The sequence below is a fragment of the Lysinibacillus sp. 54212 genome (genome assembly GCF_036662795.1).
Classification (GTDB): Bacteria; Bacillota; Bacilli; order Bacillales_A; family Planococcaceae; genus Lysinibacillus_B.
Window position 1 is genome coordinate 1 of sequence record NZ_JBAFWZ010000010.1, and the last position, 113,802, is coordinate 113,802.

Below are 113,802 nucleotides of genomic sequence, written 5' to 3' on the forward strand. Positions count from 1 at the left end.
TTCGATTCGGAGCTTCCAGCGCTTGTCGGGGCTAAACGGGGCGCTTGCGCTTTTCTAAATAGAAGGAGGGGAAAATATGAAATCTCTTGAATATAATCGTCCAACACTTCAAGGGGAAATAACAGTTCCTGGAGATAAGTCAATTTCTCATCGTTCAGTCATGTTCGGGGCCATTGCAAAAGGGACGACAACGGTAGAAGGTTTTCTATTAGGTGAGGACTGTTTAAGTACAATTGATTGCTTCCACAAGCTTGGTGTTAAAATTGAAGTGGATAATACGAATGTAAAAATTGAAAGTCCTGGTATCGATGGCTGGGAAGAGCCGAAAGAAGTGCTATATACGGGTAATTCAGGGACAACAACCCGCTTAATGCTAGGCATTTTATCTGGAACAAAGCTACATACGATTATGACAGGTGATGCATCGATTGGTAAGCGGCCTATGCGACGTGTAGTAGATCCACTGCGGCTAATGGGTGCCAAAATCGCAGGGCGAGAAAATGGACAATTTACACCTCTAGCGATCCAGGGAACAACGCTAACAGCCATTGATTACAGAATGCCTGTTGCAAGTGCCCAAGTGAAATCAGCGATCCTACTTGCTGGACTTCGTGCAAATGGCACAACAATTGTACGTGAAAGTGAGGTATCTCGTGATCATACAGAGCGAATGCTTCGCCAATTCGGAGCAAGGGTTAGAGTAGAAGAGGGTGTTGTTTCGTTTGAAGGGGGTCAATCCCTAACAGGTACACATGTAAAAGTGCCGGGTGATATTTCTTCGGCAGCGTTCTTCCTAGTAGCAGGTGCTATTACGAATGGTAGCCGTATTGTTCTGCACAATGTAGGCGTTAACGAAACTCGTGCAGGTATCATTGAAGTGCTTGAAAAAATGGGTGCAAATATGACAGTTGAAATTGAAGACGAAAAGGCTGCAGAGCCAACCGCAACAATTACAATCGAAACGTCCACATTAGAAGCAACAACAATCGAAGGCGAAATAATTCCTCGATTAATTGATGAAATCCCAGTGCTAGCTTTATTAGCGACTCAAGCAAATGGCACAACAGTAATTAAAGATGCAGAGGAACTAAAGGTAAAGGAAACGGATCGTATTGCAGCAGTTGTAGCAGAGCTGAAAAAATTAGGCGCAACTATTGAAGCAACTCATGATGGCATGATAATTCATGGTCCGACTCCTTTGCATGGTGCAAAACTAAATAGTTATGGCGATCATCGTATCGGTATGATGGCAGCTGTAGCAGCACTAATAACGAATGAATCGATAGAATTAGACGATGCACAATGTGTAGCTGTTTCTTATCCAACATTCTTTGAACATGTTGATTCTTTAATCCAAAAATAAAGGAGAAAGAGTTATTTCAAAATATTTTTGAAGTAGCTCTTTTTTCTTGTTTAACTGTATATTGTCATGTAGCATTAGGAATGACTAAGAGAGAAAAGGTGAACGATGGAATGGAAGAAATGTTACAAGCTATTCAAAACGGAGATTTAGCGCAAATTGATACTGTTTTAGAAACTTTTTTAATGCATGAATCCCCAGCTGAGCAATATGAGGTTGCCGAAATATTAATGCAATATGGATATTTAAATGAAGCGAACCGTGTATTTGAGCATTTATCCTTTATTTTCCCAGAAGAGGCACAAATTATTATTGATCGTGCAACAGTACTAATGGAAATGGGGGATGAGGATGATGCACTTGAGCTATTATTATCAGTAACAGAGGATGCACCCGAATACCCTCAAGCTCTACTTGTGTTAGCAGATTATTATCAGATGCAAGGGCTTTTTGAAGTAGCTGAAAAACGAATTAACGATGCGATTGAATTGTTGCCGACAGAAACGCTATTACAGTTTGCTAAGGCGGAATTATTGTTTGAAACGGGGCGTTTTTCAGAAGCTGCTCGTATCTACGATGAGCTATATAATATTGACAAACAATTTGCTGGCGTGTCCATAGCTCAGCGATTAGCAGAAGTATATCGTGCAGGAGCAGGTTATGAAGCAGCTCTTCAATATTATATGGAGGCACTTGAAGAAGAAGTATCACCAGACCTTCTTTTTGGTTCCGCATATTCAGCCTTTCAAATACAAAAATATGAAACAGCTGTCGGGCAATTAGAGGATTTAAAGGAGCTTGACCCAGATTACTTCTCAGCTTATTTATTGTTAGCGGAATGCTATGCCATGCTAGAGGATAATAAACGTGCATACAACACGATAAAAGAAGGATTAAAGCGCGATGAATATGATAAAGCCCTATTCCTATTCTCAGGTAAAATGGCGCTGAAAAATAGCTTGCCCCATGAAGCGATCCACTATTTACAACAAGCAATTGCACTCGACCCAGAATATATGGAAGCAACACTAATATTAATGTCGATTTATACAGAACAAGAACGTTATGAGGATGTTATCGACTTATTTGAGCATTTGCAGCGTGATGATTTTGATTGGACTGCCCTTTACCCGTTTGTTGCAGAAGCGTATGATAAAGAAGAACAATTTGAAAAAGCATATGAAATTTATAATAGTGCATATAATGATTTTAAAGAAGATGTGTCGTTTTTAGAAAAATATTGTTACTTCTTGTTAGAGGATGGCAAGCAAGCTGAGGCCCATGAAGTTGTTAAAAGGCTTGTAGACTTGCAGCCAACTGAGCAGGAGTGGCAAAACTTACTTGAACGCTTCATATAAAGGGGGGGATATTATGACTTCTTCCATTCCGATTTTAGATAAGAAAGAGTTCATACGTTGGTTCTTGAAAAATTATCAATTAAAACGAAGAGAATGTGTTTGGATTTTAAATTATTTACTTAGCAATGACCGTATTTTAGAAAATATACATTTCGTAGAAGAAGCGCATTATTGTCCGCGTGCAATTGTGATGTCATCTGTGGAGAGTAATGGTATACCATTTCGTTTTTATAAAGGGAATATCATGACCTCAGATGCGGAAAAGTCGTTTCATGATATAAGATTAAATCCAGAAGAAGGCATGTATATCCAAATTAATTTTCCGAGTATTCCGCCGCACCAATCCTATTTAGCGGTATTAGAGGAAAATCCGTATATGCCAAAGTATTTACACATTAGTGAAAAGGATCGCGTCATAGCAGAACAATTATTAAAAAATAGTATGCTTGCTTTCCAAGAGGAAAAAATATTACGAGAAATTGATGAAGCGCTTGATTGCGGAGATAAAGAACGATTTTTCGAGCTTTCAAATTTATTGCAAGTGTTAAAAGAAACCTCTACTAAATGACGGTTGAAAAGAATGTTGGAAGGATGAAACACTATGTTTTTTAATGTAAAGGATATTGAACAATTTCAATCACAAAAAGAATTCATTGATACAGCAATTGTACCATTATTGAGCTTAGAATTTACGGATGAGAGAAGTAAGCAAAGTAGCTCTTCAGCTGAATATTTAATGTCCCTCACTGCTTTTATTGAGCAACAATTTAAAGGTCGGTTATTAATAACACCACCTTTTTCTTATATAAAAGCGTTAAAAGAGCACATTAATGTACATTCTATAGAAGAAGAGCTACTTCAAGCTGGTTTTAAGCATATCTTTTTCGTCACTTGTGATCATAGTTGGACAACTTTCCAAGAGGAGCTCAATATTCTTTGGCTACCATCGATTCCACTTGAATCAATGGATAAAGCGGTGAAGCAAAAGATTTTAGAAGACCAATTGAAACAAGTAATTCCGGTGCTTTCGAAGGTTTGGACAAACGTTTAGATTTTTGATTCATCAAATGTTCACAATAATAGCAAAACGACCCAATGCTATATTGACCAACCTATTTTATTGATATATCATAGATATGTCCTAGTGTTACTATTTGTAAAAGTATGTCCGTTGGTTGGACTGACCTTTTAGTTAGAGGGGGGAAAAGGATGAGTAATAATCGAGTTACACGACGCCAATTTTTGAACTACACTTTAACAGGTGTTGGTGGATTTATGGCGGCTGGTATGCTTATGCCAATGGTACGTTTTGCAATTGACCCTGTGCTTCAAACAAAAGCTGAAGGCGACTTTGTATTAACAAGCCAAAAAATTGCAGATATTACAGAAGAGCCTATTAAAGTTGATTTCACTTTTGAGCAAGTTGACGCATGGTATAAATCTGACGTAACTGAAGCGGCATGGGTGTATAAGAGCGGAGATACAGTCATCGCACTTTCGCCAGTTTGTAAACATTTAGGTTGTACTGTTAACTGGGCTGGAGACTCAGCTCACCCAGATCAGTTCTTCTGTGCATGTCACGCAGGTCGATATGAGAAAACTGGTAAAAATATTCCTGGTACACCACCTACGGGACCACTTGATCAATACGAAGTGGAAGAAAAAGATGGTTTCTTAATGCTTGGGAAAAAATTTGCAAATAATTTAAGTTAATTAGTTAGGGGGTACGACAACAGTGCTAAATAAAATTTATGATTGGGTCGATGAACGTTTAGATATTACTCCGATTTGGCGTGATATTGCCGACCATGAAGTGCCAGAGCACGTTAACCCTGCGCATCACTTTTCAGCATTTGTATACTGTTTTGGTGGATTAACATTCTTCATCACAGTAATCCAAATCTTATCTGGTATGTTCTTAACAATGTACTATGTACCAGACGTAGAAAATGCTTGGAAATCAGTTTATTACTTACAAAACGAAGTAGCTTTCGGTGAAATCGTGCGCGGTATGCACCACTGGGGAGCTTCATTAGTAATCGTAATGATGTTCTTACATACGCTTCGTGTATTCTTCACAGGTTCATATAAGAAACCTCGTGAATTAAACTGGATTGTTGGTGTAGGTATCTTTGGCGTAATGCTTGGATTAGGTTTCACAGGTTATTTACTTCCTTGGGACATGAAAGCGTTGTTTGCAACAAAAGTAGGTATTGAAATCGCGGCGTCGGTACCATTTATTGGTGAAATGATTAAGGTACTATTAGCGGGTGACGCAACAATTCTTGGTGCTCAAACGTTAACTCGATTCTTCGCAATTCATGTATTCTTCTTACCTGCTGCATTGTTCGGTTTACTTGCAGCTCACTTTATCATGATTCGTCGTCAAGGTATTTCAGGACCACTATGATTTGAAAACAATGTATTTTTTATTTCTTAAGGAGGGGACAATATGCATCGCGGAAAAGGAATGAAATTCGTAGGCGATTCTCGTGTTACGACGCATAATCGTATGCCGAACAAGCCTAAAGATTATTCCGAGTATCCAGGGAAAACAGAAGCTTTCTGGCCTGATTTCTTATTAAAAGAATGGATGGTTGGGGCAGTTTTCTTAATAGGTTACTTGTTATTAACTGTCGCGCACCCTTCACCACTTGAAGGCCCGGCAGATCCAACTAATGCTTCTTATATTCCGTTACCGGACTGGTACTTCTTATTCATGTACCAATTATTAAAATACTCATTTGCTTCAGGTCCATACAATGTTATCGGGGCTGTAGTTATTCCAGGTTTAGCTTTCGGTGCGTTAGCGCTTGTACCTTTCTTAGATACAACGCCAGAGCGTCGTCCATCTAAACGTCCATTACCAACAGCATTTATGTTACTAGCTGTTGCGTCAATGATCTATTTAACTTGGGAATCAGTTGCAAACCATGATTGGGAAGCAGCAAAAGCTCAAGGTGTTATTACTGATAAACATTTAGGCTTATTACCAGAAGTTGAAGTTGATACTGAATCAGAAGGTTATTTAGTTTATGAGGCGAACGCTTCTTGTATCGGCTGTCACGGTGGTGACTTAGCGGGTGTATCTGGTCCAATGTTACTAGGTAATGAACTAACAGCTGATGAAGTTCAAGATGTAATCGTTAATGGTCGTGGCGGTATGCCAGCTGGTACCTTCGAAGGTACTGAAGAAGAGCTAAAAACGCTAGCTGAGTTTATTGCAAACCTAAAAGAAGAGAAGTAATAAAATGGAAGGAGAGTCAGTTCGCTGGCTCTCTTTTTTAGCATAAAATGCGTATTTTCAAGTACTTTTTTAGGTCCAAGAGTTAAAGAATACGTATAGTAAGGAGTTAGCATTATGAGAACATTGCTCATTAAAGGCTGGTACGTATTATCACACCGAACATTTTTAAGCTTACTTTTAATTGTGAACTTTTTAGGAACGGTTTTTGGGTACTACTGGTATAGAGGTCAGCTTTCTAATACAGACGCTATATATTATATTTTTGTTCCTGATAGTCCGACAGCTAGTCTTTTTTTCTGTATTGCTATTGTTGGCTGGTTAATGGGAAAGAACTTTAAATTAATTGAAGTGCTTGCGCTTATTACATTAGTCAAATATGGGCTTTGGGCAGTTGTAATGAATTTATTAACATTAGCTGAGTTAGGCTCATTAGGTCCTGATGGTTGGATGCTCGTCTTCTCTCATTTTGCGATGGCCGTACAGGCGATACTATACCTGCCGAAATATCGATTTGGTCTAGGGCATATTGCAATCGGTGCCGTCTGGACTTTGCATAATGATGTTATTGATTATGTATTTGGACAAATGCCAATCTATCGAATATTAGCAAATTATTCAAATCAAATAGGATATTTTACATTTTGGCTATCTATTGCATGTATTTTACTCGCTTATTTTACATATAGTAAGGGTAAATATTTGCGTCAATAATAGAATATCGATAGAATTGTATAAAGAATCAGGTGTGTTGTTTATCAAAAAAAAATTTAGTATAGAAGCGTGTTTTTTAGAGAAATGTCATCAAAAATGGATTATTAGTTGATTTCAGTGGGATCGGCGAGGAGGCTGAGGCCATGGCCGTGGAAAGCGAGCCGGCTGTAGCTGCAATGAACTTTTGCCATGACTACATTAACAATAATAGGTAAATCAACACGCTTGATAAAGAATAGCTTTTATGGAAAGGAAGATTATTTTTGGGTTTAGGAATGTATATCGTATACTTTGCGATCATTATGCTATTACCTCTCTATGCACAAATGAAGGTAAAAAGTACGTATAAAAAGTTTGCTGAAGTACCAGCACAAAGAGGTATGACAGGTGCTCAAGTAGCTCGTATGATTCTTGATCATCATGGTTTAACTGACGTACGAGTAGTTCCGACACAAGGGATTTTATCAGATCATTATAATCCAGCAACGAAAACAGTTGCGCTTTCAGAGGATAATTACTATAATTCATCACTGGCTGGTATTGCTGTTGCGGCACATGAGGTAGGACATGCAATTCAACATAAGGAAGCATACTCGTTCCTTACATTACGTGCTAAGTTAGTACCAGTTGCAAATATCTCTTCTAATGCTTCTTGGATTTTCGTTATGATTGGTATTTTTGCTTCTCAATCAGGCTTCTTATTACTAGGTATTGTGCTTTTATTAGCAGGTGTAATATTCCAAGTGGTAACTTTGCCAGTAGAGTTTGATGCATCAAAGCGGGCGATGAATGAAGTTGTTTCATTAGGTATTATTGGTAACAACGAAGAGCACGGAGCTCGTAAAGTATTAAATGCAGCAGCAATGACTTACGTTGCAGCGGCAGCAGTAGCGGTACTAGAGTTGTTACGTTTAGTTTTAATTTATACAGGTATGCGCTCAGAAGAATAGATTTATGAAATGCCCGTCTAAATAGGCGGGCATTTTTTCTAAGAAGATTAGCTTGTATAAGTTGTAGCAAGTATAGAGAGTGTCTAGGCATTTACGCCGCACGCTCGGGACCGCGGTCTGCTCCCTCGGTCAAAAGCGGGAAGGATGCTTTCGATTCGGAGTTTCCAGCGCTTGTCGGGGCTAAACAGGACGCTTGCGCTTTTCGTATGTGTCTAGCTCCAGCGCCCAGCCCCTCGAGGTCGCTTCATCTCCTCGGTCGAAAGCGGGAAGGATGCTTTCGATTCGGAGCTTCCAGCGCATGTCGGGGCTAACCAGGGCGCTTGCGCTTTTCGTATGTGTCTAGCTCCAGCGCCCAGCCCCTCGAGGTCGCTTCATCTCCTCGGTCGAAAGCGGGAAGGATGCTTTCGATTCGGAGCTTCCAGCGCATGTCGGGGCTAACCAGGGCGCTTGCGCTTTTCTAATGAATAGGTTGTTTTTTGTCGTCGAGTGTAAAGCCTTCTCCTGCAACATCTCGAACTTCGACAATGGATACGAACGCATGCGGATCAAGTGTATGAATAATGGTTTTTAGTCGCACAATTTCATTTCGAGCAACAACGCAATATAATATATCCTTATTCTCCTTTGTAAAATGTCCACGACCATTTATAATTGTTACGCCGCGCTCCATTTTTTCGGCAATAAAGTCTGCAATTTCATCAGCCTGAGAGGAGATGATCAGTGCTCCTTTTGCTGAATAGGCTCCTTCTTGAACAAAGTCGATAACTCGTCCACCGATATAAACGGCTACTAGCGTATACATCATCGAACGCGCATCTAAAAATGTAGCCCAAGAAAGTAATATAACAACTGTATCAAAAGCGAACATTGTTTTTCCCATACTCCAGCCTATATATTTATTCGCTAATCTTGCAATGATATCAACACCGCCTGTTGTACCTCCTGATCGGAACACAATTCCAAGTCCAGCTCCTATGAATACACCTGCAAATAAAGCGACAAGTAATTTATCATCTTGTAAGTTCATTTGGAACTCATATAATTGAAAAATCTTCAAGAAAATAGAGACAGAAACTGTACCGATAATTGTATAAATAAGTGCTCGCTTACCTAGCAAACGCCAACCTAAGATAAACATCGGAATATTTAATAGAAGGTTCATTAATGCAGGATCCCACTTTAAAGTAAAAAATAAAATTAGTGTGATGCCACTAAAGCCACCTTCACCAAGGTGATTTTGCATATTGAAATGGACAAAACCAAAGCTGAAAATGGCAGAACCGAGCATAATTCCTAAGATGTTTTGAATTTTAATACCGTTCATTCTTTTTTCCTCCGTTGTAAATATTGAAAAATTCTAAAAAATGATAAAAATATATGTTCGTTGCTCAGTAAACTTATTATGTTGTATTTTTCATGTTTTGACAACAGGATGTGAAATCGATACGATAGAAATAGGAGTGTGAGAACATGGATAAACAATTAACAATGCATGATTTACAGCAAAAAGTGGATGATTACATCGGTCAATTTAAAGAAGGCTATTTTCCGCCGTTTGAATTGCTTGCACGCCTAACAGAAGAGCTAGGTGAGTTATCCCGTGAGGTGCAGGATGTATACGGACAGAAGAAAAAGAAGTCAACAGAGGATATCAGTTCTATTGAAGAAGAGCTTGGCGATTTCTTTTTCGTTTTAGTATGCTTTGCAAATGCACAAGGTATTCGTCTAGACGAAGCGTTATTACGAGTGTTAAATAAATTTGAAACGAGAGATAAAGATCGTTGGACACGAAAGGAAGAATAGAATGATTAGAGTAGCAATCGCCGGTGCACGGGGAAAAATGGGAATTGAAGCGGTACATACAGTGTTAAATCGAGAAGGGATGGAGCTCGTAGCTGCACTAGACTATAAGGATCTTGGTCCGACGCTAGGAAATTTAGAAATGTTTCCAGATTATTATGATACACCTATTTACACTGATTTTGCACAGCTAGTAGCTGAAACAAAGCCAGATGTACTGCTTGATTTAACAAGCCCACATTCAGTTTATCAGCATACAAAAGAGGCGCTAGAACACAATGTAAGACCTGTAATTGGTACTACTGGCTTTACAGATGAACAACTACAAGAATTAACAGAGCTAGCAAGAAGTAAAAAAATTGGCTGTATTATAGCCCCTAATTTTGCCATTGGTGCTATTCTAATGATGAAATTTGCAAAGGAGGCAGCAAAATACTTACCAGATGTTGAAATTATCGAAATGCATCATGATAGAAAGCTAGATGCCCCTTCTGGCACAGGAATCAAAACAGCTCAAATGATTGCAGAAGTTCGTCAATCGAAAATTCAGGGGCATCCGGATGAAAAGGAAACACATGAAGGAGCGCGAGGAGCAGACTTTGAAGGAATGAAAATTCATTCTGTCCGTTTACCTGGGCTTGTAGCTCATCAGCAAGTATTATTCGGTGGGGACGGTCAGCTTTTAACTATCCGACATGACTCATTAAACCGAGAATCATTTATGAGTGGTGTAGCGTTCTGTATTAATACGGTAATCACGATGGATAAACTTGTGTACGGGCTAGAAAATATCATATAAGAATGGAATGATCCAATGAAAATTGCATTAATTGCACATGATCGTAAAAAAGATAATTTAGTTCAATTTGCAATTGCATATCGCCAGATTTTTGCAGAGCATGAGCTGTATGCAACAGGAACAACAGGGCTTCGCATTAATGAAGAAACGGGACTAGAAATAACAAGATTCCGCTCAGGCCCTCTAGGTGGCGACCAGCAAATTGGTGCGATGATAGCAAACAATGAAATGGATATGGTATTTTTCTTCCGTGATCCATTAACTGCTCAGCCACATGAACCAGATGTAACGGCCCTTGTTCGTTTATGTGATTTATATCATGTACCACTTGCAACTAATATGGGCACAGCAGAAATTTTATTAAAAGGCTTAGAAGCAGGGCTAGTTGATTGGAGGCTTATTCAGGAAAGACGTCAATAAAGGATTATTGTTATTTTGCCATATAAAATGTACAATCAAATAATTGCTAAAAAGGGGATGAAAAGCAGATGCGAAAGTTAAAAATTGGTATTACGTGTTATCCTACTGTGGGAGGTTCAGGTGTAATTGCAACAGAACTCGGGAAGATGCTAGCAGAAAGAGGGCATGAAATTCATTTCATTACATCGAGCGTACCATTTCGATTGAATAAAATTTATCCTACTGTTTTTTTCCACGAAGTAGAAGTGAATAACTATTCTGTTTTTCAATATTCTCCATATGATATTGCTTTAGCAAGTAAAATGGCAGACGTAATTAAAGAGGAAAAATTAGATGTGCTGCATGTCCATTATGCCATCCCTCATGCAGTATGCGCCGTACTTGCGCGTGAAATGTGTGGTGAATCCATTGGTATTGTCACGACACTGCACGGTACTGATATATCCGTTTTAGGGGAAGATTCCACGCTAGCACTAGCAATTAAATATGGCATAGAGCGTTCTGATATTGTTACGACAGTTTCTGATTCGTTAAAGCAGGAAACGTATGAGCGCATTGATACGAAAAAGCCAATTGAAACGATCTATAACTTTGTTGATGAGGCTGTGTTTAAGCCACTCGATCCAGGTAATCTAAAGGAACAGTTTGGTATTAGGGAAAATGAGCGTGTATTAATTCACGTATCTAATTTCCGTAAGATAAAAAATTTACCAGACATCGTTGACGCGTTTCTGAAAGTAAGGGAAAGGATGCCAGCGAAACTATTACTTGTGGGAGATGGACCTGAAAAGCACCGTATCATGGATAAGGTTAAAAAATCGCAATATAAGGAAGATATTTTATTCCTTGGAAAGCAAGAAAATATTGCCGAGCTTTTTGCTATTAGTGATGTCAAGCTCCTACTTTCAGAAAAGGAATCATTCGGTCTAGTATTACTTGAAGCAATGGCATGTGGCGTGCCGGGTATAGGCACGGCAATTGGTGGTATTCCAGAAGTGATTGAGCACGGTGTAAACGGCTACTTAGTCGATTTAGGTGATGTTGATGCCGTTGCAAAATATGCAATTGAATTATTAAGCGATGAAGAAAAGCTCATGACATTCCGAGAAAACGCAATGGCAGCAGTGCAATCAAAATTTCATTCAGAAGCAATTATTGAACAATATGAACAGTTATATGAAAAATTGGCGGCAGTTAAATTATGACACAACAATGGAAAATAGCAGAGAATGTCATCCATAAAATACAACAAGCGGGCTTTGAGGCTGTCTTTGTCGGTGGTGCAGTAAGGGATCGAATATTAAATCGGGAGCAGCATGATATTGATGTTGCTACGAGTGCATTGCCCTCTGAAATAAAAACCATATTTACCAAAACAGTCGATGTCGGTATTGAGCATGGTACCGTACTCGTGCTTGATGAAGGAGCGCCAATAGAGGTGACGACATATCGAACAGATGGTACGTATGATGATCACCGTCGACCGGATAGTGTCGTTTTCGTTCGTTCATTAAAGGATGACCTAGAACGTCGTGATTTTACAATGAACGCTATAGCGATGACAGCCTCCTATGAAATAATCGATTACTATGGTGGTATTTCTGATATAGAGCAAAGGCTGATACGAGCAGTGGGGCAACCACAAAAACGATTTCAAGAAGATGCCCTAAGAATGCTCCGAGCTGTGCGTTTTCGTGCACAGCTCGGTTTTGCTATTGAGAATGAAACATTTACAGCTATTAAAAAACAGGCACAAGACATTCAACATATTGCAATGGAGAGAATCTCGGCAGAATTAAATAAAATATGGATAAGCGATAATGTTTTTGAAGGAATAGTATCTCTTGTACAATCTAATTTAGCAAATTATTTACCGGGAAATTTTATGGAAAATTTAGAAAAATGGAAATATTGCAAGTTCACCTCTCCCTCGATGGGGTGGGCATACCTTTGCTTTTTAAATAGGGAGCAGCATGCATCCATTGTGAAGGCGTACAGATTGTCAAATAAGGAAAAGAATTATGTGCAGAATGTTCTTCGTGCTTATGACGCATTATTACAAGGCTGGTCAATCGTAGATTATTTTGAAACCGAATTATCGGTACTTGAAGGGGCCTATGATTTTGCAGAATGGCAGGGGATTGAGCTCAGTGTAACGAAAGATCAAATCGCATTAATAAAAGCCTCACTTCCGATTGAATCTAGGAAAGACCTTCAGGCAAACGGAAATGATTTTATGGAATGGACGAATAAAAAGCGAGGACCTTGGTTAAAAGATGCGTTGGACAAGGTATTACTAGCTGTTTTAAATGGCTCTCTTGACAATAATCCTGATCAGATTAGGGAATGGTTCCTACATGAGTTTGACGAAGGGTAAATATCAGTTGGAAAACCAATATAAATAATCTCATAGCGGGTAAGGAACTACATTTGTTCCCTTACTCTTTTTATTTACAAATTAAACTATCTTTTTATGAAACCTTTTAAATCAATAAACTACTAAATAATTATACAGATTATTTAATGTACTTGAAAAACACATAAGGCTGATTGTAATGTCAATTTTATTAAATTTTAGGGGTGTAGTCTTTGAATAAGAAATGGACGCTATCAATAATTTCTGCGATTGTTGGAATCGTATTGTTAAGCGGTTGTTCAGTTGAACAAGGTACAGAAAATGATAAAGAACGTTCAAATGTTTCACAGCAATTAATAAGCTTGGCTACTGGGCAAGCTAAATTTCCATTATACAAAGATTTAGATGAATTAGAAAATACTGCAGATACTATTGTGCAAGTGAAATTTACTGGGGATAGAAAAATTCAAAACTTTGAGCAGAATGGGATTGTAATTGATAGTGCTGCGGAGTCTGAAGTTAAAGTGAAAAAAGTTTATAAAGGCAACATTGAAAAAGGATCAACGATCGTAATTTATGAACCTGGTTTTATGAAGGGTGAAATATATCAAAATGTTGATGGATATAAAAATATGAATGTAAAAGGAAACTATATACTTTTCCTTAAAGAAAATCCAGATAACACCTTCGTTGGGTTAGGTGTCTATCAAGGTAAATTCGATTTAGATATTACAGATCCAGTTAAACAAGTAAAACTGGAAATGACGAAAGAAGAATTTGAATCATTAGACTATGTGGGTGAAGATCCAAGTCACTTTAATCTATTAAAAGAAGAAGTTATTCAAAAATACAAAAATAAGTAGAGTAAAAAACACTAGAGACTTTTTATCCGTTTTAAACACGCATTTTACCGCATGTAGTATGATGCGTGTTTTTTTAGAATTAACATCTATGCACCTTCTGATACTAATGTCATATACCAACATGAAATAGTTTATTTACAGGATTTAATAGCTTATCCCTACAGTTAATTGTATGATTAATACGATTATGTTGTAGGATTAACTATAAAAAAGAACGTGACAGTATAATATTTCAAAGGAATGGTTTTTGTATGAGTTTAACAATGAAGGATGAAATTTTACAAAAATTTTTACAGGCTAGTGGTGAGCCGATTTCTGGACAACAGCTTGCGGATGATTTTGGTGTATCACGTACAGCCATCTGGAAGCATATGCAGTCGTTACAGGCGGAAGGATACACTTTTGACACGATTAAGAAGAAAGGATATGTCTTACTTTCTGTACCAGATCGCGTCGATGTTGCACAAATAACGGCAAATTTACAAACGAAGCGATTAGGTAAAACAATCCATCATTTTGAAGAAACGCCATCTACTCAGCTTATTGCACACGACCTTGTTCGAGATGGAGTAGAAGATGGCACTATTATTTTAGCAGAGCATCAAACAGCAGGCCGTGGTCGAATGCTACGTCCTTGGGAATCTACAGCAGGCAAAGGGATTTGGATGACGGTGATTTTAAAGCCAGACGTATTGCCACATCAAGCTCCTCAATTTACACTTGTTGCAGCAGTTGCTGTTGTTAATACAATGAAGGCAATGTTTAAAACCTTCGTACCAACCATCAAATGGCCAAATGATATTTTGATTAATGGTCGTAAATGTACAGGGATTTTAACTGAAATGGTGGCAGAGGCAGATTGTGTACAAGCTCTATTAATTGGCATCGGTATCAATGTTAATCAGCAAATGAACGATTTTCCAGAGGAATTGCACTCTATCGCAACATCAATGGCCATCGAGCATGGAGAAACGATTGATCGCGCTTTATTTGTCTCAAATTTACTTTACTTCCTAGAGCACTACTCAGATCTTTATATTAAACATGGTTTTGAACCAATTAAAGAGCTTTGGGAAGAAGCTTCAGGAACAATCGGTCAGCATGTAAAGGCAACAACCCTTCGAGAAGTGATTGAAGGAGAAGCAATTGGAATAACAGAGGCGGGCGTTCTACAAATCCGAACAAATAGTGGAGAAATTAAGGAAGTGTATTCTGCGGATATTGAAATCAAGTAAGGTGATTCACTGTAGATTTTATAAACAATAAACTGTACGTTTTCTTCTAAACTTGTTATAGTAGCTTTGTGGACAGTATCATTTTTGAACTGTACCTTTTAAAAAAAATAACAAAAAAATCTGCCTTGATCTTATATAGACAGGGACGGAAGAAAACGAAGCGTAAGAGAGTCAGCGCTACCCTTCTGTCCATTTTTGGATAGAAGGGTATTTTATTGTTTTCTTCGAGAAATTGGGGGAGGAACATATGAAAACAACGAGTGATTTTTTAAAAATGAAGAGGCAGGGTGAAAAAATCGTCATGATAACAGCATACGATTATCCAGCTGCAAAATTCTCAGAGGATGCAGGCGTCGATATGATTTTAGTCGGTGATTCATTAGGGATGGTTGTATTAGGTTATGATTCAACAATGCCAGTCACTGTAGAGGATATGGTTCACCATGGGAAAGCAGTTCGCCGAGGGGCTAAGGATACGTTTATCGTCCTAGATATGCCTTTTGGCTCATACCACGGAGATCTTAACGACACTTTAAAAACGGCTGTTAGTATGATGCAAGCGACGGGTGCTGATGCCTTAAAGGTTGAAGGTGCAGACGAGGTAGTAGATGTGATCAAGAAGCTGACAAATGCTGGGATTCCGGTAGTTGCCCATTTAGGCTTACTTCCACAATCAGCGGGTGTACTAGGTGGCTACAAAGTGCAAGGGAAAACAGCAGAGCAAGCAGCTAAGCTACTAGAGGACGCTCGTAAAGTAGAGGAAGCAGGTGCTTGTGCTGTTGTTCTAGAATGTATTCCACATCAGTTAACTGACCTTGTATCGAAAGCATTAACGATTCCAACAATCGGAATAGGTGCCGGAGTTGAAGCAGATGGACAAGTGTTAGTTTTCCATGACTTATTAATGTATGGAAAACATCATATACCAAAATTTGTTCAAGCATTTGGATTTGTAGGAGATGAAGTAGAACGTGGCATCTCTGGCTACACAAAAGCAGTGAAGGCAGGTAGCTTCCCGAATGAATCCCAAAGCTTTACGATGAATGAGGATCATTTAATCGCATTATATGGGGGCGCAGTAAAATGAAGGTCGTAACAACAATCGCTGAACTAAAGGGAATTATAAAAGGGGCGCAAGAAGTAGGACAGTCAATTGGGCTTGTACCAACGATGGGATACCTACATGAGGGGCATTTAACTCTTGCCTCAGAGGCACGAAAAGAAAATGATATCGTGATTATGAGTATCTTTGTTAACCCGACACAGTTTGGTCCAAATGAAGATTTTGAATCATATCCACGAGATTTACCGCGTGACACGAAGCTTGCAGAGTCGGCTGGGGTTGACTATATTTTTGCTCCAGCGGTAGAAGAAATGTATCCAACAGATGGTGGAATATATATTCGTGCTGGTCGTCAGTCTCAAATTTTATGTGGTGCAAGCCGACCAGGACATTTTGACGGTGTACTACAAGTTGTTGCGAAGCTATTCCATCTAGCCCAGCCAACACGTGCTTACTTTGGTCAAAAGGATGCACAGCAAGTAGCCATTATTCAAACGATGGTTCGTGATTATAACTTCCCGCTAGAACTTCGAACGGTGCCGATTGTACGTGAAGAAGACGGATTAGCAAAATCAAGCCGTAATGTGTACTTAACGGAGCAGGACCGAAGTGAAGCACCAGCTATTTATGCGGCGCTTCAATTAGCGAAGGATGAAATGAAAGAAACAGGTAATGCTGAGGCTGCGATTGAAAAAGCCCGCAAGAGTATTGAAACAGAAACTTCTGGGCGGATTGACTATTTAGAATTATTATCGTATCCTGATTTAGCACAAGTGCAGGAAAATACAACAGAGGTATTACTAGCAGTTGCTGTATATATTGGTAAAACACGCTTAATCGATAACTTAATGTTTTCAATAAAAGGGGAATAATAACGATGTTAAGAATGATGATGAATAGCAAAATTCACCGTGCTCAAGTGACACAGGCGGATTTAAATTATGTTGGCTCTATTACAATTGACCAGGACATTTTAGATGCAGTTGGGATGCTACCAAACGAAAAGGTGCATATTGTGAACAATAATAATGGTGCTCGTTTTGAAACATATATTATTGCAGGTGAGCGTGGTAGTGGCGTTATTTGCGTAAACGGCGCTGCAGCTCGACTTGTACAAAAGGACGATATTGTTATTATTATCTCTTACGTGTATGTTGATAATAAAGAAGCTGCTGACCATAAGCCAACAGTTGCGATTATGGGCGACAATAACACAATTAAAGAAATGATTAGCTACGAGCCGGAAGCAACGGTGATGTAGTGTAAATAAAGGCATAACCTCGGTTGTGCTTTTTTTGTATGCAGGAGAATCCTTTTTCGATTTCTCCTGCAATCTTAGTTAAGATCGTTTATCCTGATCATTTTTATCAATAGATGGATATTTTGTTTCTTCATCATGCTTTTCAGCTTGTACTTGCTGATTTTTTTCCTCCATGGGTATAAAATCTACCGTTTGCATATCCTCATGCATGGCATATAATTTCTCGCCGATTTTACCTAAATCTCTTTTTTTATCTGCCATAAAATGACCTCCTTTGCAGTATCATTATAGTATGAACCATAATAAAGGAAATTTATACGTTGGAGGATGTTAGAATGGAAAAGGTACTATGTGTAGGAGAAATACTAATTGATTTTTTTTGCTCGGACATTGACGTTGATTTGGTAGAAGGTAAAACATTTATAAAACAACCAGGTGGTGCTCCTGCTAATGTTAGTGCAGCGATTGCAAAGCTGGGTGGACAGGCCCAGTTCTGTGGGAAGGTTGGAGGGGATTCGTTTGGAACGTATCTTAAACAAACACTAGAAGAGATAGGTGTTGATACATCAATGCTTATAGAGGATCCTAATGCTCCAACAACATTGGCTTTTGTATCTAGACAGCGTGGGGGAGAACGTGATTTCATCTTTCATCGAGGGGCAGATGAAAGGCTGACCTTACAGGAGATAGATGAAGAACAAATAAAAAATATTAAGATTGCTCATTTTGGCTCGGCAACAGCCCTCCTTTCAGACCCCTTTTATTCTACCTATATGGAACTAATGAGAAAGTTAAAAAAGAATGGATGCTTTATATCTTTTGATCCGAACTATCGTCAAGATTTATGGAAAGGACGAGAAACGGAATTTATAGAGAAAGTAAACAGTTGCGTGGCGTTAGCGGATTTTATTAAAGTGAGTGAGGAAGAAAATGAATTATTACAAATAAAGAGGACCGGTGATACAATGTTGGCGGTGACAATGGGGGACAAAGGAACATTCATTGCCCATAGAGAAAGAGAAGGTGGAGTTCCAAGTATTACTGTCTACTCTATTGACTCCACAGGCGCTGGCGATGCATTTGTAGGAGCGATGCTAGCTCAGTTTGCACAATGTGCTTCTCTTCATAATCTTCCATTTAAAACTTTAAAACAGTTTACTAAATTCAGTAATATCGTCGGTGCTCTAACTTGTGTTAGAGTCGGTGCAATAACGTCTCTTCCTACGAAGAAAGATGTGTTATCATATATGTAATTACAATAAAGGTAGGGAATAAATATGGTAGTGGCAATTATTTTAGGAGCTGTATTAGCTTTTTTAAGTGTGGCATTTGGTGCTTTCGGGGCACATGCATTAAAGGACAAATTTAAGGAAGTACGATATGCGGAAAACTGGGAAACAGCATGCCGCTATCAAATGTATCATGGGCTAGGCTTAATCAGTATTGGCATTTTAACCGAGGTTTTAGGTGCATCAGGTGCTCTTACTTCGGCTACATATTTAATGTTTGCAGGGACATTAATTTTTTCTGGAAGTTTATATATTTTATCGCTTACAGGTATTCGTAAGCTAGGAGCAATAACGCCAATAGGTGGTCTCCTTATGCTAGTGGCATGGATACTTGTAATAATCGCTGCACTTTAAAAGAATGATAGTACTATTATTAACTGATACGAGTTAGACGGTATCAGTTTTTTATATTGGTTATTTATCGAAGAACGAACATTGCATTCCAACTTTTGTAATGCTATCGTTAAACGCGAGGTGAAATAGTAATGAAACAATTTGATATAGCAGTAATCGGTGCAGGTCCAGGGGGATATGTAGCGGCAATTCATGCGGCAAAAAGTGGCCTTAAAGTGGCATTAGTAGAGAAAAATAAAGTTGGTGGTGCATGCTACAATGTGGGCTGTATTCCATCAAAAATAATGCTAGAGCACTCTAAGCTTGTTCAGGAAATTCGACGTGGTACTAATTGGGGAGTAACCGTTCCGACTATCAATATAGATTTTCCGAAATTGATGAAACGAAAAGATGCAGTGATCGATGAGCTTCTTGCCAATATCGAAGGATTCATTGAAAATGCACAAATTACAATGTACCGTGGCGAAGCGACAGTAGCGAAAAATAAAGCCATCACAGTTGGAAATGAAACCTTTGAAGCGAAAAATGTCATTCTTGCTACAGGAAGTCATCCATTTGTTCCACCGTTTAAAGGAATTGAAACAGCAACCTATCATACGACCGATACATTTTTCCATATGGCAGAGCTACCAAAGCAGCTAACAATAGTAGGTGGTGGCGTTATAGCGATTGAAATGGCTTTTGCATTAGCACCAATGGGAACAAAAGTAACGATATTAAACCATAGTAAGGATATTTTGCAAACAGAGGAGCCCGATGCTCGTCCGATTATTAAAGAGAAAATGGCGTCTCTAGGTATTGAATTAGTAACTGATTTCCGTTTCGAAGAAATAAAGGGACATGAAATCCATACATCACGAGGAGTATATACGTATGAAAATCTGTTATTTGCAACAGGTAGAAGACCGAATGCTAAAATTGCAGAAGCGATCGAGCTGGCGATGGATGGTCGATTAATTGCTGTAAATAACCATTATGAAACAAGTATCCCAGGGATTTATGCAATTGGGGATTTAGTTGGTGGATTCCAATTAGCGCATTCGGCAAGTGCAGAAGGAATTCATGCTGTAGATACTATTTTAGGCAAGCACCCACGCGTCATTAATCAACAAGAAATTCCGCGTTGTGTGTATACACATCCTGAAATTGCAACATTTGGCATGCTAGAGCATGAAGCTCCCTCTGATGCAATTGTTACGAAGATGTTCTTACCAACGAATCCAAAGGCATTGCTTGAAGGAAATACACAGGGCTTTATGAAGTTTGTTGCGAGTCCAGAAGGGGATATTTACGGTGCTTGTGTAGTTGGAGATGGTGCTACTGAAATGATTAATGCCATGCTAGCAGCAAAGGTAGCAGGTGGTTCTGTAAAAGACCTAGCACGTATGATTTTCCCGCATCCAACAGTGAGCGAGCATATTGGCGATGCTGCTCGTGCTGTATTTAGTAAGGCAATTCATCAATAGTTTGCAAATAATTCTTGTTCTATTGAATAAAAAAAGATATACTGAAGTTTAGGTGCCAAACCTATGTAAAGTTTCGGCTTTACACCAAAAGCATCCATTAACAGCGCGGATTTGCTGGGAAGCTTTTGTCTATGAGCAGGGAGATGAGCCCCTGCTCTTTTTTTATTATAAAGAATAAGTTACTTCAATTTTAAAGAATGTCTAGCTCCAGCGCCCAGCCTATTGAGGGGTTGAAGCGACCTCGAGGGGCTAAACGGGGCGCTTGCGCTTTTCTTAATTATTCTAATGGAAATTCTAACTCTTTCGGTGGTTCTCCTTTTTTATTCATCAGCCGCATGCGGATTGGGTCAATTTGCAGGATGACCATTTCGTCTTGATTTTTATAGAGCAGCCCTTTAAAAAACTCTATAAATTTTAGCTTTAGTGCCTCGTCATCAAAATCAGTAACTTTTCCCTCTATTTCTACAAAAGCATCGCCACGTCCTTTATTTTCGTAGCCTAATAAAATATGTGTGTACGGATTTTCCAATAATTCTTCTACCTTATCTGAGTGTTTGTCGGTTACAGTGTACAATGTAAACTCTTTATTAGTAAATGTCATATATCGACTAAATGGTTTGCCGTTATGCACCGTTGCCATTGTCCCGATATGGCTATTATTGATAACTTCTAAAATCTCCTTTTTAACAGTCTCCATGCTGTCACCCTTTCTCTATGGCTTGTTTACATCATGCCCAATCTAGTAAATCTTAAACGACACATCTATTGCATGACCGTATGAGGCCACCTATGATAAAATTCGATTATAATGACGAGAACAGTGAGTTGAGTACAATGATGGAAAGTCAAAAATATGCAATTGTCGATTTGGAGACGACTGGACACTCACCTGCAAATGGTGATCGGATGATACAAATTGCTATTGTGATCATGAAGGATTGGTGTATAGAAAAGACTTTTACATCATTCATTCATCCGGGAAAAAAAATCCCTCTTTATATACAGGATTTAACGAACATTAGAGATGAGCATGTAGCCGATGCATTACCATTTGAAGCGCATGCAGATACTATTTATGAGCTTTTGCAGGGGGCAGTATTTGTTGCCCATAATACGGAATTTGACTTGTCTTTTTTACAAGCTGAATTTAAACGAGCTGGACTTCCACAATGGATTGGAAAAACGATTGATACAGTTGAGCTTGCAAAAATACTATTCCCAATGTCGCTTAGCTATAAATTAGGGGATCTAGCAAATGATTTGAATATTCCACTTCAACAAGCCCATCGTGCGGATGATGATGCAAAGGCAACTGCACTATTATTAAAGGCGTGCTGGGAAGAGTTATTGATGTTACCTTTAGTAACGTTAGAGGGGCTACATAAGCGCTCATTTCGACTGAAATCGAATTTATCGCAGTTGTTTTTTGATGCACTTTGTATTAAAAGAAATAAGGTTAGTAACGAAGAAAATTATATTTTTTATAAGAAGTTAGCCATTTACAAAGGAGAAGCATCCATTGACACGGCTAATGAAAATTGCGGTTATCCTGAAACAACAATAGAAAAGATTGAAATGCTACAATCTGCCCTTCCTAATTTTGAAGAAAGACCAGGGCAATTTAAAATGATGGACAGTGTATGGGGCGCGCTCCATAGACAAGAAGAAATGATAATAGAAGCTTCTACTGGAATAGGGAAAACCTTATCGTACCTGTTGCCGTCATATTATTATGCGAAAAATAAAGGGAAGCAAGTTGGCGTTAGCACGTATACGTCTTACTTAATGGAGCAACTATTACATGAGGAAATTCCAAGGCTTGAAAAGATTACAGGAAATACGATTCACGTAGCTTTATTAAAAGGCATGCATCATTATATTGATATTGCCCGATTTGAGCAACAGTATAAAATGGCAGATGATTCGTATGATGAGACGTTTGTTATTCTACAAGTACTTATTTGGTTAACGAAAACAACAACGGGTGATATCGATGAGCTCAATGTTTCTGGTGGTGGGCAATTATTTCTAGATAAAATTCGTAAATCAGAAACGTCACAGCCTGTTTCAGGAGACTATGATTACTATGAACGTGCACTAACCAATAGTAGACGGGCTGATATAATTGTTACTAATCATGCGATGTTATTGGCAGATTTAGTTCGTCAAAATCAGCTTTTCCAAAATATTGGTGGGTGGATTATTGATGAAGCACATCAGTTTGTTCAGGCGGCTATTCAACGTGATGAAAAAGTGTTTACGTTTAAGCATTGGAAATATATGTTTGGTCAAATTGGCTACTATACAGATGAAAATTTATTTTATAAATTGCAGCGTGCGGCTTTAAAACGACAATTAGTACCAATGAACCTATTACATCAGTTAGAAAAACGTTTTATGAGTATGGTATCAAAATTTGACGAGGGGATGCAAAGCTTACTCCGCGCGATTCAACAAATGACAAAAGGCTCGTATAAGCATGAAGTAAAGGCGTCTATTTTTTTACATGAACTAAAAATAGATTTAGCTCGCTTTGGGCACATGTCAGCAGCTGTTCAGGCTTGGATTGATCTTGCAGAGGAAGTCGCGCAGCTTTTTTCAGCGAATATCGAAGAATTAGCTCCAGAGCATAGATTTATCCTAGGGGAGTGGCGGTACTGGATTCGAGAGTTTAAGCTACAAATAGCACAATGGGATGAGGTATTTTTAATCCAGCATGCTCATTATTCTACATGGATAGAAGTGGATCGACGTAGCTTGCCGGGAAGTATTCAATTTTTGAAAAAGCCTATTAATGTTACGACTACGATTGAGCAATTATTTGCTCCTTACCGTGGAAAAACAGGTATCATCTGGACATCTGGCACATTAACAGTTCCAAATAACGAGCGATTTATCGCGGATCAGCTAGGAATATCACCAGCTGTTCCGCTGCATTCCTTACAGGCTCCATCTAATTATTATAGTGGAGCTAAAGCATTTATTGTAACAGATATGCCAGATATACAGAATGTGTCACAGTCAGATTATATTGAGGCAGTCTCACATGCCATTACAAGAACAGTTCGAACTACGGGAGGGCGTTGCTTTGTACTCTTTACTTCTCAGCAAATGCTCCGTCAAACGGTAGAGCTTATTCAAGAATGCGGTCTATTAGATGACTATATGGTATTTGCACAGGGGGTGACAGCTGGTAGCCGAATGCGTTTACTTAAATCGTTTCAAAAATTTAGTCATTCTGTACTATTTGGGACGAATAGCTTCTGGGAAGGTGTAGATGTACCTGGTGATAGCTTATCCTCTGTTATTGTAGTACGATTGCCGTTTTCTTCACCAGAAGAGCCTACGTACAAGGCAAGGGCGAATTATTTACAGCAGCAAGGAAAAAATTCATTTGTAGAGCTATCTTTACCAGAGGCGATTTTACGCTTTAAGCAAGGCTTCGGACGATTAATTCGCTCCTCGAAGGATAAGGGGGTATTTATCGTACTTGATAGAAGAATAGATATGAAATCGTACGGGATAGAGTTTATCCGTGCGTTACCGCCGATTTCTGTACAAAAACTACCTCTACAGCATATGGTATTAGAACTAGAACATTGGTATAATAATGAACGATGAGGAAAGAAAGTAGGTAGACAAGATGGAAAGAATATTAGAACAAAATCAGCATACTGTAATAACGGAAATTGTGCCAAATTCGAAGCAGGTGAAGGTATGAAAAATTGGCTCATTTTCGGCGTTGTTTTTATTCTTTCTTTGACCCTTGTTATCTCTTGTTTAGTACTCTGGAAAGCAAAAACTCCATTTAATGAGATAGAGGAGCAAGCGGAGGCATTAGCATTATCCTCGAAATCGCTTGCTGTTGTATCCAGTAGTTATACTTACAACGGTAATAAGCCGTACGTTACGGTATTCGGGGTAGATGAATATGGTAAGGAAAAGGCAATTTTTGTTCCAATCAGTTTAGAAGAGAAATCGATTCAGGAAGTATATTTGCAGGACGGTATAACGGAAGAACAAGCTTTATCTGTGTTAAATAATGAGAACGATGTGAAAGAAATACTTCATACAAAATTAGGCTATGAGGAAGCAGGCGCCGTATGGGAGCTTACTTACATAAATGACGCCGATAAGCTAAATTATGTGTACATTTTGTTTGAAGACGGACAATGGTGGAAACGCATTTTGAACTTGTAGAGGAGACGATTTCATTGAAACAATTATTAGCAAACCGTGTAAAAACATTAACACCATCTTCAACGCTAGCCATTACGGCAAAAGCGAAAGAGTTAAAAGAGCAGGGCATCGACGTTATCGGCTTAGGTGCTGGTGAGCCGGATTTTAATACACCACAAAATATTTTAGATGCAGCCGTTGATTCAATGAACAAGGGATTAACAAAATATACACCAGCAGGAGGCCTTCCTGTATTAAAGCAAGCAATTATCGACAAGCTTTCTCGTGATAATGAACTTACATATAAGCCAAATGAAATCATGGTGGGTGTAGGTGCAAAACATGTTCTTTACACTTTATTCCAAGTGATTTTAAATGAAGGTGATGAAGTGATCATCCCTATTCCGTATTGGGTTTCTTACCCTGAGCAAGTAAAGCTAGCGGGTGGTGTACCAGTTTATGTAGAGGGTACAGCACAACAAGGCTATAAAATTACACCACAGCAGCTAGAGGATGCGATTACAGAAAAAACAAAGGCAGTTATCATTAATTCGCCAAGTAATCCATCGGGAATGATTTATTCACGTGAGGAATTAGAGCAACTAGCAAAAGTTGCAGAAGAAAAAGATATTCTAATCGTTTCAGATGAAATTTATGAAAAGCTCGTATACAATGGTGTAGAACATTTTTCAATTGCACAGCTTACAGATGCAATTAAAGCTCGTACGATCGTTGTAAACGGTGTAGCAAAATCTCACTCTATGACAGGCTGGCGTATCGGTTATGCGGCAGGTAATACAGAAATTATTAAGGCAATGACAGACTTAGCATCTCATTCTACTTCAAATGCTACAACTACAGCACAATATGCAACAGTTGAAGCATACAATGGATCTCAGGATGCGGTAGAAGAAATGCGTCAGGCATTCCAATTCCGTTTAGAAAAAATTTACCCTCATGTAGCTGATATTCCAGGCTTTAAAGTATTAAAGCCACAAGGTGCATTCTATTTATTGCCTGATGTTGCAGAGGCAGCAGAAAAAACTGGCTATGAATCTGTAGATGCATTTGCAAAAGCTTTACTAGAAGAAGCGAATGTAGCCGTTATTCCGGGCTCTGGCTTTGGTGCAGATGCGACAATCCGCTTATCGTATGCAACATCATTAGAATTATTAGAAGAAGCAGTTCGTCGTATTGATACTTTTGTAAAATCAAAATGGCAAGGATAAACACTGCTCTCTAAGTTTTGGAGGACACATATGAAGAAAATAATGATTAAGGATATGCCGTCACATATTGGCGAAAAGGTGAAACTAGGTGCTTGGCTAGCGAACAAACGCTCAAGCGGAAAAATTGCATTTTTACAGCTACGTGACGGCTCTGGTTTTGTGCAAGGTGTTGTAGTGAAAGAAGAAGTAGGCGAGGAGTTATTCGCCGTTGCAAAAGGGATGACACAAGAAACTTCATTGTACATTATTGGAGAAGTAAGAGCGGATGAGCGTTCGAGCTTCGGTTGTGAGTTAAATGTTACAGGGATCGAAATCATTCACGCTGCAACAGACTTCCCGATCACACCAAAAGAGCATGGAACAGAGTTTTTAATGGACAACCGTCACTTATGGTTACGTTCTCGTAAGCAACATGCGATTATGAAAGTTCGTAACGAAATCATTCGTGCAACATATGAATTCTTTAACAACAATGGCTTTACTAAAATGGACCCGCCAATATTAACAGGTTCTTCACCTGAAGGAACATCGGAGTTATTCCATACGAAATATTTTGATGAGGATGCATATCTTTCTCAATCAGGTCAGCTTTATATGGAAGCAGCAGCGATGGCATTAGGGAAAGTATTCTCGTTCGGCCCTACATTCCGTGCTGAAAAATCTAAAACACGTCGCCACTTAATCGAGTTTTGGATGATCGAGCCTGAAATGGCGTTTGTTGAGTTTGAAGAAAACCTAGAAGTGCAGGAGCAATATGTTGAAAGTATCGTTGGATCTGTTCTTAAAAACTGTAAGCTAGAATTAGAGCGCCTAGGTCGTGATCTTTCTAAATTAGAAAATATTAAAGCGCCGTTCCCGAGAATTTCGTATGATGATGCAATTAAATTCCTTCATGAGCAAGGATTTGATGATATTCAGTGGGGAGATGACTTTGGTGCACCACATGAAACAGCGATTGCGAATCATTTTGATAAGCCGGTATTCATTACGTGCTACCCGATAGGAATTAAACCATTTTACATGCAACCACATCCTGAACGAGATGATGTTGTCCTTTGTGCTGATTTAATTGCACCGGAAGGCTACGGAGAAATTATCGGTGGCTCTGAGCGTATCCATGATTATGACTTGTTAAAATCTCGTTTAGAAGAGCATAATTTATCGATGGATGCCTATGCTTGGTACTTAGAATTACGCAAACAGGGCTCGGTACCGCATTCTGGCTTTGGTCTAGGTTTAGAGCGTACGGTAGCGTGGATTTCTGGCACAGAGCATATTCGTGAAACAATTCCGTTCCCACGCTTATTAAACAGACTGTACCCATAATCGGATAAGTTAGCTTTTTTGAAAGGCTATTAAAAAGATTACACAAAAAGAATCAAATTAAAAGAGAGCGTCCGATGTTTTTTCGGGCGCTTTCTATTCTCTTTGAGAGGAGTCAATAAATATGAAAAATCAAAGTAGCCGACTCCGTTCGTGGACAATGCAGAGGAATATAACGATTCCTCAGCTTTTTTTTAAGTTATACAAGGAGTTAAATATTCTAGATGATGAGGCATTGATTATCGTCCATCTACTTAGCTTTCATGAGGAGGGAATAGACTTTCCAACACCACATGATTTGACACTGCGTACACATTTTACAGCGAATGATATTTCGATGAAAATGCAACGACTCATGCAAAAGGGGCTACTTGAAATTACACAAGGTGTAGATGGGAATGGAAAGTTATTTGAAAAGTTTTCCCTATTTCCACTTTGGGAGCGCATTGTCGGATTATTGGAAGAGAAAGAGTTACAGCAGCAAGTAACAACAGCGAAAAATGAAGAGGGCGAGATCTTTTCGATGTTCGAGCAGGAGTTTGGTCGACTACTCTCCCCGATGGAGCTAGAAACAATCGGGATGTGGTTAGATCATGATCACCATTCTCCAGAGATTATTAAAGCGGCATTGAAAGAAGCTGTACTTGCTGGAAAAGTTTCACTCCGCTATATTGATCGCATTTTGTTTGAGTGGAAAAAGAAAAATATTACATCAGTAAAACAAATTGAACAGCATACAGAACAGTTTCGCTCCCGTCAATCAGTTCAACCAGCGCAACAAATAGATAGAGAATCAGCGCAAAATGGATTGTTTTATAATTGGCTAGAGGAACGAGAATAGGGGGGGATTTACATGCTTACGAAAAAACAATGGGAACATTGTCTAGATGAAATGGATCGAATGTTTCCAGATGCACATTGTGAGCTCGTACATGATAATCCGTTTGAATTAACGATTGCTACTTTATTATCTGCACAGTGTACAGATGTGCTTGTAAACAAGGTTACGAAAGATTTATTTCGAAAATATAAAACGCCTGAGGATTATTTAGCCGTTTCACTAGAGGAGCTGCAAAATGATATTCGCTCCATTGGGTTATATCGAAATAAGGCTAAAAATATTCAATTATTATGCTATAAGCTAATAAATGAATTTGAGGGTGAAATTCCAGCAAATCGGGAGGCATTAGTAACCTTACCGGGAGTTGGTCGTAAAACAGCCAATGTTGTATTATCAGTTGCGTTCGATATTCCAGCAATGGCTGTTGATACGCATGTTGAACGGATTTCGAAGCGATTAGGTCTTTGTCGCTGGAAGGATACCGTGCTTGAAGTTGAAGAAACGATCATGAAGAAAACACCGATTGAGCGTTGGAGCCGTGCCCATCACCAAATGATTTTCTTCGGACGCTATCATTGTAAGGCACAAAATCCAGGCTGTCATGAATGCCCACTATTTGCTGACTGTCGAGAAGGGCAAAAGCGCTTTAAAAAGGGGTTGGTAAAAGCATGATCCCAGTAAGAAAAGAAGCCATTTCAAAGGAAGCCATCGATACATGGTTTGGTGAGTGGGAGGCGCTGCAGATAAGAATTCATAGTGCCCACGAAACAAGGAATGGCGAAGCAAAAAGTTTAACAGAGCATGGAATTGCACTTTTTGAGAAACTATTAGTGGATTCTGCCAGCCATACTGCACATATAGATGAAGAGTTTGAATTATACCCAATTAACGGTAGGGAGCGTCTTCAATTTATAAAACAAAGGCCGGGGCAATATGCTTGCTATCGCCAGTTAGACGAGCTTTTTAAGGAAACAAAAAAACGCGCTGCAAGACTACGAACGAAAAAATAAATTGAAATCCCTCAATCCGCTCGATTGAAAGATTTCAGAGCGTCGACAAACTAATTTTCAAGCAGAAAATTAGTAAGGTCTGACGCTCTTTTATATTGGTGATGCCCCTTCCGACAATTGCAACGTGCTACCGCAATTGATGAATACAAAGCAGATACGGCTAATTTTTTCTATGTGTTTTTTGAATACGCTCGGTTAAAGAAATCATACATCTTCTTAATTTTTTCATCTAAAAAATGCGTTCGTTCAAATACAATGGAACGTACATTGTCTAATTGTCTTGAAATTTTTTCAATAAGACCCTCTTGATCCTCTACTCGGTTCATCACTTCCTGCTGCTTTTCATCGATACTATTGATTCCATCTATAATTTGTTCGTTAGACTCTCGTACTTGTTGTAGTTGATGCGTAATATCATTGTTTACAATTGTGTATTGATCGAGATGACCTGCCATCTCATTCATTGTCGCTGCAACATGATGGAGCCTGTCTCCAAGTTTTTCTTGATCTTGATTAATCACGGCTACTCTATCTAATAGATCATTTTTCATAAGTTGCTCATCCACCAGCATTGTTTGCAGCTGCACGTCTCGATTTTCTAGCTTTTCGAGCCATTCGATTATTTGCTGTTCTACTTCGCGCTGTTGGATATTCAGCTTTTGAATCTCGTGTAGCCTGTCATTTATCCTATTGATTTTTTTAGATTGCTGTAAAATGGATGTATTTTGTTTGGTTTTAAAAGCCTGGATTGCACGATGAACATCTTGATTCAATGTTTGTTGTTCTCTTATAAGCTCTGTCATTTCATTTCGGTGATACACTATTTGATTATTTTCTATTAGTGTATGATTACTCTTGAATAGTCCTAGTTTCCCATCATTATTCATGAATAGTCCCATAAACCTTCCTCCTTTTCATTATCGTTATTTTGTATAATATGCTTTTTACGGGTCATAGTGTGTTTTCGATGAAAGGCTCTTGAAATAATATAAGCATAAGAAAAGGGGAAATTAAAATCCTCATTCATCAGAACAGTATCTAATGAATGAGGATTTCTAAGTTTATTTATTATTAATTGAAGGGAAGGGGTTAATCGTCAGTTTCTGGCTCAGTCGGTTCGGTTGGCGGGGTTACAACCTGATTGCCGTTGCCATTTCCGTTGTTGCTACCATTCCCGTTTCCATTGCCATTGTTGTTCCCGTTATTATTACCATTCCCGTTTCCATTGCCATTTCCGTTATTGTTTCCGTTTCCGTTCTCATTATCCCCATCGTCATCATCTATATCTGGTTCAGTAGGCTCTTCAGGAATTACAATGCCTTCGATGAAGATTGATACACTTGCTGGCTCACTTCGGGTGTCGTCCATTATTGCTACGACAGAGAATGTATAGTTACTGCCAGGTTGAACATTTGGAATGGTAACGTTTTTAGCACCTGTTGTCTCGATAACTGTGGATTTCCCATTATCGACTTTCATTGAAACTTCGTATGTGATAGAAGAGTCTTGTCTTTCATCATCATCACCAGTAGTAGGTAGTGTATGGTCCCAAGAAAGATTTATTAGACTAGCATCTTCATTATAATCAGCCTTTAATCCAAATGGAGGATCTAGCGTAATCTTTTCATATTTATCAGATACCTCTGTTGGCACTGTACCACGAACAAATAGCTCCGTAGCCTTTAATTCATTTGGTGTATACTCACTTGCCAGTTTTAATGGGCTCGTACCTAGCTCAATTGTTGCTGAAACGACCGAGTTTGGCTGAGTGAATTTTGTGTTTGGAACATTTTCTGATAGCTGTGACATGATTGATTTAAATAATCGTTGTGGTAGCCATCTTTCTTCCCACGTAGTAAGAGCATCTTTACGCTCTGAATAGCCACTCCATACGGCTATTGAATAATTAGGTGAGTAGCCGACAAACCAAGAGTCGGGAACTGCCATGCCTCTAAAATTGTATTTTTTAAATTCATCGGATGAATAGTTTGTTGTACCTGTTTTACCAGCAATATCTATACCAGGAACAATCGCATTTTTCGCAGGAGCACCTGGTTTAGTACTTACTACATCTCGTAATATGTCAGTGACCATATAAGCTGTTGAATCGGCCATTGCAACATTAGATTCTGGCTTATATTTCTTTGATGTTACGCCATCACGATACACGATTTTAGTAATCGAATGTGGATCAGTATATACACCTTTATTGCCAAGTGCAGCATAAGAAGCAGCTAATTGAATCGGTGATATATTCACGCGCCCACCACCGATGGCATCCGATTCTACTAGATAATCAGTTTTAATACCTAAATTTCCAATGAACTTTTGTGCCTTCTCCGGTGTAACAGCTTTTAAGGCCTTAACAGCAGGAATATTTCGGGATTGGTACAACGCTTTACGGATTGTCATCGTCCCTAAATACTTATTATCAAAGTTCGTAATCGTTTGATTCGTTCCTGAATATTTCATTGGTTCATCGACAATTGTTTCTCCAGTAGACCATTTTAAATATTCAATAGCTGGACCGTAATCCACTAATGGCTTAATTGTCGAGCCTGGTGAACGTTGTTTTAAATCATATGCATAGTTATAGTCTCGATCTGCATAATTACGACTACCACCGATTGCTCTAATAGCACCAGTTTTTGTATCAATAACCGAAACGCCTGATTGAATTTTTTCTTTCGGGAAGTTTTCGTCATTATTCATTACTGATTCTACAATTGTTTGTGCTTGTGGATCTAATGTTGTATAAACTTTAATGCCATCCGCAAGTGACTCATAGTCATCGTTTTCTTCAAGCTCAGATAAAACAACGTCTAAAAATGCAGGGAATTTTGTTGTTGCATTTGCCACACGTTCGTTTTCAGGTAATAAGCCCTCTTCAACAGGGATCGCTTTTGCCTTTTCAGCTTGGGCTTCTGTAATTTTCCCGTGCTGTACCATTAAGCCTAAAACGATGTTACGACGTTTTTCAGCTCGCTCAGGATTTTTAAATGGATTGTAGTTATTCGGGCTTTGAGGCATACCAGCTAATAAAGCCATTTCCTGTAACTCTAACTCAGAAAGCTTTTTGCCATAAAAGTATTCTGCAGCTGTTCCAAAGCCATATGTTGTACCTGACATTAATACCTTATTAAAATACATTTCAAAGATTTCTTCTTTATCGTATTTACGTTCTAGTTTAAGCGCTAACCAAGCTTCTTGTGCTTTACGCTCAAGCTTTTTCTCATTTGTAAAGAAAGAATTTTTTATTACTTGTTGTGTAATGGTACTTGCACCTTGTGAACCAAAGCCTTGGCGGAAGTTCGCAATCACAGCTCCACCGAGGCGCCAAAGATCAACCCCAGAATGCTCAAAAAAACGTACGTCTTCTGTTGCTAGGATTGCATCCACCATACTATCGGGAATTTCATCAAATTCAATATATTTTCGTTTCTCATCTATACCGACAGTAGCGAATAGTTCGCCGTTAACATCGTAAAATTCAGATGAAATAGGGTCCTTTAATAATTCTTCATCAAGCTCTGGTGCATTACTTGCATAATAAGCAAATAGGCCGGCTCCACCTAAAAAGCCTACAACACCAACAATGACTAGAGTTAAAACAATTCGCTTTAACCAAAGTTTCAGCGGTGTTTTACTTTTTTTATTTTGTAGTTCACGTGCTCTTTTTACGTCTTCACGTGTCCGTTTTTGCTGTGTCACTTTTTTTCTCCTCACTTTCACAAACTATTTGTTTGCGACAATCTTTTTTAAGGCTGCTAAATAATCAATTCTGGGATTGAAGCCAATTTGAATTTCTACAGCTTTTTCCTCAAATGCAGCTAGTCGAATGGATTTGCGTCCACCACTTTCCATCGTATGCCATGCTTCTTCTATAATGTCAAACGGGACGACAAAATAACGATCAACTGAAGAAAAACGAACGATAAAAAATGCGATTCCCTGCTGTTCCACGACCGACCTCATATGGGTTATTTGATGGGCATGGATATTTTTTAGTGGGAATGAAGTTTTACTTTCTGTTTCCTTTGCTTCAAAGTCAATATAATATCCATTCCAAACGCCGTTATAGTCCGTTGTAGAGGGGGTACGGAAATACGCCTCCCTAATAACAGCGGTACTTCTTGAAGGATATTCTACTTTGACGATTTGAATCGGAACAGGTTTCTTATGAACGTTGGCTAATCCATGAGAATTGTAAAATTGATTGGTTTCATTCAAATCATCTTCTAGTGTTTTTCCACGATTACTAAAGGAAATTTTTTTTTCGTTTTTTGATTGTTTTTTTACAGGCGTTTCAGAATTGTTAGGTTTATAGACTTTTCCATTTGGATATCGAATCGTCATGAAATCACCCTTTCAAAACATTTTATACATAGAGTGTAGCATAAAGCCTTGACGAAATTTTTCTAGTTTTATCGATTATTGTCTAGTTTTATCAGAGTGGCAGGATTTTATTTCATTTATCTCAAATAGTAACAGGACAGGGAGGGATAACATGAAAAAAATTCAACTATTACTCGAACGTCTTAGCTGTTTGGATGCCATGCTTGGAGAACGCATTCTCTTGGAGCAGGCCCAAGTGAAGGTTTCCTTTTATGAGCAATTAAATAGTGCTCATCAAAGAGTTAGCTTAGCAGAAAAAAAGTGGCAAGTAAAGAATACGTGTTCCCCTAAAGGTAGTGAACGGGATTAAATTTTGGTACACTTATAAGCAACGAGAAAAGTTATAGAGGTGTACACAATGCAATTACTTCAATATACAAATAGGCTGCTGCTCGCGTGTGATGAAGCGAGCAGTCGTTTTTTCGATATGCGCGAGCGCGATGCCGTGCCAGACTTTTATAATCAAGTAAAGCCATATGCAGATGACATGCGGGAGCTTTTACTAGAGTGGCAGGGGCTTGCCCACCATTGGATTTCAGCTCATCAACCGAAATACATGCATAAACAACAGATTGACCATGCTGTTGATGGTATGGAACAGTTTTTCGTACAATCGTTTTATAAAGAAACGAGTAAAAAGCGCTTCCTGCAATCGATTGAGGCTGCTAAATATACGCTAACGACGCTAGAGCGTTATTTACAGGAAGGTGAGACTGATGCTAAGTAAAAAGAAATCGATACAGGGGCTACTTGAATCCTGGCAATATGATGAAGAGTTAAAGAAAAATATTATTCATTGGCATACTCTAGACGGCCAACAGGCACAATATGCCGATTTCCCAGAGGCTCTTCACCCTTCGATTAAAACAGCACTTTTATCACGTGGCATTGAAAAACTTTATACACACCAGCGGCAGTCATTTGACTACGGGGTAAAGGGACAATCGTTCACCGCTGTAACGCCGACAGCCTCTGGTAAGTCATACTGCTATCATTTACCAATTTTACAAAAAATATTACAAGATAATTCAAGTCGTGCAATTTATTTATTTCCAACGAAAGCACTTGCACAGGATCAAAAATCTGATTTAAACGAATTAATCGAAGCAATGGGCGAAGAAATTTTAAGCTATACGTATGATGGAGATACTGCTCCGAGTATTCGTACGAAAATCCGGAAGGCAGGGCATATTATTATGACGAATCCAGATATGCTGCACTCAGGAATTTTACCCCATCATACGAAATGGGTATCCCTTTTTGAAAACTTGAAGTATATCGTTATCGATGAGCTTCATACATATAAAGGAGTGTTTGGTAGCCATGTGGCACATGTTATTCGCCGATTAAAACGAATTTGCGCGTTTTATGGCAGTAATCCAACTTTTATTTGTACTTCCGCCACGATTAAAAATCCGAAAGAACTTGCAGAAACGTTAACGAATGAAAAGCATGAATTAATCGCGAATTCTGGTGCACCTGTTGGAAAGAAAACGTTTATTTTTTATAATCCGCCTATAGTACATCCTACATTCGGTGTTCGTCGAAGTGCCGTACTGGAGGTGCGTGATTTATCACAGCGCCTATTTGAAGCGGGGATTCAGACCATTATCTTTGCTAAATCACGTGTTCGAGTAGAAATGCTTGTTACATATTTAAAAACATTAACGGTGAAAAAGCTTCAGGACGAGTCGATTCAAGGTTATCGTGGCGGCTACTTACCAAGTGAACGCCGAAAAATTGAGAAGGGTCTGCGCGATGGTTCGATTCAAATGGTTGTTAGTACAAATGCGTTAGAGCTCGGTGTAGATATTGGTGGGCTCCAAGCATGTATTATGACCGGTTACCCTGGTAATATTGCGAGTGCGTGGCAGCAGGCGGGCCGTGCAGGTAGACGGCAAGATGAGGCGCTAATAATTTATGTAGCACAATCTACAGCGTTAGACCAGTATGTCGTAAATCACCCAACCTATCTTTTAGGAAGCCACCCTGAGGAGGCTCGAATTAATCCAGATAATATTTTAATTTTGATGGATCATTTAAAATGTGCCGCATTTGAACTCCCTTTTTCAATGGATGATACGTATGGTGAATTCACAGTACAGGAGCTACTTGCTTATCTTGAGGGGGAAGGGGTATTAGTTAAAACGAGCACACAATGGCATTGGATGAGCGACCGCTTCCCAGCCCATGAAATCAGCTTACGTTCTGCTGCGCAGGAAAATGTCGTTATTATTGATATTTCTGTACCGGCAGCAACAAAGGTAATTGGTGAAATGGACACTTACAGTGCAATGACGCTGTTACATGAGGAAGCAATTTATATCCACCAAGGAACACAATTCCAAGTGGAAAAGCTCGATTGGGAAGAAAAGAAAGCCTATGTACGAGAAGTAGACGTCGACTATTTTACAGATGCAAATCTAGCAGTTGAATTGAAAGTATTAAGTGAGGATAAATCTGCACAATATAAAACAGCAACGGTAAGCTACGGAGATGTGAGTTTGCTAGCCATTCCGACGATATTTAAGAAAATGAATATAAGCAAAAACCCACGTGTGAGACACGTGGGTCATTTTTTTAGGTTATAGCGCTTCACTAAGCGGTTTACAGTAGTCTTTGCTAGACCTGTATCTCTCGAAATTTGGTTGTTAATAGCTCCTGGATTTTCTTTTAGGTACGCCTTAATGATTTCTATTTTCTTCGCAGCATCTTGTTCCAGGATAACACCGTGTTCTAGCGGACCGAACTTCTTTTCCAGCCTGTAGATTGTGCTCTCCGCAATTCCTAGCTCTTTTGCAGCAACTCGTAGGGAAGCGTCTGGGTTATCTTTTAGATACAGCTGTACGCGCTCGTATTTACCTTTAGGGTCCCTATCTGTTCGACTATGCTGTTTTCGGTCATACGGGTTAGGATCAATCGGTACACGAATTTCTAGTGGCACATTGTTCGTTAGTAGACCTTGCATGATAATGTGATCCTCATACACGACAGCTTGCGGGAATAGTCGTCCAATCAGGTGCATTTGATCCTCTTTATCCAGAAGGGTATCGAAACGTGCTGCTACGCCCAGGTAATCAACTACAGCCTCATAGTTAAAGAGGTTAGCTTTAATTAGGTCTCGTTTATTAGTTAACTGCTTTAAACGCTGGTCATGCGTTTTTAACTCATTTTCTAATAAAATCTTTTGTTGATCGAGCTGCTCTTTTGACCAGGAACCATCCAGGTAGAGAGGGAGTAATCGGTCAATTTTTGCGTGCGTGTCTGTTTTAGCTTTGGTTAATGTCTTAATTCCACTTTCAAGTAGTTGTAGATCCTCTGGACTGTGGTCTAGCTGTATATAGGCCTTCGCAAAATCTTCGCCCTTAATAATGTCTTTTACAGCCCTAATAATGTTTTGCTCTACTCGAATTGTATTGATATTAAAAGTACACTTCGACCCGTCCGTTAATCGTTCCTGCTTGTTATGGATAATGTAAAAGTGTACGCCGTACTGTTTAATGCCCGACATATGAATACTTAGTTTTCTACCACAGTACGCACACGTCATGTTTACGCGTCTTAGTAGCTGGGGAGTGCTTTCAGGCTTTCTACGGAATTTACTTTTACGCTTTTCTAATATTTTCTGTTGCTGTTCATCTGTTCTTAGTCTTGGGTACACATCTTCTACAACGATCGTTTCACCGTTACTAAATGTTTTTATCATGCGTCCACAGTATGCTTCATTGGTTAATTTTTGACGCACACTAGCTTCGGACCAGCGTTTTCCTCTAGGTGTTTTTGTGATTGCATTTAACTCTTTCGCGATTTGTGTATCGCTGTATCCTTTTTCTAGGTACAATTCATCAATAAAAGGAATGATCCATGACCACGTATCGTTAACGCTGTATGTGGATGTGTTTTTATCATAGTTATATTCGATAGGCGGGGCACCCCAGCCTTTACCTTCACGTGTACGCTGCCTTTTACCTCGCATCATACGGCGGACAATAGCACGCTTTTCGCGTTTTGCAATAAGGTTTTTAATGTCGGAAATGAATTCGTCGTCTTCGTTTGTTAAGTCAACAATAGATCCAGGTTCGGCAATTTTTACTCCGTTCTCTCTTAGTACGTCTTTTAAAAACTCCCAATTGACTGTATCCAATCGACTTAAGCGGTCCTGGTCAATACATAAAACAACATCTACAGAATGGTCCTCTACATAGTCCATTAAGGCGTTAAGGCCTTCCTTGTCCAATTTCCCACCGCTGTCTACGTCTTTAAATTCAGAGAGGATTTCCCACCCCTGGCTATCTGCGTATTTAGTCAATTCTTCTTTCTGTGCTTTAAGGCTGTATTTATCTTCCTGTAACTTTGTTGATACACGGTAGTAGAGAACAGCTTTCATAGATTTCACACCTTTCAATAATTTGTAAGAAGTTATCTAGCCATAAATCTATATTCGTAGTATGATGTAAAATAAGAACACCCGTTCTATATTTAAGGGGGCTAGCGTATGCAAAGAGATAAAATACCAAAAGTCGTAAAAAATCACCCGTCGTATTTAGTGGCCGCACACGGCACAAAACAAGAAGTGAATATTAAAATACTTACTCAAAAGCTCATAAAAAATATTGAAATCAAATTAAGAACATAACTATTTTTGTTCTTTCATCATACGCTGGATCAAAATGTAACGGATAGCTTCTTCTATTTCTTCTTCTGTAGCGTTAATTAGCGAAAACTTTTTTCGAAGTTCTGCTGCTGTTACATCTAGATCGGCTTCGACACTTTCTATAAAAGCCTTTTCGTTTGCTGTATATTCTTCTGGGTTGTCTGTGCGAAGTAGTAAGTAGTCAATACTCACTCCGAAAAAGTCTGCTAGTTTTTCTAATGTTTGTAGTTCCGGTTGCTTTTTATCTTTTTCGTAATATGAGATTGTAGATTGTTTTACTTGTATAGCAGCAGCTACCTGTTGCTGTGTAAGCTTTTTATACTTTCTTAAACCTTTTAATCTTGTACCAAATGTCTCCATGTTTACCCCTCCGATAAGGATATTATTATATTACTTTTAGTCATAAAAAAAATAAAAAAATAAAAATGTTATGCAAAACTATTGACTTTATAACCTGTGGTCATATATTATGAGAACCAACAACTAAATATGTCCTAGCGACATAAAAGGGGGTGGTACATAAATGACAGTAGAGAATGCACGTTTAGTCAGTTTGCGTAAAAGTAAGAATCTAACCCAGGAACAGCTTGCAGAAAACGTAGGCATTACCCAGGCGATGGTCGCTCGTATTGAATCTGGTGAGCGAGACCCATCTTCAAGCAATAAAATCAAGCTAGCAAAATTTTTCGGTGTAACAGTCGAACACCTTTTCTACGAAAACCGTTACGGTGAGTAGAAATTTTTTTCTAACAAATTATAACCGTTAGGCATATTTTTGTAAAGAAAAGGGTGAGAGTATGAAACCTGTTGATCCTAACACACCAATTATCGACCCCGAACTTGTTAGGAAGAATGCTTACCTTCCTGTAAAGCTAGCGGAGCTAGCCAAAAGAAAACCACAGGTAGCTTTGTCTTTACTACAAGATTGGGGCGAAGGTAATAAAACGATAAAAACTCTTTGGAAAGAGACGGTAGAACAACTAGAAGACGCTGCAACGTCGACTTGTTAAAAGTAGTTTACAGTAAATAAGTAAAGAAGTAAAGAAAAAATGTATTAATTAGTAATAAAGGGGGAATTTGTATGTCGGTAATTTTATACGCAAGCCGTATTATGACTAAAAATGAAGTAGCAGAGCAAGGACGTGCGGTACGTGCATGTAGAGCAAGTAACGATGAATTAGCCGTGAATATCATTATGCTTCGTAATGCGGCTGTAAAATCGGACTGCTTGAAGGGGGTGGTTAAAAGAAGTGTCACAGCTGCGAGTAAACGGAAAGGAGCGTAAAAAGAATGATTACAGCTGTAAGAATCGAGGGTTTCCAATCGCACGTCGAAAGTACATTTAACCTGGGAAATGGTTTAAATGTTATCACGGGACCGTCGGATGCAGGAAAAACGGCCATCATACGAGCTATTCGGTGGATCGCTTTTAATGAGCCTACAGGTGAAGCATATGTTAACCAAAAAGTAGGGGAAGCCATCGTAACAGTTTTGTTAGCAAGTGGTCACATTATTACAAAACGCCGTAGAAAAGGTAAAACATCTTATCTGCTACAGCAAAATGCAGACGACGAAGGCAGCCTTTTCGAAAAGTCGGAAGTTCCAGACGAAGTAAAGGTCTTGCTAGGAATCGAGAAGCAGAGTTTCGGAGATTTCGAAACAGCATTGAATTTCAGCTTTCAGTTAGATGCGCCATTCTTAATCAGCGAAACAGCTTCGGCTGGCGCAAAGGTATTAGGGAAATTAGCGGGAACGGAAAGCGTAGACTTAGCAATCAAAGGTATTTCGAAGGATACCTACGCAACGAGGCAAAATCGAACGAACGCGGAGAAGGACATTGAAAGATTGTCTGGTAGTATGCTTGCTTACTCACACATCGACGACGCAAAACAAGCTGTAGACATTGCGCATATGCTACTAGATCAAGTAGAAGGTCGGGCTATGAAAGTAGAAGAGTTAAAGTCTCATAGAGCCATGTATGAAGCATCAACGAACTTAATCGCCTCATACAACGGAAAGCTAGCAGCATTAAGCATCGTCCCACAGCTGGGGGAAGATTTAAACACAATAGAAAAGGCCCAGCAGCAAAAAGATAGACTGCTAGACCTACTAGAAAGTTATTTAAAGCTAACGGGACAGTTAACAGAAATCGACCGTACGTTAGACAAATTAAAAGAAATAGATCAAGCGGCTGACGTAGTTGAGGTCCTAAGTCAAAACGTCGAAAAGCTTAATCTATTCCATAACTTACAACGAGAATACCACAAAAATGCGGAAATCGTAAATACTACAGCCGTACTCCTAGATAAAACAAAGCACATTGACGCTTTAAATAACGATATAGAGCTTTTAGCAGACAAGCTTAATACTTTAAATAATTTACGAGCTATGCAACTAGAATATACGAACGTCGTAAAACGCCTAGAAATTGCCCAGGAGCGCGAGAAGCGTTTCGAGGGTTTAGGGGAAGCCCTAGCGCTTTTACAAGCACTAGACGAAGTTCAGAGCAGGAAAACGGCTGTTTCTATGCTGTTAACAACCTATAAAGAAATCGAATCTTTGATTTCTCAACGCGAACAACAGCTATTCGAGGCTAAAATTGCTTTACATCGAGCGGAGGCCGAAGAAGCAACTGCATGGGAAGCGGCAGGCGGTATTTGTCCTACATGTGAGCAACCTCATGAAAGGGGTGCTTGTTAGTGATTAACGAGACCCAGAAAGCACTAGGGAAATATTCTTTCGTTATCGGCACTAGGCACGGAGACGAAACGGTTTTGGTAGACCCAGAAGACAAGGAGAAAGTCGAAGGTGTTACTCGATGGGTGCTTTATAAAGACCCGAAAGGAAGACCGCTAGCACGTGCCGGCAGAGAAGACGGACAAGTCTTATTACATCGATTATTATTCGAAATTCCAAAGGGTGCACGCCTTGAATGGAAGAACGGAAATTCTTTAGACCTTCGTCGAGTGAACCTACAGCTGGTGCACAAGGACGGCACAATCGAACAGCTTAAACCCGAAGTACAGGCTACTGCTATCGAAGAAGGGGAGAGTATTCGCGGTGTTTACTTCCATAAAGCTAGTCAACGATGGCACGCTGCGGCTTACCACGAAAAGAAGCGTGTAAGTCTTGGTTACTTTAGAGATAAAGACGAGGCAGTAAAAGAGATGAATACCTTTAGATCGGAAGGACCGAATAGTCCTAACCTCAAACGCAATCAAAGAAAGGGGAAATAATTCATGTTAGATACAAAAATGCGTATCGACTTAGCGAAAGCTAATATCCGTAAAGCGGAGCAAGCAAAAACAGTAGCGGAGACGCAAAAAGCGGCGGCAGAAACACAAAAACAGGAAATCGAAAATAAAATGGTGGAAGCTGGTGTAACACCAGACACAATTAATGACGTGATCCTACAGCTGGAAACGCAAGTACAAGAAGACCTTACTAAAGTCGAACGCTTAATTCCAACGGACATTTAAGGGGTGTTTCTATGTACCAATTAAATAAAGTGAAAACGGACTTAAAAAGGGCTGCTGAACAGGTAACAGCGAAGCTTGCACAGCGTGATTTATTAGCCGAGCAAATGGAAGACGCAGAGCGCCGTAAAGCACGCTCAGAGGAACAGCTAGCGCAATTCGACCTGGTGCAAATACTTTTACAAGCAACGAGCGATTTCGCCCGTAGACAAGCGAAGCGCCGTATAGAAGAAATCGTAACAAGCGCCTTAAGTGTAGTGTTCGGAAAAGACTATAGTTTCCGAGTAGATATTAACGTAAAGGCTAACCAACCTGTAGCCGAGTACTTTTTAGAGAGTGAAGGGGTCGTTACGCAGCTTAAGCCCCCCGACTACGATCGTGGTGGCGGTGTAGCAGACATTGTTAGTCTCGCACTTAAGCTAGCTGTAGCAGAATTAAGCGGTGTACGTGGCACATTGTTCCTGGACGAGATCGGGAAGCACGTGAGCCAGGAGTACGCGCCGAACGTAGCTTACTTCTTAAAGGAGTACAGCGAAAAATTCAATCGACAAATTGTGTTAATCACACATAACCAACATTTAGCCGAGATTGGCGACGTAAGCCTGGGCGTTACACAGGTACGCGGTACATCGAAAGTAACCGTAATTTAGTAGAAGGAGAGGAAAAGAATATGTGTATTAAATGTGTAATAGGCGCCTTTTTAGGTGCGGAAACTGTGGAAGTAGGTAAGATTAGTCCTCAACTTAGCGAGGAACTACGTGAGCTTAAAAAAGGTAATGAGCTTCAAAAAATAGATTTCGAAATCGAAGTTCTACAAGCGCGACGTTCATATTTAGCTGGGGAGTTAACGGAGCAACAAGTAGACGAAATGCAGGCAGATATTGATGAACGTAGTAAGGCTGCGGAAAAGGAACGAAAAATAACTCATAAAGCAGTCTGGGATAAAGTATACGTCGAATTAGGTTTACCTAATGATGTGGATGAAAGTCTAACTGTAGATTTTGATAAAGGCGTGGTTACGAAAAGAGTACTAAAGAAAAGTACCTCGTGCTAGGGGGCTAGGCTATGAAATTTCTATATTTCGGTGACGTGCATATTCGAGGTAAAAACCCACGTAACCGTACAGATGATTATAAGGAATCGTTAAAAGCGAAGCTTCGCGAAATATGGAAGCTCGCAGAATATAACAAAGTAGATGGGGTGCTTTGTCCTGGTGACATTTTCGACAGACCAGAAGTAACAAACAGCGTACTGCTAGAATTCGCAGAAGTCTTTAAAGAATGTCCTACAAATTTTTATACGACACCAGGAAACCATGATGTGTACAGCTATAACTTAGATACGTATAAGCGAACGTCACTACGTATTTTAGAGTTGATTGTTCCCCAGCTGCATGTAATTACTGACGCTAGTCGAAACGTGACATTCGGTAAGGAAGTAGCTATAAGCTTCCAGCCATACGATCAGTTCATTGACAAGGACGGATACGGCTACACACCTGGCAACCCGTTGAAGGACCACTTCAAAATTCATATAGCACATGGTATGTTGCTAGACCACGATCCGAAAGTATTTGACCGTTACACGTATGTTGGTACTGTCAAAACAGAAGCAGACCTCGTACTAACAGGGCACGATCATTTAGGCTTCGGCATATACAATCGCGCAGACGGTAAGGTGTTTATGAATAGCGGAGCCATTTGCCGACTAGCGGCTTCCGAAGCGGAAATAGAACGTAAAGTACAGGTCGCACTAATTACGGTAGAAAATAAACAGCTGGAAGGTATCGAGCTTATCGATCTTCGAAGTGCGAAGCCTGGTAATGAAATATTGGACCGTAGCCAAATTGAAGCGGATCAACAACGACAGTACGCTATGGATGAATTTGCAGCATTAATTCAGACAGAAGACGGCGGCAAGGCAGTGGTAGACCTTAACGCGATTATCGAAAGCATAGCCGAGAAAGAAGGATATGCCCCAGAGGTAGTAAGAATAGCGTTAGAAAAAATAGGTGAAGCGAAAGCGGGGTTAAAAGTATGAGTAAGGTTTATTTATTAGTGGTTGCACGAGATAGTGGAATCCCATTCCCAGAGGAAAAAACGCACCTTATAGAGCGTAAACATGACGCAACTAGAGAAGTCGCTGCTTATTTAACTGACCCAGACGAGGAACTGTTAAAGGTGTTAGAAGTTGACACGTCAATGGGCATTCTTACAGAACTAGAGCCTGTCATTAAGAAAGGTAGCTTAGAGCTAGTTGCACGTGAAAATGAATAAAGGCTGGTTATGTAATAACTGCGGTCATATACACGAAGCGACCGAGCAGTTAACCGAATTAGGCTTTGTCTGGTACGACGAGCACACAAGCCGTACACGTTGCGAAAATTGCGGTGCATACACCTTGCAGCGTGTAACGAGCTACGACAACCAGGGTTATCCGATAGCTGGGTACTTCCTGGTAGTCCTACCGAAAAACAAGATACGGAAGGGGTAATTACAAAATGGATCAATACAATAGCTTAATAGCGCCAGAAAACATTCAATATGTTAACAACTTAGTAGACGCTACGTTAGAAGACGTTATGAAAATTGAAGCGGAAATCGAGGGAGCTTACGCGAATCGCGCCTCTCTCATTAAAGAAATTAAACAGCTGGAAGGCGGTATACAGCTAGAAGAAGCGAATGCCTTTATGACAATCGCAGAAGACAATACAGTCCAAATTGATGGTCGTAAGGTAAAGCTATCTAATGCAGAAATGCGAAGCATGTACCAAAAATATGTAACAGCCGAAACACGTAAGCAGTTGATTGAGAAGCAAGCTGACTTAGCGGAAATCGATACGAATATCACGCTATTAAAAGACCGCTGGGACATGGTGAAGTCTAGTGCGAACTTAGTAGAAGCACGCAGCTGGGCGCAAGGCAACCTTCTGAAATTCTTAAGCAGCAAGGGGTGATTCTGTGGACGAAGTAATGATGTTAGTACCGCCTGGTGCGCCATTACCGAACCCAGGTGAATATGTAGAAGCAAGAAGCGATTTAACCGACCAGGTTTATCAAGTAAAAGTGAAAAAGCTTATTAGCTTACGTTGGAATAAACAAGGAGATTTGATTGTTGAATTCACATACAGCCATAAAAAATTGAAGGGGTGACATGATGAAAAAGCGTATTTTACTTTTACCATTAGCTGCTATGTGGGTGTTAGCAGGATGCGAAGAAGACACAATTATCTACGAAGGCGAAGAAAAGCCTGTTAGTGTTGTCGAAGAAATCATTTCGGACAAGCTAGAGGTGGAAAACCCAGAATTAGATCTTGATGTGAATATCACAGAAGATACAGAAGATTAGGGGGTACAAAATGGACCCGAAAACGCAAGCGCTACGAAATAAGCAACGCGAACGACATGATCGCGGACATGACTTCCAGAAGGAAATACAAAACAGCTGGAGATTAGTACCTAATGTATGGACGATTCCAATTAAAGATGGTCGAGGCGGTAGTCGCCCAGGGGACCGTTTAGTTATTACACAAAAGGCGAACTACTTAACGGAGCTAAAACGTACGGCGAAAAAGTCATTCGACTTAGGTTTTCTTCGACCGAATCAGATACGCGGGTTAGTAGACTTCGACCAAGTAATAGAAAAGAATATAGGTTTAGTGTTTGTTAGCTTCTTAGATTTACCACATGTAGACGAAGCATACGCTATCCGATTAACAACAGCCATTCGTTATATGCAGCGTGAAGGAAAAAACAGTATTCCTTTAGCTGACTTGCGAAAAGGCGCGACACTATCAGGCGTACCAATTGCGGTTAAAATTCCGAGGTTAGATACGGCAGATAGTAAATACGATCTGCAAGGGGTGGTCGAGTGCTACAAATATTTATAACAAACAACATTCGCATACGTGGGGCTAATACGCCGTTACGTGCTGCGGTTACAAAAGCTTTAACCTTCGAAAACCCTGCTTATAAAAAATTAAAGCGTATGGGTAGACGAGCGTGGGGGATTGATCCCCGTCTGGAACTATTTATTTATGACCAGGGGGACATAGTAACACCGAGGGGCTTCCAAGAGGAACTAGAGGCTATCTTACGAACACAAGGCTATGATCCTCATAAAGTAATTGCTACTAGATTAACAGAAGGTAGAGAAGTAGAGTTCGGCTGGAATGAGGCATGGGAGCTTCGTAGCTATCAAGAGCCATTCGTTAACGCCATAGTACAGAAAAACGGCGTAGGAATTGCGCCAGCAGGGAGCGGTAAGACCATCATGGGCCTACGTTATGTAGCCGAAAAAGGCGTATCTGCTGTATGGCTTACGCATACGACAGACTTAATGTACCAGACAGCTGGGAAAGCCGAGAAGGTCCTTAAGAACGTCGGGAAAATTGGTTTCTTCGGTGACGGTAACCACGATTGGGGTGACGGTAAGTTAATTATCGCAACCGTACAGACCTTACAACAAAACCCTCACTTAGTGGACGCAATGAACGAATTTGTAGGTACTGTGGTGATCGATGAAGCACACCATTTTCCAGCTGTGCAATTTATCGATACGGCAGGACGTTTTAAAGCGAAAAATATGTTAGGTGTAACAGCTACGCCAGAGCGGAAAGACGGTCTAGAAATGTACCTTCATAAAGGAATTGGACCAGAGCTTCACCGTGTGCTGCGTGACGATCTATACGCTAGTGGCGAACTGATTTTACCCGAAGTGAAGTTTATCTATACGGACTTCAACTTCGATACGGCGAGTGATCGAAACGAAATCGACAGCGTAGAAGCAGGCGGGGATGATATGGACTACACAGACCTTATTAACCGCTTAATCAATAGTGAATCACGTGCAAAGTTAGTCGCACAAACGATTGTAGATGCAGCACCAAATGGTCACGCAATCGTTATCGCTGAAAGCGTGAGGTACTGCTTCGTCCTACAGGAGCTTGTAGACAAGCTGCTTAAGGAAAAAGGTTTACACATACCTACAGCTGTAGTACATGGGGGCATCAGTCGGTATAAGTGGCAGTACACACCAGGTAAAAATGTTATCGAGACAAAAAGGGATAACAAAGACCGAATGAAATATAAAGTCGAGGCTTACACAGCGGAAGAATTTGCAGCATGGCAAGTAACACCAGGACAACGTAAAGCCATTATGAAAGCCTGCGACAGAAAAGAAATAGGCATCCTTTTCGCTACACAGCTAGCACGTGAGGGGCTAGACATGCCTCACCTGGTGAGTGGTTTCATGGTCATGCCGAAGCGTGGTGACGATGGTGGAAAGGATAACGGTGGTAGCGTCGAGCAAGAAATTGGACGTATCCAGCGTAAAGATCCTTCTAACCCAAATAAAAAGGCTACCTGGTACGATTTCGTTGACTACGACGTCGGCGTATTCCGACAGCAGTACCAAAGCAGGCGCCGTGTGTATAAGCGTCTAGGAATTAAATTACCGAACAAGCCGAAAACAGAAAAGGATCAAATCGAGGCCTTTTTAAACAGCAAAGCTTATTTAGATTTACCTTATTAACGGTTTAATAGTTTTTCACGCATGTGTATAAAACTTTATTAAATAAATTTAAAATTCACAATCAAAAGGAGAATGCGAGTATGGCAGAAAAAGAAATGCAAGCAACAGAAAACGGTACAGGGGTAGACACTAATACGGGGGAGATTGTAGAGAAAAAAACGAACGCCGTAGCAACGCAGGCAACAGGTAGTAGCTACATTACAATGATCCTGGAAGAAACAAAACGAGGCTTTATAGAAGCGAACGCTGGTATGGACCTTGACTTCGTGCGTATGGGCGATTGGTTAACAATCGATTCGAAAGGAAACTTCGTAGAGAAGGACGACGACACGGTTAAATACGGCGATAGCATCGACGTAGTAGTAGGTTATGGCGAACAGCGTTACAGCTTATGGGGTCACGAAGGAAGCCCAGAAGAAGGGCAGTTAATCGTTGCAGAACCAAAACGTGACGACGCGTTAGCAGCGTTAGGTGAGTATTTAGCGCAGAACCCAGAAGCAGCGGAGCGCTATAGCGAGGAAGATGTAAAACTTCGTTACATGGCGTACGTGGTGCCTGTGGCGACATTAACACCAGATGATTTCCCGAAAATCTACTTAATGAGCTTCTCGCAAACAGACAGCTTCGGCTGGGGACGTTACGCAATGAATTGCTTCCAGGGCAAATACAAAAATGCTGGAGTACCTTCACGTACAGCTGTTAATAAAGTGGTTACACGCTTAACGACAGCAGAACGTAAGCAGGAATCCCGTAAATGGATCGGTATCGACTTTACGCCTGTAGGTTTATTTGACCCGAAAGACTTCGGTATTAACCCAGAAGAACAACAATAAGCAATTACTAGGGGGCGTCACGTATGGCGAAAGAGAAACAACTAACAGCGGAAGACTACGTTTACGTTGACGCCTGGTATAGCGATCAAAACGGTAAGGGTATTCCCTGGAAACGAATAAAAAAAGAGGAAGTTAAAGCGTTCCAAAACGATGAAGCATTCAACTTTAACTGTTTCACAACTGTACAAAGTTTTGCAGGGAAAACAAAACAAAAAAGCGGGGAAGTATTTCTAGCCCCGCTTTATTTTGACCTTGACCATGAAGACAATCCAGCTATTAGCCAGGCAGACGCTGTTAAACTGATTGAATTCTTTACAGAAGAATTAGACATAAGGGAAAGCGACATATGGGTGTACTTCTCCGGATCAAAAGGCTTCCATATCTTAATTAACAGCCAGGCGCTAGGAATCGAGCCTGGTTTCGATTTACACAAAGTATTTAAGCATATCGCGGGTTACTTAGTTCACAGGCTGGAACTGCAAAGCCTGGACTTAGTTGTATATACGGCTAAACGTATGTTACGACTACCGAATACAATTCACCAGAAAACACGTAAGTACAAGATTGAGTTAACGATTGACGAGCTTAAGGATAAAACACTAGACGAAATTAAGGAAATGGCAGGGCAGCCGAGACGACCAGAAGAATTAAAATATACGTCAGCAGCACGAAAAGAAGCGTTAGCCCTGCGAACATCGGCAGCGCATTTTTACAAAGATAAACGTAAGGAATTCTTAGAAGCGGCTGCCACGTCAAAAAAGCAATACGACACAGAGACCTTTAGCTTTAAAAAGGGAAAGCCCCCTGTATGCGTGGAAGACATTCTTAATAACGGCTGGAAGAAAGACGGCGACCGTAACCAGGCAACTGTACAGCTTGCTTGTTACTTTAAGGATGCAGGTCACACGAAAGACGAAACTCTAGCAATCTTAGAAGAATGGGTAGTTCGCTTCACCAGCTCGAAAGGTTACGAGAAACGCCAACGAGTAGCAAATACTCGCGGCGTAGTAGATACCGTATTTAGTGAAGATAATACGTACAAATTCGGTTGTGCCTTCATTCGCAGTTTACACGGCGAGAAAATACCAGGTAATAAAGAGTACGATCGTGTAGCTTGTGCTGGGTCATTATGTCACGCACTTGCCAAAGCGACAGCTGACGAGGAAAAAGCCGAACTACTCCCATTAGCTGCAACAGGCAATGCAGATTACGCAGACAAGCCTGTTCGCACACGAGTATTGATTGCTGGGAAAAAGCATACGCCGTATATCGTACCAAAGAAGATCGAGTACAGCTGCTGGGGTCGTGAAAATTGTAAAAAGACAACATGCCCGCTATACGATATTCCGAGTAACACATCGTACAAGGACTTGGGCGTACATGACCGTGAGCTTATCCAAATGACGGGAATCGGTGACGACAATATTAAAGGTATTCTTAAGCAGCTTTCGGGTATTCCGAACTGTGCAAAATACAATACAGAAGTTATCGAGCAAGTAAACGTAGATGAAATTTTAGTTATCCCTATGGCCGAGGACAAACAAGAAGATGAAGCGCTTGTAGGGAAAGGGGACGAAGGGAAATACGTATTACGTCGTGTTTATTCGATAGGCGACCTTCGAATCAATGAAAACAAGTATTACGAAATCATGGGGTATGTATATCCTCACCCGAAAAACCAAGAAAGTACCATTCTAGTAAAAAGCGTGAAGCCGTTACAGGACGTCGTAGAGAGCTTCCAACTGACAGACGAGGTAAAGGAGAGCCTGGGGGTTTTCCAACCCGCAGACTACAGTCCTGTGGCGATAGAAGAAAAGCTAGCGGCGATCGTCAATGACCTAACGTACAATGTAACGAAAATCGTAGAGCGTGACGACATTTTGCTAGGCGTCCTACTCGTTTATCATTCGGTATTACGCTTCAATGTCCCCTGGGCAAACGAACCAATTCGTGGCTGGGTGGAAATGAAGATCGTAGGAGATACAGGAACAGGTAAGTCCGAACTGATTAGCAACATTATGAAGTTCGCGGGGCTAGGTGCTCGCGTCAATGCGGAGAGTACAAGCCGTACAGGTCTAACATACAAGATGGAACAAAGCGGTGCTGGGGGAGCCTGGTACATTGTCTGGGGCGCTTGGCCGTTAGCAGATAAAGAAATGATATGGGTGGACGAGGACACGGGTATTACAAAGGACGACTACGGCGAAATGACCCTAGCACGTTCGGATGGAAAGCTGGAAGTTAAGCGGGCAGTTACAGCTGAAACAGCGTGCCGTGTACGTGCAATTCTTAGCGGGAACGTACCAAAAGGGAAACGATTAGCGGACTATGCACAGGGCGTAGAAAGCTTGAAAGAAGTTTTTAACAACGAGGATATTCGACGTTTTGACTTCGCTGCCTTCATGCGATCGAATGACGTAGCCGAAGAAGTGTATAACCAGAAAATCGGGACGTTCCCTTCGTTCCTGGATAGTCAGACACTTAAGAATAATATTCTTTTCGCCTGGTCAAGAACGCCAGAAGAAGTCTTATTTACTGACGAGACTATCGAAAAGCTTTTAGAAGTAGCGACGTCTTTAAGTAAGGTGTACGGAAAAGCAACAGACATACCGCTTGTTTCTCCTTCCGATCAACGAAACAAGGTCGCACGTTTATGTGTAGCGTTAGCGGCACTTACACATTCGGTAGACGAATCAGGCGAGCGTATTGTCGTGTTACCAGGTCACGTAGAGTTTATTTACGAATATTTAAAAGCATTGTATAACAGCCCTGGCGCTGGTCTTAACTACTATGCACGATTGGCCATTAAGGAAGAAGATATGACACAGGAGCGCTATGACAAATTTACAGCTGAACTTAAGAAACTAGACACACTAAAGAATAACTTTAAATTCTATGAATTTATTAAGTTATTCGCGCAGCAGAAATATTTAAGGCTAGGGGATATAGAAGCCATGCTTTCTATTGACCGAGAAGAAGCGAAATCAATTATAAATCAGTTAGTACGTATGCGAATGATTATGAATACATCGGGCGGTTTTCGTAAGACCCCACGCTTTAACGCGTACATCCAATTTGCAATGCAGTTGGGGGTGTTTGACGATATGGAAGAAGACTACTAACAATTCTCATGTGTAACAAAATTTAAATAATGAAAAGAGGGTGAACGTATGAAACTAGGGAGCCTTTTCGGCAGTATGGGAACAAAAGCCCCTTTAGCTAAAGCGCCAAAACCTACGGCAGTTAAACCACAACCAACTAAAAGTGCAATAGCAGCCACGGTCGAACAACGATTAAAGCCTGGCGAGTTTCAGATTAATTGGGGGAAGCCAGCGCCCCAACAAGTGAAAGATTATAAAGCCGTCTTAGACCTACAGGAGCTGGAAGAGTACCTAAAGCGGTGCCAGGAAACAGGCTACGCAAGCTGGGACTATGAAACAGCGCCAAGTGAGGAAACAAGAACTTTTTATGTACCACGACTATCGGCGTTAGAAGAACGAATAAAGGTACTCCACCAGGAGATTACACAAATAGAAGAGGTACCAGAGAAAGATCGTACAGACACACAAACGGGCGTGTTATCGAGCTTATCAACAGAATTAAAGGTTAAGAGCAAAGAGTATAACGAGCTGAAAGAAAGCTACTTACGTACCCCGTTAGATCCCTGGAAAGGGGACGTGTGTACAGTCAGTTTTTCGGCAGCCCCGAATGAATCACGTGTCGTACCAATCAGTCACAAAGTAGGGAAAAATATAGCACCTGTTATGACGCGAGATGCAGCACGAAAAGCGGTATTCGATTTAATGGACAAGTATTTATTTACTCACAAAGAAACGCTTAAAATCGCAGTCAACCTGTCTTTCGAAACAAAGTACAGCGCAAAGTATGGTCGTTACATTATGGGGCGTGTAGCTGACCCGTTAATGATGTGGACGCGCTGTATGCAGCTTGGCGCACCTGGTCGATTGAAGGACACAAAACGCCCTTATTCTGGATGGGGTCTAAAGCCTGCCACGAAAGCCACGTTCGGTGTACAGATGCAGGACTTCACAAAGCTACTAGAAGAAAAAGGCGTTCATTTCTTCGATGAAATTGACGCGAGTAGCGAAGCGGGTCTTGTGTACTCCGCAGAGGATAGCGACTACGGTCTACAGCAGTATTTGTATTGGAACGAAATCGCGAAGCAGCTGCCAGGCTACGAAAAATGGCTGCATGAAATTGAAATGCCATTTATGCGTGTTATCGGCCTTATGGAGTATTGGGGGATGCCCTGGAACAAAGATACGGCAGCCGTGAAATACAAAGAAGCTGTAGAAGCGCAACAGAACGCCGCTAGCGAAATTAAACGCATTATCAAAGAAGCGGTAGGGGTAGACGTTAACCCAGGTAAAACAGGAAAGACAGGTGATGTAAAGAATGTTCTATTTAATATTATGCGTGTACCTATCCCTAAAACTAGCGATCGTACGGGAAATCCGTCGCTAGACGAGGAAGCGCTTATCGACATGCGTTTCATGCTACAAAATAAGCTGGTTGATCTGGACGAAGAAAAGTATTTATTAACCGAGCTTCCAGCTGGATGGGAACAGATTGATCCAGACGCAGCATACGGCGCTCCAGGCTTTGACGGGTCGCTAATGAAGGAACAGCGAGGGGCTATTCGTATTGCGAAACGTGAGCCTCACCCTTACAAAGACGCAGCACTTCAATTAATCGAACAAATGTTAAATATTCAGAGCTACACAACGCTAATTTCTTCTCATATCGTAGGGCGTGAAAAATATCTGAATGACGTAAGTGGTCGTATTCATGCAGGTTACTCGACGTTTACCGATACGGGACGCCTTAACAGCTTTAGTCCTAACGGGCAAAACGTGCCACGCCCTGCGAATGACGCCTTTAAAATTCGTAGCTTCTTTAGTCCGAAGCCTGGCAAAATTTTATTCTTTATTGACTTTAGCGGTTTCGAACTACGCTTGATTGCCTGGAAGTCGGGTGACGAAGTTATGACGGAACTGTTTAATAGCGGTGGTGATATGCACCGTAAAACAGGGAGCGCCTTAACAGGTAAACCAGAAAGCGAAGTAACGAAAGAAGAACGTACCAACGCGAAGGCGGGCAACTTCGGTATCGCATACGGCGGTACAGAATACGCCTTACAGAAGACCTTCAAAACGGACTACGGTATTCGAAAAACTTTAGAAGAATGTGCTGCTATTGTTAACGCCGTAAAAACAGCGTACCCACGTATCCCAGAAATGCAACGTCAGGCAATCCTGGACGCACGCGAACATGGTTATGCGGAAACGATCTACGGCTATAAGCGCCTATTAAAAAATATTAACGGACCTTCACAGTCCGAGCGTCGAGCAGACGAGCGTCGAGCGGGGAACACGCCAATCCAGGGTAGCGCAGCTGACATTATGAAGGACTGTCAGAACCAGGTGTATGACGAAATCGGACGAGGCACTTTATTCCAACGCTTCGAGCCTTACGAAGTCATTAACATGATTGGCCCAGAAGAAGCAGCTAAGCCTGTTATTTTAGAGCACGGCAAACAGGACATGATCGCTCAAATTCACGATGAAATGATTTTCGAAATGGACGACGATCCAACAAAAGTACAAGTAGCTGGGGAATGGATCAAAGCGTTAATGGAACGACCGCCATTACCTAACTTCCCTGTGCCTATCGAGGCAGAAGCAAGCATCGGGTACGATTGGTCAAACAAAATTAGCGTAGCGGAATATTTAGAACGCAAGGGGGTTAACACATGAAGCAGGCAGACGTAGTAGAGCAAATGGCAGCAGTTAATACTGATATTCAAGAAGAACGCCGTAGACAAAACGCGAAGTGGGGTATACAGCGACATAGCTACGGGGAATGGTTAGCGATCCTGGGCGAAGAATTCGGAGAAGTGTGCCAGGCGATTAACGGTATCCACTTCCCAGAGGACAGCAAGCCGACAGATGCGAACAACTTGTATGAAGAATTGATACAGTTAGCAGCTGTAGCAGCGGCAATCGCAGAACAAGTGAAGGAAGAAAGTGAGGCGTAGGGTATGGAAGATAGAAACCCACCAGGCAGACCTGTTAAGGCGATAGCCATAGTAGACGAGAGGGGTCCGAAAGGAAAAGACGTAAAACACGAAGTAACTTTTGTAGTTAACCCTTTACGAAAAGACTATTACCAGGTAATTGCCCAGCTAAATCGTTCTTCGAAACTATCTCGATACGGGCAGTCTCTTTTTCACAGCTGCTTTAAGAATTGGTAGGTGTCTCGTATGTACGTTTACGACATGATGAAAAACGAAGTAAGTATCATGACAGGCGCAGAACTATCTTACGTTACAGGGAAGGATGCTTCTGCAATTAGTAGAGCAAAAAAGAAAGGGTCTATCATACGTCCTTTTAATTTAGTTGTATCCGATAGTTTGCCTACCGTAAAAGACAAGAAGGCTTTGCACGAACAGCTAAAATTGGAGAACGAGACCTGGCACATTATTAAAGGGTCAGACGATCAATTCAAGGTGTCGAACTATGGCCGTTTTAAGAGGGTATACAAAATAGGCGAGAAATTCCTTTTACCTGTGCTTCGTAAGCAATGTGGAAATATGGTTGTAAAGGTCAAATTTAAAGGTGTGTATAAAAGCTACAGAGTGAAGGATATTGTTGCAGCACACTTTTTACGAAAGCCGCAACCTAACGAAGTGCTACGTCACGCGAACGGTATAAAGACGGACGACTTTGCAGGAAATTTACAATGGATTGACCGTAAAAAGCCAGGTGAGATAACGGGTGCTAAATCGAAAGGTAAGCCTGTAGTAAAAGTGGATGAATCGGGCGAGGTTTTAGAAGAATACAGATCGGCGCGAGAGGCTGCTCGAAAAGAGCCATATAGTCGACAGACAATCACAGACTATTGCAATCGCGTTACGGAAAATTCTTACGGGGACGTATTTATGTGGCTGGAAGACTATGAAAAAGAGTACGGCGAAATACTAGATTAAGAGGGGACGTTCTGTAATGAGGGTGGAATTAGATTCTATTAATGAATTTAGTGGTACTAAGTTTTGGGGGATTCGAGTTTTTGAAGAAGGGGAACGTGTTGGTAACTTCAACATAACGCTTAATTCTATGAAGAGCATAGGCGTAGCTAAAACTCTTCATAGCGGTAAAAAGGTAGTGGCATGGCTTAACAGTAGTGAAGGGCAATTATGGTTGAAAGAGAGAATCATAGAGCCTAAATACACGTCTTTAGGGGCGTTTCTTTAATCGATACACAAGAAAGGAGCATTTCGAATGGGTAACTTACCACCGAATAAAGCAATGCAGATTTTAGAACTACAAATGGCAAATGACACGTTAAAGGATCTTGTTACGTTAATGATTGAACGTGCCGGTCCTTTTGCAAAAATTAGAAAAGCAAAGTTTGACGCTTTGCTAGAAGAAGGTTTTACCGAACAGCAGGCAATCGAAATCGTAGCGAAATCACCGACAATCGAATAGGGGTGAGCGGGGTATGAATAGAGCAGAACGACGTAGACGAGAACGTGGTGCTCGAAAATATGACCAGGTACAAACTTTCACAAAATCGGAAGCAGAAGCAATGAGCGAACAATCTTACCGTTACGGCGTAGCATTCGCATTACTAGCAGCGAAGGAAGTTCTACAGCTGGGGGACGTGCGGCTAGATCGTGTACGAAAAAAGATTATCGAGTATGAATTCGAGCACTTCCAGCAGTTAAAACCGTTTAACCATGACATGAACGAAATTATCGAATATAAGGGGGTAGCACAACGTGGAAAATAGTCAGTTATTAGGTTATGACAATTTATTTAATAAACTTCGTAATCGTGAGGGTGCCGATTGGACGGTACCACCAGAAGACTATAAAAAGTTTATCGAAGAAACGCAAAAGCTTTTCGTAAGGAAGGATACTGATTACGATAGTCGATTTATTCGAGGAATGGTAGATACAGACATGAACGCTCGTACGCTATGGGCGTGGGAAGTAGATAAGAAGCTTGATAGACTTCGTAGCTGGATCGAACGCGGGGAGCTTCAAGTAAAGGGTGAAGGTATTCGCAATTCGGTAGACGATCTATTCATTTATACGGTGCAATACGTGGCATTTGTACAGGCGATTATTAATAACCAAGAACCCGCAAAGCGTTTCCTAGAACGTGTAAGGCATGACCGTAACGGCTTCTTTCATTGGAATGCCTGTCGTTTGAATCCGAAAGAATGGGTTGAGTTCCTTGTGGTTAAAGGTCGTATAAAAGAAAACGAGCTACTGTTGCAGAATATCATCCTTTCGTATATGGGGCACCCACTAACGAAAGAGGATTGGCAGCTAGCGATTAGAGCTTTACTATCCTAGTCATGTGTATAGAAATTAATAGATTGTATTAGGGGGTAACAAATGATTAACGTATTCGTAAGTGCACTACTAATATCGGGGGTGTTTGGGTATGAGTGGCAAGCAAGTATCGAAGGGGTACAACAGACGGCAGCGGGACAGAAGTCGGGAGTTAGAGAAGAAACAGTTACGGAAAAAACGAGAGAAAGGGGCTTATCGAATGTCGAAACATACGGACAGTGGTTACCAAGCGTTAGCGGAAGAATTAACGCAAGTGACTTCCGAAAAGCAGCGGTACATGAAGGCATGGGAATCGGAAAAGACGTTGTCAGAGATGTACAGCCAGCAAAACAAGCAGCTGAAAGCCCAGGCAAAGTATTGGAAGACAAGAGCCGTAATTATGGCGGTAATGGTACTGCTTCTAGGAATTCAGCTAATAGCGCTACTTTTGTAATTACGGCGTATACAGCGGGGTATGAGAGCACAGGGAAGCGCCCTGGAGATGAAGGTTACGGCGTGACGGCTACGGGTGCTTATGTAAAAGAAGGGCGTACCATTGCTGCCGATTGGAACGTACTACCGCCAGGGACGGTTGTCGAAATCGAAGGTCTTCCAGGGCGTTATGTCGTGGAAGATCGTGGGGGCGGTGTTCGTGGGAATCACATCGACTTATATATCGAAAATCTGAACAGCGCACTCTCATGGGGTAAGCAGAAACGGAATGTACAAGTTATCGAATGGGGGTCTTAAGTTGAATGAGAAGCGGAAACGCGAAAAGTTTAACGAAATCATGTTCGACTGCGTCACAACGGTACTAGTAGAAGAAGCTGACGCTTTCCGTACCTTGCTGTTAGCTCGTGGAATAGCGTTTAAGGAGACAAAAAAGCACGAGTATTTCATCGAATTTGAAAGGGGTACATTTACATGATCGTAGTAGAAATTAAGAAGGGCGGCCATATGTATCAAACTAGAATGCCTAACGAAAAATGCGTCCGTACGGCGTATAACAAAGCACGTGACGTAGCTACAGGCATTGAGCTGTTTAGTGATGGTAATAGCATCTTAGACTTAGGTAACTCGAAAGAGTACGAACACATTCGTGTCTGGGTAGAAGAGGACGTACCAGAGGTTGTTGTAGAACCACCAGGCGTAAACCAGAAAGACGGTGATTACATGGAAGGTTTCGAACTTACTATACCGTATTTAGGGCAGATGCTCGACGTAAAAGGCGTGCGAGCTTTACATGACGCCGTACCTTTCGTTTGCGTTTACGAAATTAATAACACGCCTGCCCAGGTAACTATGTCGAAAGGAAACTTAACACCGTTTACTATCGCAGTCGGCGAGCACATGGGGTATATCGAACCTATGGCTGTAGTACCACAAGCAGACTTATTAGACGAAGCAGCAGCGACCGAGTACGTCGAAGACTTTATTAAAGAGCTGCTAAAAGAAGTAGGCAATCAAGGGCAAGAAAAAACAGCTACGGCGTTTTTCGGCTTTACGAAAGATGATGAATAGGAGTGTGAAACTATGACAGAAGTAGTTTTTTTGTTACGAAGTAAGCGCAGAAGCTGGAATAGCGCACGATACAGTGACAGGTGAAAAAGCTAAAGCTTATACAGAAGTTAGGTTTCCTGTGAAACGTCCTTTAACAGAGGAAGAATACAAAAATACACACGAAGTTGGCGTACCAATCATGCTACAGTCACAAACAAAAATAGACGCAGCCTATTTTAAACCGATCAGTGTAGAAGAATACGAAGCACAAACAGCGGACGACGAGTAAGGGGGTACCGCATGGCACGTAAGAATGAAGCTATAAAAGAAAAGAACCCCGAAGTGTTCGTACTGTATTTTGACGGTAAGCCTATGAACCTTGTTAGATGGGTGGAATATTCACCGAAATTAAAAAGCAACGCGCGAGTGCCTAAAGCTATTTATTGGACAGAAGGGCAGGCGAAGACAGGAATCGCCAACCTTCCCGTATGGATAGACCGAAACTTGGTAACTATCGAAAAATTTATACCAGAAAAGGAGAATTTAAGATGAACGTACCAACGCAATTATTGTTAGGCGGCGTACCGTACGCCGTAGAAGTTCTGGAAGGAAACGTCGCAGAGCTAAAAAACGGCTACACTGTCACAGGCGAAATTCAGTACTCGGATCAACGTATTCAGCTTTCTGGGCTTTTGCAGCCAGAATATGCGAGTAAGGTACTTTTGCATGAAGCTATACACGGTATCCTACACGAATACGGCATGGAAAAGTACAACAAAGAAGATCTGGTCGACCGCCTCACTCATGCGCTTTACGATTTTATCCAGCGTAACGATCTTGACTTCATTCGCGATCCGAGAGGTAGGAAGAAAGTGTTAGAAAAAATACAAAAAATAGCGCCCATAAAAGCGGTAGGTATAGAGGAAACAGGACACATCGAATACGCCGTAAAGGACGACTTCTCACATGTTGCAGATGGTCATGGAAAGATAAACACACCAGGCGCGCGATCACCAGAACTAGAGAAAGTAGTTTCTCGTTCTCGTCAGCTGCCTTACGTTGACCCAGCACCAGGTACTTTTAAGTTAGAAGAACTAGCTAAAATAAGCGAGCAGCCACAGGATCATTGGGAAACAGGTATCAAAATGAAAGACGGTGTTAAAACGTATCGTACCCGCTATGAATGTCCTATCTGTGCGGATAAAGGAAAACGCTACTTGCCAAAAGACGACACGCAGCTGTACTGCCGTGAATGTGGTACGGCGTTAGAGATTCGAACAGCAACGGACGAGCCTTTCCCAGCTCGTGATACTTGGGGTAACTTTTTCGTAGCCGATAGCTTAGTAGTCGGAGAGGCGGCGGATTGATATGGGGCGCGAAAGGGTTTTGATTGTAGGGGGTGGCAGTACTGCCGCTTCCTTCGCCAAAATCGCAGAGGATAGGGAACGTGTACATCAATTAGCGGAACAATACGGCATAGAGCCTTTTCGTATGGTGCACATCATACAAGAATTTTCCCAGGTCATCGGAAGCGTAGAAGTAGCTATCATAAAGATTTCAGAGTTACTAAGAGCCTTATTTCACGACATGACAGAAAGGCTCCCCTCTCTAGTTGAGCTTCTAGAACACGAACAGCTGGGGCAGGAGAAATGCTATAACCATAGGATTGATTTTAAGCGGCCTCGTGTACGGCACCAGGTTACATGTCGAAAACCGACTTTAGTCAGAAAGATTATTCATTAGGGGGTACATTATGGCTAAAATCTTAGAGTTTCCTTCGCAGAAAGACGATGTTGTAGCGCAATTGGAGTATCTATTACAGATGGCAAAAGAAGGTGAGTTTAAACGGTTTGTATTCGCTGCTGAATTAAACCGAAAAGAGCTGCCAGAAGACGACCTAAACCTGGTCGCAACAAGCTATATAAATTCGGATATAGGACACCGTCAATATCTTCTCGCCCATTTACAGGCTGACATCACTTTAGCGTTAGTAAAAACAAATTTTATCGATGGTTAAGGGGGTACATTATGGGAAAGTACGGCACACAATCCGTGTTCGATCGATTAGCTGCGGAATACTTAGCAGCAGCTGGGGACACGCAAGATGCACAAGCTACCGTAAACGCACTACGGCGCGAGCATGAGTTTGAGCTAAATTCGTATTATGGGAACGATCCGACAAAAAACTTAAAGCACGCCCTTAAGAATGACGTAAGGGGGCTAGCGAAGTGACGAAAACCGAGGAACTTATACTCGAAATTGTGAAGGAGAACGGCGGCAGCGTGCCCCAGGAGTTTATTGCCGAAACGATGCAACATATGGTGAAGCAGGGCTTACTAGAAGCCCACTTCCCTTACGCAAATAAAGCAATACAAACGAAATTCGAATACCGGTTAGGGAAGGGGAAAAAGAAATGATGAAAATTGGTAGCCCAGAGTGGTTTAAGGAATTAGCGCAAGCTGTAAAATTTCCCGCATACTTTAGTTTCTACTTACTATTGAAGGGTGACAAAAAGACTGTTGCAGTTAAGGTTGTAGATTCTAAAGCGAAGGAAGTTACAGGTATTAAATACGGCGCATTGGAGCCAACAATGGGGATGTTGTTTAACGCAAAAAATATCGCACTCTTAGATGTGTGCAAAATAAATAATGCAGATCAATATTACGAAAAAGTAAAGAAGCTTGCTACGCATTGGGACGTCGAAGTAATCGACGAGAAAGGTGTAGAAAAGGTGGACACATGACGGAAGGTGACGTAAAAAGAATCATCGTCGAAATGATTACGAAGGGCGAAATTAAATTTTTCACTAGCGGTAACCCTAATGCGAGATGCCAGACGTTAAATATTGAGTTCGACATTAACGAAGATGATTACCGCTTTAACGAGATAATCGATCTAGTGGATATTTGAAACATTATGTTCAGAAAGGGTGAATGGTATGGAATCGCATGAGAACTATGAAGAAATATGTAGTAGTTGTTTTGGTTATGGGCGTATCGAAAATCCTGATATATGGTCTCAAAAAATTGAAATTGATTGTCCGACATGCAAAGGGAACGGACATATCGAAAAATAAAAATCATTAAACACAAGAAACATTATGTGTAGCAAATGGAACGGGGGAATATAAATGAACAGTTGTCAGCAATGCAGTAAAGAATATGATGCAGATTATTCAGGAGCAGAAGAATATGATCGTTTTTGTAGTTGGTCTTGCGAAGATGAATACAATGTTGAGTTAGAAAATGAATTGGAAGAATAAAATTACTAAGCATTCCGAGAAAAGAAATGAGAGGGAGAAAGGGCGGGGTAGTAATGATCCAACGATTAAAGCGAATGATAATGAGGCGGTTTAATGCGTCCAATACAAGGTTAACAGGAAAGCAAACAAACGTTACGTATCTAAAACAATTCGAAAAGCGGGGGCTAGACGGGCAGATCGCCGCTTCATTCGAATCAACAACTGTACAGCAACGGTACAACGAGATTATAACCGCTCTTAAATACACCAAACATAACAAGAAAAAGGCAAAGCTTTTAAAAGCGAAAAGAATGTATGAGGGTATCATGCGGCAGGGAGCGTGACCGAAATGAAATGCCCAGAGTGCGGTATAGTGGATCGCGATAATCGGGTTGTAGATAGTCGTCATTGGAAACACACAATACGCCGTAAAAGGAAATGTAACAGCTGCGGGTATCGATGGCACACCTACGAGGCGATGGAACTCGAATACTTTAGTGACCGTAACCGAAACAAGTACCTTCCCTGGACACCAGGCGAAGAACGTACGGCGGTCGTCTTAATTGAGCTGGAAGGTAAATCGTACACATACATTGCGACGGTCTTATGTAGAAGTCGTATGAGCGTACAGCGGAAAATCGAGAAACTTCGAGCGACTGACGAGTACCTGACTATCCTGGAAGACATTCGAGAAGCCGAGCAAAGCGGTGCGAGCTTCTAAATTCGAAGGTCTATGGTCGAGATTCGGGTAATTCCAGCAGATAGACATACAAATATATAAATTTGGATTTTTTAAGAGGGGGTACACATGAAAGAAAAAATTCCAGCTAGTAAAAGAAGAAAGAAATAACCCCCTAAGTAAAAATACTATATTATATATTATAAATATTATTATACTAATTATTATATATATTATTATTTATTATAATTATTAATAGTATTATTAATTGATAGTGTTTTTAGAGGATTTTCTTTTCGGCTGGGGAAGGGTGTTTTTATGTCGAATGAGGATCGAGTAGCTTTAAGCACTATTTTGCATTGGCTAGAGAATTACGACGTGCTAAAGGCGGGCGATATTCCGCCAGAGGCTATAGGTGGGAACAGCGGGCAAAAGTCATATGACGGCGTGAAGGCGAGCCGTTTAAATATGATTATGCTGGACAAGGCGATTGACGATCTACCTATCGAGCTGCGTGCATTGATCTGCTCGCGCTATAAGTTTAGACGTTATCGACGCGAAACTTTAAAGCTGCTGGGTATCAGCGTGCCTACGTATTACGAGTGGACGAAGAAGGCAATTCGGATGATCTACAAGGACTTAAACGGTATTAAGGATAAAGTTTGACACCTTTAACATCGTTTACTATAATTATGCTATAGTGTTCATTTTATGCTTATTTTCAGGAAGCATAAAAATTATATAATAAAATAATATTATTTAAGGGTCAGGAAAGCGCGTCGTTTCGCGTCTCCTGGCCTTTTTGTGCGAAACGAAACTATAATTTCTTTATTTCTTGCCTTGAAAGGGGGCGTACGAATGGCGAATACCAATCGAATACCAAAAGATACGCTGCCAGACGGTTACGACCCGTACGATATGAATTTAAAAAAGCGTATCAATTATGACGCTGACGATCTTAACTATGTATCCGAGCGTGCTCGAAATCTAGTCTTGTGCTGCGGAGCAAAGAAGCGTAAAAAAGAAGGGGTCTGTAAACAACTTGCAGGCTTTGGCACGAAACACGTAGGCTGGGGACGTTGTAAGTTCTGCGGCGGTGCGAATACAGGACCTAAAACAGCCGAAGCAAAGAAGCGTACTTCACAGAATGCTAGAAAGCACGGCTTCTACAGTAGCGTCTTAAGTGAAGAAGAACGCGCTACTTACGAGGAACTAATCGAAGGGAAAGACGTCGGTCTGGATCAAGAAATATACATGATGAAAGCGAAGATAAAAGTCTACCTAGCGAAATATTACCGCAAACGTAAAGCGGGTGAAGCTGCTACAGTCGAATGGTTTAAAGACGGCGAAGAAAAAGGTTACTTCCATGCTGGGACAATCGAGGACCGAACGCTTACACGCGCTTTAGAAACATTAAGGCGTTTAGTGGATAGTCATGCGAAGCTTACAGGGCAAAATACGGATACGTTACTCGACCAGATTAATGCGGAACTTCGACAAGCGTCGCAAGCTGCTTCACAAGACAGCTGGGGCGGAAACGCACAGAATCGTCAAAATAACGTGTAGTTTCTCATGTGTTTGCTTAAGTCTATTTTTATAAAATTTTTTTCGTGTGTATGTGTGGAAAAAAGAATTTTATGTAATTTCTATATACACATGAGAAAGGGGGCTATCGAATGGCCGAAGCTTTGCAGTACAATTTCGAATATCGAGAAGAAGCTGACCCTATAAGCGGTGCCCCTACGTTAGTCGCAATACCAGAAGCGGTAAAAGACGCGTTTAACGGTGCGCCGTATGCTACCATTAACGACCTGGGCGAATTATTTCGAAGGGATCGCCTTCGCGAAGCCTGGCGCATTCTTCGTAAAAACAATCCGTTCGATTACCAGCTGGAAGTTGTCGACGCGATCCTTTACAGCTGTTTAAATGGTCTTGGTTGGCAGTTCACGGTCATGCAGACGCGACAAAGTGGAAAGAACGAAGAGAGCGCATTTCTACAGCAATACCTAATGTTGTATGGATGGTTTTACGGCGTACCTATTTCGGGTGTAAAGTTCGCACCTGTTCATAAACCACAGGTACAGGCGAGTATGGATCGTCTCGAAGGAGCTGACACGCCAGATAGTGGCGGTATGGCGGGAAGCGTAGTAACGAAGTCGTTATTCCGTAAATCGGACGGCTACAAGTTCCATATCGGTACGCCACGTGACAGCAACAAATGGGCGTTCCTATCTATCAACCCTAGTGCGAATGTAGCCTCACAAACAGCCTTTACGCTGCTCGAAGGAGACGAAGCCCAGGACATTGACAGTAACAAGTGGGAACGTGACGCGCAGCCGATGGGATCGTTTAATAATGCGACTACCGTATTCTGGGGTGTAGCGTGGACGAAAGAATCGCACATTTACAAGGCTATGAATCAGTCGTACGAAATGGAGAAGCGCCTAGAGAAAGAATTAGGTTATCGTCCAAAGCTCGTATTTAAGATTGATGCACACCGTGTTATTGCTTCTGGTAACAGCAATTACAAGAAGGCTTTCGAAAACCAGGTAGCGCGTTTAGGTGTCAACCATATCGCAATACAAACGCAGTACCTTCTTAATTTCGTGGATAGTATAGGGCGTTATTTCGATAGCGAGCAGATCGCTAGAATGTATGCGAATAGTGAACGTACAAGGATAGGTCCTAACCCGAAAGAGGTCTATATATTCTCTATCGACGTAGCGGGCCAGGAAGAAGAAGTAACCGAGCTGGCAGAAGAAAGTATAGGGAAAGACAAGCGGGATAGTACGGCGCTTACTATCGGGAAGCTAAACAAGGATGGCAGCGTGACACCTGTCTGTTGGTACTATTGGACGGGTGAAAAACACACAAAGGTACGCGCACAGATCAAGGCAATCTTAAAGCATTGGAACACGATAGGTGGTACAGGGGACGCTACAGGTATAGGCGAACCGTTAATACATTGGCTGAAAGAAGAATTCCCTAACATGGAAATTGAGGCCTATAAATTTAAAGCAGCTGGAGACGAGAACAAGTCGAAGCTGGGGTACCTGGCATACAGCTTCGTTGCGAATGACTTAATCAAGATACCACAGCAACCGACGGACGATCCGAAACAAGCAGAGTTGTGGCTAGAGCTAAAGTGGCAAATAGAGAACCTGGTGCGTGTAGCAAAGAAGCAGCAAACGATTAACTATCATGTTCCAGCTAATGCTACCCCACGTTTCGAAGGACATGTACCCCATGACGACTTAGTTATAGGACTTTTCCTGCTAATACGGGCTGCATGGTACATCAAGAATCCAGAAGGTAGAAAAGCCGAAGCCTTCGAGCGGGAAGGTATTTAATATACACAATTTTATACATTCGCTAAATGAGAAGCGAAAACAGGAAGCCTTATGTATCAAGGCTTTTTTCTTTTGTATAAAACAATAAATTTCCTAGCACTTTTTCATAGTGTTTAAACATTGATATAACAGCATTTTGAATTATATCTAGTTTACATAATGCAAGTGATAGGAAGCTGGATTGTATAGGACTTTATAAAAATACGGAAAGGGGGGTTACTGTGGTAGTCGTAAATAACATACCAAAACTGTTAAGTGATTTTGACGTAGATGTTACAGGACTTAGCGAAGGTGTAGAAAAATGGGTCGAGGAAAACAGCAAATGGCTTAGTCGTATCGTGGAACAGCATAATGTCTTTTTGGCAGAAAGCGAAGTAGAAAAATACCAGGCAGCATACGACGGCGAAATGGAACAGATCGCCGAACGTGATAAAAGCCGAGGGGACGACATTAACCATAAGCTACAGGTAGACCTGGCACAGCTAATCATTGATACGGTTGTCGACTATATGACAGGTAAACCTATCTCCTGGACATTCGAAAACCCAGAAGGCGAAGGAAGCACAGAAGGCGAAGGAAGCACAGAAGGTAGCGAAAATAATACACTAGTCGAGCAGTACCGTAAAGAGTTGCTACAGCTGCTACGCAACGAGAACGCGCAACGTGTTTTAGCAGAGCAACTACGGCAGGGGTCTATCGCCTACTATAGCGGCGTTATTTGTTGGGTGAATGAGGAAGGGGAAATCGAGTACGACGAGTTTCCTGTACAAGAAATTATCCCGGTGTACGACAAACGCGGTAGGCTTAAGCTCGTTATTCGTAAGTACACAGCTGTAGACGAGTTGGCAGAAGTACCTAGCGAACGTACCAAGCTTGAAGTGTATGACAGTAAATACGTGTTGTATCTAGAGCAGGACGAAGAAGGACAGGACTTCCAGCTAGATCAATCGGAACTCGAAACGGGTAACCCAATTAAACATTTTGCTGGGCGTATTCCTGTTTCTATCTTTACGAATGGTACACCAGCTAGCTACAAAGACCGTAAAAAGCGTAATGGCACATCTGACTTAAAGATAGTCTTCTCCCTGCTGGAAGAACTCGCTAGTGTAATGTCTGATAAGGCGAATACTGTCGACCGTCTACTCGATCAGTTCTTATTGTTTAAAAACGTACAGACGACCGAGGAAGAAGTCATAAAAATGAGAAAAGCGCGTGCTATTGCCTTAAAGAACAAGGAATCAGACGCGGGCTTTTTAGCACCTTCCCAGGACGATAACGCCGTAGAAAACCATATGGACCGAGTAGAAGACATGGTCCATAAGACGACACAGACGCCGAAACTAAACGACATTAGCGGTGCTACAGCTACAGAAATAAAGGTAAAATACGCAAGCCTGGATATTAAAGCAGGCAAAAAGGAGAACTATTTTAGCCAAGCTGTGAAAGAATTTATCAGGATTTTAACCGACCTTCTAAACTCACGCCGTATTTTAGAAGTAAACGAAGAAGCGGACGTACACGCTATTTTAAACGGCAAAACAGACAGCACCGTAGAGCTTTATAACGCGGAATGGGTACAGTTCACGATTAATCGAAATATGCCTCAAAATTACACAGAAATAGCGCAGATCGTTAGCACGCTAGCGGGTATCGTCCCAGACAGTTATTTATATGAGTTGCTATGGTTTATCGAAGACCCTGTTTCTGCTTTAAAAGAAATGAAGGGGCAAAAGGACGAAGAGAATAAGCGCGCAGCGGCGGCAGGAATGGCCGCATTAGGTTTTGGTGGCGAGTTCGGAAGTACAGGTAATGATGATAACGGGGGTGGTAATGATGAATAAGGAGTTAAAAGAGATCGTAGAGCAGTTGGAAAGTTGCGGCTATGTATGTGTAGCGGGACCTTTAGAAAATAACACTGCTTTTGTTCGTCTGAAAGAGTTAGCAGAACAAAGTGGAAATGAAGTAGTAGAGATATCAGCGGAAGGGATGTCTAACAATGATCTAGAAGGTTTAAAAAGCATGTCAGCTGTTATTTTAAAATAAGGGGGTTAGCATATGGCGAAGCAGCCCCCAGCTAATAAGTTACTAGACGCGAAGGTGTTAGCACGAAGACAAAAGGACCTTGACGGGTTTATCGAAAAGCACCAAGCGATTTTAGACGTTCGAGCGGCTAAATATGCTACAGAGATCACGCCTCTCTGGGAGCGCATCAAGCAGAACATAACAAAAGAAATAAAGGCAATCTATAACGAGGTACAAGACGCGCAGGGCGTGCCTATTGTAAAGCAGCCGATTGACGAGGCTAAAATGCGGAATATGAGGCGGCAAATAGCTAGGCTGGGAAAATTAGAACAACAGCTTGTCGAAATGCTAGGGACAGACCAGCAAAAGACGAAGCTAGACCGGAATCTAGCCTATAGCTATGCGGAATCCTATTACTTACATGCTTTCGGGCTGGAACAAGCCACAAAAGTAGCTGTGAATGTACCGATTTTAACAGTTGGACATGTAATAGGTGCGTTAATAAACCCCTGGCTCCCAGACGGAAATACGTATAGTGATCGTTTAAGAGCGAATACACAGTATTTAGCTAAGAAAATGGTTGTTACCGTCGAGAACGCCTTAGGTAGCGGCTGGTCAATTAATCGAACAGCACGCGAAATACAAAATCACACCCAGGAAGGTTATTATAACGCCGTACGTCTTGCTCGTACTGAAATTAATAGGGCGGCAGCACAAGGGGCGAACCATACTTACCTACAAAACGCGGATATATTGGACGGCAAAAGATGGAACGCAGTACTCGATGCTCGTACAGCACCGAAAGACGCGCAAAACGATGGGCAGATATTCGAATTAGACTACGATACACCAGAAAATCCAGGAGAAGCTGGTAAACGTATCCCGAATCATCCGAATTGTCGTTGTAAGTGGTCCCCTGTCCTTTCTGCGCTAGGTGTAAGTACGAAAGAACGTATTGCACGTGGGAAAGGTGACGATAAAACAAACTTCGGAGAGAACATATACACCAAAGCCCGCTCATATAAAGAATATGCAGCGGAAAGAGGTTTACCGAATATTGATGATCTTGTGCGGAATGAGAATCCGATTAAATACCTACGTCGTGGCGAGACTTTAGCGGATATACCGAAAAACTTCTTCGATCCGTTCCAGCCTGTTAAAATTGCTACGAAAGTATTTACAGCTGTAGAAGCGGCTAAAATAGCAGTAATAGATAACGCTTTTGTTCCAGCGGCAACTATAGCCGAGGCTAACAAATGGGCTGCCGAAAATATTCCACAGGTAAAAACGGTGGACTACAAGGGCTATGACTTAGCGTTGGCGAATGAAGTAAATGAGGAATTGTATAAACTGTTCCAACTGTACCCAGAAATAGAGGACATTAATTTTATAGGTACAGCGCAGGCAAGGAATAAAGCGGCTTACGAAAGGCTTGTAGCGGATTTCTTAAAGGCTAATAGCAAGACCTTCGAAGGTTTAGAGCAAAAGACAATAGATTATTTCGTGAAAAGGCATGTAAGAAAGCCTAGCCCTATTCCTAGTAACACATATGCACAAGCAGCTAATAATACGTGGAAGGATCAGGCAGGGATAACCTTTAACCAGAAATGGGCGAAGGACTATAAAGCTCTTTCGCAATCTGTTATTCGAGACGTAGAAAGCAAGTGGCACCCAGAAGGTACAGAAAAGCCTGTCTCCATTCTTGTACATGAGTTCGGTCATAGTGTAGACTACTTCTTAGATAAAATCGGTTTAAGGGATAAGTATATTACACCCATCACGAAGGCAGCGTTAAAGGATAAGAATCTAGGTAACGATCTAAGTAGATATGCTACAAAAAATCATCGTGAAGTCGTGGCCGAAGCGTTCGCAGAATACAGATTAAATCCTAACCCCCGCAAATGGGCTAGAAAAATCGGTGAAGCGATAGAGCAGGCACTAGACGAGTATCGAAAGGGGCGTTAAAAATGACGGGAACACGACCTAAGTTTATGGATAGCGACTATTTCGTAGACGATCCTGGTAATTGGCACTTAAAAGAAGGAGCACCGCAGGATATTGTGAATGAATTTAACGAGTTTATACAAGGTGACGAGGCGCCAGAAGTGCAGCCTACAACTATAATCGAATTAGACTGACCGCCCCTCATATGGTGGTCTTTTTTAATACCAATAGCGGCGATCTAAAAGCGTGTATGTACTTCACGCAAGTTTAGATCGCTGTTATTTTATACGCCCTACCTTACCAGGGGCACATAATACCTGGAAAGGCAAAATATCGGGGACCCTGTAACCCCCAGCCAAAACAGGGCAGATATAGCCGCAGGGCTTTATACTGCGAAAGGTGACGCATGGATAAATTTATTAAACGACTACAGAAGCTTCTTAGTGAGGGGAAAATTGACTTACAGGAGTACCAGGCACAGCTGCAAGAACTGTTAGACGATGAAACGATTAATCAAGAATTATACGACGCCGCAAAGGACTTCAAACCAGAAAGCAAAGACGACGAGCCAATTTACACACAATCAGACGTGGATCGTATGATTATGGTAAAAGCTCGAAAAATGGTAAAGAAGGCTTTAACTGACGCTGGCGTAGATACAGATAACATCGATAACAAGGACTTGCTAACAACTTTCGGCGACTTGGCTTTACAAGGCCAAAAGAAAGGCAGCTTATCGGTAGACGAAGCGCAGCTGAATGAGCTACAGAAAAAAGCGAAGGCTTACGACACACTACAGCCCCAGCTTAAAGGTTTAACAATCGAAAATGAAGTGTTAAAAGCGGCTGGTGTGTACAACCCTGTAAACCCGAAACAAGTAGTACGAGCGCTAGACGACTACAAGGACTTACTAGAGTACGACGAAGACGACGTGCTTGTTCCGAAGTCTGTAGAGCGTGCGCTTAAGAAGTTATCGGAAGCGGAGCCTAACTTATTCACAGCTGTAGATGGTGCTGACGATGAAGACGACAAAGGCGGTCAAGCTGGCGGTGAAGGTTTCAGAGGAAAGACACCAGGCGGCGGTGCGGGCGGTACCGATCAAAACAAGAAACACGATAAAACTAAAGCCGAAGCTTTGGCAATGATGGGTATCAAAAAAGACTAACAACAAAATTAAGGGGGCTATATTAATATGGACGTAACAATTCGCCGTCATTCGGCAGAGGCAGCGCGTGAGATTAAAGCGAGCGCGCATTATACGTATATTACAAACGGTATTACGTTAGACGGGGCAAAATTCGCGAAAGGCGAGCTTGTAAAAGAAGGTACGTGTCTAGTAAAGGACGACACGTCAGGTCTTTACGAGAAGTACGCAGATGCGACAGGGGCTTTCCCAGCTGGGAAGAGTGACCCTGTAATCTTAGATGAATCTATCAAATTTAACATCGACGATAACGGTAATAACCCGAACGTCACAGCTGGTCAAGTCTTAGTACACGGCGCCGTATATAACGGTATGTTAATCGGTGTAACAGACGCATTTAAAGCTAAATTAGCAGGTGCTATCCGCTTCGTATAAGAAGCCTAGCGCCTTTTTCTTTGCAAAAATATAACCAAAATAATAAGGGGGCTTGCACATTATGGCAGGTTTAGCACAGTATAGCGAGTTTTTCGCGAATCCCGTTTTTACGGAAACAATTAAAGAAGTACCTGTAATGAAGTCGTACATCGGTAGCCGCTTCTTACCTACAGAAGAAACATACGAAATCGACTTTAACGAAACAGTTCTAGAACGTCAAATGGACATGGCGGACATTGTAGACAATGGCGCGGAATTACCATTAACTGATCGTGATCCGGTACGCCGAGTATCTGGTGAGATTGCGGACATTGGGCAATCTTACATCGTAACTAAAAAAGAACTTGCAGCGTTACTAGATAAAGGTAACCCAGGTAAACGCCGTATTGCTGAAAAACAGCTATTACAAAAGGCAGCTACAGTAAAGGGTAATATTGACGCTCGTATCGAGTGGTTACGCTGGCAGGCACTAGGCGAAGGGCGATTAGCTTATAACAAAGCTGGTATTAACTTAGGCGTAGACTTCGGTGTACGAGCAGAGAACAAAGTGACAGCTGGGACACGTTGGAACGACGTAGGCGCTACAATTTTAAATGACTACGAGAAATGGGTACAAGATTACGTGGATTTAAACGGCTTAACGCCTGACGTTTTCGTAACAGGTATTGGCGCCATTCGTATAGTCATGAATAACGCAGAAGTGCGTAAAGCTATTACAGGATCTGGCGACCAACTTATCACAATCAATCAACTGAATGACTTCTTAACAGGACGCCAACTACCACGCATGGAAGCTTTCGACACTGTAGTAGCATACCGTGACGTAAATAACGGCGGTGTCCGTCAACAACAACGATTACTAGCGGCAAATAAAGGCGTGTTCCTAGTAGAGGGTGGCGAGATCGGTAGCCAACTATTAGGCCCAACGGTAGAAAACGAAATGAATCCTGGCATCTATGCACACAGCTTCACGCAACAGCGTCCACGTCGTGAAATCGTAGAAGTAGTAGCGGCATCATTCCCGAAAATCTTAAACCCAGATTTAATTAAACAAGCGGTAATTTTAACTTAGTAAAAAATAGGATGGGACGTCATTGTACGTCCCTTTTTAAATTCGAGGGGGTAATATAGCATGTCAAACAACAAAACGAAACGTGTACATTTATTAGCGGCTATCACACTGAATGGAGCTATCGTAGAAGCTGGGAAGACGGAAGAACTTAGCTTATTAAGCGCGAATGCGCTTATCGCAGAAGGTAAAGCCGAAGAAGTAGCGCAAGAAGGCACAGGCGGTCAACAGAAAGGCGCTACAGAATTAAACGAACAAAATAGCGGAGGAGCACCTAAAGTGCCTACAGAAGACGAATTGACGCTTTTACGTAAAGCGTTAGACGATAAGTACAATCGCGATCCGTTAGCCGAAGAAGCAAAAAAAGTAGGGGTAGAGTTCCCTTACGACGCTAAAAAAGCGGTAATTATTGAAGCCGTAATCGAAGCTGGAAAGGCAGAAGCCCTTCTAGCTGAATAAGGGGGCTTGTTTAGTATGTCATTTTTAACAGTCAAAGAATTACCGAGCTACTACCCTACGGCTGCTAGTATGTTTGTGGATGACGTTACACGCTTTTTGCATAGAGCGAATAGTTACGCTTTTGGTGTGATTGGCGGTGTACCAAAGTACACGGAGCAACTCCCAGCAGAACATTTAAAGACAGCTGTAGCGCTTGCGTTCGAGATATTAGCAGAAGGTCAAAAGGCAGAAGTAAACGCAGTGAACGGCTTTATTACAGAAGCAGCCCCTACAGGTCATTACGTACGAAAAGCCGACGATCCTTTAGACGTTGTAGAACAGATGCTACTACCTTACAAACGAGCATTCGAAGCCCAGAACGCTACTAACGCAGATAACGGGGTACAGTTCTTCTAATGGCTCGAAACAGGCGTTTTTCTATAGACGGCTTGGAAGAATGGCAACAGGGGCTAATAAATATGAACGGCGAGGCAGTCGACCGAATGAAAGACCGTATTTTACGGACTACGGCGTTAAGACTACAAGAATACCTGGACGACTTGACCCCAGCACGAACAGGGCGTTTAAAAGGGTCTATGTCAATGGGGCACCCAGACAATGTATTCGAAATTGTTGTTGGGAAAAGGTCGTACGCCGTTGTAGGAACAAATGTCGAATACGCGCAATATGTGAATGACGGTTTCACGCAAGAAAAAGGACGCTTTGTACCAGGTGAATGGCGTAGCGGTACGTTTCATTATTTACCTGGACACAGCAAAGGTATGGTACTTACAGGGAAAGTAGTACCAGGAGCTAGAATGTTCGAAAAGGCTATGGACTATGTCAATGACGACATGGATCAAATAGTAGAATTTGAGTTTCGTAGATTATACAGCGAGCTGTTTGGATAGGGGGTTACTGATTGGGTTACTTACAAGAATTAGAAGCGCTAGCTCGATGGGTTTACCAGGTAACAGAGGTAACATCGCATAAGTTGAGCGAGGCACCGCCCAAAGTAGCGCGTCCTGTTATTCTATGGGAAGGTCCTAGCAGACGTAAGGGCGAGAATCTAGGTCGCTATCATTACACGAAACGTGCGTCGCAGTACGGTACTCTTTATGTGAAAGATTTAGACCAGCTGGGGAGCCTTATCGACAAGCTGGAAAAAAATTTAATGGATCGTGACGAATGGTTGCCTATGTTCGAATCTGACCAAGCAAACGCTCGACAGATAGGAAAGCTATATAAAGTCGAGATTGACTTTAATAACACCCAAAGTACGGATATGCCTTTTACGATCCGCTACGAGGTTATCTATAGTCGACCTATTCCAGAAGCGGCGCCAGCAGCAACTCACGTAGGTAACAAAGTGAAAATAATTGAAGGGGGTTAAGTGAATGGCTGAAAAAGTAACAGCGGCAAAAAAAGAAGCAAAGTATTCTAAAACGGAATTGATTGCTAATGCCGCTTTATTTGAAGTAACACCAGAAATAGTAGCAGCAGCGTTGTTAGACAAAGAAGAAGCTACTAAAAAGGAGACAGAAACTGCTGTGAAAAGCTTCTTAACTCGTAAAAAGGGGGCTAAATAATGTCTGGAACATATAAACAAGGCGAACATAAAGTGTTGTCGGGAGTTTACACACGAATCGTCGCCGCATTAGAAGAGGTATCGAACGGTACTCGTGGTATTGTAACGTATCCTTTCACATCTGATTGGGGTCCTGTCAATGTGCTACAAGAGTGCTATTCCGATAAAGATTTTAACGAATTATACAACGCTGAAAATACGGCGTTAACGGCGAATACAGTTTATAACCACGCTTTTAAAGGTAAGCCGAGTATGGTTTTAGGCTATCGTATGGCTACAGCGGCAGCGGCGAAGGGTATAGCTCTTTTAAATGACGATACGTCAGCAAAGGCACTAGAGCTGGAGACATTATACCCTTCGAAGCGTTCCTTTGCGGCACGTGTAACGGAAAGCTTAAGCGGTGGTAAGTCCATCGAAATTTTAGAAAAAGAAAAAGTGTTAATGAAAGTTGAAGGTGCTACTGTGGCGGAGATCGTCGCGGCATTAAACTCTTCGGAATACGTAAGAGTAAAATCCGCTGGCGAAAAACTTCCTGCCGATAACGCAGGCGTAACATTTAGTGGTGGTAATAACGGCGAAGTAGTAACAGGCACAGAATACGCTGGGTACCGTGCGGAAGTAGAAGCAGATATGCGAGCAAAAGCAATCGCATTAGACGATTATACAGACCCAGCGGAAGTGGTAGCTACAGAAGGTTGGTTACGACGAGTACGAAATGACGGGTTGTACATTACATTCGTTAATGGCGGACCGCTGTCATGGGACACGAACTTAAGCGCTGCCCATCAAAAAAGTAAAGCCTTTAATCACCGTGCAATTGTTAATGTCGGTAATGGTGCGGACGGTTTTACAGCTGGGGAAGTCGCTATCTATATAGCTGCTCGCGTTGCTTCTGTCGCTTTAAATCGCACGTTAACGGATGAAGATACGCCGTATAAATTAGTTAACAAAAAACTAACACGTGCGGAACGGATTGAGGCGAAAAAAGTGGGTACGCTGATCCTAGTACAACAAGGCGATAAAGTGATTATCGACGAGGCTATTAATACGTTAACGGTACCAGGTGAGGATGAACGAATCGAAATGAGTAAGATTCGAGTAAGTAACGCTTTAGACCAGATGGCGTACGATCTAGAACTATTCGGCGACGAATACAAAAAGACACGTAGTAATACGCCAGAGGCTCGCGAAACATATGCAGCTACAGTAGAGAAAGAGTACTTCGAACCTTTAGTTTTACAAGAAGTATTTAAGCCTGGCGCGACGTATCGACCAGATCCAGACTATCACGGTACAAACCCGATTTATACGGCGAAGTTGGACGAAGCTTACTTCGTGTCAGGGGTTACACCTGTAGACAGTATGGAAAAAATCTATCAAAAAGCTAATGTCAGCTTTAACTAATAAGTAAAGGGGGTTTAGTCTATGGAACCTATTAATGGCTTGTATGGTTTTTTGTATGACGAGAACGGGCAGCAAGTACAATTAACGCAAGAGTTCGATTCAGACCTGGATTACAACAAAGAAACCTACACAGTACCAGGTAAATTTTTAAAATCACATAAAGTAACAGGCGGTGAAGCAAGTGGGTCATTCACCATCTTAAAAACGGACAGTCGTTTACAAAAGAAGATTGCGGAGAACCCTCACGGCAAATATAACTACGTAGGAAAATTAGCAGACCCGACAGCGAACGGCGAAGAAGCTATCCTGTTTATCGGCGTGAGCTTTGACGGTACAAAGTTGCTAAATTACAACGTAGAAGAATTTGTCGAACTAGACTTCGATTTTACATTTGATGATTTCCGATTCTTACAAACAATTGACGGTTAACAAAAGGGCGCTACGGCGTCCTTTTTATTTTGCAAAAAACACAACGGAAAGAGGTAAATAGTATGTCAAAATTCCTTTCTTTAGAAGACGTATTAGGGGCGGATGCTGGGGATCTGCAAAAACTAAAACAGGATGCAATCTCTTGTGAAAAGTTAAAGGCGGATATTCCTGTTACGGCGTTAGAAAACAAGGAATACAAAACGATTAAAAAAGACTGTATGCAATTTGTTCCAGACGGTACGGGCGGAATGAAGCCAGATATCGACGACGACAAACTAATGATCCGTGTAATTATCGCAGCGGCAGACAAGGACACGCGCAGTGATTTCTCGTTCGCTAATAAACAACTATTAGACAAGTTAGCCGTAACAACGGCGGACCAGGCGGTAGAGAAATTACTCTCACCAGGTGAAATCTTTAACGCAGCTATGGTTGTGCAAGATATTAGTGGCTTCGGTAAGAAAGCGAAAAAGGCGGTCGAAGCAGAAGTAAAAAACTCCTAAAATCTAACGGCGAAGCGCAACTGCTTGCGTATATCTGGAATGATAAAGGCAGACTGCCCCACGAAATTCTAGATTTACCGCCGTTAGAGAAAGAGTTTGTTTACCAGGCTACCCAGCTGAAAATCGACGCGGAAGAAAAAGCGGCGAAAGAGGCGAGAAAAGGGGGCAAGTAGATGGCACGTGAATTTACAATGGGGGCACGTATCAATTTAAACACAGGCAGCTATTCGAGCAGCATGTCACAAGCGATACGCGCTACACAAAACTTTAGCGAAGAAGTGATCGATTTAGATCAAGCAATGGGTCGTTACCATGACAGCAGCGGACGCCTAAGAGAAGCTAACGGTCGTTTTGCTGCTTCTGCTGGTACAGCGTCCCGACAGTTGGAAGACCAGGGGAAGCAGGCTACCAGCTTAAGAGAAAAGCTGTTTAGTCTACAGGGTGTAATCACAGCCCTTGCTGGAAGTATGGCAATTAAAGGGGCTTATAATTGGCTAGTCGGTGCCAACGCCGATATGGAGCAATACCAAAACACATTAACCGTTGTACTAGGATCGCAAGAAAAAGCGATAGCTCAATTAGGTTGGGCGGAAAAATTCGCCGCTAAAACACCTTTCGAAATTCCTGAAATCATCGAAGCGACAACCCGCCTAGAATCTTACGGAATCGAAAGTAAAAAGGTGCTGGGCATTACGGGGGACATGGCTTCTGTAATGGGGAAAGACCTTATGCAAGCCGTGGAAGCCGTGGCAGACGCGCAGACAGGCGAATTAGAGCGTCTGAAAGAGTTTGGTATTACGAAAGGTATGCTCGAAGAACAGGCTAAATTAATGGGTAAAAACCCTGTAAATAAAAAAGGACAAATAACCGACCAGGAAGCCTTTAACGAGGCGCTTTTTGCACTTATGGAGAAACGCTTCGAGGGCGGTATGGAAATGCAGTCTAAAAGCTTCAAGGGCATGATTAGTAACGCACAGGACTTCATGGGGAGTATGGGCCGAAAATTAGGGGAACCGCTTTTCGAGAAAGCGAAGGCAGGCTTACAAGGCTTCTTAGATTGGCTGAATTACTTAGAGGATAGCGGAGCAGTCGACAGATTTGTAGCAAGCGCACAAAGCGGTTTGTCACTCGTAGGTAAAGTGGTAGGAGCTATAGCCGCACCGTTTAAAGCTATCTTTGACATGATGGCAGGGAGCGGAGACCAATCGTATTTTGTAAGGTTATTCGGCGTAGAGGGCGCTTCGAATTTTAATAACATGTTATGGGATATTGTTGACGGTGTAAAAGCTTTCGGGAGTTTTGCTGCTTCGGCTTTTGGTTTAGCAGCTGGGGTGCTTCAAAAAATAGGTGGTGTTCTCATTTCCGTAGGTACCTACTTCTTGACGAATTTCCCGAAGTTTAAACCCTACATTATAGGTATAGCCACGGCATTTCTACTGTATTTTACGTACTTAAAGTTGGTGAATACTTGGAGTAAAATTGTAGCAGCGGCACAACTAGCGCTTAATACAGTTATGTCGATGAACCCTGTTATGTTAATTGTTATAGCAGTAGGTTTACTAATCGGTTATTTAATAAATTTAGCAGGCGGTTGGGACGTAGTAAAAGCTAAACTGCTAACATTTTTACCTGTGCTGCAACAACTGTGGTCTAAAATCGTTACAGCGGTTATGCCTATCCTACAAAAATTAGGGCAAGTAGCATTAAGTATTTTTACAAGTTTCAAAACAGTGATCCTACCTGTTATTATGACCTTTATTAATGGTGTTGTTGCAGGCTTTCTTACACTCGTTAATTGGGTCCGTACTCATTGGTCATCCATAAGTGCGATCATACAAATTGCCTGGGCTTATATATCTTCGTACCTCATGTCTGGCGTAGAATTTGTAAAAATTATGATAATCGGTAGTTTTCAGTATATCGCTACAGTCCTCTCTGGAATTTGGCAGATTATAAGCGGAATTGTACAAGTCGCCTGGTCTATCGTGTCTGGTCTAATAGGGGCTGGACTAGCTATTTTACGCGGGGATTGGGACACGGCTTGGCAGAGTATGGTCGATATGCTTTCGGGCGTATGGGACGGTATAACATCGTTCTTTAGTGGGCTGAAAACGCTGTTCTTCGATAGCGGAAAGGCGATTTTACAAACACTAGCTGACGGTATTATGGCGGCAGCTTCTGCCCCTGTTGACGCTGTTAAAAGTGTATTAGGAAAAGTGCGAGAGTACTTACCATTCTCTGATGCAAAAACAGGACCTTTAAGTAATTTAACGCTGAACGGTAGTAAAATCCTTACGACGATGGCCGAAGGGATGGCAAAACAAAAGAATGCTCTAACGGATGCTATGAATAACGCTCTAGGAACTACACCAGGCGTAAATGTACAGGCTGGCAAGGTGAATCCTGCGGGGTCTACAGCTACAGCTAAAGGTGGCGGAAGCAAGCAGATAATCATCGAAAGATTAATAGGTGAGCTAAAAATTGATGCAGCTGGGAAAGACCCGAAACAGTTAGCAGAAGAAATTATTGCGATACTATTCGAGCGTTTAAAAAATGCGGATGAAATTTTAAGTTCGGCAGAAATGGGGGTATTGCTAGGTGATTAAACAGCTGAAAGTAGAGCTTATTGTACTCGATATTAAGCGGAATATTTACTACGGCTTTCCTGTGCTACCCCCTACTATTCAATATACGAATGGTGATACGTCCGTACACAGCATTAACATATTAGACCTGGGGAATGTCGAAGTCCCGAATGGTCGTGATCTAGACAGCTTTGGCTGGAATGCGGAGTTCCCAGCTCGGCACGATCCAGGTTATGTTGTCATTGATAAATCAAGGCTTCGAAAGCCTTTAGAATATAAAAAGATTTTCGAAGAATTAAAGGAATCCCGTGCCACTGTGCAAGTGATTTGTCCTGTGTTAGCTATCAACAAAAAAATGTTTATACAGAGCTTTAACCCTGAATTCACAGGGTACGAGGGTGACATAAAATACAGCATTAATTTCCGTGAACGTCGTGAAGTGAAGCCGAAAAAGCTTACTATCGGGGGTACGGCGCCCGCTAAAGGGACAAAGCAGTCCGCAGATCGTGAGGCGGTTAAGCCTCAAGCAACTGCTAAAACTTACACAGTGGTTAGAGGGGACACTCTTATAAGAATTGCGAAAAAGTTAGGTATCAAGGATTGGCGCGCAAAGCTATATGAGCCTAACAAAAAGGTAATCGGGTCAGACCCGAATAAAATTAAACCAGGGCAGGTGTTAAAGGTATGATTGATGTTCGTGTAGCGGGTTATAGTTTAGCGGAGATACTAACGGTAGCGCCGACAATCGACGATCAGACAGAAGCCGTGTGTAGAGGGCTGACACTACAAATACAGAACGACAAGCTACTTAACACCTTGCTAGGAAAAACAGTAGAGCTGTGGAATAACGACAAGCGTTTATTCTTTGGTAGCATATTAAAAAGAGGGTTGGACGAGACGGGGCAAGCAAGCCTTACGGCGTACGACCCTCTTTTTTATTTTAAAAATAACCCAGACGATTATTACTATAAAAAGAACACAGTTACGGCTAATAAAGTATTCGAAGACCTAGCTAAAAAGACAGGCGTAAGAATCGCAAAGTTAGCTAATACGAAGGTTGTATTACCCGCTTTGTGGTATCAAAACGGAAACCCCGACGAAATAGCTGTAGACGTGCTAGCACGCACAAAGCAGGCTGGCGGTAAAAACTATTGGTTTCGTTTTGACCCCTCTGTAAATAACTTTGGATTGTACCTTTTCGAAAGGGTTGTACCGAAAGAGGTCTGGGCTTTCCAGGTGGGTGTTAATTTAACGAAGGCTTCATACGAAGAAAGTGCCGAGGAAATCGTAACACAAGTGAAGCTGGTAAACCGTGAAACAGGTAAGGTTGTAGTGCGAAAACATGATACGAATTATAACCTTTTCGGAAAGCTACAGCATTTTGAAGAAGTGAATAAAGATGAAGCTGCCAAAATGGAAAGCAAAGCACGTGACCTACTAAGTAAACTTTCGAAGATTAAAGTATCATCGAAAATTGACGGCTTTAACCCTGGTAATATGCCGATTTTCTATTCTGGCGACGTAATCTACGTTGAAGAGAAACAGACGGGCATAATAGGCGCTTACCATATTCGGAATGTTACGCAGGAAATATACAGCTCTGACTATATCACGGTAGCGATGGACATAGAAAAGAGTGCGTCTATTCCCGAAATCAAGTACGAAGACGCGACTACCAATCCGAACAAGAAAAAGTAAAGGAGTTTACGTATGGCAAAAACGAATAACGACGTGGACTTACTTAAGTTAATGAGGGGCGGAAATCGGCCGCAGAACAACAGCTCGAAACCTGGTGGTTTTGGGCTTTTAGTTGTGAAAGTAATCACTGTGGAGCCAGAAGCTACTTTTGTTTTTGAAGGCGCGAAAATACCTGTAGATATAGATATTTTCGAAGTACCGATAAGGCTATTACCGCTGGAAGAAGGGGCACGATACTTCGCTCTACCTATCGTCGGAAATGGTACACGCTTTGGGCTTCTCGAAAAAATAGATGGTGAAGGCGTGAAGGGCACTTTTATTAGCGCAGATAATAAAACAATCGTATTCGATAACGGTCTGATTAAAGAAGTAAAGTAAGGGGGCTGGTGCGGTGAGTGAGCAAGATAAAAGAGTACCTGTCTTTGATTGGGAAAAAGGAGACTTCATACGTGATATGCAAGGTAACGTAAAAACAGTAAGCGGGGCGGAAGCCGTACAGCATATTACGATGAAAGCTTTAAACACTATTCGAGGTGTTTATTTAATTTATGCCGACCTTGATAACGAAGACTTACACCACAAATACGGCAGCGACGTGGATCTTGTTAAAAAGCAGGACATTAGCGACGAAGTGAAGCTCGAAGAAATGAAAAGGGCGATTGTCGAAGCACTAATATACGACCCCTGGATCACGGACGTACTAGATGTGGAAGTAAGTAGGTCTTCTTTAGAAGGTCGAAACGAAACAGACGCTGCTTATATGAGCTGTACAATTAAATCGATTTTCGGAGTAGATGTACAGCTGGAAGGGGTGAGTTTAAATGGTTAGAAAGAAATTTACACCTGTGTTCGAAGAAAACGAAAGTACTATTCGTGATCGTGTACTTTCAAGGGTAGACGATTCCTGGAGAAAAGAGCCAGGCGACTTTGTGTATGACACAGTAGCGACGGTCCCAGAAGAAATTAAGCAGCTGCAAGTTAATCAGGACACCATTTTAAAAAACGGCCACGCACAATACGCAGAAGAAGAGTACCTGGACTTACTACTTGCGGAAGTAGGACTAAAGCGAAACGCTGCTACTACAAATAAGCGCACATTAAGTGTCACAGCTGACGCAGGGGTGCGTATCGAAGCTGGACATACAGCCAGCGCTATTATTACAGACAGCAGTACAGGGGACCCTATCGAGTACACTGTCGATGTGCTAACCGAGTTCGCAACAAACAGTACGCTTAACGTGAATATTACAGCGTTAGAGCCTGGTACTATGGCGAATCTAGCAACAGGTACGGAAATTACGTTTGTGCCGCCTATCGCTGGGATACGGTCAATTGTCGATCTAGGTACTTACGAAAAAGGTACAGACAAAGAGACCGACGAATCGGCTTACGCACGTTACGAGTTTAAAGTAAACAACCCCGACACAGGCGGTAATAAAAACGACTATCGTACCTGGGTTTTAGGTGTAGCGGGCGTCGGTGACTGTCGGGTTATCCCACGCTGGAACGGCAACAATACCGTGAAAGTCGTCATTGTAGATGCAGAGAAAAAGCCAGCCTCACCTTCCTTAGTAGAAGCCGTACAAACATATTTAGATCCTGGAAGTACAGGGCTAGGTGAAGGAAAGGCACCATGTGGGGCACAAGTTACGGTTGTATCTGCTACGGCGTTAGAAGTTAATATTTCGGCTAACGTGACTTATACGGCGGGCTATGATCCAGCGGCAGTAAAAAAAGCGTTCGAAGCAATGTCAGCCGAGTACATTACGTCACTAGCGTTCACTGACACGCCGTTAGTCTACAACAAAGAAGGAGCATTATTAATTAGCACACCTGGTGTAAGTAACTACAGTGACTTGTTAATTAACGGTGCTACGGCGGACATTTCCCCAGCTGTAGACCAGGTGTGCGTACTAGGGACGGTGACGATCTAATGGCCATGAGCGAACGAGCGCAGCGTATGGTAGACGGTGGGCCAGACTACTATCAAGAATCTTTTCTATATAAGGACATACAAAGTTCCATAGCTACGGAGCTGGACAATGTAGACGCTACGAACGAGGAAATACGAAAGCAACTGCGAATTTTAACGGCTACATGGGGCCTTAAATATTGGGAAGAAAAATTAAAAATCCCTACTAATGAAGCGGACAGTTACGACATACGCCGTAGTCGCGTATTGTCTAAATGGCGAGGCTTCGGGCAATTTTCCGCAGCGTTAATCGAATCGGTGGCGGAAGCGTTTAGCGGGGGCGACGTTAACGTAACAGTAGATATTCCGAAAGGATCAATTATTGTGAAGTTCGTAGGTAAGTACGGCGTGCCACCTAACTTAGACGATCTAAAAGCGGTGATTGATAATATTGTTCACGCACACCTGGGAGTAGAGTACGAGTTCTCATTCCTAACTTGGGATCAGACGGATGCTCTTAATTTAACCTGGGATCAGATGGACGCTCTTAATTTGACATGGGACGAATTCGAAACATACAAACCTTAAGGGGGTTAGAAAATGCCAACATATACAGATAATTTACAGTTGCCTATACCTTTAGGGAACGAAAATAATACACGGGCTGCGCTACTGTCTTTAATACAAAAGATTGATGAAGCGGCTGCGAGTAAGGTAGAAGCTGAAAAGCATGAGGCGGATTACGTAAAGCACCCAGGCTACGCCGTAGCAACGAACGTAGGCAACGCATACGCCGTAACCTTGACGCCAGCGCCTACAGAGTTAGTCGACGGTATGGCAATAGCCTTTAAAGCACCAGCTGCAAACACGGGCGCTGCAACATTAAACGTCAATAGCCTGGGAGCTGTAGCATTAACAGTGGACGGTGAAGCCCTGGAAGCAGACACCCTAAAGGCTGGGGGAATTTACCCGTTTCGCTACAACGCGACAACTACAAATTTTACCTTACAGTCTAAAGGGGGTGGGTTAGCTGCCGCCGACGTAGCGAGCTTACGCGAAGACATTAACACCCTTATTTTGATGTAAAGGATGGTGATAACAAATGCCACAAGTAATACTAAATAGGACAAATACGTCTTGGTATGACGTGTTCGTAGATAGTCCGTACCCTAATAATAACCGATCGACTGTCGGGAATTTGACCGTAGGGAAACAAAGTAGTAACCCCGTACACGAATACGAATCGCTTATAAACGTAGACTTAGGGCTTATCCCAAACGGTGCGGTTATTACTAAAGCTAGTTTATACATTCCCCCAGAGTCAAACGCCGGTGGTAGCTTTTTAGTAGACGTGCACGCAATAAAAGAACCGTACGACTACAAGACTGTAACCTGGAACACGAAACCCACATATGATCCGACTATAGTAGTAACATTTTTGCGTGAAGCGTCTAGCTCAATAAAGTACACAGTTGACGTAACTAGCATTGTACAAGAAATGGTTAACGGTACAGCTTTCGGTATTTTGTTAAAAGGGAACGAAAGCGCCGCGTTCGCAGGTAATTTCGCGGGAACCAGAAGCACCGCAAGTGCAGGATTCCCGCAGCTAACGATTGACTACGAAATACCGACCATAGACAAAAAGCAGGTAGAAACTATAGACGCAGCGCAATTACGTTCTTTAGGCGTGGGCGGGGTTGCAACAGACTCGATACCTATTACCTTCCCATCGAGTATACAACCTGGGGACGTTTCGGTAATTGCATTTAGTACGATAGGCGACGTAGTTGTGACATTACCCAGCGGCTACACTTTGCTAGAAAACGTAGTAGTTAACACGAACAAGCGTATAGTAATAGCTTATGCTAGGTTACAAGGGACCGAGAAGGACGCACTTATAACGCTTTCCGCTGCAGCCGTAGCTTTCGGTAACGCTACAGTATACCGTAATGTAAAAGACGTAATAAGCACGGGGGCGCCGCGTTATTCTAATAGTAATGCAGCAACGCCCGCACCGTTTAGCGGCATACCTAAAGGTAGTTTACTGTTATTAAATGCTATAGCGTATGTCTCAAACATGAATTTCACGACACCGCCGAACTATGAACGCGTGGTGTTAAATTTTAACACGTCACAACCACTAACCACAGTTTGCTACCACCGCTACACATACGCCAAGACGTCATACGAGCTAGTTGACATGCAAGTCATAATGGCAAGCCAGCAGCACGGTGCGGGGCACATGTTAGCATTAGTACCCGTCACCAATGAAGCCCCTGCGATCGACGGAAAAGACGAGTACCTGGGAGCCTTCGACGTAGCGCTTACGAAGCAGTACACCGTAACCGACATAGAGGGCGACGGGGTTACGATTAACGAGAAGTTAAACGGGGTACTTATACGATCGCGTAACGCAGCGGGTACGCATACCCTGGACTTATCGCTACAGTGGGACGCATTAACTTTAGGTAAGCACACGATCACGATTGAAGCGAACGACATTTACGTGAACCCACCGCACCAACCAACGATACGTACGTGGACGTTTACCAAGCTGCTACCAATCAAACCGAAAACGCCGCAGATCGTTAGCGGGCTGGGGGACGTGGTGGCGAAGTTTACAGCGTATAAAAATGCACTAGCTGCTAAAGTCGGCGGCGTACCTGGTGACACGTTAGAAGAGTTAATTGCGAAGCTGGGAACAATGAAAAAGTATGTAAGTGGTACGGTTATGGGTAGCGCAGACGTACGTGTATTTGAGTATGCTAACGGTGGCGGTACTACTAACACCTACTACGCTACGGTTAATGACTTACCTTTCAAACCAGCCGTTATACTATTTAAAGGTGCTAAGGGGGCGTATGACTATCGCTTAGTATACACAGAAAAACACCCGGCAGGCTCATTGTACAAAGTGCCTACCGTTATGTACGCAGAATCTACGGGGTCCACAACCGGTGCAGGTATTCAATTTAAGGGGCATACCCAAAGTGCCATTGTAACGGACAAGATGTTTACGTTGCCGGTAGGGATTAGCGGTATAACATGGGAATGGGAAGCATGGGGGTGATCGAATGTATAAAGTAATGAAAATTTACTACCGTAAGGACACGGGCGAACTTATATGGAACGCTGGGTATAACTATCATGTGGACGTTAATTTTGATAAGGACTACGAAGCTGTTTTACCGCTGAATCAATACGAAAAGGGCGTTATCGGGTTAATCGTATTAACTGACGGCAAATACTCGCAAGATTTCGCTGAATGTTCGTCGTATAAAGTGGATATAGCAACAAAATCACTAATATTTAGTTATCCCGATCCGAATCAACCAGAAGTAGAGCAGCCGCATCAACAGCCTTTAAGTGAGCAAATTAGAGCATTAGAAGAATCGAATGCAACGTACATGATTGATTTAGATTATAGGTTGTCGTCAATTGAATTAGGACTATAAAACAAAGAGGAGATTGGTAATATGACATACACATATTGTAAAAAAGTAATTGCTAACGGCACGTTTGGGACTAAAGAGGAGATGCTAGTAAAACTCGATGTGTTTCTACTGAATAATCGAATTACGCAAGAACAATATAATGAATTAACTGGATTGGTAAACGCAGCATAAGCTAGCGTTATTTTTTATGCCCTCTACGGTTTTCGTAGGGGGTTTTATTAATTTAAAAGGACGTGGTCGGATGAATTTTATTAAAGAGTACTTCCAGCTGTTAGTAGCAAACCCTACAGCTGGAGTGATCGGTACAGGTATTTTAGGTGTTTTAAATTTCCTTTATGGGACAGGCATTACCCTAACGGTCATGACGATTTTTGCTACAGTTTTAGCATTAGATTGGTTAGCAGGACGCGCAGCTGCTAAAAAAGATGGATCGTATGCGAGTGAGTACGGCGTAAACGGAGCCTATCGTACCTCGTTTATCTTAATCATTTTAGCGTTGGCTTATCGAGTAGATACGACGTTAGGGCTTCCTTATTTATCTTTCTTTTATCTTATAGGGAACTTCGGTTTGCCAATGTGGCGAAGTATGACAGCGAATGTCTACCGTGCTGGATGGGAAGTATGGATTCCGCAAAGAGTACTGAATCGGGTAGCTGACGAAATCGAACACAAAACGGCACGAGCAAACAAACGTCTGGAAGAACGTCGGAAGTATGGGGGCGCAGATAATGAATAAAATTTTGATTGCTCTAGATGATGGTCACGGCACAGAAACACCAGGAAAACGAACGCCGTATATTTCAGAAATCGGGCGTCACATTAAAGAGAATGAATTTAATAAGCACGTAGTCAACCTTTTAGCCGCAGAATTAACACGCTGCGGCTTTGGTGTTTTATTAGTCGCACCAACTGACGCAGACACACCTTTAGCGGTACGTGTTAAGAAAGCGAACGATGCAGGGGCAGACGCGTATGTGGCAATTCATTATGACGGTTTCGATGGTAAGTTTGACGGGTACGATCCAGAAGGAAATACCGTTTTCTACAGTACAGGATCGACTAAAGGGAAAAAACTGGCGGAATGTATCGGAGAGTTTCTAAAGCAAGGTACTACGCAACGATGGCGTGGCGTTAAGTCTGCGAATTACTACGTACTAAAACATACGAAAATGCCTGCGATCCTTTCGGAAAATGGTTTCATGGACAACAAGCGGGAAGCTTTATTGATGATTGATATGACGTTCCAGCTGGAAGTCGCCCAGGAGCACGCGAAAGGTATCTGCAAATATTTCGGAGTAAAATACGTCGCAGCGGGTACACAAAAACCTTTAACTAACAAGCCAGCTACGGCTACACCGAACGCCGTAATGGGGACTGTCAAAGTGATAGTCGATAAGCTGAATTATTATGACGGTCCTCGCTGGACGAAGCCTGTGGGTACTGTCCGTAAAGACACGATCTTAACCGTAGTAGGCAAGGAATTAGTAGAAGGTGTGTATCAGTATAAACTTAAAAGCGGCACATACATTACGGCGTCACCTAAATTCGTAAAATTCACCGCAAAATAACTTTTTTGTCTGCTGCCTTTTGGTAGCAGGCTTTTTTATTTTGGTTGAAACAATTTACGCCGTACGCCGTATATATTAAAATGAATGTAAATTATGGAAGGGTAGGTAATATTATGCGTAGTATGAAACTCGAAATAATCAAAGGCGTTCCTGGTATTCAAGGGAAGAATGTCAGTATGTTTAAAACGAAAACACCAGGGCTTGTTAAATTCCAGGCAGGCCTTAGCTTACAAGTAAAAAAGACAATTACGAGTATCGAATGGGAGCACAAGGAAGGACGTAGCGCTGGTAAAGCAGCGGTAGGCGCTATCGGCGGCGGTCTACTTGCGGGTCCTATCGGATTAATCGCTGGGGCAGCCGTGGGTGGTAAGAAAAACGAAGTATCTACAGCTGTCATTAACCTGGATGATGGAAGTCAGTTAATGGTACGAATGTCGGCAAAAGAATACGAAGCACTCTCCAGCTGGCTATAACTTAAAACACTATTAATAGTATTAATACTATTAATACTATTAATAATTATAATAAATACTATATATAATAAATAATAATAATATTTATTTTTATAATATATAATATAGTATTTTTAATTAGGGGGTACTTTTCTTTTTCTTTTGTTGCTGGAATTCTTTTTACTTATGTTACCCCCTCTTATAAAAAATGAAATTATATATTCTTTGTTATAATTCGTTATTTCTTTACTTCTTTATTTATTTATGATAGATTTAGGGTATCATAATTTTAGGGGTGGCGTTATGGCTAGAACGAAGCAACTAGACGGGAAATTAACGAATTTTAATACTAAAGTGACGGCTGACCATAAGCTAACAATGGATGCGATCGTTAAGTTAAACTATGGTAGCGTACGCGAGATGCTAGAGGATTGGACGCAAAAGTTTTTAGCTGATAACCCAGAAGCGGCTAAAAAGGTAGAGAGTTATCTTCAGCTGACGCAGGGGGGCTAGCGTCATGGATGTAAAAAAGTACGAGCAGCTGCAAAACGATACCGTGACACGGATAACAAATAAATACGGCGTAACGTGTGAGGCGATAGACGACGTGCTTTCTTTCGCTGGAAGTCTGGGCCACTATTTAATCGGCTATGATCTGTACCAGGAAGCCTTTCATATATCAGATGGTGAAACCTACACCTTACACGCCATAAGAAGCTAAGAGCTGGAAAACCCCAGCTCTTTTTCTTTTTTCTAAAAATTAATCGATGTTGAAAATATCGTGTGTTTATACTATGGCTCATTAAAATCCGTTTCCATTCACATGATAATATCGGTAGCGGTCAAATTCACTTACCTCCAATGGAAATGCATACGAGCGCTACATGGATGAGCTTTGATTTGCCAGAAAACTGGTCTGAGGAAATGCTGACGGATGCATTAAACGGAGCTGCTTATGCAATGGGAAGCTTTATCCCTCTATTTGTTCAATGCGATCGTAGTGATTTATCCGTTGTGCCCCAAGTGAAGGCCGTGCATAATGATCGCCCAACTATTTTTATTTATGACAGTTACCCAGGTGGCATTGGATTAAGTGAGCGAGTGTATGATATTTTATTATCCTTATTAGAGCGAACTTATGAGCATGTGGAAAACTGTCCATGTCAAAATGGTTGTCCATCCTGCATTGGTGCACAGGATAGTTTGAACGAAGGAAAGGGTCAAGTGTTAAAGGTATTAGCAATATTAAAAAGTGAAATGATGTGGTGAAATGTCGTACGAAAATAAAATATTGCAAATGAAAAAAATGCTAGGGAAAAAAACACAAGCGAAATCGGACAAGCCTGCATTTCAAAAGCCTGCAAAGCCAACCTATATGGATAATTGGACAAAGGCAGGCCTAACCCCTATTGAAAACGACTTCGGTGTGCTTTTTAAAAGAGAGGTTCGATATCCGCTTGATTACCTTCATGGAAACTACCAGCTCGGACAGTTATTCGATGCCATAGCACTTTGGGAGGAGGCAGGTAATGACCATCCGTATGCTGTAACATTTGAGGACACCCTACTATTTTTTGATACTGAAACGACTGGGCTTAAAGGTGTTGGAACTCATATTTTTCTCCTCGGTTTTTTAGAAACAGATGAGGAACAATTTATCTTAACGCAATATGTATTAGCTGATCCGTCTAATGAGGCTGCTCTTTTATTTGAATCGAAGCTATGGCAACGTAGTGCAACAGTCGTTTCATATAATGGAAAAAGCTTTGATTGGCCGCAGCTAGAAACGCGATGGACACTAAATCAGTCGTACATCCCACGTCTTCGTGAGCAAAAGCAAATTGATCTACTGCATAGCACAAAAAGATTATGGAAAAATGATTTGGAGCGTATGAAGCTCACGCAGGTAGAGCAAGAGAAGCTCGGTTTTAGAAGAAATGGTGATATTCCTGGCTTTTTGGCACCCGTTATTTATTTAGATGCAATCAAAAGTGGAATAGCTGATAGCTTAATAAAGGTATTGCAGCATAATGAATGGGACTTGCTATCGCTCGTGACGCTGTATATTCATTCGACAGAGCTACTCTTTAACCAAAACAAGCAAGATTCAGCTACAACGTATACGAATATCGGAAAATGGTATAACGATTTAAAATTTAAAGATGCTGGCAACGAAATATTATCGACCGTTACAGAGCAATTTGAAAAATCGGAAACAGGTTTAGCCCATTTTTATTTAGCTCATGAACAGAAGCGCGCGGCGCAGTATACTCTTGCAGCCTCATCCTTTGAGCAGTGTATACCTTATACCTCTATCAAGATTCAAATTCAAGCTTATGAACAGCTAGCTATACTATACGAGCATAGATTGAAAAATTATCAGAGTGCACTTCATTATACAAATGTTGCGATTAAGCTTGTCGAAACTACAGAAGAGTTAGATGCGAAGCAAAAGCAAAATAAACTGATTAGCTGGAGGAAACGATATAGTAGAATTGTCCTCAAAATAGAAAAAGAAAGCTAAATGGCGATTTTCTTGTACTTTCATTCACGTATTTGCCTTTACATATGTTATAATTAATGTGCTTATGTACCGTAAGGAAGGGCGATGTGTATGAATAATAAATTAACATCAAAAGATATTCTAGAAAAAGAATTTAAAAAAAGCATGAAGGGCTATAATATGGATCAAGTTGATCAATTTTTAGACCAAATCATGGAAGATTATGACGTTTTCGAACAGATGATTGGAGAGCTTAAAGCAGAGAATGATCGCCTGAAAGCTGAATTATCCAACAGTTCGAGAAAACCTGTGCAGCCACCAACGAATTCCAATACAAACTTTGATATTTTAAAGCGATTATCCAATTTAGAGAAACATGTATTTGGAAGTAAACTTTATGAATAATCGTTAGTACTGCTATATTGTCATTATATTTTTTTTGCAGTATAATAGGCTATACATCATGAAAATTCGAGTAATCGCTGCAGCTCGTTAGAAGTTGTAGAGGAAAGTCCATGCTCACACGGCTCTGAGATGACCGTAGTGTTCGTGCTTACTGAAAAAATAAGGTAAGGCAAGCGAGTAGCTTGACGGCGGAAGGAATACCTAAGTCTTCGGATATGGTAAACACTTCCCTAAGGTGCCACAGTGACGTAGCTTGCTTGGAAACAAGTAAGGTGGAACGAGGTAAACCCCACGAGTGAGAAACCCAAATTATGGTAGGGGCACTCTCCAAAAGGAAATGAACAGATGGAGGGACGGAAGATATTCTTTCGTAGATAGATGATTACTACCTGGATGTACGAGGCGAAAGCTGTTTGAGTACTCAGGAACAAAACATGGCTTATTGAATTTTATTGATGCTTTTTTACGAATAAAAAGGCTCTCCATATATTTGGAGAGCCTTTCTTTTAGAGATAAGGGTGAGAATAATGAGTGGTATCTTCACTTTAGACGATAAAAAAATGAGTTTACTATCCCGCTATCCAGAAAATTTAATCCAAAAAATCTTTGAAAACGTATCAGAAGGTATCATGATTACGAATAGAGATAAGAAGATTATTGGCGTAAATCCTGCTTTTGAATTTGTAACAGGCTATAAAAGTGAAGAAGTAATAGGGATGAATCCGTCTGTATTACAATCTGGAATCCATGAACTGTCATTTTATTTAGAGATGTGGAAAACAATTTATGAAACTGGAATTTGGCAAGGAGAAATTTGGAACCGCCGAAAAACAGGGGATGTCTACCCGGAATGGTTAACAATCGTCTCGGTAAAGGACGACGATGGCAATGTTACAAATTATTGTGGGATTTTTTCGGATTTGTCAGAAAGAAAAATCGTCGAAAATGAATTAGAAAGAAGAGCATTAACGGATTCTTTAACAGATGTTTGTAATCGCTTTGCATTTTTAGAGCGAATGAATACGTTACTAGAATCTAGCAATGCCGTATCTCGTGGTGTTCAACATGCTGTTTTCTTCTTAGATTTAGATCGTTTTAAACAAGTAAATGATACGCTCGGTCACACAATTGGCGATTTACTATTAATAGAAATCGCTAGACGTATTCAAGCTCTGCTTAAAAATAAAGATATTTTGGCACGCTATGGTGGAGACGAATTTGTTATAACATTAACGAATATTGTTCATCCTCGTGAGGCAGCTAAATTTGCAGAGGAATTAGTTCGCGCAATTGAAGAACCTGTAGTTATCCATGATCAGGAAATTTTTGTTTCAACTAGTTTAGGTATTAGTATTTTTCCAGATGATGGTACAACAACTGAAGAACTGGTTAATCGTGCTGATAAGGCAATGTCGTATTCAAAGAAGAATGGCCGAAACGGTTATGCTTTTTATTTTGATGATTTAAAAACGGATTCGAAGCGAGTGCTGTTACTCGATTCAGAGCTACGGAAAGCAATTGAAAATCAAGATTTTCAATTACACTTCCAGCCTAAAATCTGCATGAAGACGGGGAAAGTGTCTGGTGTAGAGGCACTTATACGCTGGCAAAATGAAAAATTGGGCTTTGTTTCCCCTGCGGAATTTATTCCCTATGCGGAAGAAACAGGTTTAATTATTCCATTAAGTGAAATCATATTTGAGAAGGCGTGTGAAGGATATAAGCAGCTAGTAGCGGCTGGATTTCCTAAGGTCCCAATCGCTATAAACGTATCAAGTATTCACTTTCAGCAGCAGAATTTTTTGGAATCCATTCAGCTTATATTAGAAAAAAATAATACATCAGCTCAAAATTTCGAGATTGAAATGACGGAGCGCACAGTTATGAATAGTGCATCCGAAACAGTAAGCAAGCTAGTTAAATTAAAACAGCTTGGGTTTAAGTTATCAATTGACGATTTTGGGACAGGCTATTCGTCACTGAGTTATTTAGTAAGATTCCCTCTTGATGTGTTAAAAATTGATCGAAGCTTTATTCAGCAAATTTGCTCACTTGATGATAAGCAAGCAATTGTTGATGCAATTATTCAAATGTCACATAGACTAAAAATGAAAGTTGTGGCTGAGGGTGTCGAAACCTCTCATCAAGAGGCTATACTACGTGAAATGGGATGCGATTATATTCAAGGCTTTTATTACAGCAAACCATTACCAATGCATGAATTACTCGATTTTTTACAATTTTGGGAAGTCGAACATCAAGGAAGGTTTTAAAATATGACAAAATATCAATTAGTAGCAACGGCAGCGATGGGCTTAGAGTCAATCGTAGCAGAAGAAGTACAAGCGTTAGGCTACGAAACGCGTGTCGATAATGGCAAAGTATACTTTGAAGGTGATGAAACGGCCATTGCTCGATGCAATCTATGGCTTCGTGTAGCGGATCGCGTGAAAATTGTTGTAGCTGAGTTCCCTGCACATACATTTGATCAGCTGTTTGAAAATACAAAGGCGATTCAGTGGGAGCGTTATTTATCGGTTGACGCTGCATTCCCGGTGTCGGGTAAATCTGTTAAATCGAAGCTCTTTAGTGTACCGGACTGTCAAGCCATTGTGAAAAAGGCAATTGTAGAGCGTATGAAGTTTCATTATAAACGACTCGGATTTTTAGATGAATCCGGTGCAACTTTTAAAATTGAAGTATCAATTTTGAAGGATGTGGCTACGTTAACAATTGATACATCTGGTGCTGGTTTACATAAGCGCGGGTATCGTCAAGTACAAGGGGAAGCTCCGTTAAAAGAAACGCTTGCAGCAGCACTTGTGAAAATTTCGAAATGGAATCCGAATCGTCCATTTGTTGACCCGTTTTGTGGCTCTGGTACAATTCCATTAGAGGCAGCAATGATTGGACAAAATATAGCACCAGGCTATAACCGAGAATTCATCTCAGAAGAATGGAACTGGATGAAGGCGAAAATTTGGGACGAGGTTAGAGACGAAGCGGATTCTTTAGCGAATTATGAGCAGCCCTTGCAAATTATCGGCTCTGATATTGACCATCGTATGGTTAGTATCGCGCAAGAGAATGCGTTAGAGGCAGGCTTTGGCGATATTATTACATTTAAACAAATGCAAGCAACTGATTTTACTACAAAGCTAATGGATGGTGTGATGATTTCAAATCCACCATATGGTGAACGTATCGGTGAAAAAGAAGTGATTGAACGTGTTGTACGGGATCTTGGACAAGTAATGAATAATTATCCAACATGGTCAGTGTATATGCTTTCTTCGATGGAAAACTTTGAGGAATTATACGGTAGTAGAGCTACGAAAAAACGAAAGTTATTTAACGGCTTTATTCGTACAGACCTTTATCAGTACTGGGGTCAAAAATCAAAGCGCGAAGATTAATGGTACTTTTTTAGTAGATGGAATCGTATACTAATGGTAAGTATCTGCATATGAAAAAATACCATCTCATTCTTTTTAGGCTGAGATGTATTTTTCGAAACGGAAGGGGAAATTACTCCTTCCGTTTCGTCATCTAATAGATGAATGGATAAATGAGGGAGAAATATTTTTATGAGACAATCTTTACCGTTTGAGTTGTCAAAGGATAGCTCATTTTACGACTCGCTTGGAAATTGGCTTGGCGATGTATTATATGATGAATTACCAGAAAAGGGCTTTGAATGTCGGGACGAACAAATTTTCATGGCTTATCAAATTGAGCAAGCTCTGAAAGAAAAAAATGTTCTATTTGCAGAAGCTGGTGTTGGTACAGGCAAAACAATTGCCTATTTATTGCCTGCAATTTCCTATGCACGTTATACAGGAAGACCGGCGTTAATTGCTTGTGCTGATGAAACATTAATCGATCAGCTTGTAAAAGAAGGTGGGGATGTACATAAGCTACGCGACCATCTAGGACTTAGCATTGATGTTCGACTAGCAAAATCTCGTGATCAATACTTATGCATAAAACGATTTGAGGAAGCAGAAAAAACAGTTACTGAGGAATGGATTGATGATATTGCCTTTTCTATTCCTGATGGTGTATATGCACAAGGCTCAATGATTGCCATACAGCCATACGGCGATCGTTCAGATTATGGGGCAGTAGGCGATGAGGATTGGCAAAAGGTAAATTATAATTCCATTATGCAATGTGCTGTATGCGACGTACGTAATCGATGTGGGCAAACTCTACACCGAGCACATTATCGCCAGTCCACGGATTTAATCATTTGCTCGCAGGATTTTTTAATGGAGCATTTAGCAACGAAGGAATCTCGTGAGCGTGAGGGGCAACTTCCTCTGCTACCAGAAGTATCAATGATCGTACTGGATGAAGGACATTTACTTGAGTATGCTGCACAAAAGGCGATGACGTATAAAGTGCAGGCATCAACAATTGTTCAATTACTAGAACGCCTTATGGTTGATGGTGTAAGAGAGCGAACGTTATATGCAATGGAAAAATTACAGGATGACCATGAAATGTTTTTCGATCAACTGCGAGAAGATTTAGTGCCATCAGAAGAAGACAGAAAACGAATTAATAAATCACCTCGTCTTGTTCAATTAGGGAAACAGGTTATTGCTGATGTCGAACAGCTGCTAGAGGAATTTGTATTTGAATCTGAACTGTATATGATTCCTGAATATGATCTAAACATGGCTGAGGAGTTTTTAGAGCATTATATGGCCTCTATCCGTATTTTCGTTGCACAAGGTGATGCAGTTGATTGGCTTGAGGATACAGATGGTGAGGAAACTCTAGTTATTATGCCTCGTTTGATTACGGAAGTGTTAGAAGAAAAATTATTCACGAAAAAAATGCCGATCGTATTTTCTTCTGCAACACTTTCAGTTAATAAGGATTTCTCGTATATTGCGTATAGCCTTGGCATTAAAAAATATCAATCGTTCAGTGTACCTTCACCATTCGATTATGAAGATGTGATGAAGGTGTATATTCACGAGCTGGATCAACAAGAAAAAGTGGCAAAAGTAGAAGAGCTACTAAATGATGGTGAAAAAACACTCATTTTATTTAAATCTAAGCAGGCAATGGAAACATTTAAATCACAGCTTCCGATGATGACGAGATTAAAGGTTGGCTTTGAAGGTGACCGAGAGCTATCTGCCATCGTCCGTGATTTCCAACAAGGTACGATACAAACGCTTTGCTCCTATCATCTATGGGAAGGATTAGATTTACCAGAAGAGGCGCTCACTCGTGTCATTATTTTTGATTTACCATTCCCACCACATGATCCATTATTTGATGCGAAGCGTGCTTTCGCTGAGGATGCATTTGAAGAGGTAGAGATGCCATTTATGCAGCTTCGACTTCAGCAAGGAATCGGTCGTTTAATTCGTACATCAAATGATTACGGTGATATCCATATACTATTAAACGAAGATGAAGCAAAAGTAAAATCAGAGTTCCGAGCAATATTACCAGTTGAACCAAAATAATAATGACGACCATCTTAGAAAATTCTAAGGTGGTTTTCGTTATGGGAAAAATTCAAATGGTAACCTTTTCTGTTTGTAGGTAAAATAAAGGAAATGGTTGATAGAAGGGAAGTACAAAATGACAAACCAATCACAATATTTATTTGAGTTTAAAATTGAGGTTGAAGAGAAAGGAAATCAATCGCATTTCAAGGTATCCTATGTTGGTGAGCAAAGGTTATTAAAGAAGATGATTGAACTAGCGAAAAATGAAGGAGCTCAAATCGTATACAAAGAAGCATCAGCTTTTAAGAAATTTTTATATCGCCAGCCTTATCAATTTGCAATTGCGGATCGATTAGCAAATAAAAGTGGCTATCCTCATTGGTCGTTAGATGGTATTTTAACAGGTAAAAATATAATCATATTAGAAAATAATAAGGTGGGAAAAGGTACACCAAAATCATTGGTAGAAGAGCTTAGTGCTTATGCTGGCCAAGTCGCTTCAAGACAAGGGAATCTATTTAAATCATAATCTTTTAGGAGTTTTTATTTTATCTACATAATGTATCACATTTTAGTAAGGACCTGTTGACAAATGTTTGCAAAACTAAGATTTGTAAAAATCGGAGCATAAGAATAAAGGCTATGATAAGAACGAGTAGCAGTCAGAGGAACGAACAGAAAGTTGCCGGGTGATGAGAGGCGCATGTTTTAACACTGTGAATACATCTTGGAGCTGCGTACCAAAAGGGGATACCCCTAGTAGGCTATGACGGTAAGCACCCGACATCATGTGCAAAAGTATCGTCAACCTGACCGTACTAGACTGAGGTGGACAATGTCTGTTGTTCACAAATTAAGGTGGTAACATGAGATTAGAACTCGTCCTTTTGGATAATCCCAAGGGGCGGGTTTTTTGCCTTTTATAGACCTTACGAATATTGAAAATAATATTTTAAGGAGATGTGAAACGATGACCTGCTTACTAGAAGAGCAGCTTCGAATTATTGGAAAAGCGAGAGAGCAATTTGATGAAATACCTGAACTATTGTTAGAAATAGATAAAGAAACGGTTGAACATATTATTCCTCAATTAATACAAATGGGGTTAGTTTCGAGTAAAAGCGAATTTCTTCGTTTAGTAAAGCAGGATGGTGTTGGAATTAATCAAGAAAAAATCGCTATTGATGATTTACAACGTGTATTAATGAATGATGAAGGAATAAAAATCGGCAAAAAGCGTTTTGTTAGGTTTATTAAATGAGGTAATAATTTGAAAAGAAAAATGAGGCTATCCCTTTCATTTCGAATTTCGAAGCATTATAATTTTCTTATATAAGGGGGTATAGAATATGACTGTACAACAACAATTTATCGATTATGTAAAAAAGATGCAAAACTATGGAGAGGCATTATCCGTAATTTATTGGGATATGCGAACTGGTGCACCAAAAAAAGGAATTCCTCAGCGTGCTGAAGTCGTGGGAACATTGTCTGCGGAATTATTTGCCCTGCAAACTTCAGACGAATTAGGAAAGATGTTAGAGGAGCTTGAAGGGCAACAGGATAAGCTGGATTTTGTTACGAAGCGCTTATTCGAAGAAGTGAAAAAAGAATACGATGAATCCAAAAAAATCCCGCCAGCCGAATATAAAGAATATGTCATATTGCAATCTAAGGCTGAAACAGTTTGGGAGGAAGCGAAGGAAAAATCTGATTTCGATTTATTCCTGCCATACTTAAAGAGAATTGTCGAGTTCCAAAAGAAATTTGTAAACTATTGGGGCATTAAAAATGGCTCAGCTTATAATACACTGCTAGATAAATATGAGCCTGAAATGACAACAGAAATTTTGGACCGAGTATTTGGTGAGCTACGTGAAACAATTGTGCCACTAGTGAAAGCGATTAATGAATCACCGAATAAGCCGAATACGGAAATGTTATTTAAGCATTTCCCGAAAGAAGGTCAACGTCAGGCTTCCCTTGAAATATTAGAGCAGCTTGGCTATGATTTTGATGCAGGTCGTTTAGATGAAACAGTTCATCCATTTATGATTGGATTAAACAGTGGGGATATCCGTGTCACTACAAAATATGATGAAAACGACTTCCGTTCTGCTGTCTTCGGTACAATTCATGAGTGTGGTCACGCACTATATGAACAAAATATCGATCCGGAATTAAACGGTTTACCTCTATCAACCGGTACATCAATGGGCATTCATGAATCACAATCGCTGTTTTATGAAAACTTCGTAGGACGTAACGAACAGTTTTGGGCACATAACTTTAAAATACTACAAAAACATTCATCTGAGCAATTCGGCAATGTAGCAGTAGAGGATTTCCTAAAGGCAATTAATTTTGTAGAGCCTTCACTTATTCGTATTGAAGCAGATGAGTTAACATATCCACTACACATCATGATCCGCTATGAAATCGAACGTGAGCTGTTTGATGGAGATTTACAAGCAGAGGATTTACCGCAAGTTTGGAATGATAAATACGAGGAGTACCTAGGTATTCGTCCTGAGAATGATGCACAAGGTGTATTACAAGATACACACTGGAGCGGTGGTAGCTTCGGTTACTTCCCGTCATATGCATTAGGATACATGTATGCGGCACAATGGAAAGCTGCAATGGATAAAGATATTCCAAACTTTGACGAGCTTTGTGCACGTGGTGAACTTGCGCCAATTCGTGAATGGCTGACAGAGAAAGTACATCAATACGGTGCTTTAAAGAAACCGTTTGAGCTATTACAAGAGGGTACTGGTGAAGGCTTGACTGCGAAATATTTAGCGGATTATTTAAAAGAAAAGTATACGAAGATTTATCAATTAAAATAGAATCAACTATGAAAAATGCACTGCTAATTGTTGGGGAAACTTAACATTCGGTGGTGCTTTTTTCTATGGTTTTTATTTACCATTAAATTACAATAAAATAGATGCTATTAGTTTTCAGCTCAACTTTGGTTTTATGTTGAGATTAATTAGAAACTGATCTGTTATTTTGGATATGTAGAAAAAGGAGGATTATGTTGTGTCATACTCCTTATATAGTAATGTTAAATGGGGTAAATTGATGAATTATACTAAAATAAAAGTACCAAATGTGTTATTATATTACAAAAAAGGGTGGATTTAAATGAGTGATATTGAAGGACGTGTGGCAGCAGGTGTAATAACAGAATTGGTAAAACAGACTGTTACACCAATAAAACAATACGTTACAAATAAATGGGGTAAGTCTGCTTTAAAAAGTGAAATGGAACTAATTGATGCATATGAAAAATATTTGACTAAAAGCAAGGAAAAATATAGTAAAATAAAAACTTTGTTATATAAAAGAACACCTAAAGATTTATATTCATTTTATGAAGATTTAAATGTTCGATATGAAAACCAATTATTTGATACAAGTGATATACAAAATTTATTTTCTATCGGTGATAGACTTATTATTACGGGAACTGGTGGAATAGGGAAATCGACTATGATGAAGCATTTCTTTCAAAATAGTATAGATTCAAAATATTTAGTTCCTATATTGATAGAATTGAGAAATTTAAATGATAAGTATAATGCTGGTAAAGTTGATTTGTTAGATTATATCTATAAAAGTATTCAAAATTTTGATTTTGATACAGAAAAAGATTATTTAGAATATAGTTTGGAATCTGGAAAAAATCTAATATTATTTGACGGTTTAGATGAAGTAAAAAATGACATTTTAAATGACGTAATATTAGCTATACAAGAGTTTGGGGATAAATTTAATAAATGTCCTATCATACTTACTTCTAGACCTACTGATAATTTTATTGGCTGGAATAACTATATTGAAGTAACAGCATGCCCATTATCAAAAGAGCAAGCGTTGAGCCTTATAAATAAGTTAGACTTTGACATTGACATAAAGGATAATTTTTATAAAAATTTAGATGATAAATTATATAATAATTATGAGGACTTCGCTTCTATACCGTTACTATTAACAATAATGTTAATAACATATGATAACAATGCAGATATTCCTAACGAATTACATGAGTTTTATGAACAGGCATTTTCAGCCCTATTCCATACACATGATGCTTCAAAAAGCGGTTACAAAAGAGATATTGAAACTAAGTTAAGTTACGACAAATTTAAACGTGTTTTTTCGTATTTTTGTTTTCAATCTTTTTTAAATAGTGATTATTATTTTACTGAAGACAAAATGCTAACGTATTTAAGTAAATCGAAAGAAAAATTTGGAAATGAAACGGATTTTAATGAAATAAATTTATTGAATGATTTGACCAATTCTGTATGTATGTTAGTGAAAGATGGCTTAGAATATACGTTTTCACATAGGTCATTTCAAGAATATTTTGCAGCTATCTACACTGTAGATTTAGTAGATGAAATACAGCAAAAATTATTTAATGATATTATACAAGAGAAAATTGATTGTTTCGGAAGTAAATATATAGAAATTTTAGAGCAGCTTCAGTTTAAACGATTTAATAAAAATTTTATAATGCCTAAAGCAAAAATAATAAAAAATATGATAGATAAAGAAGATTATCTTGGATGCTTGAAATTTTTATTTGAAAGTGTAGAGTTGCAAGAAGACTATATGTCATTAAGTTTATCTAATTCAACAAATATTTTCATATTTGAAAAAGTTGTAAGATATCAAAATGTCGAAAGGGGAGACTGGAGAAAAGATATAATAAATAGTATGTATCTGAAAATTATTGAAAATTCGAATAGTGATATCGATATGAATAATATAAATTTCGAAACGTTTTATGAATTAGGGCTTTTAGAGGACTTAATGGAAAGCATCTATTTTATTGAAATGACGAAAGGATTTAGTGAATGGGTTGATAATATCGAAAATAGTGCAGAAAAAGAATTATCTACTGAAGAATTTTTAAGTATATTATGAGTGAATTTAATAACCTTTAAATATAATTATTACCTAGTTTCCGATTTTGAAAGCTCAATTAAAATAGTTGTTATTAGAATGCTTCTAAGATATCGGCGACGATTGAGTGGGGAGAGCAAAACCGCACTTATCTACATTATTGAGAGACAGCACCGTTAAACAAAATATGTAAGGTGCTGTTTTTATAATAATAAGAGATAGATTAGATTAACTATAAATTTCAAATCTGAAATAGAAAAAGTAAACGATGATATAATTTCTAAAAACTTATCATTATATAATTGTTAAATAAGAAAGGGAAGAAAAAATGAATTTTGAAGCAATGAGTGATAATATCCGAGGTTTATTTACAGCTACAAGAACATATAAAATTCCAAGATTTCAACGTGATTTTTCTTGGGATCAAAATAATTACAATGAATTTTTAAAAGATATGTTATCACAAATATCATTTGATCCCAATACTGCTAAATTTGAAACTTCTCAATATTTTTTGGGTAATATGTTGTTTTTAGGGGAAAAAGATAAAGATTTAGTTGAAGTTGTAGATGGTCAACAAAGATTAACTACAACTACAATTTTATTAGCAGCTTTAAGAAATTCATTGTATGATGTAAATGATTCGGCAAAATATAGTAGCAAGCAAAAAGCGGCAGCTCGTGATTATGCTGATACTATACAAAGTGAGTATTTAATTAAAAAAATTGATGGCTCTCCACAAAGGAAAGTACAAACGACTTCTAGTTATCCATACTTCACGCAAACTATTCAAGACTATCACACTAAAAATGGTGAAGTTGAGCCTGTTACAGAAGAAGAAGAGTTACTTAAAAAAACATTTGAGTTCTTTTTAAAAGAATTAAAAGAAGACGCCTTTTTAAGAAAAATTTCGGCAATGTATAAATATCAGTTTAAAACAGAAAATTATGTTGAAGCTTTAAAGTCGTTAAGAGATCAATTATTAAAGTCAGAAATAATCGATGTGTTTGTTTCAGAAAAAGAACAAGCTAATAAAATTTTTGAAAATATAAATTCTAAAGGTAAGCCGCTTTCACAAGTAGATTTAATAAAAAATTCTATTTTTAGCAGAATTGGTATTACAAATGGTGGAGTTGATGAAATATCAAATACATGGAATAATTTTAAGCAACAAATTGTAGATTTAGATACTACTTTCAATGAATTTTTCCTGCATTATTGGAAGGCTGCATATCCAGAAGATAGTGCAAATGGAAATAATTTATACAAAAAGTTTCTTAAAAGATTTGGTGCAAGTACAGATCTAGACCTTGAAAATTTTATTAAAGAACTGAAGCAAGGGCTAGAATTTTACAAAACAATTGTATCACCCGATAAAAATAAATTTACGAGAAAAGAGTTAAAAGCAGAATTAGAATATTTAGTAGCGATTAATAGATTTAAAGGCGTACAGGTACGACCAGTTTTACTCTCTTTATATATCACTAATGCTAAACTAGGTAATAAGAAATTACCTCAAAAGGAAAAAACTTCATTCTTGCAGTTTTTAAGTAATTTTCATTTTGCGGCATTTGGAACAGAGTTGAAAATTAGGTCTAATAAAGCTACAATGCCGTATAAAAACTTTTCACTAAATGTTTCTAATGCTAAGACAAAAAATGAAATTAAATCAGCAATTTTGGAATTAAAAGAAGAGTTATTAAAGCTTATTAACAAAGAAAATTTTATTAAAGCATTTGAGTCTTTAGAATTTTCTAAGGAAAAAGCTAGGAGCGGTTTAGAAGCCTTTCCTGCTTCCTATGCTATTAAACAAGTAGCTAATTTGATGGAAAATAGAACATATGATGATGATGAATATTCTATAGAGCATATTTTAGATGAATCGTTAGGTAATACCGAAAATATTGGTAATTTAATAGTACTTGAAGAAAAATATAACAAAGAAGTAAATGAAGTGAAAAAACGAAACAAAGGTATAATATCATTTGAACAAAAGAAATTAATATATTTACAGAGTAAATATATTTTAGTTCATATATTATGCGAAAATTATACTAAGTTTGATAGAGAGGATGTTTCTAAAAGGGCTAATGAATTAGCAAATTCTTTTTGGGATTCATTTTTCATATAGAGAAAATCTTCTTCGCGCATATACTCTAATCATTTATTCACTAGAGAAAGAATAAATTTGTCAAGTCTCATTAGTAATGTAATTGAAAATAAAAATTTGAATATAATATGAAATTTAGAATAAATAATTAAAGCAGCTTGTGAGTAAAATTCACAAGCTGCTTTTTAATTATGCTTAAATCGTCCAAAAATTGCATTAGTGATGGAATTAATCTATAAATTGGTAAATTTACTGTGAAAATTTGATGGTTTATCTAATTGTGTTTGTCCCTGATTATTTCCCATATCGTTTTTAGTTTGCGAAGGTCTTTTTCTGTATATTGGGGAAGTTCATTATACCATAATTGAAGTTCTGGATCATGAATATTAGCAGCAATATAATTTTTATTATATGTAGATTCCAAGATGTCTGTCCTGCCAAGTAGGTAATCGGTGCTAACTTTAAAATAATCAGCAATAGACTGTAATGTGTCGTAATCAGGTTTTCTATCATCAGATTCATACCTAGATAATACAGTACTCGAAACACCAATTTGCTTAGCAAAATCTTTTTGAGAAATATATTTTTTTTCACGCAAATATTTAATTCGATTACCTAAAGAACCCATATAATCACCACTTATTAAAGTAATTTATTAATTAAATGTTAGCATTTACTTCTATTTTAGGTTCTTTTATTACCGAAAAGGTAAAAATATATTTACATTACCATTACGGTAATATATACTGTGTATAGGTAATATTTATTTTGGTATCTTTTATATAGAAAAGAAGGAACATAGACAGATGTTAATGCAAATCCTGCTAAAGAATATGATGTTAAAGGGACAACTATTTGAATTTATGAGTAATAGGGAATCAGAAATTTATATCAAATTCATGCCTTATGTGGATAAGATTTATTCTACAATCTTTTTGAAGGAAACAAGTAATGCATATACATATTTCCCTACGATTCACTTGACGATTTCAGAGTAAGCAACAACGAGAGACATTATAGCGAGGATCATGATTGCAATTACTTGTTCGTTACTTATGAGCGAAGTAAGGGGGTTGAAGGGGTTGAGTGAGAAGAAGGATGAGCAAGTGGAGAGAGATGTAAATATATTGGATAGAAAAATAAACATGGAAGAGCTTTTGAAATTCGATGAATCAAATGGAATTGTAACGAGAAGAAATGAACCTAACATGAGATTGATGGCAATTGCTTGGATAAATTTAATGAATCAATCTTAAAATAATATAACCTACTTAAAACACTGGTGTTATTGCATTCAGTGTTATTTTAAGTGCATTTAATTTCGTATACTCTAAAGTATTTAGATGAAACAGTTCATCCGTTCATGATTGGTTTAAACAGTGGTGATATTCGAGTTACTACGAAGTATGATGAAAACGACTTCCGCTCTGCTGTATTCGGCACGATTCATGAGTGTGGGCACGCACTTTATGAGCAAAATATCGATCCAGAATTAAACGGGTTACCTTTATCAACAGGTACATCGATGGGCATCCATGAGTCACAATCACTGTTTTATGAAAACTTTGTTGGACGAAACGAGCAGTTTTGGGCACATAACTTTAATATATTACAGGAGCATTCACCAGAGCAGTTCGGCAATGTAGCAGTAGAGGATTTCCTAAAGGCGATTAATTTCGTAGAGCCATCTTTTATTCGTATTGAAGCAGATGAGTTAACATACCCACTGCATATCATGATCCGCTATGAAATTGAACGTGAGCTGTTTGATGGAGATTTACAAGCAGAAGATTTACCACAAGTATGGAATGATAAATACGAGCAGTATTTAGGCATTCGTCCTGCTAATGATGCACAAGGGGTACTCCAAGATACACACTGGAGCGGTGGTAGCTTTGGTTACTTCCCATCTTATGCTCTAGGCTACATGTATGCTGCACAGTGGAAGGCAGCTATGGATAAGGATATTCCGAACTTTGACGAGCTTTGTGCACGTGGTGAGCTTGCGCCAATTCGTGAATGGTTAACGGAAAAGGTGCATAAATATGGTGCTTTAAAGAAACCGTTCCAGCTATTGCAAGAGGGGACTGGTGAAGGCTTAAACGCAAAGTATTTAGCGGATTATTTAAAAGAAAAGTATACGAAATTGTACCAGTTATAATAGAAAAAATTATGAAGAATGCACTGCTAATTGTTGAGGGAACTTAACTTTTGGCAGTGCTTTTTTATGTCGAATGTATTAAGTAAAAACCCCTCTAGTCTGCTATTTAGTGAAAAGTGATACTAACTTTATGGTTAATTCAAAGTGTGTTGCTAATAGTTATTTTTATATTTGTACTTATTCAACAATCGGGCCATTTAATTGAATAACACTTATCAATTAAAAATGGGACTTTATGTTAATATTGGTGTGAGTTTGTGAAACAATGTACTTAAGCTAATGGGGCAGATTAGTTGTAGAAGAATTTAGTTTCACTAAAATAAAGATTCATTAGCAAACATATATTTATTGAGACTCTTTAAAGGAGGATTTGTTAATGGATAAAAGTAAATTTATCACAATTGGAATTTTAATTTTTGTAGTTGGATTAACGTTATTTTTTATTCCGAAGGCTATTTTTAATTATCAAATAGATAATTTCGGAACAAAACTTACAAATCAAGTTCCAAAATTGTATAGCCAAAATGAAGCTATGGAAAATGGAGATATTACACCGAGTAATATTACTTCAGAACAACTAGAAAAGATTAACCAATTTATAGAAAATGTAAAAAATAAAAAACCAGATTTTATTAGATTTGTTCAATTCACATCTAAAGATGAAACTGAAACGGTAATCACTGAATATCAATTTAATGGGAAACTAATTTATTATCGTTATGACAGCACAAGAGATACAAGTGGACAACACGTTGTAATTAATGAAGATGGAAAACAATCTGCAATTGTGGAAGACTACTGCAAAAAAATTGAAAAGAAAATAAAACCGTGGAAAGGGACATTTATTACAAAATGTATTGTTAGTGAATATTTGGAATTTTAAGATATTGGAAATGGTTATATCCAAAGGAAGATAATATATGTTTCTTCGAACGGGTGCTTTACTTGAACAATCATTTTTCCTTTTAGAGTAACATATCTTTTTATAAAGGTTTCATTGAAGAAGAGGAAAATTGTTTTTGTTGGCATAGGTTCATTATTAATTATTTGTGGAATTAGTAGTTTAAGAGATGATGAAGATAATTAATTTTAAAATGAATAGATTATTCGAATTCTGAGAAAAATAACGTTCCCGAATGAAAGTTTAGGGGAGACAATAAAACACTTAAAACATCGTTATATTAATGTTTTAAGTGTTTTTTCTTAATTTCATCCATATACAATTTTTTATGCACAATTCATTTAAGCTATAGAGGAAATGGTGAAGGCTTAAACACCAAATATTTAGCGGATTATTTAAAAGAAAAGTATACAAAGCTGTATCAACTATAGTAGATGACGCTCACATTTTGTGGGCGTCTTTCTTGTTAATTAGAGAATAATTAGGTTTGCATTGTGGATAATCAGGGAAAAGGAATAAACTACTTCTAGGTATTCGAACCTGCTGCTTTTAGGACTTGTTCTGCGTTTCTGTATATTGCATAACGAGTTGTGATATTCATATACTTAAGTAAGAAACTTTTATACATACTTTATATTTTATGGGTATTTTACAGAATATACGTAGTACTTGAAAAATTAGAGGGGGAGATAAATTGGATATTTTATTTTCTAAAATAGTAGCGCCTAATCCTTCAGTACACTATATGCGAAAATCATCAATAATGAAAAAATTAAAGAAAAGTAAAATGTCTACACTTATTTTGCTACATAGTGGTCCAGGATATGGAAAGAGTTCTTCGCTAGCGCAATATTTTGCAGATGAAAACTTATCATTTAGTTGGTATCAAGTAACTGAAAACGATGATAGTATTGTGCCATTTTTAAAATATTTATATGAAAGTATTAAAACAATTTATACCGATTTTGAATTGCTAGACTCCTCATGGGATCAAGTGACAACCTATCCCAAAATAGAGCATTTAAATAAATTATTCACATTGTTTTGTAATGCATTCGCTCAAATTCAACAAGAAATGTTTATTGTCATCGATGATTTTCATGTTGTACATCATGTGTTTCAAATCAATTATGTACTCGACCATATGATCAAATTTGCACCACCAAATGTGCATTTTATTATAGCAACTCGGACATATCCTACATGGGAATGTCTACATCATTTGAAAAATAAGCGTTTACTGACGATTATTTCGGAAGAAGATTTTGTTTTCACAACTGATGAGATTGGAGTTCTATTTGAGGATTTTTATGAATCAATCTTAACTGAGCATGAAGTGAACCGAATTTTTGACATAACAGAAGGTTGGGTAATGGCTGTCATCCTTCTTGCTATTCAAGTTGAAAACCAACGATATCCGTTTGATTTTTCAAAAATTACATTGCAAGATTTTGATGAATATTTGTCATATGAGTTATTTCAGCATTTAGATGTAAACTATCAACAATCATTGTTTAAATTCAGTTTATTTGATACATTTTCTGCTGAAATTATTCAGGATATCTTTGGAGAACATGAAGTTGAGCGACTCGACTATATTTTAAATCATTACGCATTTATACAAACGCTGTCCAACAATAAGGAGTATCGGTTTCACAGCTTAATGAAACAGTTTTTAGTGCAACAATATGAAAAATTAAATCCACAAGATATTGCGTATATGCATAAAAAAATAGCTATGTACTATATTGAAAATCAAAATATTATCCAAGCGTTTTATCATATTAGCCAAACAAATGACGAACCATTTATTTGTGAAATGTTCATTCAATATGCCGATTACTTTATGCAAGTCGGACATTATAAATGGTTATTAGAACAAATCAAAAAATGTTCATTTGAAATGCGCGAAAAATTTTATCCACTTTACTATATTGAAGGGGAATGCTTACGGATTGGTGCTTTTTATAAAAAGGCGAGTACTGCATTTAATACATGTATTGAAAAGGCAGCACCTCATCATGACTTACTTTCTATCGTCCGTTCTAAAGTAGGTCTGGGCAAAATATATGTAGATACTTTGCAGCCCTCTATAGCAAAAGATTATTTACAGGAAGCATTGGCATTATCAGCGAAATGTCAGATGCCTACAAAAGAATATATTCAGTTGAATCTTCAATACGTAGAAAATTTAGTGAATATTGGACAAGCCTATAAAGGTATTCACTATTGGCAGCAATTAAATTTAGATAATGATTTATTACATTCTGGAAATATAGATATTCGTATGTATTTAAGACAGGGGGCGTTGCATAAGGCGAAACTTCTTGCTGAGTCAAGGTTGTTTGAACAGCAAAGCGTAACCGTTGCTCATCGTGAGACGGATGCAATATTGTCATTGATTTATGCAATGATGGGGAATAGAGTGCGTGCTAAGGAAAGTGCCTTTAGAGGTCTGCAAAACAGTATAGCCACTTATGAAGCATTTAACATAGCCGTTGCCCATATTCGTAACGGTCATGCAGAGCTGCTATTAAATCCATATGATTCATCAGAAGCCATTGTTCATTATGAATTAGCGGTACAGCAAATGGAGAAGATACAAGTTAAACGCATCAAGGCGGAGTGTTATGTCGGATTAGCGATAGCATATGGACGGAAGGGTAACGTAATAGAAGCTAAGGGCTACGCGCTTTCAGGTTTAAAAGTTACTGAAAAGGTGGAAGATCGTTGGGTAACAGGGTTATTAAAATTAGCCTTACTTATTGTATATGTAGAAAACGAATTGATCTATGAAGCAACACAAATGGCCAAGGAAACACAAATTATTTTTGAAGAAGTAAAGGATTTTTATTGCCTTATGATCACGTATTTCTGGACGATGCATTTGGCAATGAAGATGAATGATATACAAAAATATAAGAAGTATAAGAGGCTATTTGAATCGATCTTGAATCAACATGGTTATCATTTCTTTTTAAAAAAAATTACGTTATTTGGTCCAAGGGATTTGGTGGAAAAGCAAAAAGTACTTGATTTTAATATGGTAAATTATAAACCTGCTATTTATATAAAGCTTTTTGGGCCAACGTTATTTTCTAGAAATTGGAAAATCGAGCATAAAGTATGGCAACGAGAAAAAGCAAAGGAGTTATTTATTTACCTTTACTTAAATCGAAATCGTTATTGTTCGAAGGAAGAATTGACGGCTCTGTTATTTCCAAATAGTACAGAAGAAGTGGCTGTAAGAGATTTTAAAGTTGCGTATAATGCATTACTAAAAGTATTAGAGCCTAATAGAAGTGCAAGGGAAGAACCCTTTTATATTGAACGTAAGCAATCCATGTATCGTATTTGTCAAATGCCTTATATTGTGAGTGACATTGAATATTTTGAACAACTCATTTCTTTAGCAAAAAAGAACAATCATCAGTCACTTCAAAAGCAATGGCTATTAAAGGCATTACAGCAATACACAGGTGATTTATATGAGGATAGTACAAATATTGATTGGATTCAGCAAGAGAGGGAACGGTATAAAATACTATATTTAAACACATTACAGCAGCTGGCACAAATTTATTTGGAGGAACAAAATTTTGACCAATGTTTGCAGGCATGTGAAAAAATCGTATTAAAAGAGCCTACTTGGGAAGAAGCCTATCGACTTATGATGTGGTGTCATTTCTACTTGGAAAATAAAGTGCAAGTCCAAAGAACGTATGACCGGTGTGAAAGGGTGCTTTTAGAAGAATGTGATATGGAACCAATGACATCGACAATAGAAATTTTTGAAAAGTTAATAAAAATCTGAAGGCACTGGAGGCTGCCTCTAAATCCATGAACAAATGGCTTTAGAGGTGGCCTTTATTATAATTTTCTTTTACTTGATAGGACATCTCGGGAGTTTTTTGTAACTCATTTGTAACTACAAATAAGTAAGATGATATCAAGGCGAAATGAAAGCGCTTTAAATAATGCGGAGGGGGAATAAGAATGAAGAAAGTATGGTCGCTCTTATTTTTATGTTTGTTCATGGTAGTGTTAGTCGCTTGTTCCGATAATGATAGTGAAAAAAACTCCAATTCAAGTGATAGCAATGAGAGTAAAAATACTTCAGAGGCTGGTGATACGATTAAGCTTGGAGTACTTGCCTCTTTAACTGGTGCATTAGAATCATATGGCAAACAAACACAGCGCGGTTTTGAGCTTGGTTTAGAATATGCGACAAACGGTACGCTTGAAGTTGAAGGCAAAAAAATTGAAGTGGTATGGGAAGATACAGAAACGAAACCAGAAGTCGCTGTGCAGAAAGCAACAAAATTATTAGAGGATGACGGTGTAGATTTTTTAGTTGGTTCTTCTAGTTCTGGCGATACACTCGCTGTATTACCACTTGCGGAAGAATACGAAAAAATTATGATCGTAGAGCCTGCAGTAGCAGATAGTATTACAGGTTCAGAGTTTAATCAGTATATTTTCCGTACGGCTCGTAATTCTTCTCAAGATGCATATGCAGCTGCTGCGGCAATTTCAGGTGAAGGCGTGAAAATTGCTACTTTTGCACCTGATTACTCATTTGGATGGGATGGTGTATCGGCATTCAAAACAGCTGCTGAAAAACTTGGTGCTGAAATTGTATTAGAAGAATTTGCTGATCCCGCTGCTACTGACTTTACATCAAATATCCAAAAAATTATTGATGCAAAACCTGATTACTTATTCGTTGTGTGGGCGGGTGCAAATTCACCATGGCAACAAATTTCAGATATGAAGGTACAAGATAAAGGCATTAAAATATCGACAGGTGCTCCAGATATTATTGCATTAAAAATGATGGGATCATTAGTTGGTATGGAAGGGTTTAGTGTGTATTATCATACACTTCCTAATAATGAAATAAATAATTGGTTAGTAGAAGAACATAAAAAACGCTATAACAATGAAGTACCTGATTTATTTACACCGGGAGGCTTTTCAGCAGCTGTAGCTATTGTAGAGGCTTTAAAGCAATCGGGTGGAGATGCAGATGGCAATACGTTAATTCCTATAATGGAAGGGATGTCCTTTGAAACACCAAAGGGCACGATGACTTTCCGTAAAGAAGACCACCAAGCATTACAAACAATGTATTCAGTCAAGCTAGAGAAGGTAGAAGGCGTTGATTATCCAGTACCTGTTTTGATTCGTGAGCTTTCTCCAGAAGAAACAGAACCCCCAATTATGAATAAATAGATGAAGTAGACAGACCGCAAATTAGCGGTCTGACTCTCTTATCCTTTTTAAATATTGGGTTGATGAGGTAGAAGCTATTAAATTTTAAGAAAATTGTTTCTTTCCACATATAATAAATCCTTTTTAGAACAAGGTGCCAAGCTATAGAAACGGAAGCTAAGTGACCTTTATTTATAAAATAAATTGAGTATTTTGCTTTTTTTCGAGTAATGAATAGCAACATTAAGACGGTTAGATTTAAGGAGGAGGAAAATGGAGTCCATAATAAAAACATCTCATTTAGGTATACAGTTTGGAGGGCATAAGGCTGTTGACGATGTGACGATTGACATTCCTGAAAAGCATTTTAAATCTATTATTGGACCAAATGGTGCTGGTAAAACAACATTTTTTAATTTGATTAGCGGTGAGCTACGAGCAACTACCGGTGAAGTATATTACAAAAACCAAAACATTTCCAAGCTTTCACCAGTGGAAAGAACCAGGTTAGGGCTCGGGCGTTCTTTTCAAATTACAAATGTATTTCCTAATTTAACCGTATTGGAAAATGTGAGGTTAGCGGTTCAATCAAGAGAAAAGGTACGGTTTCATATATTTAAACATTTTACCTCCTATAAAAAAATGATAGAAGATGCAACAAGCATTCTCGATCAGGTCATGCTGGCAAATAAGTTACATATGCCCGCAAGTCAATTATCACATGGTGAAAAGAGAAAGCTAGAAATTGCCATGCTATTAGCTTTAGATACGGAAGTGCTGTTATTAGATGAGCCAACTGCAGGTATGTCATTAGAGGAAGTGCCAGCGATATTAGATGTGATTCGCACGATTAAGCAAAGTGGTGAAAAAACGATTCTATTAATAGAACATAAGATGGATATGATTTTAGACTTATCGGATTCCATTATGGTGCTATTTAATGGACGCTTACTAGCAGATGGAACACCGCAGGAAATTATGAATAATGAAACAGTCCAAAATGCGTATTTAGGAGGGCTCTACGATGAACAGCTTACTTCGTCTTGAAAATGTACACACACATATTGGGCAATATCATATTTTGCAAGGGATCAATCTTCAAATTATAGCGAATGAAGTAAATGTGCTGTTAGGACGAAATGGTGCAGGCAAAACAACTACACTCAAAACCATTATGGGCTTAACACCAGCCTCCAAAGGGACTATTCATTTCCATGAATCAAATATTACCAAAAAAAAGACGTTTGAAATTGCCAATATGGGCATCGGCTATGTACCTGAAGATCAAGGGATTTTTAGCGACTTAACCGTAGAGGAAAATTTGCGTGTTGCGATGCGAAAGGAAAATGACAAAACACTCCAAAAGCAAGACTATGTACTTGAACTTTTTCCGGATTTAAAAAAATTTTGGAAAAAGGCTGGAGGTAAACTTTCTGGTGGGCAAAAACAAATGCTAGCGATGGCGCGTGCTTTTGTAAATGATAGTGAAATGCTGCTAATTGATGAACCTTCAAAAGGATTAGCACCGATTGTCGTAGAGAAAGTAATGGAAGCTATAAATGAAATGAAGAAATCGACAACGATTGTTCTTGTTGAACAAAATTTTTTAATGGCAAGCGGAATCGGTGATTATTACACGATTATAGACGATGGTGAGACAGTTCAATCTGGAGAGATGAAGGAGTTAATTGAGGATGAGCAATTAAAACGAAAATACTTAGGTATTGGCTAGGGGGGATGGAAAATGGAGCTAATCATTAGCTTAATTATTAATGGTCTAGCCACAGGGATGTTAATCTTCTTGTTAGCTGCTGGGGTAACTTTAATTTTTGGTCTAATGGATGTACTTAACTTCGCACACGGTGGCTTATTCGTTTGGGGAGCTTACACGGGCATATTTGCTTATGTAGCTACAGATAGCTTTATTATCGGAATAGTGATAGCACTCTTAACAGGTGCGGTACTGGGACTGATTACGGAAAAATTGATTATCACACCCGTATATGGAAATCACATTCAACAAATTTTAATTACACTAGGACTAATGATTGTTTTATCCGAAAGTATAAAGGTAGTATTTGGCCCTAATGGAATCCCTGTTAGTGTACCGCCATTGCTAGCAGGTAGCTGGGAAGTAGGCAATATTATCATTATTAAATATCGTATTTTCATTATCGTAATTGGCTTTATTATTTACGGTATATTCCATTATATTTTGACAAAAACAAAGATCGGTTTAATTGTCCGAGCGGGCGTTATGAATAAGGAAATGGTGCAGGCATTAGGAATCAATATTAAACGCGTATTTTTATATGTTTTTATGGTAGGT

131 protein-coding genes, 1 other RNA gene, 4 pseudogenes and 1 other annotated feature (1 of these 137 only partly in view) are annotated in these 113,802 nt (G+C 40.0%); of the genes and pseudogenes, 127 read left to right on the forward strand and 9 right to left on the reverse strand.

Going from position 1 to position 113,802, the window contains the following annotated elements; all coding sequences use genetic code 11:
• Positions 1-76: 76 nt before the first annotated feature.
• From aroA to V4T18_RS08720, 9 genes are all read left to right on the forward strand, one after another.
• The gene (gene aroA, locus V4T18_RS08680) at positions 77-1,363 is read left to right on the forward strand and encodes a 3-phosphoshikimate 1-carboxyvinyltransferase (protein WP_332648730.1); all 1,287 of its coding nucleotides are present in this window, start codon (positions 77-79) and stop codon (positions 1,361-1,363) included.
• A gap of 110 nt (positions 1,364-1,473) precedes the next feature.
• A complete protein-coding gene (locus tag V4T18_RS08685) occupies positions 1,474-2,718 on the forward strand; it encodes a tetratricopeptide repeat protein (RefSeq protein WP_332648732.1) in 1,245 nt (414 codons plus the stop codon).
• A gap of 13 nt (positions 2,719-2,731) precedes the next feature.
• On the forward strand, positions 2,732-3,286 hold the full coding sequence (locus tag V4T18_RS08690) for a ReoY family proteolytic degradation factor (RefSeq protein ID WP_332648734.1): 555 nt from the start codon (positions 2,732-2,734) through the stop codon (positions 3,284-3,286).
• Between the two features lie 33 nt (positions 3,287-3,319).
• A complete protein-coding gene (locus V4T18_RS08695; protein WP_332648735.1) occupies positions 3,320-3,769 on the forward strand; it encodes a YpiF family protein in 450 nt (149 codons plus the stop codon).
• Between the two features lie 158 nt (positions 3,770-3,927).
• The gene (locus tag V4T18_RS08700; protein ID WP_332648737.1) at positions 3,928-4,431 is read left to right on the forward strand and encodes a QcrA and Rieske domain-containing protein; all 504 of its coding nucleotides are present in this window, start codon (positions 3,928-3,930) and stop codon (positions 4,429-4,431) included.
• A 22-nt stretch (positions 4,432-4,453) separates the two neighbouring features.
• A complete protein-coding gene (gene qcrB / locus V4T18_RS08705) occupies positions 4,454-5,128 on the forward strand; it encodes a menaquinol-cytochrome c reductase cytochrome b subunit (protein ID WP_332648739.1) in 675 nt (224 codons plus the stop codon).
• 42 nt (positions 5,129-5,170) lie between these two features.
• Positions 5,171-5,965, forward strand: coding sequence for a menaquinol-cytochrome c reductase cytochrome b/c subunit (locus V4T18_RS08710; protein WP_332648741.1), 795 nt, complete (start codon positions 5,171-5,173; stop codon positions 5,963-5,965).
• 114 nt (positions 5,966-6,079) lie between these two features.
• Entirely contained in the window at positions 6,080-6,676 is a 597-nt protein-coding gene (locus V4T18_RS08715) for a DUF1405 domain-containing protein (RefSeq protein ID WP_332648743.1), read from the forward strand.
• 275 nt (positions 6,677-6,951) lie between these two features.
• Positions 6,952-7,626 carry a zinc metallopeptidase gene (locus tag V4T18_RS08720; RefSeq protein WP_332648955.1) on the forward strand — a complete coding sequence of 225 codons (675 nt, stop codon included), beginning with the start codon at positions 6,952-6,954 and terminating at the stop codon, positions 7,624-7,626.
• Positions 7,627-8,083: 457 nt separating this feature from the next.
• Here the strand turns inward: V4T18_RS08720 and V4T18_RS08725 are convergent, their stop codons facing one another.
• A complete protein-coding gene (locus V4T18_RS08725; RefSeq protein ID WP_332648745.1) occupies positions 8,084-8,950 on the reverse strand; it encodes a YitT family protein in 867 nt (288 codons plus the stop codon).
• 146 nt (positions 8,951-9,096) lie between these two features.
• Between V4T18_RS08725 and V4T18_RS08730 the strand changes: the two genes are divergently transcribed.
• From V4T18_RS08730 to panD, 10 genes are all read left to right on the forward strand, one after another.
• Entirely contained in the window at positions 9,097-9,429 is a 333-nt protein-coding gene (locus V4T18_RS08730; RefSeq protein WP_332648747.1) for a nucleotide pyrophosphohydrolase, read from the forward strand.
• A gap of 1 nt (position 9,430) precedes the next feature.
• The gene (gene dapB, locus V4T18_RS08735) at positions 9,431-10,225 is read left to right on the forward strand and encodes a 4-hydroxy-tetrahydrodipicolinate reductase (protein WP_332648749.1); all 795 of its coding nucleotides are present in this window, start codon (positions 9,431-9,433) and stop codon (positions 10,223-10,225) included.
• 15 nt (positions 10,226-10,240) lie between these two features.
• Complete coding sequence (gene mgsA, locus V4T18_RS08740) at positions 10,241-10,645, forward strand: methylglyoxal synthase (protein WP_332648750.1); 405 nt, start codon at positions 10,241-10,243, stop codon at positions 10,643-10,645.
• A gap of 68 nt (positions 10,646-10,713) precedes the next feature.
• On the forward strand, positions 10,714-11,850 hold the full coding sequence (bshA, locus tag V4T18_RS08745) for an N-acetyl-alpha-D-glucosaminyl L-malate synthase BshA (RefSeq protein ID WP_332648752.1): 1,137 nt from the start codon (positions 10,714-10,716) through the stop codon (positions 11,848-11,850).
• Positions 11,847-13,022: a CCA tRNA nucleotidyltransferase gene (locus tag V4T18_RS08750; protein ID WP_332648754.1), complete on the forward strand. Its 1,176-nt coding sequence runs from the start codon at positions 11,847-11,849 to the stop codon at positions 13,020-13,022. Before bshA ends, V4T18_RS08750 begins: the two co-directional genes overlap by 4 nt.
• A gap of 212 nt (positions 13,023-13,234) precedes the next feature.
• Positions 13,235-13,864, forward strand: a complete 630-nt coding sequence (locus tag V4T18_RS08755; RefSeq protein WP_332648756.1) for a hypothetical protein — start codon at positions 13,235-13,237, stop codon at positions 13,862-13,864.
• Between the two features lie 251 nt (positions 13,865-14,115).
• Positions 14,116-15,099, forward strand: coding sequence for a biotin--[acetyl-CoA-carboxylase] ligase (locus tag V4T18_RS08760; RefSeq protein WP_332648758.1), 984 nt, complete (start codon positions 14,116-14,118; stop codon positions 15,097-15,099).
• A 247-nt stretch (positions 15,100-15,346) separates the two neighbouring features.
• On the forward strand, positions 15,347-16,186 hold the full coding sequence (gene panB, locus V4T18_RS08765; protein ID WP_332648760.1) for a 3-methyl-2-oxobutanoate hydroxymethyltransferase: 840 nt from the start codon (positions 15,347-15,349) through the stop codon (positions 16,184-16,186).
• Positions 16,183-17,034, forward strand: coding sequence for a pantoate--beta-alanine ligase (gene panC, locus V4T18_RS08770; protein WP_332648762.1), 852 nt, complete (start codon positions 16,183-16,185; stop codon positions 17,032-17,034). Before panB ends, panC begins: the two co-directional genes overlap by 4 nt.
• A gap of 5 nt (positions 17,035-17,039) precedes the next feature.
• Positions 17,040-17,423, forward strand: coding sequence for an aspartate 1-decarboxylase (gene panD, locus V4T18_RS08775; RefSeq protein ID WP_332648764.1), 384 nt, complete (start codon positions 17,040-17,042; stop codon positions 17,421-17,423).
• Between the two features lie 78 nt (positions 17,424-17,501).
• On the opposite strand, the gene V4T18_RS08780 is transcribed toward panD, so the two are convergent.
• Positions 17,502-17,684: a hypothetical protein gene (locus V4T18_RS08780; protein WP_332648766.1), complete on the reverse strand. Its 183-nt coding sequence runs from the start codon at positions 17,682-17,684 to the stop codon at positions 17,502-17,504.
• Between the two features lie 74 nt (positions 17,685-17,758).
• On the opposite strand from V4T18_RS08780, the gene V4T18_RS08785 reads away from it, so the two are divergent.
• The 3 genes from V4T18_RS08785 to lpdA all read left to right on the forward strand — a co-directional run bounded on the left by V4T18_RS08785 (position 17,759) and on the right by lpdA (position 20,532).
• A complete protein-coding gene (locus V4T18_RS08785; RefSeq protein WP_332648768.1) occupies positions 17,759-18,676 on the forward strand; it encodes a carbohydrate kinase family protein in 918 nt (305 codons plus the stop codon).
• Positions 18,677-18,700: 24 nt separating this feature from the next.
• Complete coding sequence (locus tag V4T18_RS08790; protein WP_332648770.1) at positions 18,701-19,066, forward strand: DUF423 domain-containing protein; 366 nt, start codon at positions 18,701-18,703, stop codon at positions 19,064-19,066.
• A 131-nt stretch (positions 19,067-19,197) separates the two neighbouring features.
• Entirely contained in the window at positions 19,198-20,532 is a 1,335-nt protein-coding gene (gene lpdA, locus V4T18_RS08795) for a dihydrolipoyl dehydrogenase (protein ID WP_332648772.1), read from the forward strand.
• 277 nt (positions 20,533-20,809) lie between these two features.
• Here the strand turns inward: lpdA and V4T18_RS08800 are convergent, their stop codons facing one another.
• Entirely contained in the window at positions 20,810-21,229 is a 420-nt protein-coding gene (locus tag V4T18_RS08800) for a pyridoxamine 5'-phosphate oxidase family protein (RefSeq protein ID WP_332648773.1), read from the reverse strand.
• Between the two features lie 137 nt (positions 21,230-21,366).
• Between V4T18_RS08800 and dinG the strand changes: the two genes are divergently transcribed.
• The 7 genes from dinG to V4T18_RS08835 all read left to right on the forward strand — a co-directional run bounded on the left by dinG (position 21,367) and on the right by V4T18_RS08835 (position 29,114).
• Positions 21,367-24,153: an ATP-dependent DNA helicase DinG gene (dinG, locus tag V4T18_RS08805; protein WP_332648956.1), complete on the forward strand. Its 2,787-nt coding sequence runs from the start codon at positions 21,367-21,369 to the stop codon at positions 24,151-24,153.
• Between the two features lie 96 nt (positions 24,154-24,249).
• Positions 24,250-24,732, forward strand: a complete 483-nt coding sequence (locus V4T18_RS08810) for a cell wall elongation regulator TseB-like domain-containing protein (protein WP_332648774.1) — start codon at positions 24,250-24,252, stop codon at positions 24,730-24,732.
• A gap of 14 nt (positions 24,733-24,746) precedes the next feature.
• Complete coding sequence (locus V4T18_RS08815) at positions 24,747-25,940, forward strand: pyridoxal phosphate-dependent aminotransferase (RefSeq protein WP_332648776.1); 1,194 nt, start codon at positions 24,747-24,749, stop codon at positions 25,938-25,940.
• 30 nt (positions 25,941-25,970) lie between these two features.
• Positions 25,971-27,266: an asparagine--tRNA ligase gene (gene asnS / locus V4T18_RS08820; RefSeq protein WP_332648778.1), complete on the forward strand. Its 1,296-nt coding sequence runs from the start codon at positions 25,971-25,973 to the stop codon at positions 27,264-27,266.
• Between the two features lie 121 nt (positions 27,267-27,387).
• Positions 27,388-28,104 carry a DnaD domain-containing protein gene (locus tag V4T18_RS08825; RefSeq protein ID WP_332648779.1) on the forward strand — a complete coding sequence of 239 codons (717 nt, stop codon included), beginning with the start codon at positions 27,388-27,390 and terminating at the stop codon, positions 28,102-28,104.
• A 12-nt stretch (positions 28,105-28,116) separates the two neighbouring features.
• Positions 28,117-28,776 (forward strand): endonuclease III, encoded by a 660-nt coding sequence (nth, locus tag V4T18_RS08830; protein ID WP_332648781.1) that lies wholly within the window; start codon positions 28,117-28,119, stop codon positions 28,774-28,776.
• Positions 28,773-29,114: a YpoC family protein gene (locus tag V4T18_RS08835; RefSeq protein WP_332648783.1), complete on the forward strand. Its 342-nt coding sequence runs from the start codon at positions 28,773-28,775 to the stop codon at positions 29,112-29,114. The genes nth and V4T18_RS08835 overlap by 4 nt, the downstream gene beginning before the upstream one ends.
• A gap of 170 nt (positions 29,115-29,284) precedes the next feature.
• Here the strand turns inward: V4T18_RS08835 and V4T18_RS08840 are convergent, their stop codons facing one another.
• The 3 genes from V4T18_RS08840 to recU form a co-directional block, all read right to left on the reverse strand.
• A complete protein-coding gene (locus tag V4T18_RS08840; RefSeq protein WP_332648784.1) occupies positions 29,285-30,013 on the reverse strand; it encodes a hypothetical protein in 729 nt (242 codons plus the stop codon).
• A gap of 190 nt (positions 30,014-30,203) precedes the next feature.
• Positions 30,204-32,825, reverse strand: a complete 2,622-nt coding sequence (locus V4T18_RS08845) for a PBP1A family penicillin-binding protein (RefSeq protein WP_332648786.1) — start codon at positions 32,823-32,825, stop codon at positions 30,204-30,206.
• Between the two features lie 24 nt (positions 32,826-32,849).
• Positions 32,850-33,470: a Holliday junction resolvase RecU gene (gene recU, locus V4T18_RS08850; protein WP_332648788.1), complete on the reverse strand. Its 621-nt coding sequence runs from the start codon at positions 33,468-33,470 to the stop codon at positions 32,850-32,852.
• 151 nt (positions 33,471-33,621) lie between these two features.
• Between recU and V4T18_RS08855 the strand changes: the two genes are divergently transcribed.
• From V4T18_RS08855 to V4T18_RS08865, 3 genes and pseudogenes are all read left to right on the forward strand, one after another.
• A complete protein-coding gene (locus tag V4T18_RS08855) occupies positions 33,622-33,819 on the forward strand; it encodes an endonuclease (protein ID WP_332648790.1) in 198 nt (65 codons plus the stop codon).
• A 48-nt stretch (positions 33,820-33,867) separates the two neighbouring features.
• A complete protein-coding gene (locus V4T18_RS08860) occupies positions 33,868-34,236 on the forward strand; it encodes a YppE family protein (RefSeq protein ID WP_332648792.1) in 369 nt (122 codons plus the stop codon).
• A pseudogene (locus V4T18_RS08865) lies at positions 34,226-36,070 on the forward strand (DEAD/DEAH box helicase); the annotation flags it as partial. The gene V4T18_RS08860 and the pseudogene V4T18_RS08865, both read left to right, overlap by 11 nt.
• Positions 36,071-36,081: 11 nt before the next feature.
• On the opposite strand, the gene V4T18_RS08870 reads toward V4T18_RS08865, so the two are convergent.
• Entirely contained in the window at positions 36,082-37,896 is a 1,815-nt protein-coding gene (locus tag V4T18_RS08870; protein ID WP_332648794.1) for a recombinase family protein, read from the reverse strand.
• 108 nt (positions 37,897-38,004) lie between these two features.
• Here V4T18_RS08870 and V4T18_RS08875 point away from each other — a divergent pair, with 108 nt between their 5' ends.
• The gene (locus V4T18_RS08875; RefSeq protein ID WP_332648796.1) at positions 38,005-38,145 is read left to right on the forward strand and encodes a hypothetical protein; all 141 of its coding nucleotides are present in this window, start codon (positions 38,005-38,007) and stop codon (positions 38,143-38,145) included.
• On the opposite strand, the gene V4T18_RS08880 is transcribed toward V4T18_RS08875, so the two are convergent.
• Positions 38,146-38,523, reverse strand: a complete 378-nt coding sequence (locus tag V4T18_RS08880) for a helix-turn-helix domain-containing protein (protein WP_332648798.1) — start codon at positions 38,521-38,523, stop codon at positions 38,146-38,148.
• Between the two features lie 163 nt (positions 38,524-38,686).
• On the opposite strand from V4T18_RS08880, the gene V4T18_RS08885 reads away from it, so the two are divergent.
• From V4T18_RS08885 to V4T18_RS09300, 86 genes and pseudogenes are all read left to right on the forward strand, one after another.
• The gene (locus V4T18_RS08885) at positions 38,687-38,899 is read left to right on the forward strand and encodes a helix-turn-helix transcriptional regulator (RefSeq protein WP_332648800.1); all 213 of its coding nucleotides are present in this window, start codon (positions 38,687-38,689) and stop codon (positions 38,897-38,899) included.
• A 61-nt stretch (positions 38,900-38,960) separates the two neighbouring features.
• Positions 38,961-39,173 (forward strand): hypothetical protein, encoded by a 213-nt coding sequence (locus tag V4T18_RS08890; protein WP_332648802.1) that lies wholly within the window; start codon positions 38,961-38,963, stop codon positions 39,171-39,173.
• A gap of 71 nt (positions 39,174-39,244) precedes the next feature.
• Entirely contained in the window at positions 39,245-39,448 is a 204-nt protein-coding gene (locus V4T18_RS08895; RefSeq protein WP_332648804.1) for a hypothetical protein, read from the forward strand.
• Between the two features lie 5 nt (positions 39,449-39,453).
• A complete protein-coding gene (locus tag V4T18_RS08900; protein WP_332648806.1) occupies positions 39,454-40,863 on the forward strand; it encodes an AAA family ATPase in 1,410 nt (469 codons plus the stop codon).
• Positions 40,863-41,399, forward strand: coding sequence for a hypothetical protein (locus tag V4T18_RS08905; protein WP_332648808.1), 537 nt, complete (start codon positions 40,863-40,865; stop codon positions 41,397-41,399). Before V4T18_RS08900 ends, V4T18_RS08905 begins: the two co-directional genes overlap by 1 nt.
• Before the next feature lie 3 nt (positions 41,400-41,402).
• The gene (locus V4T18_RS08910) at positions 41,403-41,642 is read left to right on the forward strand and encodes a hypothetical protein (protein WP_332648810.1); all 240 of its coding nucleotides are present in this window, start codon (positions 41,403-41,405) and stop codon (positions 41,640-41,642) included.
• Between the two features lie 11 nt (positions 41,643-41,653).
• On the forward strand, positions 41,654-42,289 hold the full coding sequence (locus V4T18_RS08915; protein WP_332648812.1) for a chromosome partitioning protein ParA: 636 nt from the start codon (positions 41,654-41,656) through the stop codon (positions 42,287-42,289).
• Positions 42,290-42,309: 20 nt separating this feature from the next.
• Positions 42,310-42,693, forward strand: coding sequence for a hypothetical protein (locus V4T18_RS08920; protein WP_332648814.1), 384 nt, complete (start codon positions 42,310-42,312; stop codon positions 42,691-42,693).
• Positions 42,694-42,704: 11 nt separating this feature from the next.
• A complete protein-coding gene (locus V4T18_RS08925; RefSeq protein WP_332648815.1) occupies positions 42,705-43,679 on the forward strand; it encodes a metallophosphoesterase family protein in 975 nt (324 codons plus the stop codon).
• Positions 43,676-43,915 carry a hypothetical protein gene (locus V4T18_RS08930; RefSeq protein ID WP_332648816.1) on the forward strand — a complete coding sequence of 80 codons (240 nt, stop codon included), beginning with the start codon at positions 43,676-43,678 and terminating at the stop codon, positions 43,913-43,915. The genes V4T18_RS08925 and V4T18_RS08930 overlap by 4 nt, the downstream gene beginning before the upstream one ends.
• A 224-nt stretch (positions 43,916-44,139) precedes the next feature.
• Positions 44,140-44,595, forward strand: a complete 456-nt coding sequence (locus V4T18_RS08935; RefSeq protein ID WP_332648818.1) for a hypothetical protein — start codon at positions 44,140-44,142, stop codon at positions 44,593-44,595.
• A gap of 4 nt (positions 44,596-44,599) precedes the next feature.
• On the forward strand, positions 44,600-44,791 hold the full coding sequence (locus tag V4T18_RS08940) for a hypothetical protein (RefSeq protein WP_332648820.1): 192 nt from the start codon (positions 44,600-44,602) through the stop codon (positions 44,789-44,791).
• A gap of 4 nt (positions 44,792-44,795) precedes the next feature.
• Positions 44,796-44,987, forward strand: coding sequence for a hypothetical protein (locus V4T18_RS08945; protein WP_332648822.1), 192 nt, complete (start codon positions 44,796-44,798; stop codon positions 44,985-44,987).
• A gap of 10 nt (positions 44,988-44,997) precedes the next feature.
• A complete protein-coding gene (locus tag V4T18_RS08950) occupies positions 44,998-45,528 on the forward strand; it encodes a hypothetical protein (protein WP_332648824.1) in 531 nt (176 codons plus the stop codon).
• Complete coding sequence (locus V4T18_RS08955) at positions 45,510-47,171, forward strand: DEAD/DEAH box helicase (RefSeq protein ID WP_332648826.1); 1,662 nt, start codon at positions 45,510-45,512, stop codon at positions 47,169-47,171. Before V4T18_RS08950 ends, V4T18_RS08955 begins: the two co-directional genes overlap by 19 nt.
• 80 nt (positions 47,172-47,251) lie before the next feature.
• The gene (locus V4T18_RS08960) at positions 47,252-48,004 is read left to right on the forward strand and encodes a hypothetical protein (RefSeq protein ID WP_332648828.1); all 753 of its coding nucleotides are present in this window, start codon (positions 47,252-47,254) and stop codon (positions 48,002-48,004) included.
• A gap of 23 nt (positions 48,005-48,027) precedes the next feature.
• Positions 48,028-51,126 (forward strand): DNA primase small subunit domain-containing protein, encoded by a 3,099-nt coding sequence (locus V4T18_RS08965; protein WP_332648830.1) that lies wholly within the window; start codon positions 48,028-48,030, stop codon positions 51,124-51,126.
• 48 nt (positions 51,127-51,174) lie between these two features.
• Entirely contained in the window at positions 51,175-53,781 is a 2,607-nt protein-coding gene (locus tag V4T18_RS08970; RefSeq protein ID WP_332648832.1) for a bifunctional 3'-5' exonuclease/DNA polymerase, read from the forward strand.
• Positions 53,778-54,062 carry a hypothetical protein gene (locus V4T18_RS08975; RefSeq protein WP_332648834.1) on the forward strand — a complete coding sequence of 95 codons (285 nt, stop codon included), beginning with the start codon at positions 53,778-53,780 and terminating at the stop codon, positions 54,060-54,062. The genes V4T18_RS08970 and V4T18_RS08975 overlap by 4 nt, the downstream gene beginning before the upstream one ends.
• 225 nt (positions 54,063-54,287) lie before the next feature.
• A complete protein-coding gene (locus V4T18_RS08980; protein WP_332648836.1) occupies positions 54,288-55,013 on the forward strand; it encodes an NUMOD4 domain-containing protein in 726 nt (241 codons plus the stop codon).
• Between the two features lie 16 nt (positions 55,014-55,029).
• Positions 55,030-55,278: a hypothetical protein gene (locus V4T18_RS08985; RefSeq protein WP_332648838.1), complete on the forward strand. Its 249-nt coding sequence runs from the start codon at positions 55,030-55,032 to the stop codon at positions 55,276-55,278.
• A 27-nt stretch (positions 55,279-55,305) separates the two neighbouring features.
• Positions 55,306-55,512 carry a hypothetical protein gene (locus V4T18_RS08990; protein WP_332648839.1) on the forward strand — a complete coding sequence of 69 codons (207 nt, stop codon included), beginning with the start codon at positions 55,306-55,308 and terminating at the stop codon, positions 55,510-55,512.
• Positions 55,513-55,525: 13 nt separating this feature from the next.
• On the forward strand, positions 55,526-55,816 hold the full coding sequence (locus V4T18_RS08995; RefSeq protein WP_332648841.1) for a hypothetical protein: 291 nt from the start codon (positions 55,526-55,528) through the stop codon (positions 55,814-55,816).
• Positions 55,806-56,387 (forward strand): hypothetical protein, encoded by a 582-nt coding sequence (locus V4T18_RS09000; protein WP_332648842.1) that lies wholly within the window; start codon positions 55,806-55,808, stop codon positions 56,385-56,387. The genes V4T18_RS08995 and V4T18_RS09000 overlap by 11 nt, the downstream gene beginning before the upstream one ends.
• Positions 56,388-56,429: 42 nt before the next feature.
• Entirely contained in the window at positions 56,430-57,116 is a 687-nt protein-coding gene (locus tag V4T18_RS09005) for a 3D domain-containing protein (protein WP_332648844.1), read from the forward strand.
• Between the two features lies 1 nt (position 57,117).
• A complete protein-coding gene (locus V4T18_RS09010) occupies positions 57,118-57,294 on the forward strand; it encodes a hypothetical protein (protein ID WP_332648846.1) in 177 nt (58 codons plus the stop codon).
• Positions 57,291-57,887, forward strand: a complete 597-nt coding sequence (locus tag V4T18_RS09015) for a hypothetical protein (RefSeq protein ID WP_332648847.1) — start codon at positions 57,291-57,293, stop codon at positions 57,885-57,887. The genes V4T18_RS09010 and V4T18_RS09015 overlap by 4 nt, the downstream gene beginning before the upstream one ends.
• Before the next feature lie 73 nt (positions 57,888-57,960).
• Positions 57,961-58,155 (forward strand): hypothetical protein, encoded by a 195-nt coding sequence (locus V4T18_RS09020; protein WP_332648848.1) that lies wholly within the window; start codon positions 57,961-57,963, stop codon positions 58,153-58,155.
• Between the two features lie 11 nt (positions 58,156-58,166).
• Positions 58,167-58,418 carry a hypothetical protein gene (locus V4T18_RS09025; protein WP_332648850.1) on the forward strand — a complete coding sequence of 84 codons (252 nt, stop codon included), beginning with the start codon at positions 58,167-58,169 and terminating at the stop codon, positions 58,416-58,418.
• Positions 58,415-59,233 (forward strand): hypothetical protein, encoded by an 819-nt coding sequence (locus tag V4T18_RS09030; protein ID WP_332648851.1) that lies wholly within the window; start codon positions 58,415-58,417, stop codon positions 59,231-59,233. The genes V4T18_RS09025 and V4T18_RS09030 overlap by 4 nt, the downstream gene beginning before the upstream one ends.
• Before the next feature lie 19 nt (positions 59,234-59,252).
• On the forward strand, positions 59,253-59,609 hold the full coding sequence (locus tag V4T18_RS09035; protein WP_332648853.1) for a hypothetical protein: 357 nt from the start codon (positions 59,253-59,255) through the stop codon (positions 59,607-59,609).
• A 10-nt stretch (positions 59,610-59,619) separates the two neighbouring features.
• Positions 59,620-59,883, forward strand: a complete 264-nt coding sequence (locus V4T18_RS09040; RefSeq protein ID WP_332648855.1) for a hypothetical protein — start codon at positions 59,620-59,622, stop codon at positions 59,881-59,883.
• Between the two features lie 11 nt (positions 59,884-59,894).
• On the forward strand, positions 59,895-60,098 hold the full coding sequence (locus tag V4T18_RS09045; protein ID WP_332648857.1) for a hypothetical protein: 204 nt from the start codon (positions 59,895-59,897) through the stop codon (positions 60,096-60,098).
• Positions 60,095-60,283, forward strand: coding sequence for a hypothetical protein (locus V4T18_RS09050; protein ID WP_332648859.1), 189 nt, complete (start codon positions 60,095-60,097; stop codon positions 60,281-60,283). Before V4T18_RS09045 ends, V4T18_RS09050 begins: the two co-directional genes overlap by 4 nt.
• The gene (locus V4T18_RS09055) at positions 60,280-60,609 is read left to right on the forward strand and encodes a hypothetical protein (protein ID WP_332648861.1); all 330 of its coding nucleotides are present in this window, start codon (positions 60,280-60,282) and stop codon (positions 60,607-60,609) included. Before V4T18_RS09050 ends, V4T18_RS09055 begins: the two co-directional genes overlap by 4 nt.
• Entirely contained in the window at positions 60,606-60,776 is a 171-nt protein-coding gene (locus tag V4T18_RS09060; protein ID WP_332648863.1) for a hypothetical protein, read from the forward strand. The genes V4T18_RS09055 and V4T18_RS09060 overlap by 4 nt, the downstream gene beginning before the upstream one ends.
• Positions 60,777-60,996: 220 nt before the next feature.
• On the forward strand, positions 60,997-61,128 hold the full coding sequence (locus tag V4T18_RS09065; RefSeq protein ID WP_332648865.1) for a hypothetical protein: 132 nt from the start codon (positions 60,997-60,999) through the stop codon (positions 61,126-61,128).
• A gap of 80 nt (positions 61,129-61,208) precedes the next feature.
• Positions 61,209-61,451: a hypothetical protein gene (locus tag V4T18_RS09070; RefSeq protein WP_332648867.1), complete on the forward strand. Its 243-nt coding sequence runs from the start codon at positions 61,209-61,211 to the stop codon at positions 61,449-61,451.
• Positions 61,452-61,456: 5 nt separating this feature from the next.
• The gene (locus V4T18_RS18335; protein ID WP_442916923.1) at positions 61,457-61,828 is read left to right on the forward strand and encodes an NrdR family transcriptional regulator; all 372 of its coding nucleotides are present in this window, start codon (positions 61,457-61,459) and stop codon (positions 61,826-61,828) included.
• Positions 61,829-62,104: 276 nt separating this feature from the next.
• On the forward strand, positions 62,105-62,452 hold the full coding sequence (locus V4T18_RS09075) for a hypothetical protein (RefSeq protein ID WP_332648869.1): 348 nt from the start codon (positions 62,105-62,107) through the stop codon (positions 62,450-62,452).
• 192 nt (positions 62,453-62,644) lie between these two features.
• Positions 62,645-63,352: a hypothetical protein gene (locus V4T18_RS09080; protein WP_332648871.1), complete on the forward strand. Its 708-nt coding sequence runs from the start codon at positions 62,645-62,647 to the stop codon at positions 63,350-63,352.
• Positions 63,353-63,795: 443 nt separating this feature from the next.
• Entirely contained in the window at positions 63,796-65,136 is a 1,341-nt protein-coding gene (locus V4T18_RS09085; protein WP_332648873.1) for a terminase, read from the forward strand.
• A 221-nt stretch (positions 65,137-65,357) separates the two neighbouring features.
• A complete protein-coding gene (locus tag V4T18_RS09090) occupies positions 65,358-66,977 on the forward strand; it encodes a phage portal protein (RefSeq protein ID WP_332648874.1) in 1,620 nt (539 codons plus the stop codon).
• Positions 66,970-67,179: a hypothetical protein gene (locus tag V4T18_RS09095; RefSeq protein ID WP_332648876.1), complete on the forward strand. Its 210-nt coding sequence runs from the start codon at positions 66,970-66,972 to the stop codon at positions 67,177-67,179. The genes V4T18_RS09090 and V4T18_RS09095 overlap by 8 nt, the downstream gene beginning before the upstream one ends.
• Positions 67,180-67,191: 12 nt before the next feature.
• The gene (locus V4T18_RS09100; protein ID WP_332648878.1) at positions 67,192-69,123 is read left to right on the forward strand and encodes a minor capsid protein; all 1,932 of its coding nucleotides are present in this window, start codon (positions 67,192-67,194) and stop codon (positions 69,121-69,123) included.
• 2 nt (positions 69,124-69,125) lie between these two features.
• A complete protein-coding gene (locus tag V4T18_RS09105) occupies positions 69,126-69,296 on the forward strand; it encodes a hypothetical protein (protein WP_332648880.1) in 171 nt (56 codons plus the stop codon).
• A 212-nt stretch (positions 69,297-69,508) separates the two neighbouring features.
• A complete protein-coding gene (locus tag V4T18_RS09110) occupies positions 69,509-70,267 on the forward strand; it encodes a hypothetical protein (protein ID WP_332648882.1) in 759 nt (252 codons plus the stop codon).
• A gap of 27 nt (positions 70,268-70,294) precedes the next feature.
• On the forward strand, positions 70,295-70,681 hold the full coding sequence (locus V4T18_RS09115) for a hypothetical protein (protein ID WP_332648884.1): 387 nt from the start codon (positions 70,295-70,297) through the stop codon (positions 70,679-70,681).
• A gap of 61 nt (positions 70,682-70,742) precedes the next feature.
• The gene (locus V4T18_RS09120) at positions 70,743-71,753 is read left to right on the forward strand and encodes a major capsid protein (protein WP_332648886.1); all 1,011 of its coding nucleotides are present in this window, start codon (positions 70,743-70,745) and stop codon (positions 71,751-71,753) included.
• Positions 71,754-71,813: 60 nt separating this feature from the next.
• A complete protein-coding gene (locus V4T18_RS09125; RefSeq protein WP_332648888.1) occupies positions 71,814-72,209 on the forward strand; it encodes a hypothetical protein in 396 nt (131 codons plus the stop codon).
• A gap of 15 nt (positions 72,210-72,224) precedes the next feature.
• On the forward strand, positions 72,225-72,605 hold the full coding sequence (locus V4T18_RS09130) for a hypothetical protein (RefSeq protein WP_332648890.1): 381 nt from the start codon (positions 72,225-72,227) through the stop codon (positions 72,603-72,605).
• A complete protein-coding gene (locus tag V4T18_RS09135) occupies positions 72,605-73,099 on the forward strand; it encodes an HK97 gp10 family phage protein (RefSeq protein WP_332648891.1) in 495 nt (164 codons plus the stop codon). The genes V4T18_RS09130 and V4T18_RS09135 overlap by 1 nt, the downstream gene beginning before the upstream one ends.
• Positions 73,100-73,110: 11 nt before the next feature.
• Positions 73,111-73,581, forward strand: coding sequence for a hypothetical protein (locus V4T18_RS09140; protein WP_332648893.1), 471 nt, complete (start codon positions 73,111-73,113; stop codon positions 73,579-73,581).
• Between the two features lie 4 nt (positions 73,582-73,585).
• The gene (locus tag V4T18_RS09145; protein ID WP_332648895.1) at positions 73,586-73,777 is read left to right on the forward strand and encodes an oligoribonuclease; all 192 of its coding nucleotides are present in this window, start codon (positions 73,586-73,588) and stop codon (positions 73,775-73,777) included.
• Complete coding sequence (locus V4T18_RS09150; protein ID WP_332648896.1) at positions 73,777-75,180, forward strand: phage tail protein; 1,404 nt, start codon at positions 73,777-73,779, stop codon at positions 75,178-75,180. Before V4T18_RS09145 ends, V4T18_RS09150 begins: the two co-directional genes overlap by 1 nt.
• Positions 75,181-75,201: 21 nt before the next feature.
• Entirely contained in the window at positions 75,202-75,609 is a 408-nt protein-coding gene (locus tag V4T18_RS09155; RefSeq protein WP_332648897.1) for a phage tail tube protein, read from the forward strand.
• Positions 75,610-75,671: 62 nt separating this feature from the next.
• Positions 75,672-76,112: a phage tail assembly chaperone gene (locus V4T18_RS09160; RefSeq protein ID WP_332648898.1), complete on the forward strand. Its 441-nt coding sequence runs from the start codon at positions 75,672-75,674 to the stop codon at positions 76,110-76,112.
• A gap of 173 nt (positions 76,113-76,285) precedes the next feature.
• Positions 76,286-78,718: a hypothetical protein gene (locus V4T18_RS09165; RefSeq protein WP_332648899.1), complete on the forward strand. Its 2,433-nt coding sequence runs from the start codon at positions 76,286-76,288 to the stop codon at positions 78,716-78,718.
• Positions 78,711-79,385, forward strand: a complete 675-nt coding sequence (locus tag V4T18_RS09170) for a LysM peptidoglycan-binding domain-containing protein (RefSeq protein ID WP_332648900.1) — start codon at positions 78,711-78,713, stop codon at positions 79,383-79,385. The genes V4T18_RS09165 and V4T18_RS09170 overlap by 8 nt, the downstream gene beginning before the upstream one ends.
• On the forward strand, positions 79,382-80,395 hold the full coding sequence (locus V4T18_RS09175; protein WP_332648901.1) for an XkdQ/YqbQ family protein: 1,014 nt from the start codon (positions 79,382-79,384) through the stop codon (positions 80,393-80,395). The genes V4T18_RS09170 and V4T18_RS09175 overlap by 4 nt, the downstream gene beginning before the upstream one ends.
• Positions 80,396-80,407: 12 nt before the next feature.
• A complete protein-coding gene (locus V4T18_RS09180) occupies positions 80,408-80,773 on the forward strand; it encodes a hypothetical protein (RefSeq protein ID WP_332648902.1) in 366 nt (121 codons plus the stop codon).
• Positions 80,774-80,786: 13 nt separating this feature from the next.
• Complete coding sequence (locus V4T18_RS09185; protein ID WP_332648903.1) at positions 80,787-81,224, forward strand: DUF2634 domain-containing protein; 438 nt, start codon at positions 80,787-80,789, stop codon at positions 81,222-81,224.
• A complete protein-coding gene (locus tag V4T18_RS09190) occupies positions 81,217-82,329 on the forward strand; it encodes a baseplate J/gp47 family protein (RefSeq protein ID WP_332648904.1) in 1,113 nt (370 codons plus the stop codon). Before V4T18_RS09185 ends, V4T18_RS09190 begins: the two co-directional genes overlap by 8 nt.
• A 5-nt stretch (positions 82,330-82,334) precedes the next feature.
• The gene (locus V4T18_RS09195; protein WP_332648905.1) at positions 82,335-82,895 is read left to right on the forward strand and encodes a putative phage tail protein; all 561 of its coding nucleotides are present in this window, start codon (positions 82,335-82,337) and stop codon (positions 82,893-82,895) included.
• A gap of 12 nt (positions 82,896-82,907) precedes the next feature.
• The gene (locus V4T18_RS09200; protein WP_332648906.1) at positions 82,908-83,393 is read left to right on the forward strand and encodes a hypothetical protein; all 486 of its coding nucleotides are present in this window, start codon (positions 82,908-82,910) and stop codon (positions 83,391-83,393) included.
• A gap of 16 nt (positions 83,394-83,409) precedes the next feature.
• Positions 83,410-83,910, forward strand: a pseudogene (locus V4T18_RS18340) (DNRLRE domain-containing protein); the annotation flags it as partial.
• Positions 83,911-84,507: 597 nt separating this feature from the next.
• Positions 84,508-85,377, forward strand: a complete 870-nt coding sequence (locus tag V4T18_RS09205) for a hypothetical protein (RefSeq protein WP_332648907.1) — start codon at positions 84,508-84,510, stop codon at positions 85,375-85,377.
• 4 nt (positions 85,378-85,381) lie between these two features.
• A complete protein-coding gene (locus V4T18_RS09210) occupies positions 85,382-85,762 on the forward strand; it encodes a hypothetical protein (protein ID WP_332648908.1) in 381 nt (126 codons plus the stop codon).
• A 21-nt stretch (positions 85,763-85,783) separates the two neighbouring features.
• Positions 85,784-85,933: a hypothetical protein gene (locus V4T18_RS09215; protein ID WP_332648909.1), complete on the forward strand. Its 150-nt coding sequence runs from the start codon at positions 85,784-85,786 to the stop codon at positions 85,931-85,933.
• Between the two features lie 70 nt (positions 85,934-86,003).
• On the forward strand, positions 86,004-86,498 hold the full coding sequence (locus V4T18_RS09220) for a phage holin family protein (RefSeq protein WP_332648910.1): 495 nt from the start codon (positions 86,004-86,006) through the stop codon (positions 86,496-86,498).
• Positions 86,491-87,330, forward strand: coding sequence for an N-acetylmuramoyl-L-alanine amidase (locus tag V4T18_RS09225; protein WP_332648911.1), 840 nt, complete (start codon positions 86,491-86,493; stop codon positions 87,328-87,330). Before V4T18_RS09220 ends, V4T18_RS09225 begins: the two co-directional genes overlap by 8 nt.
• Positions 87,331-87,452: 122 nt before the next feature.
• Complete coding sequence (locus V4T18_RS09230; RefSeq protein WP_332648912.1) at positions 87,453-87,803, forward strand: hypothetical protein; 351 nt, start codon at positions 87,453-87,455, stop codon at positions 87,801-87,803.
• Positions 87,804-88,085: 282 nt separating this feature from the next.
• Positions 88,086-88,295, forward strand: a complete 210-nt coding sequence (locus V4T18_RS09235) for a hypothetical protein (protein WP_332648913.1) — start codon at positions 88,086-88,088, stop codon at positions 88,293-88,295.
• A 4-nt stretch (positions 88,296-88,299) separates the two neighbouring features.
• Positions 88,300-88,503, forward strand: coding sequence for a hypothetical protein (locus V4T18_RS09240; RefSeq protein WP_332648914.1), 204 nt, complete (start codon positions 88,300-88,302; stop codon positions 88,501-88,503).
• 83 nt (positions 88,504-88,586) lie between these two features.
• Positions 88,587-89,051: pseudogene (locus V4T18_RS09245) on the forward strand (Zn-binding domain-containing protein); the annotation flags it as partial.
• 28 nt (positions 89,052-89,079) lie between these two features.
• Positions 89,080-90,306, forward strand: coding sequence for a ribonuclease H-like domain-containing protein (locus V4T18_RS09250; RefSeq protein ID WP_332648915.1), 1,227 nt, complete (start codon positions 89,080-89,082; stop codon positions 90,304-90,306).
• Positions 90,307-90,396: 90 nt separating this feature from the next.
• Positions 90,397-90,690: a cell division regulator GpsB gene (gpsB, locus tag V4T18_RS09255; RefSeq protein WP_332648916.1), complete on the forward strand. Its 294-nt coding sequence runs from the start codon at positions 90,397-90,399 to the stop codon at positions 90,688-90,690.
• A gap of 62 nt (positions 90,691-90,752) precedes the next feature.
• Positions 90,753-91,137, forward strand: an RNA gene (gene rnpB, locus V4T18_RS09260) — RNase P RNA component class B.
• Between the two features lie 80 nt (positions 91,138-91,217).
• A complete protein-coding gene (locus V4T18_RS09265; RefSeq protein WP_332648917.1) occupies positions 91,218-92,963 on the forward strand; it encodes a putative bifunctional diguanylate cyclase/phosphodiesterase in 1,746 nt (581 codons plus the stop codon).
• A gap of 3 nt (positions 92,964-92,966) precedes the next feature.
• Positions 92,967-94,106, forward strand: coding sequence for a THUMP domain-containing class I SAM-dependent RNA methyltransferase (locus tag V4T18_RS09270; protein WP_332648918.1), 1,140 nt, complete (start codon positions 92,967-92,969; stop codon positions 94,104-94,106).
• Positions 94,107-94,277: 171 nt separating this feature from the next.
• Positions 94,278-96,179, forward strand: coding sequence for an ATP-dependent DNA helicase (locus V4T18_RS09275; protein WP_332648919.1), 1,902 nt, complete (start codon positions 94,278-94,280; stop codon positions 96,177-96,179).
• Positions 96,180-96,297: 118 nt separating this feature from the next.
• Positions 96,298-96,693, forward strand: a complete 396-nt coding sequence (locus V4T18_RS09280; protein ID WP_332648920.1) for a hypothetical protein — start codon at positions 96,298-96,300, stop codon at positions 96,691-96,693.
• A gap of 104 nt (positions 96,694-96,797) precedes the next feature.
• Positions 96,798-97,054, forward strand: a binding site (T-box leader).
• A gap of 80 nt (positions 97,055-97,134) precedes the next feature.
• Entirely contained in the window at positions 97,135-97,425 is a 291-nt protein-coding gene (locus V4T18_RS09285; protein WP_332648921.1) for a hypothetical protein, read from the forward strand.
• A gap of 88 nt (positions 97,426-97,513) precedes the next feature.
• A complete protein-coding gene (locus tag V4T18_RS09290; RefSeq protein WP_332648922.1) occupies positions 97,514-99,016 on the forward strand; it encodes a carboxypeptidase M32 in 1,503 nt (500 codons plus the stop codon).
• Positions 99,017-99,317: 301 nt separating this feature from the next.
• A complete protein-coding gene (locus V4T18_RS09295; protein WP_332648923.1) occupies positions 99,318-101,108 on the forward strand; it encodes an NACHT domain-containing protein in 1,791 nt (596 codons plus the stop codon).
• A 307-nt stretch (positions 101,109-101,415) separates the two neighbouring features.
• Complete coding sequence (locus V4T18_RS09300; protein WP_332648924.1) at positions 101,416-103,218, forward strand: DUF262 domain-containing protein; 1,803 nt, start codon at positions 101,416-101,418, stop codon at positions 103,216-103,218.
• Positions 103,219-103,471: 253 nt separating this feature from the next.
• Here V4T18_RS09300 and V4T18_RS09305 read toward each other — a convergent pair whose 3' ends face one another.
• Positions 103,472-103,825 carry a helix-turn-helix domain-containing protein gene (locus V4T18_RS09305; protein WP_332648925.1) on the reverse strand — a complete coding sequence of 118 codons (354 nt, stop codon included), beginning with the start codon at positions 103,823-103,825 and terminating at the stop codon, positions 103,472-103,474.
• A 454-nt stretch (positions 103,826-104,279) separates the two neighbouring features.
• Here V4T18_RS09305 and V4T18_RS09310 point away from each other — a divergent pair, with 454 nt between their 5' ends.
• From V4T18_RS09310 to V4T18_RS09345, 8 genes and pseudogenes are all read left to right on the forward strand, one after another.
• Complete coding sequence (locus tag V4T18_RS09310; RefSeq protein WP_332648926.1) at positions 104,280-104,453, forward strand: hypothetical protein; 174 nt, start codon at positions 104,280-104,282, stop codon at positions 104,451-104,453.
• Between the two features lie 83 nt (positions 104,454-104,536).
• Positions 104,537-105,358, forward strand: a pseudogene (locus V4T18_RS09315) (carboxypeptidase M32); the annotation flags it as partial.
• A 376-nt stretch (positions 105,359-105,734) separates the two neighbouring features.
• Complete coding sequence (locus tag V4T18_RS09320; protein ID WP_332648927.1) at positions 105,735-106,241, forward strand: DUF4362 domain-containing protein; 507 nt, start codon at positions 105,735-105,737, stop codon at positions 106,239-106,241.
• Positions 106,242-106,953: 712 nt separating this feature from the next.
• Positions 106,954-110,073: a BTAD domain-containing putative transcriptional regulator gene (locus V4T18_RS09325; protein WP_332648928.1), complete on the forward strand. Its 3,120-nt coding sequence runs from the start codon at positions 106,954-106,956 to the stop codon at positions 110,071-110,073.
• Positions 110,074-110,255: 182 nt separating this feature from the next.
• Positions 110,256-111,494, forward strand: coding sequence for a substrate-binding domain-containing protein (locus tag V4T18_RS09330; protein WP_332648929.1), 1,239 nt, complete (start codon positions 110,256-110,258; stop codon positions 111,492-111,494).
• Positions 111,495-111,746: 252 nt separating this feature from the next.
• A complete protein-coding gene (locus tag V4T18_RS09335; RefSeq protein ID WP_332648930.1) occupies positions 111,747-112,520 on the forward strand; it encodes an ABC transporter ATP-binding protein in 774 nt (257 codons plus the stop codon).
• The gene (locus V4T18_RS09340; RefSeq protein WP_332648931.1) at positions 112,498-113,205 is read left to right on the forward strand and encodes an ABC transporter ATP-binding protein; all 708 of its coding nucleotides are present in this window, start codon (positions 112,498-112,500) and stop codon (positions 113,203-113,205) included. The genes V4T18_RS09335 and V4T18_RS09340 overlap by 23 nt, the downstream gene beginning before the upstream one ends.
• Positions 113,206-113,217: 12 nt before the next feature.
• Positions 113,218-113,802 carry the 5' portion of a branched-chain amino acid ABC transporter permease gene (locus tag V4T18_RS09345; protein ID WP_332648932.1) on the forward strand. It continues 279 nt past the right edge of the window, so only the first 585 of its 864 coding nucleotides appear in the window; it begins with the start codon at positions 113,218-113,220; the stop codon falls past the right edge of the window.

What these genes read in the sequence shown, in the direction of transcription:
- aroA (WP_332648730.1), top strand. Translation starts at nt 77, where the DNA reads ATGAAATCTCTTGAATATAATCGTCCAACACTTCAAGGGGAAATAACA.
- V4T18_RS08685 (WP_332648732.1), top strand. Translation starts at nt 1,474, where the DNA reads ATGGAAGAAATGTTACAAGCTATTCAAAACGGAGATTTAGCGCAAATT.
- V4T18_RS08690 (WP_332648734.1), top strand. Translation starts at nt 2,732, where the DNA reads ATGACTTCTTCCATTCCGATTTTAGATAAGAAAGAGTTCATACGTTGG.
- V4T18_RS08695 (WP_332648735.1), top strand. Translation starts at nt 3,320, where the DNA reads ATGTTTTTTAATGTAAAGGATATTGAACAATTTCAATCACAAAAAGAA.
- V4T18_RS08700 (WP_332648737.1), top strand. Translation starts at nt 3,928, where the DNA reads ATGAGTAATAATCGAGTTACACGACGCCAATTTTTGAACTACACTTTA.
- V4T18_RS08710 (WP_332648741.1), top strand. Translation starts at nt 5,171, where the DNA reads ATGCATCGCGGAAAAGGAATGAAATTCGTAGGCGATTCTCGTGTTACG.
- V4T18_RS08715 (WP_332648743.1), top strand. Translation starts at nt 6,080, where the DNA reads ATGAGAACATTGCTCATTAAAGGCTGGTACGTATTATCACACCGAACA.
- V4T18_RS08720 (WP_332648955.1), top strand. Translation starts at nt 6,952, where the DNA reads ATGTATATCGTATACTTTGCGATCATTATGCTATTACCTCTCTATGCA.
- V4T18_RS08725 (WP_332648745.1), bottom strand. Translation starts at nt 8,950, where the DNA reads ATGAACGGTATTAAAATTCAAAACATCTTAGGAATTATGCTCGGTTCT.
- V4T18_RS08730 (WP_332648747.1), top strand. Translation starts at nt 9,097, where the DNA reads ATGGATAAACAATTAACAATGCATGATTTACAGCAAAAAGTGGATGAT.
- dapB (WP_332648749.1), top strand. Translation starts at nt 9,431, where the DNA reads ATGATTAGAGTAGCAATCGCCGGTGCACGGGGAAAAATGGGAATTGAA.
- mgsA (WP_332648750.1), top strand. Translation starts at nt 10,241, where the DNA reads ATGAAAATTGCATTAATTGCACATGATCGTAAAAAAGATAATTTAGTT.
- bshA (WP_332648752.1), top strand. Translation starts at nt 10,714, where the DNA reads ATGCGAAAGTTAAAAATTGGTATTACGTGTTATCCTACTGTGGGAGGT.
- V4T18_RS08750 (WP_332648754.1), top strand. Translation starts at nt 11,847, where the DNA reads ATGACACAACAATGGAAAATAGCAGAGAATGTCATCCATAAAATACAA.
- V4T18_RS08760 (WP_332648758.1), top strand. Translation starts at nt 14,116, where the DNA reads ATGAGTTTAACAATGAAGGATGAAATTTTACAAAAATTTTTACAGGCT.
- panB (WP_332648760.1), top strand. Translation starts at nt 15,347, where the DNA reads ATGAAAACAACGAGTGATTTTTTAAAAATGAAGAGGCAGGGTGAAAAA.
- panC (WP_332648762.1), top strand. Translation starts at nt 16,183, where the DNA reads ATGAAGGTCGTAACAACAATCGCTGAACTAAAGGGAATTATAAAAGGG.
- panD (WP_332648764.1), top strand. Translation starts at nt 17,040, where the DNA reads ATGTTAAGAATGATGATGAATAGCAAAATTCACCGTGCTCAAGTGACA.
- V4T18_RS08780 (WP_332648766.1), bottom strand. Translation starts at nt 17,684, where the DNA reads ATGGCAGATAAAAAAAGAGATTTAGGTAAAATCGGCGAGAAATTATAT.
- V4T18_RS08785 (WP_332648768.1), top strand. Translation starts at nt 17,759, where the DNA reads ATGGAAAAGGTACTATGTGTAGGAGAAATACTAATTGATTTTTTTTGC.
- V4T18_RS08790 (WP_332648770.1), top strand. Translation starts at nt 18,701, where the DNA reads ATGGTAGTGGCAATTATTTTAGGAGCTGTATTAGCTTTTTTAAGTGTG.
- lpdA (WP_332648772.1), top strand. Translation starts at nt 19,198, where the DNA reads ATGAAACAATTTGATATAGCAGTAATCGGTGCAGGTCCAGGGGGATAT.
- V4T18_RS08800 (WP_332648773.1), bottom strand. Translation starts at nt 21,229, where the DNA reads ATGGAGACTGTTAAAAAGGAGATTTTAGAAGTTATCAATAATAGCCAT.
- dinG (WP_332648956.1), top strand. Translation starts at nt 21,367, where the DNA reads ATGATGGAAAGTCAAAAATATGCAATTGTCGATTTGGAGACGACTGGA.
- V4T18_RS08810 (WP_332648774.1), top strand. Translation starts at nt 24,250, where the DNA reads ATGAAAAATTGGCTCATTTTCGGCGTTGTTTTTATTCTTTCTTTGACC.
- asnS (WP_332648778.1), top strand. Translation starts at nt 25,971, where the DNA reads ATGAAGAAAATAATGATTAAGGATATGCCGTCACATATTGGCGAAAAG.
- V4T18_RS08825 (WP_332648779.1), top strand. Translation starts at nt 27,388, where the DNA reads ATGAAAAATCAAAGTAGCCGACTCCGTTCGTGGACAATGCAGAGGAAT.
- nth (WP_332648781.1), top strand. Translation starts at nt 28,117, where the DNA reads ATGCTTACGAAAAAACAATGGGAACATTGTCTAGATGAAATGGATCGA.
- V4T18_RS08835 (WP_332648783.1), top strand. Translation starts at nt 28,773, where the DNA reads ATGATCCCAGTAAGAAAAGAAGCCATTTCAAAGGAAGCCATCGATACA.
- V4T18_RS08840 (WP_332648784.1), bottom strand. Translation starts at nt 30,013, where the DNA reads ATGGGACTATTCATGAATAATGATGGGAAACTAGGACTATTCAAGAGT.
- recU (WP_332648788.1), bottom strand. Translation starts at nt 33,470, where the DNA reads ATGACGATTCGATATCCAAATGGAAAAGTCTATAAACCTAACAATTCT.
- V4T18_RS08855 (WP_332648790.1), top strand. Translation starts at nt 33,622, where the DNA reads ATGAAAAAAATTCAACTATTACTCGAACGTCTTAGCTGTTTGGATGCC.
- V4T18_RS08860 (WP_332648792.1), top strand. Translation starts at nt 33,868, where the DNA reads ATGCAATTACTTCAATATACAAATAGGCTGCTGCTCGCGTGTGATGAA.
- V4T18_RS08870 (WP_332648794.1), bottom strand. Translation starts at nt 37,896, where the DNA reads ATGAAAGCTGTTCTCTACTACCGTGTATCAACAAAGTTACAGGAAGAT.
- V4T18_RS08875 (WP_332648796.1), top strand. Translation starts at nt 38,005, where the DNA reads ATGCAAAGAGATAAAATACCAAAAGTCGTAAAAAATCACCCGTCGTAT.
- V4T18_RS08880 (WP_332648798.1), bottom strand. Translation starts at nt 38,523, where the DNA reads ATGGAGACATTTGGTACAAGATTAAAAGGTTTAAGAAAGTATAAAAAG.
- V4T18_RS08885 (WP_332648800.1), top strand. Translation starts at nt 38,687, where the DNA reads ATGACAGTAGAGAATGCACGTTTAGTCAGTTTGCGTAAAAGTAAGAAT.
- V4T18_RS08890 (WP_332648802.1), top strand. Translation starts at nt 38,961, where the DNA reads ATGAAACCTGTTGATCCTAACACACCAATTATCGACCCCGAACTTGTT.
- V4T18_RS08895 (WP_332648804.1), top strand. Translation starts at nt 39,245, where the DNA reads ATGTCGGTAATTTTATACGCAAGCCGTATTATGACTAAAAATGAAGTA.
- V4T18_RS08900 (WP_332648806.1), top strand. Translation starts at nt 39,454, where the DNA reads ATGATTACAGCTGTAAGAATCGAGGGTTTCCAATCGCACGTCGAAAGT.
- V4T18_RS08910 (WP_332648810.1), top strand. Translation starts at nt 41,403, where the DNA reads ATGTTAGATACAAAAATGCGTATCGACTTAGCGAAAGCTAATATCCGT.
- V4T18_RS08915 (WP_332648812.1), top strand. Translation starts at nt 41,654, where the DNA reads ATGTACCAATTAAATAAAGTGAAAACGGACTTAAAAAGGGCTGCTGAA.
- V4T18_RS08920 (WP_332648814.1), top strand. Translation starts at nt 42,310, where the DNA reads ATGTGTATTAAATGTGTAATAGGCGCCTTTTTAGGTGCGGAAACTGTG.
- V4T18_RS08925 (WP_332648815.1), top strand. Translation starts at nt 42,705, where the DNA reads ATGAAATTTCTATATTTCGGTGACGTGCATATTCGAGGTAAAAACCCA.
- V4T18_RS08930 (WP_332648816.1), top strand. Translation starts at nt 43,676, where the DNA reads ATGAGTAAGGTTTATTTATTAGTGGTTGCACGAGATAGTGGAATCCCA.
- V4T18_RS08935 (WP_332648818.1), top strand. Translation starts at nt 44,140, where the DNA reads ATGGATCAATACAATAGCTTAATAGCGCCAGAAAACATTCAATATGTT.
- V4T18_RS08945 (WP_332648822.1), top strand. Translation starts at nt 44,796, where the DNA reads ATGAAAAAGCGTATTTTACTTTTACCATTAGCTGCTATGTGGGTGTTA.
- V4T18_RS08950 (WP_332648824.1), top strand. Translation starts at nt 44,998, where the DNA reads ATGGACCCGAAAACGCAAGCGCTACGAAATAAGCAACGCGAACGACAT.
- V4T18_RS08960 (WP_332648828.1), top strand. Translation starts at nt 47,252, where the DNA reads ATGGCAGAAAAAGAAATGCAAGCAACAGAAAACGGTACAGGGGTAGAC.
- V4T18_RS08965 (WP_332648830.1), top strand. Translation starts at nt 48,028, where the DNA reads ATGGCGAAAGAGAAACAACTAACAGCGGAAGACTACGTTTACGTTGAC.
- V4T18_RS08970 (WP_332648832.1), top strand. Translation starts at nt 51,175, where the DNA reads ATGAAACTAGGGAGCCTTTTCGGCAGTATGGGAACAAAAGCCCCTTTA.
- V4T18_RS08975 (WP_332648834.1), top strand. Translation starts at nt 53,778, where the DNA reads ATGAAGCAGGCAGACGTAGTAGAGCAAATGGCAGCAGTTAATACTGAT.
- V4T18_RS08980 (WP_332648836.1), top strand. Translation starts at nt 54,288, where the DNA reads ATGTACGTTTACGACATGATGAAAAACGAAGTAAGTATCATGACAGGC.
- V4T18_RS08985 (WP_332648838.1), top strand. Translation starts at nt 55,030, where the DNA reads ATGAGGGTGGAATTAGATTCTATTAATGAATTTAGTGGTACTAAGTTT.
- V4T18_RS08990 (WP_332648839.1), top strand. Translation starts at nt 55,306, where the DNA reads ATGGGTAACTTACCACCGAATAAAGCAATGCAGATTTTAGAACTACAA.
- V4T18_RS08995 (WP_332648841.1), top strand. Translation starts at nt 55,526, where the DNA reads ATGAATAGAGCAGAACGACGTAGACGAGAACGTGGTGCTCGAAAATAT.
- V4T18_RS09005 (WP_332648844.1), top strand. Translation starts at nt 56,430, where the DNA reads ATGATTAACGTATTCGTAAGTGCACTACTAATATCGGGGGTGTTTGGG.
- V4T18_RS09015 (WP_332648847.1), top strand. Translation starts at nt 57,291, where the DNA reads ATGATCGTAGTAGAAATTAAGAAGGGCGGCCATATGTATCAAACTAGA.
- V4T18_RS09025 (WP_332648850.1), top strand. Translation starts at nt 58,167, where the DNA reads ATGGCACGTAAGAATGAAGCTATAAAAGAAAAGAACCCCGAAGTGTTC.
- V4T18_RS09030 (WP_332648851.1), top strand. Translation starts at nt 58,415, where the DNA reads ATGAACGTACCAACGCAATTATTGTTAGGCGGCGTACCGTACGCCGTA.
- V4T18_RS09040 (WP_332648855.1), top strand. Translation starts at nt 59,620, where the DNA reads ATGGCTAAAATCTTAGAGTTTCCTTCGCAGAAAGACGATGTTGTAGCG.
- V4T18_RS09045 (WP_332648857.1), top strand. Translation starts at nt 59,895, where the DNA reads ATGGGAAAGTACGGCACACAATCCGTGTTCGATCGATTAGCTGCGGAA.
- V4T18_RS09055 (WP_332648861.1), top strand. Translation starts at nt 60,280, where the DNA reads ATGATGAAAATTGGTAGCCCAGAGTGGTTTAAGGAATTAGCGCAAGCT.
- V4T18_RS09060 (WP_332648863.1), top strand. Translation starts at nt 60,606, where the DNA reads ATGACGGAAGGTGACGTAAAAAGAATCATCGTCGAAATGATTACGAAG.
- V4T18_RS09065 (WP_332648865.1), top strand. Translation starts at nt 60,997, where the DNA reads ATGAACAGTTGTCAGCAATGCAGTAAAGAATATGATGCAGATTATTCA.
- V4T18_RS09070 (WP_332648867.1), top strand. Translation starts at nt 61,209, where the DNA reads ATGAGGCGGTTTAATGCGTCCAATACAAGGTTAACAGGAAAGCAAACA.
- V4T18_RS18335 (WP_442916923.1), top strand. Translation starts at nt 61,457, where the DNA reads ATGAAATGCCCAGAGTGCGGTATAGTGGATCGCGATAATCGGGTTGTA.
- V4T18_RS09075 (WP_332648869.1), top strand. Translation starts at nt 62,105, where the DNA reads ATGTCGAATGAGGATCGAGTAGCTTTAAGCACTATTTTGCATTGGCTA.
- V4T18_RS09080 (WP_332648871.1), top strand. Translation starts at nt 62,645, where the DNA reads ATGGCGAATACCAATCGAATACCAAAAGATACGCTGCCAGACGGTTAC.
- V4T18_RS09085 (WP_332648873.1), top strand. Translation starts at nt 63,796, where the DNA reads ATGTTGTATGGATGGTTTTACGGCGTACCTATTTCGGGTGTAAAGTTC.
- V4T18_RS09095 (WP_332648876.1), top strand. Translation starts at nt 66,970, where the DNA reads ATGAATAAGGAGTTAAAAGAGATCGTAGAGCAGTTGGAAAGTTGCGGC.
- V4T18_RS09100 (WP_332648878.1), top strand. Translation starts at nt 67,192, where the DNA reads ATGGCGAAGCAGCCCCCAGCTAATAAGTTACTAGACGCGAAGGTGTTA.
- V4T18_RS09105 (WP_332648880.1), top strand. Translation starts at nt 69,126, where the DNA reads ATGACGGGAACACGACCTAAGTTTATGGATAGCGACTATTTCGTAGAC.
- V4T18_RS09110 (WP_332648882.1), top strand. Translation starts at nt 69,509, where the DNA reads ATGGATAAATTTATTAAACGACTACAGAAGCTTCTTAGTGAGGGGAAA.
- V4T18_RS09115 (WP_332648884.1), top strand. Translation starts at nt 70,295, where the DNA reads ATGGACGTAACAATTCGCCGTCATTCGGCAGAGGCAGCGCGTGAGATT.
- V4T18_RS09120 (WP_332648886.1), top strand. Translation starts at nt 70,743, where the DNA reads ATGGCAGGTTTAGCACAGTATAGCGAGTTTTTCGCGAATCCCGTTTTT.
- V4T18_RS09125 (WP_332648888.1), top strand. Translation starts at nt 71,814, where the DNA reads ATGTCAAACAACAAAACGAAACGTGTACATTTATTAGCGGCTATCACA.
- V4T18_RS09130 (WP_332648890.1), top strand. Translation starts at nt 72,225, where the DNA reads ATGTCATTTTTAACAGTCAAAGAATTACCGAGCTACTACCCTACGGCT.
- V4T18_RS09135 (WP_332648891.1), top strand. Translation starts at nt 72,605, where the DNA reads ATGGCTCGAAACAGGCGTTTTTCTATAGACGGCTTGGAAGAATGGCAA.
- V4T18_RS09145 (WP_332648895.1), top strand. Translation starts at nt 73,586, where the DNA reads ATGGCTGAAAAAGTAACAGCGGCAAAAAAAGAAGCAAAGTATTCTAAA.
- V4T18_RS09150 (WP_332648896.1), top strand. Translation starts at nt 73,777, where the DNA reads ATGTCTGGAACATATAAACAAGGCGAACATAAAGTGTTGTCGGGAGTT.
- V4T18_RS09155 (WP_332648897.1), top strand. Translation starts at nt 75,202, where the DNA reads ATGGAACCTATTAATGGCTTGTATGGTTTTTTGTATGACGAGAACGGG.
- V4T18_RS09160 (WP_332648898.1), top strand. Translation starts at nt 75,672, where the DNA reads ATGTCAAAATTCCTTTCTTTAGAAGACGTATTAGGGGCGGATGCTGGG.
- V4T18_RS09165 (WP_332648899.1), top strand. Translation starts at nt 76,286, where the DNA reads ATGGCACGTGAATTTACAATGGGGGCACGTATCAATTTAAACACAGGC.
- V4T18_RS09175 (WP_332648901.1), top strand. Translation starts at nt 79,382, where the DNA reads ATGATTGATGTTCGTGTAGCGGGTTATAGTTTAGCGGAGATACTAACG.
- V4T18_RS09180 (WP_332648902.1), top strand. Translation starts at nt 80,408, where the DNA reads ATGGCAAAAACGAATAACGACGTGGACTTACTTAAGTTAATGAGGGGC.
- V4T18_RS09190 (WP_332648904.1), top strand. Translation starts at nt 81,217, where the DNA reads ATGGTTAGAAAGAAATTTACACCTGTGTTCGAAGAAAACGAAAGTACT.
- V4T18_RS09195 (WP_332648905.1), top strand. Translation starts at nt 82,335, where the DNA reads ATGAGCGAACGAGCGCAGCGTATGGTAGACGGTGGGCCAGACTACTAT.
- V4T18_RS09200 (WP_332648906.1), top strand. Translation starts at nt 82,908, where the DNA reads ATGCCAACATATACAGATAATTTACAGTTGCCTATACCTTTAGGGAAC.
- V4T18_RS09205 (WP_332648907.1), top strand. Translation starts at nt 84,508, where the DNA reads ATGCAAGTCATAATGGCAAGCCAGCAGCACGGTGCGGGGCACATGTTA.
- V4T18_RS09210 (WP_332648908.1), top strand. Translation starts at nt 85,382, where the DNA reads ATGTATAAAGTAATGAAAATTTACTACCGTAAGGACACGGGCGAACTT.
- V4T18_RS09215 (WP_332648909.1), top strand. Translation starts at nt 85,784, where the DNA reads ATGACATACACATATTGTAAAAAAGTAATTGCTAACGGCACGTTTGGG.
- V4T18_RS09220 (WP_332648910.1), top strand. Translation starts at nt 86,004, where the DNA reads ATGAATTTTATTAAAGAGTACTTCCAGCTGTTAGTAGCAAACCCTACA.
- V4T18_RS09225 (WP_332648911.1), top strand. Translation starts at nt 86,491, where the DNA reads ATGAATAAAATTTTGATTGCTCTAGATGATGGTCACGGCACAGAAACA.
- V4T18_RS09230 (WP_332648912.1), top strand. Translation starts at nt 87,453, where the DNA reads ATGAAACTCGAAATAATCAAAGGCGTTCCTGGTATTCAAGGGAAGAAT.
- V4T18_RS09235 (WP_332648913.1), top strand. Translation starts at nt 88,086, where the DNA reads ATGGCTAGAACGAAGCAACTAGACGGGAAATTAACGAATTTTAATACT.
- V4T18_RS09240 (WP_332648914.1), top strand. Translation starts at nt 88,300, where the DNA reads ATGGATGTAAAAAAGTACGAGCAGCTGCAAAACGATACCGTGACACGG.
- V4T18_RS09250 (WP_332648915.1), top strand. Translation starts at nt 89,080, where the DNA reads ATGAAAAAAATGCTAGGGAAAAAAACACAAGCGAAATCGGACAAGCCT.
- gpsB (WP_332648916.1), top strand. Translation starts at nt 90,397, where the DNA reads ATGAATAATAAATTAACATCAAAAGATATTCTAGAAAAAGAATTTAAA.
- V4T18_RS09265 (WP_332648917.1), top strand. Translation starts at nt 91,218, where the DNA reads ATGAGTGGTATCTTCACTTTAGACGATAAAAAAATGAGTTTACTATCC.
- V4T18_RS09270 (WP_332648918.1), top strand. Translation starts at nt 92,967, where the DNA reads ATGACAAAATATCAATTAGTAGCAACGGCAGCGATGGGCTTAGAGTCA.
- V4T18_RS09275 (WP_332648919.1), top strand. Translation starts at nt 94,278, where the DNA reads ATGAGACAATCTTTACCGTTTGAGTTGTCAAAGGATAGCTCATTTTAC.
- V4T18_RS09280 (WP_332648920.1), top strand. Translation starts at nt 96,298, where the DNA reads ATGACAAACCAATCACAATATTTATTTGAGTTTAAAATTGAGGTTGAA.
- V4T18_RS09285 (WP_332648921.1), top strand. Translation starts at nt 97,135, where the DNA reads ATGACCTGCTTACTAGAAGAGCAGCTTCGAATTATTGGAAAAGCGAGA.
- V4T18_RS09290 (WP_332648922.1), top strand. Translation starts at nt 97,514, where the DNA reads ATGACTGTACAACAACAATTTATCGATTATGTAAAAAAGATGCAAAAC.
- V4T18_RS09295 (WP_332648923.1), top strand. Translation starts at nt 99,318, where the DNA reads ATGAGTGATATTGAAGGACGTGTGGCAGCAGGTGTAATAACAGAATTG.
- V4T18_RS09300 (WP_332648924.1), top strand. Translation starts at nt 101,416, where the DNA reads ATGAATTTTGAAGCAATGAGTGATAATATCCGAGGTTTATTTACAGCT.
- V4T18_RS09305 (WP_332648925.1), bottom strand. Translation starts at nt 103,825, where the DNA reads ATGGGTTCTTTAGGTAATCGAATTAAATATTTGCGTGAAAAAAAATAT.
- V4T18_RS09320 (WP_332648927.1), top strand. Translation starts at nt 105,735, where the DNA reads ATGGATAAAAGTAAATTTATCACAATTGGAATTTTAATTTTTGTAGTT.
- V4T18_RS09330 (WP_332648929.1), top strand. Translation starts at nt 110,256, where the DNA reads ATGAAGAAAGTATGGTCGCTCTTATTTTTATGTTTGTTCATGGTAGTG.
- V4T18_RS09335 (WP_332648930.1), top strand. Translation starts at nt 111,747, where the DNA reads ATGGAGTCCATAATAAAAACATCTCATTTAGGTATACAGTTTGGAGGG.
- V4T18_RS09340 (WP_332648931.1), top strand. Translation starts at nt 112,498, where the DNA reads ATGAACAGCTTACTTCGTCTTGAAAATGTACACACACATATTGGGCAA.